Raw genomic sequence first — 115,343 nt, 5'->3', positions numbered from 1 at the left:
GGGTGTATTTATTTTGTTTTGGTTTTCCGTTTCTCATGTAATATGCTCTGCCTGAAGGGCGAGCTTAACTTGTTAAACACAGAGCGAACACATTGGTTTTAAGCCGATACAGAAACGGCCGGTCGCCCTGCGTTCATCTCTTCTGGTGGCTGATTTCAGTCACTATTTACAATATGCTCGTCGGCCACGAGCGGGGCACCCACCATGCGCAGATACACCTGTACGAGCATGACCACCGAATCCCGGGCATACTGTTCGATCCGGGGCCAGTCGTGTTCGCGGTAATAGACTTCGCTGGTGCGGTCACCCATCCATTCGAGCGGTCGACCGGGTACGTCCAGCACAGCCGCCAGCAGGTCGAGCGGTACGAAATGTCGTTTATCGCCAAACTGCCACTGCTCCAGGGTATCGCGGTGCGGTATTTCCCAGGGCTTCTTGCCGGCAATCTGCAAAGCCGGTGGCAGCGGCAACCCGTTTACCATCAGTCGCCGACATAGGTAAGGGAAGTCAAACTCCTTGCCATTGTGCGCGCAGAGTACCAGTTCGCCGGGTGGGTATCGGTTTACAATGGTCAGAAACTCGCTCAGAATGGTTCGCTCATCGTCGTTGCTGAGCAGTTTGACTTTTAGGTTGGGCTGATCGGCATCGTTGAAAAAAAGACCGCCGACACCAATGCAGATAATCTTGCCAAACTCGGCGTAAAAAGCCGCCCGCCGGTCGTACCAGCCTGCCGCCGACAGTTCATCTTCGGCTCGGAAATGGCGGCTTTTTTCTTCCCACTGCCGTTGCAGACGCGGATCGACCGACAGCAGCGACGGCTCGCCCGCCACAGTTTTCAGATCGATGAATAAAACGTTTTTAAGTCGGCGTTTCCAGGAGACGGCTTGCGGCATCGGGGTTCAGGGTTGTTTGGTCAGTATGCCCACCGCAGCAGGCTGGCCATCATTCGTGCAGGATTCCCTCCAGCCCCAGGGCCGGCACCGTAACGAGGTTATCCTCAACGATGCTATCGGGAACAAAGATGAATTTCTTGTCGAATATTTGATTATCAATATAGTAACTCACCCAATATTCATTGTTCAGATGAAACACATCGGGCATGATGGTTTCAACGACTTCGTGCGCGCCGGGCTGTACTTCCACAAAGAAGTGCCGCAGCGTAGAGGTTTTCTGCTCTTCATCATCTTTGAGCCCGTATCCTTTCGAGGTTACGAAAACCGTCCGGATCGGTACGTCGTTCTGGTTGATTAAAAAAACCTGCCAGTCATACCCGCCAACCGTATTCTCTTTGCGGGCAATCACAATCTGTACGCCCTCAACGGGCAAAAAATTAATATCTTTTTTCATTACCTGATTTCCTGAGCCCAGCCAGCCGGTGCGGGTATGTGCCTCACAACGTGCCAGAAACAGCGGTTGCCGTTTCGTTCGGCTGCGTTTTTTCCTGTTGAATCAACTCCATCTCAAATAAATCGGCCAGGTGCTGTTTCACCCGACCGGCCACTTCGCTGAGCGGTACGGTATGCCCCAGTTCGGCGGCCAGCGAGGTTACAGCCTTATCGCTGATACCACAGGGGACAATATGGCCAAAATACGACAAATCTGTATTGACGTTCAACGCAAATCCGTGCATCGTTACCCAGCGGCTGGCTTTTACGCCCATAGCGCAGATTTTTCGCGGCCTGGGGCCCCCGTCATAATCGAGCCAAACGCCGGTCAGCCGGTCAGCGCCCACCCCTTCTACCCGGCCCGCCCGCAGTCCGTAATCGGCCAGCGTTCGGATAATGCCTTCTTCCAGCAACCGCATATAGCGGTGAATGTCCGTAAAAAAGTTGGCTAAATCCAGAATAGGGTAACCAACCAGTTGGCCGGGGCCGTGGTAGGTGATATCGCCACCGCGCCGGATTTTAAAAAATGTAGCACCGTAGTCAGCCGCCAGCCGCTCTTCATCGACCAGCAGATTATCAATACTTCCGCTCGTTCCCAACGTATAGACATGGGGATGTTCGCAAAACAAGAGGTAGTTGGGCGTGGGCACCTGCTCCGTATCCGGGCATTCGCGGTTCTGCACTTTCTGCGCCACAATCTGCGCAAACAGGCGCTCCTGTTCGTCCCAGGCAGCCTGATAATCAATCAGTCCCAGATTTTCTACGACAACTTGCTTATTGATGCGTGTATTCATTCCTTTACGCGGAAGTCTGCTTCCACCTCCTCAAATAACACCAGAATCGGCCTCTTTCGTTCGATTTCCTGTCCGTAACTAACCCCTACCCCATGGCACAGCACAATGAAACCGGTAAACAGGGCGAAGCCGAAGCCGCCCGCTATCTCCTGGACAACGGCTATCAGATTGTAGCCACCAACTACCGGCACCAGCATGCCGAGATCGATCTGATTGCCCGCAAAGACAAGCTGATGGTATTCGTGGAGGTCAAGACCCGTACCAATGTCAGCTACGGCAACCCGGAGGAGTTTGTCAACTACACCAAAGCCCGGCTCGTTATGAAAACGGCCGAGCACTACATCTTCGCCCAAAACTGGCCCTACGACGTCCGTTTCGACATTATAGCCGTCACCATCGCCATGAATGAGGTCCGAATCAAACACCTAGAAGATGCGTTCTGCTGATGGGGAAACAGGCCGTACGGGTTACCAGTAACCCGTACGGCCTGAGTGGTACGCGGCAAAACAACAATTCCATAACAAGCGTTGAGACCTCAGGGGCCACATCGGTTTTGTAGTTTTGCATCGTATCTTTATCAACATAAGCACCACCATCATGTACGAGAAGAATATAGGCACGAAGCAGAAAGCATTACGCGTCAACCTCGATCGGAAGATATACGGCTCGTTTGCCGAAATCGGTGCCGGCCAGGAAACAGCGGCCATGTTTTTCAAAGCGGGCGGCTCGTCGGGTACCATTGCCAAGACAATGTCGGCCTATGATATGACCTTCAGCGACTCGATCTACGGCGTTGAAGAAAGCGGCCGCTACGTGGTTGAATCGCGGCTGGTGAAAATGCTCAATAAAGAATACAGCCTGCTGGAAAAACGCCTGGCCGAAAAACGCGGCCCCGATACGACCTTCTTTGCCTTTGCCAATACCGTAGCGGCTCTCAACTTCCAGAAAACCAACGACGCCCACGGCTGGATTGGCTGCCGGTTTCAGCTAACGCCCCAGTCGGGCTACAATGATGTGATCATTCACGTCCGGATGCTCGACAACGAGAACGTACTGCAGCAGCAGGCGCTGGGCGTCATTGGGGTGAACCTGATTTACGGCTGCTATTACTACGCCAAATCGCCCGAAACGCTGGTGCTCTCGCTCATGGACGATCTCGCGCCGGAGCGCATCCAGATCGACATGATCCGGTTTAGCGGCCCCGATTTTGCCGAGGTCGACAACCGGCTGATGAGCCTGCACCTGGTCAAAAACGGCTTTACCGACGCGGCCCTCTTCGGACCCGACGGGCAGGTACTGCAGCCTTCCGAGGCTCTCTACAAGAAACACATCCTGGTCATGCGCGGACGGCTGCGGCCCCTGACCAACGTTCAGCTCGACATGATCGAGAATGGGCTGAAGCAGTTCAAGGCCGAACCCGATGTCGACGAAAGCAAGGTCGTATCGATGGCCGAGCTAACCCTGCATAACCTGAAAGCCAGCGACCAGGGTATCGACGAGAAAGACTTCCTCGACCGGGTCGATATTCTGTGCTCGATGGGGCAGGCCGTGATGATCTCCAATTACCTGGAGTATTACCGACTGGTGGCGTATCTGGCGCGGCTTACGCGGCTCAAGATCGGGCTTACGGTCGGTATCCCGAACCTCGAATACATCTTTGAAGAAGGCCATTATGAGTTTTTGCCGGGCGGTATTCTGGAAGGGTTCGCCACCCTGTTCAGCCGGAAGGTGAAGCTGTTCGTTTACCCGACCCTGCGAAACGACGCGGTTTATACCTGCAACGATTTTCAGCTGCCCCCGACGCTGGAGCCGCTGTACCAGTACCTGGTTCGGAACGACAAGATCGAAGACATCCGTGACTACAACGAAGCGAATCTGCACATCTCGACCGACAGCGTACTCGAAATGATTCAGCGGGGTGAAGACGGCTGGGAGTCCATGGTACCCGACCGGGTAGCCCAGCGCATCAAAGACAACTGCCTGTTTGGGTACCCCTGCGAGGTCGAATACGTACCCATTGGCCAGCAGGTACGCCAGCAGCAGAGCCTGGTTGACTAAACGAAACAAGCGAGGGGGGCAGAAATTATTTTCTGCCCCCCTCGCTTGTTTCAGCGCGTTCGGTTAGTGATAGCGTTGCGCTACCTGCGCCCGCATCTGCTGCGTCAGCACGATAATGAGCGCGCCCAGCACAATGGGAAAAACGCCGATAAACCCGAGCGAATTATCGAAGCCGGCGGGCCGCAGCAGTAAGGTAAAGGCCAGGGCCCCGGCGGTCAATACGTTGAGGAAGTGGACAAGGCTGGTTCCGCTGACGGTACCGGCTCCGCGCGCGGCCAGGAACGAGTACATAGCCTGAACCGCCTGCAGAAACGCATACATCATAGCCCAGAAACCCAGCACATCAACAAATCCTTTGATGGTACCCTCTGAAAAAACGAAGATGGCTACCCCGAAGGCAACGTCGGTAACGCCGTGCAGAATGCCCCAGAGGTTGTTTTTCTCATCGCGCTGGTTCGAAAACGAGAAAATCAGCTGGCAAACACCAGCCAGTACGGCCAGCACGCCCAGTATATGACCCGACTGGGCCGAGTACGAACTGGCGAAGAAAAACATGGTTGCCCCGATGAGGACATATAAAACGCCCCGGCCAATCATCAGCCACCAGCGTTGTGTGTGATTCGTGTTCCGTTCCATAGCGTTGAGCGAACAGGGGTTGATAACCTGTTTCTTCCGACTTAACCTATTGAAAAAGGGGATTGTTCACGAAACCAACGAAAACAAAAAGCCCCGTTCGGTTACGAACAGGTCCTTTCAAAACCAGAGCAGAAAATGGGTCTCGAACCCACCTTAGCCCTGTAGAGGTACAAATGAAAAGGAGATCTGTTGTTACGGATCAGGGATAGTTCACTGGGTGTCTTTAGGAGAAAATAGGGGAATTATACTGTGGATCAATACGGGCAATACCCCGGCGGTTTCGGCTTATGAAAGAGCGTTGTTTGTCAGTACGAACCATTCTTTTGTAATCCCATGAAAACGATCTATTGTCTTTTCCTACTATGCCTGATTAGTACGTCCTGCCTGGCACAGGGCACCCCAGAGGCCGCCGGCTTTGCGGCTGTTAATAGCGCAACGCAGAGCGATGATGCCGTTCTGGATTATGACCTTTGTGCGTCAGAGAACGAATCCTCATTGCGGTTAAGATATACAACAGGCAAACTGAAAGCAGAAAGGAGGTGGCAGTTTTTCAGGGCCACCGACAATGTGCGCATGCGCATATTGAACACAAATCCAGCCAATTACTCCGTTACCCTGACTACCATCGGCTTACAAAACGACTACGTAGTCAACGCATCGCCTTTATCAGAACTGGCCACAACACCAGTCGGCGAGACGCCAGACGCTGGCATCAAGGAAGCAGCTGGCCTAAACCTAGACAGTTTTTCCCAAATGATGGGAGCGGGCGGTCAGGCTGATAGCACCGTCACTGTAAACAGAGCCAACATTGAAGAAGCTGTGCGAAAATCGCAATCCTTGCTTACTACCTACCTGGTCTTTCTGCGAGAGACTCGCCGGAAGCTTCTGGCAGAACCATGTCTGTCGTCAGCCGGGATTGATGAGATCTTAGACCAGAATGTTCCTAATTCAACCCTGAGCCGAACTGAATTAATCTCATTACAGCAACAGCTACTGGCTAAACTGGATGCTGAAGATCAGCTTCGAGTTGATAGTGAAACTCAGCTAACAGAAATTCAGGCCGAATTGGATCAATGGTTTTCATTACGGGCAGGTTCGATAGTGCGTGGCCCCACCATGCCCGCCCGCGACAAAGATTACATCCGATTTGAGGTCAAAAAACAGTTTATAGGCGGGTCTGAAGTTAGCTTACCGGTTATTGACATTCCGGTATACGGCAACTTTCGGATGAATGTATCAACGGGGCTGATCGTTAGCCGTTTAGTCGATCATACTTATCTGGCGATCGATAGTAATGTACTAAATCCTGCGGTTGCGGATGAGCCCACGTCTTCAACCACGGCAGCAACGGCTCGTAAAGTGCCGGTGCTTGAGAAACCGGCTCTTGCCACCATTGGCGTTGGGGCGTTGTTGCATTGTTATCATACCCGACCCTGGTTTAGAGGAGCGCTGGCCCCGGCACTCTCAGTCGGTGCTTCGCTCAACGCTACTGGTCGTTATACGCTTATGCTTGGTGGTAGCCTGATTGTAGGCAATAGTCAGCGCATGGTGCTCACCACAGGCTACGCCGTTGGACCGGTGACCCGACTTCAGAAACCTTACGAAGCAGCACAAGAGCCGTACAGCGACAAAACCAACGCATACGACTTTTCGGGGGCGCAGTTCCCCACTACCACGCAGACGTTGGGAGGGTGGTTTTTCGGCCTGACCTGGAACATGTCGTCCAGGCGAAATCCCATTGCGAATTAGCCAGAATACAGTTAGCTACGTTTCGATGGACCTAAGTCGGCGAAAAAAATCAGGCACTTACGATTCCTTCGCAAGTGCCTGACGATAAACAATACTGGAGCGGGAAATGGGTCTCGAACCCACGGCCTGCAGCTTGGGAAGCTGCCGCTCTACCAACTGAGCTACTCCCGCGTGGAGCTTGTGTGAACAAAGTTGGTCATTTCGTTAGAAAATGTCAAGGGGTTTGCTTTACATTGCTCAACGGTCAGAAACCGGCACGGGTCGGCTGCGCGTCAATTACGCGTGGCTAATCAGCGCTGAAGGCCGGATAAATCCTTCATCTATGCTTACTGAACCTACGCATAAACCCTTCATTCCTGCTTCCGAATCGCCCGCCGAGTTTACCCTGAAAGCCATCATTACCGGCTCCGTATTTGGGGTGCTGTTCGGAGCCGCTACCGTTTACCTGTCGCTGAAAGCTGGGTTATCGGTCTCGGCCTCTATTCCGATTGCGGTGCTGGCTATCTCGCTGGGCCGGCGGTTTCTGAACACGACCATTCTCGAAAACAACATCATTCAAACGACGGGGTCGGCCGGCGAAAGTATTGCCTCCGGCGTAGTTTTCACGATGCCGGGCTTTCTGTTCCTGACCGATGGCATCGGCACCGGCTTCTTTAACTACTGGACTATCCTGACCCTGTCGATTCTGGGCGGGCTGGTGGGGGTCTTGATGATGATACCCCTGCGCCGGTCGCTCATCGTACAGGAACACGGCACCCTCCCCTACCCCGAAGGAACAGCCTGCGCGTCGGTCCTGATGGCGGGCGAACGCGGGGGCGACTTTGCCAAAACCGCTTACCAGGGGCTGGGCGTGGCGCTGCTCTACGCGTTTCTGCAAAAAGTGCTGCACGTTATTGCCGAAGTACCGGTCTGGGCCACCCGACAAACGAACCGCTATTTTCCGTCGGCGCAGGTAGCCGGTGAGATTACGCCGGAGTACCTGGGGGTTGGGTATATCATTGGCTTCCGAATCTCGGCGGTGCTGGTCGGGGGTGGTATTCTGGCCTGGCTTGGTCTGATTCCGCTGCTGGCGTCGGTTGTGCCGGGCGATACCATTGCGTTGCAGCTCCAGAAACTGGGTTACCTCGCCGACCTGCAAACGGCGGGTGGGCCGGGCGGGTGGAATCCGCAGACCCATGCGTTCTCTGACACAGCAGCCGCCATATACCGGGCTTACATCCGCCAGATCGGTGCCGGTGCTGTTACGGCCGGTGGGTTTATGACCCTGCTGAAAACCATACCGACCATCGTATCGTCGTTCCGCCAGAGCTTTAGCGGGGTGGGTAGCGGCAGCACGACGTCGAATCCAACCACTACCCTGGCCCGTACGGAGCAGGACCTGAGCGTTCGGGTGGTGATTATTGGCAGCGCAGTACTGATCGCGCTGATGGTCATTCTGCCACAGATTCCGGGCGACTCGGTGCTGACGAAGTTGCTCATTGCCGTCCTGGTTATTGTCTTTGGCTTTTTCTTCGTTACCGTAGCCAGTCGGATTGTGGGTCTGATCGGGTCGTCGTCGTCGCCGGTGTCGGGCATGACCATTGCCACCATCATGGGCACCGCCCTGGTCTTTATCGGCTTCGGCCTGACGGGAAATCTGTACGAACCGGCGGTGCTGGTTGTGGGTAGTATGATCTGCGTGGCGGCCGCCAATGCCGGTGCTACTTCGCAGGATCTGAAGACCGGCTACCTCGTCGGCGCGACTCCCCGCTACCAGCAGCTGGCCCTGTTTATTGGTGTCATTGTTTCGTCGCTGGTGGTTGGCGCTACCGTGAAGATTCTCGACACACCCACGCCCGACCTGGTTGCGCAGGGCATCACCCACGCCATTGGCTCCGACAAGTTTCCGGCTCCGCAGGGTACCCTCATGGCCACACTCATTAAAGGATTGTTGTCGTTCAACCTCGACTGGCAGTTTGTGCTGGTGGGCGCCTTTACCGCTTTTGTGTTCGAGCTGGTGGGCGTAAGCGCCCTGGCGTTTGCCGTGGGTTTGTACCTGCCCCTATCGACAACCCTGCCCATTTTTGCGGGTGGTCTGGTCAAGGCCATTGTCGACTGGAACGCCAGACGCAGCGGCACCGTTGATGAAGACCCCGATCTGGGCAAGGGGAATCTGTTTGCTACGGGTCTGGTAGCGGGGGGCGCGCTGGCGGGGGTGGCGGTGGCACTGCTGTCGGTCAACGATACCATTTTCAACAGCCTGGCGGGCCTGACGCTTGAACCGGCGCTGGCAGGTGTGCTGGGTGAGGGAGGATACCTGCTGCTGGGGGCGCTGGCGTTTGCCGGGCTGGCCGCGCTGTTAGGACGTGTTGCCACAAAGCGTTAGCTTTCCGGCAACATACCCTACCTTACTCATGGCCAATAACTTATCTCATTTTTTCTACCGCATCGCGTCCTGGAAAACGCTCTTGCTGGCGGTTGTTCTGTACGTACCTTTTCCGGTCTATGTGTTCAAAAGCCTGGAAGAACGCATGAACACACTGGCCGGTCGGCCCATTGGCCCGATTGATCTGCTTACCGGCTACGATCCCGACCGCATTCGGCAGATGGTAGCGGCATACGGCCCCGAAGGCCGGGCTGTCTACGCCCAGGGCGAGCTTACCGCCGACCTGGCGTATCCGTTTATCTACACGTTTCTGTTTTGCATCATTCTGTCGATGTTGTTCCGGCGCCGGCCCTACGCGTCGTTCCGGCTTGTAAACGTGCTGCCGCTGGGTATTATGGGGTTCGACCTGCTCGAAAACGCCTGCATCGTGTACCTGCTCCAGACTTACCCGCCCTCGTCGGCCACGGTTGCCTCGCTCTGTTCGGTCTTCACTAACCTGAAATGGGGCGTATCGGTGGTGGTGCTCGGACTGATCCTGTACGGACTGGTACGTCAACTGACTGGTAGACAGGCCCGCCTGGCCGATCGGGCGTAGATGTGATACGACAGACGAGTGCCCAGAGCGTTCCTATCGACGCTGACTAAATAGTATAGCTGTTTATGGATCGCATGTTGTACATTGGCAGTGTATTCGATTAATGAACCCCATGAAACACATCCTCCAGCCCTTACTACTTGTACTGGTGCTGACTGTTCTCAGCAGCCACCGACCGGCTACCAGCGTCAGCCAGCTGGTTACCGAATGGCAACGCGCCCGGGAGTATACCAAAGAATATCTCGACGCGATGCCCGAAGATGGGATTGCCTACAAGCCAACCCCCGAGATCCGCAGCTTCGGGGAGCAGATGCTTCATCTGGCCAGTGGCAACTACCTCTTCGGCTCTACCGCTACCGGCAAGCCCAATCCGATGGCGGGCAAATCCATGGAAAAAATGGAGGAGCTGAAAACCAAAGCGGCTCTGACCAAAGCCGTGCTGGATAGCTATGATTTCGTCATTGACGGCTTAAAGGGCATGAGCGACGCCCAACTGGCCGAATCCATCAAATTTGGGAAGAACGAACTGTCGCGGGAGCTGGCTTTTGCCAAAGGTTTCGAGCACCAGACCCATCACCGGGGGCAGGCTACGATCTATATCAGGATGAAAGGCATCAAGCCGCCCAATGAGAAACTGTTTTAGCCACGATCAATAGCGGGAGTCGGTAGCAAACCGGCTCCCGCTGTCTTTATGAAGTCAACCACTATAAACCCTGGTTGTCCATTCCCCATGAACGACTTTCACCCCCGTATGCTCCTCGTCTTTTTTATCAGCTTCCTAATCAGCGGACCGAGTACCCAGGCGCAGACAGCGCCGACCAAACCGGGCACGCTGGCCGACATGGCATTGCTGGCAGGGCACTGGCAGGGTCGTTTCAATGATGGTCCGATCGAAGCCTCCTGGACAGCCCCGGCCGGGGATAATATTGTTGGCTACATCCGGATGATGAAAGATAACAAGGTAACGCTGTACGAACTCTTTGCTTTCGAGCAGACCGAGCGCGGCCCCGTTGCGCTGGTAAAACACTTCAAGCCGGGCCTGATCGGCGTTGAAGAAAAAGACAAGTCGGACCGCTACGGGTTCATCAGCGCCGAGAAAGACCGCGCCCTCTTCGAGAAAGAAGACGGCTCCATCCGAATTATCTACGAAAAGCGCGGGCCCGACCAACTCGTTATCCGGCGGGGCGAGTCGAAGAACGGCGCCTGGGCGTTTAGTGATCTGTTCGTGTTCAACCGCGTCCGATAAGCTAGGATCAGAGACGGCTCGCTACTTGATCTGACCGGCTTTTCGGAGAAGTTCAACCACCTTATCGACGGGCAGTGCCTCTACCCGGTGCCCCTGATGACCGCTAAGCGTCCGGGCCATAAACAGCGAGTTGATGATAGCCTCCTCAGTTGCTTCGATAGCTGCCATGAACAGGGGCGACGTAGCGTCGTTCCGCAGGAGTTTCACCTCATCGAAGTTGCTGGCCGTTTCGTGCGGAATCCGGTAGGCCGTTGACGCGGCAATGACGTAGTCGCCACTGCCGTTGGAAGCGATGCCACCCGTTTGGGCCAGCCCCATAAACGCCCGCTTGGCCAGTCGTTTCAGATTGCGGGCGTCGAGGGGCGCGTCGGTGAGCACCACCATCATACACGACCCGTCCAGCTTTTCCCGGTACGAATACTTACCCAGCTCAACGCCCACCGGTACGCCCCCGATCTGCAGCACACCGCCAAAATTGGTCTGGACCAGTACGCCCACGGTATAGCCCCCGAGCGAAGCTGGCAGCTTGCGCGATGCGGTACCGATACCGCCTTTGAAGCCGAAGCAAACCGTTCCGGTGCCCGCACCAACGTTGCCTTCTTCGATCGGTCCCGTTCTGGCGGTGCGCACGGCGTCGAGCACGTGCTGTTTACTGACATGCCGCCCCCGGATGTCGTTCAGAAAGCCATCGTTGGTTTCGCCCACCACCGGGTTGAGCGACTGGACCTGGGCGTTTCCGGGTTGTGCCAGCGTGTGGTCAATAACGGCATCGGCCGCGGTAGGTACATTCAGCGTATTGGTCAGGACGATGGGCGTTTCGAGCGTACCGAGCTCCTCGACCTGGCTATACCCGGTCAGCTTGCCGAACCCGTTGCCGATGTAGATAGCCGCCGGTACTTTCTGCTGGAACAGGTTCCCGTCATGGGGCAGGATAGCCGTAACCCCCGTTCTTACATGCTGGCCCTGCTGCAGGGTAACCTGACCCACCCGAACGCCGGGCACATCGGTAATTGCATTGAGGGGTCCCGTTGGCATAACCCCAAAGCGGATGCCGTACTCACGGGGTCGTTTGGCTGGCTGAGCCAGTGAGGTGCTTACCGATACAACAACAGTAACGAGGAACAGACAGGCGGTTTTCATGCTTAAAAATAAGCCTGAAGCGCACACAACCGACCAGCCATGCCGTTTATAAGCCGCGATTTTCGGCATAAACGGCCTGCTCTATTTTCGTGGGAACCACTTTATTGCCAACTTGGCATCTGATCTTTCCTGACTGATTATGACACCGTATACCATTCCTGCCCAGACCCGGATTGGGCATGTTCATCTTAAAGTGGCTGATCTGGAACGGTCGCTGGCTTTTTATCGGGACCTGCTGGGATTCTCGGTCACCCTGCTCTACGGCGATCAGGCTGCGTTCATCTCGGCCGGCGGTTATCATCACCACATCGGCCTCAATACCTGGTACAGCAAAGACGCTCCACCCGCGCCGACCCGTAGCGTCGGCCTGTTTCATACCGCTATTCTGTATCCAACCCGCCGGGATCTGGCCGTTGCGCTTAAACGACTCGTGGATGCGCGCTACCCGCTGACCGGTGCGTCGGACCATGGGGTATCGGAAGCGCTTTACCTGAACGACCCCGATCAGAATGGCGTAGAACTGTACTGGGATCGCCCCGTGGAGCAGTGGCCCCAGCGCCCCGATGGCTCGCTGGACATGTATACGCGCTCGCTCGACCTGAACAACCTGCTGGCCGAACTACGGTAGGCATTGCGCAGCCCGATTTCCCGGCTCAAGCCATAAATTCCAGCCCGAACCTACGCGCCGGTTGGCAGCAGCCCGGCCTTCAAAAACGCGTTGGAGACAGGAAGTAAGGGTTCGTAACATTTCAGGAATCAGCCGGTTGTACGAAGACAATTTGTATACTCAACGTGATTCTATGAAATACTATGTTATGCCCGCGCTACTGGGCCTCTGTCTGGCAGCGGGCTGTCAGCAAAAAGAAAACGCCAAAGGCGTGGATACGGGCAATCTGGACGGAGCTCAGGCTAAGGAGTCGATCTCGACCATCGGGAATCCGGTACTACTCTACACCCTGCCCGATAAATACAACACCCCCGATGGTATGGCGCTGGGCCCCGACGGTACTATCTATCTGTCGGTACCTAACCTGGCCGACAACAGCTCTCCCGGTGTGCTTGTTAAATTCGCGCCCGACTCAGTACAATTCGTCACCAATCTGCCCCCGCACCCCGATACGAAGCACGCAGCGCCGATGGACCTGGCCTTCGGTCCCGACGGGAATCTGTATTATGCCGAAAATCAGTACGAAAACGACAAGAACTTCAAATCGCGGCTGATGCGCATTCGGATGAAGGGCGGTACAGTACTGGGCGTCGATCCGGTCGTGACCGGGTTCGGGCTGGCCAATGCCGTTGTCTGGAAAGGCAATACCATTTACGTCACCGACAGCCAGTGGGACATGCCTGCCGACGATAAGGGCAGTGCCGTACTGAGCTTCACGCTCAACGAACTCAACCGGGGTGTGGTGGCTCTTAAGCCCAAAACAGCCGACTCGCATGTGCTGGCTACGTTTACGACCAGGGTGAACGAAACGGGAGTCGATAACGGCGCCGACGGACTTGATTACGACAGCCAGGGAAATCTGTATACGGGTAGTTTTGGCGACGGCACGCTGTACAAGATGACGCTCCGGCCCGATGGTAAACTGGCCTCGAAAGAAGTGGTGAACGTAAGCCAGCCTATTTCCTGCGTCGACGGTCTGATCGTAGACCGGAACACGAACATACTGTACCTGTGTAACTCCCGCGAAAATGCCATCCAGTCGGTCGATCTGGCAACGGGTCAGGTAACTACCCTTGTTCAGAATGGCGATACAGACGGGAAAGACGGGCGCATTGACCAGCCCGCCGAGGTTTTGCTAAAAGGAAACCGGCTGTACATCACCAACTTCGACAAGCCCGAAAAGAAATTCGTGAATACCAAAGCCGATGATGTACACACTATGTCCTATATCGATCTGCCGAAATAGGACAGGACCTACAGTTCTTTCAGCACCAGTTTGCGCCAGCGCACCTTGATGCCACCGCCGTCGTGGATTTGCAGGGCAATGGAGCCATTGGCCGCGCCGATTTTTTCGTCGTGCCGATCAACCATGGCCTTACCGTTGAGGAAGGTCTGTACGTGATCGCCCTCGACCCGGATGCGGAGCGTGTTCCACTCGCCGGGCTTGAGAATGTTTTCTTTTTCGGCGGGAATCTGCTCCAGCCAGCCCCGTCCGTAGGATTCGTATATGCCGCCGGTATCGTGATCTTTGGGCGCTACCTCCACCTGCCAGCCGCTGATCTTGGTGCCCTCGACGGTTGACCGAAAAAATACGCCACTGTTGCCATTGGCTTCCTGCTTGAACTGAACCGACAGGTCGAAGTTTTTGTAGAACTGCTCTGTAGCGAGGTAGCCATACTGTTTGTCAGGTCCGCTTTCGCAGACGAGTTCTCCGTTCTCGACATACCATTTTTCAGTGCCGTAAATTTTCCAGCCCGTCAGGTCTTTGCCGTTGAAGAGAACAACTTTTTTGGTTGGCATCGTGAACGCCAATACGGCCAATACGGCCCCCACTAACAGAAAACGTGTCATACAAATAGAATTGGTTAATAAAAAACGGTGTTGACCGAATCCGGATCGCAGCGCATCCGCTCATGCATCCGAATCTGGTCAACACAAAACTAAGCCATTATCGACAGTCTGTTTTTGTCAATACGTACCGATAGCCCTGATCCGGTGTTTTTAATACCCACTTGCCGCCTTCCTCGACCCGCTCACCTTCGCGCCACATGACGGAGTCGCCCTGCATCTCGAAGTCGATGAGATAAGGCTGGGTAACGCCTTCGCCCGAGCGTTGCCAGTCTGCTTTAATGATTTTGTTTACCATCGTGCCCTTGATCGAACCCCGTGCCTGGTCTTTTTCGTAAGGCATCACCACCAGTTCGCCCGTTACGTCTGAGCCGTTGATGGTCAGTTGCAGGGTAGTTGTATCCCGGCCTGTCACCTGCTGATAGCACTGGCTGGCGCCCAGGCCCGCGTCGTTAACCTGGGCAACGGTCGAGTCGGCAGCTGCCGATTCGGTTTTGCGGCCCGTACAGGCGTTTAGATTGACGATGGTAACGAGGAGTATGCCGAAGGTTCGCATAAAACGAGAGTTGAGCTGGGTTTACTGGCGAGCCATAATGACGCATACCGGCGCCGGAACCGACACCGATTGCCCTGTATAAGTCAGCTTGCCCGTCTGACGATCGCGCCGAAAAATGGTAATGTTATCCGTATCCTGGTTGGCTACGAACACAAAGTCGCCCTTCGGATCGATCAGGAAGTTACGCGGTGTTTTCCCTTCAACGGGCTGATCAGCCACTTTTGTCAGTTTCCCGTCGGTCCCGATTGAAAAAATAGCCAGGGTGTTGGCGCCCCGGTTCGACTGATACAGAAACTTTCCTGAGGGGTCGATATGAATATCGGCGCTGGTATTGTTACCGCTGAAGCCCTGGGGCAGCGTTGGTATGCCATCCTGGATCAGTGTAAGGGCCCCGGTTTTAGCATCGCGGCTGAATACCGCTACCGACGATATCATTTCCTCGACCAGATACGCATACCGGCCGTTGGGGTGAAACGTGAAATGGCGCGGGCCGGAGCCGGGTTTAACCGTTACGAAGGGCGTTTGCGCGGGCTTCACCGTGCCGGCTTTCAGGTCAGGGGCAAAGATGTGAAGCTTGTCAGTACCCAGATCCGCTACATAGACGAACCGATTGTCGGGCGCTATGGTAGCTGAGTGAACGTGCGCTTTCTCCTGCCGTTTGGGGTCGGGCCCGGTACCGGTGTTCTGCACACTATCGGTCGGGGCGCTCAGGGTTCCATCGGCCTTGATAGGTAATACGGCCAGGCTTCCTCCGCCGTAGTTTGAGACAAAAGCAGTTTTTCCGGTCTGGTCGATGCTGATGTGGCAGGGTCCCTTACCCAGCGACGACTGGCTATTAACGTACGTAAGCTTCCCCGTTGCGCGGTCGACCTGGTAGCTACTCACGGCCCCGGTCGGCCCCGCATCGGCGGCTTCGTTGACCGAGTAGAGAAACTGACCCGACGGGTGCAGCGCCAGAAAAGAAGGGCTCTTTGTATTCGATACCGACTGCACGGGCTGCATAGTGCCGGTCTGCCGATCAAAGCTGAACACATAAATTCCTTCACTACCACGAACGGAGTAAGTACCGACGTACATAATCTCCCGGCTGCCTGACTGTGCCATAAGAACGGAGCCTGTACTGGCCAGTAAACCAGCCAGGCAAAGTAAGTGTCTAATCATGATTCTGAGAAAAAGGTATCTGCAAAAGTCAGCATTGCCGGCAAACTACCAACATCTTTTAGTAAATGGCCTGCTGGCTGACTGGCAGACGCTTCGGCTGAGCGGCCATGTCTACGGCTTTAGCTTACCCAGTGCGTTCTGCAAAAAAGTTGTAGACACATGAGGAAAATTTTGAGCTGATTTCTTTTAGATAAAAATGATGTGTTAACATGGTTAATCAGAATCACTTACTTTTGTAGGATGATTTGCGTGTTAACCCGATTGATACCAGTCAAACCTAACTTTTCGTTCTTCGATAAAACTCCACTTACTAGCATGAAACGAGTACTGATTCTTTTTGCGGCCGTAGCTATGCTGTCGTCCTGCAACAGTAAGAAGCGGCTGGCCGAAATCAAATCTCTTCAGGAAGCCCGTGACAAAGCTGTTGCTTCGCTCAACGACTGCGACCAGCGTACAGCCGACCTGCGCAACCAGCTGTCGGCCAAAGACAACGACTTGCAGGGGAAAGATAAACAACTGGGCGATCTGCAGGCTCAGGTCGATTACCTGAAACGGACCAACACCAACCTGCTCGACCGGATGTCAGATCTGTCAATCGTGAGCAAGTCGGGCGCTGAGAGTATCCGTAAATCGCTCGAGACCCTGAACGAACAGACCAAGTACGTTAATAACCTGAACACCAGCATGCAGCGGAAAGATTCGCTGAACCTGGCCCTGGTTATGAGCCTCAAACGCTCACTCGACGACATCAACGACCAGGATGTACAGGTTGAAGTGAAGAAAGGTGTTGTTTACGTGTCGATCTCAGACAAGCTCCTGTTCAAGTCGGGTAGCTACGACATCACTCCCAAAGCCGAAACGGTACTGGGTAAAGTGGCCAAAGTAGTGAACGACCACAAAGAACTCGATATCCTGGTAGAAGGTCATACGGATATCGTACCCATCTCGACGGCGTCGATCAAAGACAACTGGGACTTGAGCGCGCTGCGGGCTACTTCGGTTGTTCGTACGCTGCAAAGCAAGTTTGGTGTTCAGCCCGAGCGGATGACCGCCGGTGGTCGTTCGGAATACTCGCCCAAGGATGACAACACAACATCGGTTGGTCGCCAGCAAAACCGCCGGACCGAAATCATCATCACCCCCAAACTCGATCAGTTCTTCAATCTGCTGTCGAGCGGCCAGGCTGGTGGTAAGTAAGTAGTTGCCGATGCATACAAAAAGGGCCAGACACGAGTCTGGCCCTTTTTGTATGCACGTATTTTACTGAATACGAATCGTAAAGCTGGCGTCGAATACGCGCCCCGGCTCAACCTGCTGAATAGCCTCTTTCTGCTCGATAGGCACTGGCGAACCTTCGCTGTCGGCACACCCTAGCCAAGGCTCGATGCACACGAAGGGCGCGCCCGGTTTGGCCCACAGCCCCAGATACAGGAATTCGGGGAAGGTTACTATTACGGCCTGCTCGTGCTTATCCGTCCGGATAGCAACCTGCCGGGAACGTATGTTCTTAAATACCAGCGCATCCTGATCAAACAAATGCGCAGTCAGCGGGAGCCGGTTACCGTTCGTGGCCACTGGTTCCGTCTCGCCTGTAAAAAAGCCACCTGCCGATAGCCGGTGCGTTTCCAAGGCTTCAGCCTGATCAAACTCGATGAAATAATCTTCATAGGCCTCGTTGGCCCGGAACGGAACGGCAAAAGCCGGGTGTGCTCCGACAGAGAAGAAAACCGTTTTCTGGTCCTCGTTCACTACCCGGTAGGTAATGGTCAACTGCGGCCCCTCCAGTTCGTAGATGATCTGGAACAGAAATTCGTACGGGTACACGGCCCGGGTTTTATCGTCGGCCCGCAGCGAAAAAATAGCGTGTGCGTCAGACGATTCGGTCGTTTCAAAGACCGTATGCCGCGCAAACCCGTGCCGCTCTGTCGGATAAGCCTGCCCATCGATCAGAAGTTGGTTATTCAGGCAGCCTCCGACTACCGGAAACAGGTTGGGGCCGTGCCATGGCCAGACGGTCGGATCAGCCTGCCAGAGGTGCTCAGTGGCCGTTGGTTTATGAAGGATAGACGTCAGTTCAGCCCCTTTAGGGCGAATAGATATCCGTATGTGGTCGTTTTCGAGGGTTGTCATACGGCCAAAAATAAGCAAAGCCGTCTAAGCATATCTCGCTGCTCTGATCTTTATCTACCGAATTGAGGATATGGTCTGCATAGAGTTGCTGCGATCCAGAGCAACAGACCCGTTGTATTTGCGGAAACAAGCCGAATCGTTCCAGCTGATGCACTTGTAACTGGTGGCAGGTACTATCTTTAAAACAGGACAGGCTCCCCAACTGGAGAGCCTGTCTGCGGAAAGAACTGTATGTATTGACTTATTAGAACCGGAAGTGCGAGAACGCCTTGTTGGCCTCAGCCATGCGGTGCGTATCGTCTTTCTTTTTCACAGCAGCACCTTCACCTTTCGAAGCGGCTACGATTTCGGCTGCGAGCCGGTCAACCATTGTCTTCTCACCCCGTGAACGAGCATACCGGATCAGCCATTTCATGCCTACCGCGACCTTCCGGTCTGCCCGTACTTCGGTCGGCACCTGGAAGGTAGCCCCACCCACACGACGACTTTTCACCTCTACCGATGGCATGACGTTGTTCAACGCCTTTTTCCAGGTATCCAGTCCGCTTTCGCTGGTGCGCTTGGCAACCACATCGAGAGCATCGTAGAAGATTGAGTACGCCAGGCTTTTCTTGCCTTCGTACATCAGATTATTAACAAATTTGGTTACCAGTACTTCCTTATACTTAGGATCGGGCAGTACGTAACGCTTGGGCGGTTTCGCCTTTCTCATGATTGCTTCAGATTTTTGATCTTACTCTGCCGTAGTCTTTCAACGGGCAGTCGGATTAATTACTTTTTCTTTCCTTTTGCCGGAGCACCTTTACCAGCAGGAGCCTGACCTGGTTTCGGACGCTTGGCACCGTATTTCGACCGGCTCTGCAGACGGCCGCTCACGCCGGCCGTATCAAGGGCACCGCGTACAATGTGGTAACGAACACCCGGTAAATCTTTTACCCGGCCACCGCGGATCAGCACGATCGAGTGCTCCTGCAGGTTGTGACCTTCGCCCGGAATGTAGGCGTTGACTTCTTTCTGGTTCGTCAGACGAACCCGGGCAACTTTCCGAAGAGCCGAGTTTGGCTTTTTCGGCGTCGTTGTGTACACACGCGTACACACGCCCCGACGTTGTGGGCAGGCGTCCAAAGCTGGTGATTTCGACTTATCTACCAGTTTCTCACGCCCTTTACGCACCAATTGTTGTATGGTAGGCATTCTTTGATTTGTTTACGAAAAACAGTCTTCCCGAAATTTGAGGTGCAAAGATACGGATAAGCAGTTGAACGCCAAAGCAGAAGACGAAAAGATTTCAGCAATCCGGACCGGATTCACGCTGCCGAAACTCGACGAACGGCTCGCTGCAACTATCGGACAGCCAGTCTTATAGACCCGCTGATCAGGCCTGACCAACCGGTCCGCTAAAACCGCCACCCGGGAACCGGAATGTATCAGTCGGCTCGTTGATACCGCCGTAGGCTTCCTCGAACCGATTGATGTTTTCCCGGAGTGCGTCAAGGAGCCGCTTGGCGTGTTCGGGCGTCAAAATGATGCGTGCTTTAACCTTAGCCTTGGGTACGCCGGGCATGAGCCGGATAAAATCAAGGATAAATTCGCTATTGGAGTGAGCAATCATGGCCAGATTGGCGTATACGCCTTCGGCAATTTCCTCACTGAGTTCAACATCTATGGTACCTTCGGAATTTTGCTGCTGTGTATTCATACGGATAAATCGTTTTCCAAAAATACAGCTTTCAATAAAGAAAGCCGCCCTAAACGGGTTCGTTTAGGGCGGCTTTCTTTTCGTCTCTTTCAAAGCTAACCACCCCCAGGGTCTTCGACCACTGACGGTGGTTGCAGCACTTATAATGGCTACAGTCAATATTCAGCCACCTAAAAAAAGCCCCCCAACCATGTCGACTGGGACGGCTCTTCGATTCAGGCGCATTTAACCCCCTACTGGCCTGAAATTAATTTCAGCGCCTTACCATAGTAGTGTCTACTGATAAGCTGACAGAGGCAAAACGCTGTCAGGCAGGCAATAGCCCAGTATAGCCACCGTTGGCTTTGAAAAAACCAGCCACCTTCTTTTCGGAGCTGAATGGCTAAACTGGCTGCTACCAAAATCAGCGAAGCTAAATACAAATAGACAGACCTGTTTGTGCGGAACAGTACTTCCTTAAAAAAAGAAGACATGCAGGAATAAGTTGAGCCAGAACAAGGACAGTCCGGCCATTCTCAAGCTTCTAGGCAGTTTTGGTAGGGTCACGGTACAGAAAAGTTAGCTTAAAAACGCACGTATCTGACGGCAAAAAAAATCCCCGGTCAGCCATGACCGGGGATTTTAACTTTATAAGCTTATGCCTATACCGTTGCTTTCTTCTTCGTACGGGCAAACTGCTCGCGCGATTCGGTCAGCGTTTCGAGTTCTTCTTTAGAGCCAACAATCGCGTTCTGGTACCGGCGGATACCCGTACCAGCCGGGATCAGGTGACCTACGATTACGTTCTCTTTCAGTCCTTCGAGCGTATCCATTTTACCGCGGATCGACGCTTCGCTCAACACCTTGGTCGTTTCCTGGAAGGAAGCGGCCGAGATGAAGCTATCTGTACCCAGCGACGATTGCGTGATACCCATCAGCGTGGGCTGCGACACGGCGGCCATAGCGTCACGAACGGTCACCAGCGCGAGGTCGCGACGCTTCAGACTCGAGTTCTCATCGCGAAGCTGACGGCTCGTTACAATCATACCCGGTTTAAAGTTGACCGAGTCACCAGCGTCCATCACGACTTTTGCATCAAGCATCTTGTCGTTCTCTTCGCGGAAGGCCCACTTGTCAACAACCTGTCCTTCGAGGAAGTTGGTATCGCCCGAGTCGATGATCTCCACTTTCTGCATCATCTGCCGAACAATGGCTTCGATGTGCTTATCGTTGATCTTCACCCCTTGCAGGCGGTATACTTCCTGAATTTCGTTCACCAGATACTCCTGAACGGCGGTTGGCCCTTTGATGGCCAGAATATCGCTCGGCGTAATAGCGCCGTCCGACAGCGGTGCCCCGGCCCGTACGAAGTCATTGTCCTGTACCAGGATAAACTTCGACAGCGGTACGAGATACTTCTTCTTCGTGCCGTCTTTCGACTCGATGAAGATTTCGCGGTTACCGCGCTTGATGGTTCCGTAGGTTACTACGCCATCGATTTCGCTCACCACGGCTGGGTTAGACGGGTTACGGGCTTCGAACAATTCCGTTACCCGTGGCAGACCACCGGTAATATCGCGGGTTTTACCTACGTTACGCGGGATCTTGGCCAGTGGCTGACCGGCTTTAATTTTCTGCCCTGGTTTTACGACCAGACGCGACCCTACCGGCAGGTTGTAACTCTTCTGGAAGAGTCCGCCTTCGATATCGGCCAGGTGTAGCGACAGGGTGGTTGTTCCCTGAACCACGATAGCCGGGTTCTTCGCCTTGTCGCGGCTTTCGATGATAACCATCTCCTGGAAGCCAGTCTGTTCGTCAAACTCTTCCCGATAGGTAATACCATCTTCGATTGCATCGAACGTCAGCGTACCAGTCAGCTCCGACAGGATAACGGCGTTGTAGGGATCCCAGGCGCAGATATCGTCGCCTTTCTTCACTATATCGCCATCTTTCACCCGCAGGAACGCCCCGTACGGTACGTTGTTGCTGATCAGAACTACGTTGCGGTCGTTCGGATTAACGATCCGGATCTCGCCCGAGCGGCCCATAACGACCGTTTGCGGGTTGCCTTCCGAATCTTCCGACTCTACCGTACGCATCTCTTCAAACTCGATCAGACCGTCGAATTTCGCTTTGATCGACGCATCGACCGCGATGTTCGACGCCGTACCACCCACGTGGAAAGTACGGAGGGTCAGCTGTGTACCCGGCTCACCAATCGACTGCGAGGCAATAACACCAACCGCTTCGCCGATGTCAACCATACGGCCCGAGGCCAGGTTGCGACCGTAGCACTTGGCGCAAACACCCTGCCGCGATTCGCAGGTCAGTACTGAGCGGATTTCAACCGTTTCGATGCTCGTTTCGTCAATCTGAGCCGCTACTTCTTCCGTAATCAGCTCACCCGATCCAACGATCAGCAGCGGTTTACCATCTTCGCCTTTCAGCAGCGGATCGTAGATGTCGTGTACGGTTGTACGACCCAGAATCCGTTCTGACAGCGGCTCAACGATATCTTCGTTATCTTTCAGCGCCGACACTTGCAGACCACGGAGGGTACCACAGTCGTCTTCGCTGATAATTACGTCCTGAGCTACGTCGTGCAGACGACGGGTCAGGTAACCGGCATCAGCCGTTTTCAGGGCTGTATCGGCCAGACCTTTCCGGGCACCGTGGGTCGAGATAAAGTACTCGAGTACGTCGAGACCTTCTTTGAAGTTCGACAGAATCGGGTTTTCAATGATCTCACCAACCGAACCCTGCAGGTTTTTCTGCGGCTTGGCCATCAGACCCCGCATACCGCCCAGCTGACGAATCTGCTCCCGCGAACCACGTGCGCCCGAGTGCATCATCATGTAGATCGAGTTGAACCCGCCCTGATCAGCTTCGAGCTGTTTCATCAGCGTTTCGGTCAGGCGCGAGTTAACCCGCGTCCAGATATCGATAACCTGGTTGTAACGCTCGTTTTCCGTAATCAGACCCATCAGGTAGTTATCCCAGACGCTCTGTACTTCGGCTTTGGCTTCTTCAACGAGTCCCTGCTTAGCTTCGGGAATCATGACGTCGCTCAAACCAATCGACAGACCACCCCGGAACGCCATCTGGAAACCGAGTTCTTTAATCTCATCCAGGAACTGCGCCGTCCGCGCACCACCCGAAATCTTGAAGATAAGCGCAATAATCTGTTGCAGCTTTTTCTTCGTCAGCAGTTCGTTGATGTAGCCAACTTCTTCCGGTACGGCCTGGTTGAACAACAACCGGCCCGCCACGGTGTCAATGACTTTATAAACCAGCTCGCCGTTCTCGTCCCGAACTTTCACCCGGCATTTGATATTGGCGTGCTTGGAAACTTTTCCTTCGTTAATGCCGATGATTACCTCTTCGGCACCGTAGAACGTCATGCCTTCGCCCGCAATGGGGTACTCAGGAATGCTCTTGCGACCTTTCGTTACATAATACAGACCGAGTACCATGTCCTGCGACGGTACCGTAATCGGAGCGCCGTTGGCTGGGTTCAGAATGTTATGCGAGGCCAGCATCAGCAGCGACGCTTCCAGAACGGCTTCCTGCCCCAGCGGCACGTGAACGGCCATCTGGTCACCGTCAAAGTCAGCGTTGAAAGCCGTACAGACGAGTGGGTGCAGCTGGATAGCTTTACCTTCGATCAGTTTGGGCTGGAATGCCTGGATACCCAATCGGTGCAGCGTTGGAGCCCGGTTCAGCAGTACGGGATGCCCTTTCAGCACGTTTTCCAGAATATCCCAGATAACAGGGTCTTTCCGGTCAACGATTTTCTTGGCCGACTTCACTGTTTTGACGATACCCCGCTCAATCAGCTTCCGGATTACAAACGGCTTGAATAACTCAGCCGCCATGTCTTTCGGCAGACCGCACTCATGCAGTTTCAGCTCGGGACCAACCACGATAACCGAACGACCCGAATAGTCGACACGCTTACCGAGCAGGTTTTGACGGAAACGGCCCTGTTTACCTTTCAGCATGTCAGACAGCGACTTCAGAGCCCGGTTACCTTCCGAACGAACGGCGTTTACTTTCCGCGAGTTGTCGAACAGCGAATCGACCGCTTCCTGCAGCATCCGCTTTTCGTTACGCAGAATTACCTCCGGCGCTTTGATTTCGATCAGGCGCTTCAGACGGTTGTTCCGGATAATTACCCGGCGATACAGGTCATTCAGGTCAGAGGTAGCAAACCGACCACCATCCAGTGGGACGAGTGGGCGCAGTTCGGGCGGGATAACCGGTACCATCTTGATCACCATCCACTCGGGGCGGTTCTCAATACGGCCGTTGGCTTCCCGGAATGCCTCTACTACTTTAAGACGCTTCAGGGCTTCGGCCTTCCGCTGCTGCGACGTGTCGGTAGCCGCTGCGTGGCGCAGCTGATACGACAGTTCGTCCAGTTGCAGACGCGACAGCAACATCTCCAGCGCTTCGGCCCCCATCTTGGCGATGAATTTGTTCGGGTCCTTGTCGTCCAGGTGCTGGTTGCTGCTCGGCAGCTTGTCCATGATGTCGAGGTATTCATCCTCGGTCAGAAAGTCAAGCTGATTGATACCGTCTTCGGCTTTTACGCCGGGTTGAACAACTACATAGCGCTCGTAATAGATAACCTGGTCGAGCTTCTTGGTCGAGAGCCCCAGCAGATATCCGATTTTGTTGGGCAGCGAGCGGAAATACCAGATGTGCGCAACCGGCACAACCAGTTCGATGTGACCCATACGCTCCCGGCGAACCTTTTTCTCGGTTACCTCAACACCACAACGGTCACAGATAATGCCTTTGTAACGAATCCGCTTGTATTTACCGCAGTGACATTCCCAGTCTTTTACCGGTCCGAAGATGCGCTCGCAGAACAAGCCACCCATCTCGGGTTTGTACGTCCGGTAGTTGATGGTTTCCGGCTGTGTCACTTCGCCGTAGGAACTCTCCAAAATAGACTCCGGCGACGCCAGACTGATTGTCACGCTGGCAAAGTCGCTGTTGAGTTTCTTGTTCTTTTTGAACGACATTGGTTGGAGATTTAATTAGTGGAGTTTACAGTTTTCTGTTTACTGCCTTCAGTTGGCCAATACAGGACACGTCTTGTATCGACCAACTGAAAACTGTTCCGGCGACCCGGCGAATACCGCAAACTGAAAACGTTTTTTACTCAAGTGTAATTTCAAGAGCCAGACCGCGTAACTCGTGAACAAGTACGTTGAACGACTCAGGAATGTTTGGCTTCGGCAAGTTCTCCCCTTTCACGATGGCTTCGTATGCCTTGGCCCGGCCTACAACGTCATCCGATTTAACGGTTAGAATCTCCTGCAGGATGTTTGAAGCGCCGAATGCTTCCAGCGCCCATACTTCCATCTCTCCGAAACGCTGACCACCAAACTGCGCCTTACCACCCAGCGGCTGCTGCGTAATGAGCGAGTAGGGGCCGATCGAACGGGCGTGCATCTTATCGTCAACCAGGTGACCGAGTTTGAGCATGTAGATGATTCCCACGGTTACCGGCTGATCGAAACGCTCGCCGGTCAGACCGTTGTACAGATACGTACGGCCGAATGAGGGCAGGCCTGCTTCGTTAAGCTCGTCGGCCACCTGCTGCTCCGTAGCTCCGTCGAAAATCGGCGTAGCGTACTTACGATCCAGCTTCTGACCAGCCCAGGCCAATACCGTTTCATAAATCTGGCCCAGGTTCATCCGGCTAGGTACCCCAAGCGGGTTCAGCACGATATCTACTTTGGTACCATCTTCCAGGAACGGCATGTCTTCGTCGCGGACAATCCGGGCAACAACCCCTTTGTTTCCGTGACGACCGGCCATCTTATCCCCTACTTTCAGCTTCCGCTTCTTGGCGATATAGACCTTAGCCAGTTTCACGATACCTGCCGGCAGCTCGTCGCCTACTTCAAGCGTAAAGCGTTCGCGTTTGAACCGGCCCGTAATTTCGCTCCGACGGTTGTTATAGTTCTTCACCAGCGATACGATCATCTGGTTCAGTTTGTCATCTTCTGTCCAGCCGTCGAGGTTGATATCCGAAAGCAGGTTCGCTTCTTCAGGAACGGCATAGCCACTCTCGTCGCGATACGGGTTTTTGTCGGGGAAGAGGTTATCCGTAATGTTCTTGCGGCTGAACTTCACACCCTTGCTCACGACCTCATCGCCGAACTTATGCTTCACACCCTGGCTGGTTTTACCATCCAGCAGTGTCACGATCTTATCAATCATGCGGGCGCGGAAATCGGTCAGTTCACGACCGTATTTCTTCATCAGCGCTTTCACCTCGTCTTTGTGCTTACCCCGGTCTTCTTTGGCCGGACGAGCGAACAGCTTGGTGTCGATCACGACGCCTTTCAGCGACGGCGGTGCTTTCTTCGAGGCATCCTTAACATCGCCGGCTTTATCACCGAAGATGGCCCGTAGTAGTTTTTCTTCCGGTGTCGGATCGCTTTCTCCTTTCGGGGTAATTTTACCGATCAGAATGTCACCTTCTTTCACCTCCGTACCGACGCGTACAATACCGTTCTCGTCGAGATTACGAACCGTTTCTTCGCTCACGTTCGGGATCTCAGAAGTCAGTTCTTCTTCGCCCCGCTTGGTGTCGCGAACTTCCAGTTCAAACTCTTCGATGTGGATCGACGTGAAAATATCTTCGCGCACAACCCGCTCCGAGATCACGATAGCATCCTCAAAGTTGTATCCCTGCCAGGGCATGAACGCAACTTTCATATTCCGGCCAAGCGCCAGTTCACCCGCCTGCGTAGCGTAGCCTTCGCAGAGAACATCCCCTTTCTTCACCTTCTGGCCTTTCAAAACCGTCGGCTTAATATTGATGCAGGTGTCCTGGTTGGTTCGGCGGAACTTGATGAGATTGTAGGTCTTCCGATCTTCGTCGAACGTAACAGCCATCTGATCTTCATCCAGGCTGTAGCGAACCACAATTTTCGTCGAATCAACAAACTCGATAACGCCATCGGCTTCGGCAATCACCAGTGTCCGGGAGTCAACAGCCACCCGGCCTTCCAGACCCGTACCGACGATAGGTGCTTCGGGACGGAGAAGCGGAACGGCCTGACGCTGCATGTTCGATCCCATCAGGGCGCGGTTAGCATCGTCGTGCTCAAGGAACGGAATCATCGAAGCAGCTACCGAAACAATCTGGTTCGGCGCAATATCCATGAACGTCACGTTGGCAGGCTCTGCCATCGGGAAGTCACCCTCGAAACGGGCCTTGAGCCGGTCGACCATGAAATTACCTTTCTTGTCGATGCCTGCGTTGGCCTGAGCTATATAGTGTGTATCTTCTTCTTCGGCAGTCAGGTACATGACGGGTTTATCCATCGATACCTTACCGTTCTCAATAATCCGGTACGGCGTCTCAATAAAGCCCATGCTGTTGATTTTAGCATAGACACAGAGCGACGAGATCAGACCGATGTTCGGACCTTCCGGAGTTTCGATAGTACACAGACGCCCGTAGTGGGTATAGTGTACGTCACGAACCTCGAAACCGGCCCGCTCGCGGCTCAGACCACCCGGCCCCAGTGCCGACATCCGACGCTTGTGCGTCACTTCGGCCAGCGGGTTGGTTTGGTCCATGAACTGCGACAGCTGGTTCGTACCGAAGAACGAGTTAATGACCGAAGACAACGTACGGGCGTTGATGAGGTCAACGGGTTTGAAGTCCTCGTTGTCACGCACGTTCATCCGCTCCTTGATGGTACGGGCCATCCGTGCCAGACCAACGCCAAACTGCGCATACAACTGCTCCCCTACCGTCCGTACACGCCGGTTGCTGAGGTGGTCAATATCATCGACAACGGCTTTCGAGTTGATCAGACCAATTAGGTACTTCACAATCGAGACAATGTCTTCGGTGGTCAGTACCTTCATGTCCGACGAAATATCGAGACCAAGCTTCTTGTTGATCCGGTAACGGCCAACATCGCCAAGATCGTAACGCTTGTCTGAGAAGAACAGGCTCTGGATGATCTCACGAGCCGTTTGCTCATCAGGCGCATCGGCATTCCGCAACTGCCGGTAGATTTGCTCCACAGCCTCTTTCTCGGAGTTGGAGCTATCTTTTTGCAGGGTGTTATAAATGATATTGTAATCGGCCATGTTCATGTCCTCCTTGTGCAGGATGACCGACTTCTGGCCCGAGTCCGTTATCGTATCAATGTCATCGACCGAGATGGCTGAATCGCGCTCGAGAAGCACCTCGTTCCGGCTGATCGATACTACCTCCCCGGTGTCTTCGTCAACGAAGTCTTCCGTCCAGGTCCGCAGAACCCGGGCAGCTAACCGGCGACCGATCGCTTTCTTCAGGTTGGCGGGCGTAGCCGGCACTTCTTCCGACAGACCAAACAGGTCGAGAATGTCTTTGTCCGAACCAAACCCAATAGCACGCAGCAACGTTGTAACCGGAAATTTCTTTTTCCGGTCAATGTAGGCATACATGACATTATTTACATCGGTCGAGAATTCAATCCAGGACCCTTTAAAAGGAATAATCCGGGCTGAATACAATTTGGTACCATTTGTGTGTTTACTCATAGAGAAGAACACACCTGGCGACCGGTGCAGCTGCGAAACAATCACTCGCTCCGCTCCGTTAATGACGAACGAGCCTTTCTCGGTCATGTACGGAATGTTACCCAGGAACACTTCCTGCTCGATTGTCTCAAAATCCTCGTTGTCAGGATCGTTGTTCGACAGGCGGAGTTTGGCCTTGAGTGGCACCGAATAGGTTAATCCCCGGTCAATCGACTCATCGACCGAATACTTGGGCGGGTCGACGGAGTAATCGATAAACTCCAGCTTGAAGTTTTCGCGGGAGTCGGAGATGGGGAAATTTTCCTGAAAAACTTTGAACAGCCCTTCTTCCGACCGTTGGTTGGAGGGGGTGTCAAGTTGGAAAAAATCTTTGAAAGACTTAACTTGGATATCTAAGAAATCAGGATACCCAATCACTGGCTGAATCGTCGCAAAATTTTTGCGCGTACTGATTTTCGCGTTTGTAGCCAAGATTGTACTCTGTTTAGTTGCGTAACCGATTCTCAATGAGCTCGTTGTGTGGTTTTACAACGGCATGTATAGTAGACGGCTATTCAGACCCCGGGTGTCACCCGACCTAAGGGGCGTAAATAGACAACGTAAGGCAATAAGAATAAGTTTGTCTTTTGCAAGGGCACAGACAAAAATTCTCCAAACAGGAAAAGACCAGATGTTAAACCTGGCCTCCCCTGCTTGGAGTACTATGCAAACAAGCAGTTGCTTATTTTACTTCAACTTCGGCACCAGCCTCTTCGAGTTGCTTACGCAGGGCTTCGGCTTCGTCTTTGGCAACGCCTTCTTTTACTGGTTTCGGAGCGGTATCAACCAGTTCTTTCGCTTCTTTCAGACCCAGGCCCGTCAGATCTTTAACCAGCTTAACAACTGCCAGTTTAGCAGCACCAGCTGATTTCAGGATCACGTCGAACGAGGTTTTTTCAGCAGCGGCTGGAGCGGCATCGCCACCACCAGCAGCACCACCAGCTACCATTACGGGAGCGGCAGCAGCCGGCTCGATACCATACTCATCCTTCAGGATAGCAGCCAGTTCGTTAACTTCTTTAACCGTCAGGCTTACAAGCTGCTCAGCGAACGCTTTCAAATCTGCCATTGTAGTATTCTTAGTTGATTGTGATACAATTGTTTGTGAACTGCGAACGTCGTGTTCGCTTTTTTGTCGAAAGGCGGGTGTTGGCCCGCGTTACAGCTAGGCTGCCTCCTCGCGCTCCGACAGCGTTTTGAGGATACCGGCCAGTTTGTTGCCACCACCCTGAAGCGCCGAAATGACGTTCTTGGCAGGCGATTGCAGCAGACCAATAACTTCGCCAATAAGTTCTTCGCGGCTTTTCAGCGCGATCAGTGCGTCGAGTTGATCGGCACCGATGAACAAACTGCTCGAAATTGAAGCGGCTTTCAGTTGTAGCTTATCGCTCGTCTTGCGAAACTCTTTGATAAGCTTTGCCGGCGCTTTCTGGTCTTCGGGGTGAAACATCACCGCCGACTGGCCATGTAGTACCGTCTCGTTGAACGGAGCATAGTCCGTTTCCAGCGTTTCGAGTGCTTTTTTGATGAAGCTGTTCTTCACCACCTTGTACTCGATGCCGCGTTCAAAACACATCCGGCGAAGGTCATTGGTTTCAGCAACCGTCATGCCATTTGCTTCCGTGATGTAGAAGAAGGGAATGCTCTGGAACTTGCCAGTTAATTCCTCAATAATTGCTCCTTTTTCCTCGCGTTTCATGGCTTATACTCCGGCTACTGTGCCTTTATCTATCGTTACTCCCGGACTCATCGTGCTGGACATGTTGATCGTCTTCACGTAAGTACCTTTAGCCGATGACGGCTTCAGGCGCAGCAACGTGGCGATGATCTCCTGTGCGTTTTCAGCCAGTTTTTCGGGCGGAAACGACACTTTGCCAATGCTGGTGTGAATGGCACCCTGTTTGTCGACCTTGAAATCGATTTTACCGGCCTTCACTTCGCGAACGGCTTTACCCACTTCGGGGGTTACCGTACCCGACTTAGGATTCGGCATCAGACCCCGCGGACCCAGTACTTTACCCAGACGACCAACTTTAGCCATTACGTTCGGCATCGTGATGATCACGTCAACGTCCGTCCAGCCTTGTTCAATCTTCTGAATGTAGTCATCCAGACCTACGAAATCAGCACCAGCCTCTTTCGCTTCGTTCTCCTTGTCCGGCGTGCAGAGCACCAGAACGCGAACCGTCTTACCCGTACCATGGGGCAGCGTAGCAACGCCACGTACCATCTGGTCGGCTTTACGCGGATCAACGCCTAACCGAACGTCAATATCCACGGAAGCGTCGAATTTCGTGTACGAAATCTCCTTCAGGATCTCAGCCGCCTGTTGCAGCGAGTATTCCTTGGCAGCATCGTACTTCGACAGGGCTTCCTTTTGCTTTTTCGTTAACTTAGCCATTTCTGTATTTGCCTCGGCAAGTCTATTGGTTCTTAAAACGGAGCAGTACCCGTCACCGTGATACCCATGCTGCGAGCCGTTCCGGCTACCTGCCGCATCGCGGCTTCAACCGTAAAGGCGTTCAGGTCGGGCATCTTCGTTTCGGCGATGGTCCGTACCTGATCCCAGGAAACCGAGCCGACTTTATTACGGTTCGGTTGAGCAGAGCCGCCTTTCAGCTTAGCTGCTTCCATGAGCAGAATCGGGGCCGGTGGGGTTTTGATGACGAAATCAAAGGACTTGTCCTTATAATACGTAATCAAAACCGGCAGTACCATACCCATCTTGTCCTGCGTACGGCCGTTGAACTGCTTGCAGAATTCCATGATATTCAAACCCTTGGAACCCAGCGCCGGACCGATCGGAGGTGAGGGGTTAGCCTGCCCGCCTTTGACTTGCAGCTTTACGTAGCCACCTACTTCTTTTGCCATTGTGAAACTGATTTTACGATCGATGATGAACGAGGGGCGGCTGGCCGTCACATACCAGACTGTTCTCTACACACCACAGACCAACTTTTTTAGCCACTTGTCCACTGAGGGAAGCATTGGACGCCTGACCGATTCGAAAAGCCAAGTGGAAGCTTAACTTTCCTTTTCTACTTGTGCGTAACTGAGTTCTACCGGAGTATTCCGGCCAAATATCTTTACGACGACGTTCAGCTTCTTCCGGTCGTCAAAAACTTCTTCTACTGTACCAATGAAGCCACCGAATGGACCATCGACGACTTTCACATTCTCTCCTTTCAGGAAGGCAACTGTCTGAATAGAGACTTCCTGCGTTTCTTCTTCAACTTTACCGAGAATGCGGTTCACTTCAGACTGGCGGAGCGGAACGGGTACTTTGGTTGTTGTACCGACCTGTGAGTTCCCCAAAAACCCTAGTACGCCGGGCATGTTAAGGATCAGGTCAAGGGCCCGGTTATTACCGAGGTCTGCCGAAATCAGGATATAGCCAGGGAAAAACGACTTCTCCCGAACGCGCTTCTTACCGTTGCGCATCTCGTAAACCTTTTCGGCCGGAATCAGAATCTGGGGAATGACCTCATCCAGCTTTTGCCGAATAACTTCATTTTCGAGATAAGATTTAACCTTCTTCTCCTGCCCCGAAACCGCCCGAATGACGTACCATTGTATGCCGCTCATAATTGTTGTCCTTAAGTGGTCATTAGCCGGTCATTTGTTGTCAGGAGTGCTGTCAGACCCGTTGCGGTAAATGACAACCAATGACAATGAACGACACCAAATGACTAATTTTAAAACGACTGATAGAAGACGTTGAGAGCATTCTCAAACACCAGATCAATCAGTCCGACCATTAGCGCAAAAATCAGCGAAGCTACCAGTACGAGGGTCGAGCTGGATTGCAGGTCGCTGAATTTCGGCCAAGTCACGTTGTGCTGAACTTCCTCCCAGGAGGCTTTCAGAAACGAGAGAAACTTGTCCATTGTATGTAAGGGATTGGCACGGGTGGAGAGATTCGAACTCCCATCAACGGTTTTGGAGACCGCTATTCTACCCTTGAACTACACCCGTTTATCGTAACGTTACGTAAACCCGGAACAGCGTGCCTCTGAAACGGACTGCAAAAGTACGGAATAATTGCAAAAAACAAGTGCACCCCTGTGAAGAAATGCACTTGTTTTACGCGTATTACTTAGTCGAGGATTTCCGTTACCTGACCAGCACCCACGGTACGGCCACCTTCGCGGATAGCGAAACGGAGACCTTTTTCCATGGCGATCTTGTTGATCAGCGTTACATCAATCGTGATGTTATCGCCTGGCATTACCATCTCAACGTTGGCAGGCAGCATGATCTCGCCCGTAACGTCGGTGGTGCGGAAATAGAACTGCGGCCGGTACTTGTTAAAGAACGGCGTATGACGGCCACCTTCTTCTTTCGACAGTACATAAACCTCAGCCTTGAACTTCATATGCGGGGTTACAGAACCTGGCTTGCAGATTACCATACCACGACGGATATCGGTTTTTTCGATACCACGGAGGAGCAGACCTACGTTGTCACCGGCTTCGCCACGATCCAGAATTTTCCGGAACATTTCAACACCCGTTACAACTGACTTCAGGTTTTCTGCACCCATACCGAGGATTTCAACTGGCTCGCCCGAGTTGATAACACCACGCTCGATACGACCCGTAGCCACCGTACCACGACCCGTGATCGAGAATACGTCCTCTACCGGCATCAGGAACGGCAGGTCCGTCTGACGAGGAGGCAGCGGGATGAATGTATCAACGGCATCCATCAGCTCTTCGATCGTTTTCACCCACTTGGCATCGCCGTTCAGGCCACCAAGAGCCGAACCCTGGATAACCGGGATGTTATCGCCATCGAACTGATAGAAGCTCAGCAGCTCACGGATTTCCATTTCAACCAGTTCGAGCAGCTCTGGGTCATCAACCATGTCCACTTTGTTCATGAACACAACGAGCTGAGGAACACCTACCTGACGAGCAAGCAGGATGTGCTCACGAGTCTGGGGCATCGGTCCGTCAGTAGCAGCTACAACGAGGATAGCTCCGTCCATTTGAGCAGCACCCGTTACCATGTTTTTCACATAGTCAGCGTGGCCCGGGCAGTCAACGTGCGCATAGTGGCGGGTAGCCGTAGCGTACTCAACGTGCGATGTATTGATGGTAATACCGCGCTCTTTTTCTTCAGGCGCGTTGTCGATCGAGGAGAAGTCCCGAATTGCGGCCAGACCCTTTTCGGCCAGCACTTTCGTAATGGCAGCCGTCAGCGTCGTTTTACCGTGGTCAACGTGACCAATCGTACCGATGTTTACGTGCGGTTTCGAGCGGTCAAAATTCTCTTTTGCCATGTGTTTAAAACGCTATTGTGAACTGTTGTTTGTTTTGAAATAAACTCGCTGAACGTCAATCAAGCCGCCCGGAACCACGCTTAATGAACGTAATTACGACACGGCTTAACTCAAAGCAGACCTCTCCGCGAAGTCCTGAGCCGTTACGGGGACTTGAACCCCGGACCTCTTCCTTACCAAGGAAGTGCTCTACCGCTGAGCTATAACGGCTTATACTAATTTACCACAGCCAGCAGACACCACTAAAACAGCCGACAGCCAGGGGCCGATCGCTGTTAAATACTAACTGCTTTCTGTTGAGCGGAAGACGGGTCTCGAACCCGCAACCTATAGCTTGGAAGGCTATCGCTCTACCAATTGAGCTACTTCCGCAAACTCAGCAACCCAAGATTACTTTCGTCGTCTTCAGTTACCAAATGGTGGGGAGTGGAGGATTCGAACCTCCGAAGGCGTACGCCAGCAGATTTACAGTCTGATCCATTTGGCCACTCTGGAAACTCCCCAAAAACACCCTGTTAAAGAACAATTTCCGCCCCGTTTCCGGTTTGGAGTTGCAAAATTACAAGCTTTTACGGTGTTGTCAACATGTGAACTAAAAATAATTTGAATCTGACTGAAACAATTCTGTCATGACACAGGCTAACAGCTACTTAATCAACTCGGTTAGGCGTTTTCCGTCAGCGTAAATAATATCGCTGATCCGCCAGCGACCATTGGCCTGCTGCTCCAGTTCGCACCGCATTTCCTGCTCTTTTCCGCTGGTGTTATACGTGACAAATACGACTGCCTTAGCGCCAGATACAGCCGCTGGCAGTACCCACCGCTTCTGAATCTGCGCGTCAGGCACGTTGAAAAGCGGGTTTATCTGTTTGCGACTGGCGCTGGCTACTGCTGCTTTTCTGTACAATTTTTCAGCAACAGGTTTGGTAAAAAACTGCTCGGCCAGCGCCGGGTCCTTAGCCTCCAGAAAGGGGTTTTCGTTGGTATCGTGCTCAAAGTAAAGCGCACGCACCAGACGGTCGGCCGCCGATCGGGGGGCGTCGGCAGCGGGACGTTTGGCCAGGTCGACAGCGGCTGCGGTTGGTTCAGCAGCGGGCTTGCCGGTCGTTTCCTGCGCTGGTTTTTGCTGACACCCCCCGATGAGCAGGATAGCGCTGGTCAGCAGTATGGCTAATTTCTTCATGTGGGAACGGATTACACTACAACTAAAGCAGCCAGGAACGAGAATCTACACGAAGACGCGGCAAAAAACACAGCAGCCGCGTCCACTCAGGCGAACGCGGCTGCTGTTTCTGGTTGTAGGTTACTTACCAGACCTTGATCCGGTCTTCAGGCTTTTTGTACATTTTGTCGCCGGGCTTCACGTCGAATGCCTGATACCAGGCCGTAATGTTGGACAGCGGGCCGTTGCAGCGGTAAAGGCCGGGCGCGTGGGGATCGGTCATGATCAACTGAGCCTGGGTTTCGGGCAGAACGTTGATGCGCCATACCTGTGCCCAGGACAGGAAGAACCGCTGATCGGGGGTAAAGCCGTCGATCATGGCTTTTTTGCCGTTGGCTTTTCCCTGCGCAGTTTTCTTGAAGGCATCGTAGGCGATGGCAAGACCACCCAGGTCGGCCAGGTTTTCGCCGAGGGTGAGTTGTCCGTTTACCTTGATCGAGTCGAGTACTTTGAACCCGAAAAACTGCTCTTTCACCTGATCGGCGCGTTTCTTGAAGTTGTCGGCATCCGCTTTGGTCCACCAGTCACGCAGGGTGCCGTCGGCATCGTACTGCCGGCCCTGATCGTCGAAGCCGTGGGTCATTTCGTGTCCGATTACGGCACCAATACCGCCATAGTTAATGGCATCATCGGCATCGAAGTCGAAGAAGGGGAATTGCAGAATAGCGGCCGGGAACGCGATTTCGTTATTGACGGGGTTGTAATATGCGTTCACCGTTGGCGGAGTCATGCCCCACTCGGTTCGGTCGACGGGTTTGCCGAGCCGGTTAATCATGTAGTTGTACGACCATTTACCGGCCGATTTTACGTTTCCGTAGAAGTCGTTCCGCGCAATGGTTACGCCATCGTAATTTTTCCATTTGTCGGGATAGCCGATTTTCCGTTTAAACGACGTCAGCTTGGTCAGGGCCCGTTTTTTGGTGTCTTCGCTCATCCAGTCAAGCCCTTTGATGTGCTCTTTGTACGACGCTTCGAGGTTGTCGACCAGGGTCAGCATACGCTGTTTGGCTTCTGGCTTGAAGTATTGCTGTACGTAGAGTTGACCCAGCAGGTCGCCCAGGGTACCATCGATGAGACCACTCACCCGCTGCCAGCGGGGAGTTTGCTCTTTCTGTCCGGTCAGCACCCGCGAGAATGCAAAGCTTTGTTTCACGAATGCGTCGCTCAGATACGGTGCAGCGCCTTTCAGGATGTTCCAGCGCATATAGGTGCGCAGGTCTTCGATTGGCGTAGCGGCCACCAGACTATCGAGCGACCGGAAGAAGGTTGGGCTCTGCACCAGCACCGTATCCTGCCCTTTAACACCATACTTGCTTAGTTGATCGGCCCAGTTGATACCGGGTGTCTGCTGGCTGAAGTTCGCTACCGTAAACTTGTTGTAGGTCTTGTAAGGATCGCGCATCTCAACGCGGGCCATCTGAGCTTTAGCCAGCGCGGTTTCGACCCGCAGGATAACGTCGGCATCCTGCGAGGCCTGCGTTGGCTCTTCGCCGATGAGCGCAAACATCTTGGTCAGGTTGTCGCGGTATGCATCCCGGATTTTCAGGCTACGGGCATCAGTCTTCAGGTAGTAATCACGATCGGGCAGGGTTGTACCTCCCTGGCTGAACTGCGGCAGGTATTTCGACACGTTTTTACGGTCCTGCGCTACGAAAAAGCCGAAGAGCATGCCATTACCCTGGCTACGCTGGTAGGCCAGTTCGTCGAGGAAGGCGGTTTTGTTGTTGACTTTCTCGATCCGGGCCAGGTCAGGCTTGATGGGATCGAAGCCCCGCTTTTCGATGGTCAGGCTATCAATACCGCTGGCATAATAATCACCGACCATCTGATACAGGCGGCCTTTAGTCGTTGTTTTCGATGCGTCTTCGAGCAGCGACTTCATGGCGTCGAGGCTTTTCTCCCGCAGCTCGTTGAAGCTGCCCCAGGATGTTTTGGAGGCCGGGATAGCGTTTTGTTTCAGCCAGTTACCGTTGGCATACTGGTAGAAATTGTCGCCCGGTTTCACGGACGTATCCATGTTCTGAGGGTCGATGAATTTGCGGGGAGCAGCGGTCGGCCGACCAGGAACCGGCTTCCCGATTTTCTTCGGAGGGGTAGCTGCCGTCAGCGCCACGGAGACGGCAATCGCCGAAAGAAAAGTCAGTTGTTGATTCATGTACTCTATCGATTGGGTTGATGATAAGCAACAAAAATACGCAACAAAATAACGCGGGTGCCAGTCGGCACCTCACAGAAATTCTGCAAAGGTCCAACTGGCACCCGCGTTATGTGCTGGTTTACTTCCCGGCCGTCAGCGAACCCTGAAAGGTTTTGGCGTAGGTACCGGCTTTATACTGATCAAACGGCTCTTTCTGGTGATAGTCGCGGCCAAAGTAGGTAATGATCTGGTGAAACGTACGGGGTTCCAGGTAGCCGGCAATGGGCTGAATCAGGTTAAACTTTTCGTCCAGAAAGACGGTGGTCGGGTAGCTCATCTGGTTCCGCATCAGGGCTGCGGCCAGTTCGTGGGCACCGCGTCCGCTGGCGGTACCAACGTACTTGAACGTCTGTTTCCCGAGGGTGATGTCGGCGGTTTGCTCGGCATTGAATTTAACGGCGTAGAAGTTTTCGTTGACGTAATCAACGATAGCCGGCTTGGTGAACGTTTCGCGGTCCATCACTTTGCACCAGCCACACCAGTCGGTGTAGACATCGATGACAAATTTTTTGGGTTTCTTCTGCGTGGCCAGGTACGCTTCTTCGACCGTTAGCCATTTGATACGCTTCGGCGCAGGGGTTGGATCGGTGGCCGACAGCACGGGCGTCGGCAGGCGAAAGGCACTGATCGTAAGCCCGATCAGCACGAATGCAGTAAGCAGGAGACGGTTCATAGTGAGGTTGTTTAAAAAGTAACGCCCGATCACGAATAAAATTAGGAGAACAGCCATTTTATGGCTTTACAGCCCGTAACACCTCTCGTTTCCGGGCCGGACCAGGCTGTTTGTCAACGACCAGGCCGGCTGCCCGCAGGTTACGCTGTACGTAGCTTTTGGAACAATAGGTGGTTAATATCCCAGATGGCAGCAACAAATGCGCCAATTTTTCAAAAATAGGAAGTTCCCACAACTCTGGCTGCGTGCTGGGCGCAAATGCGTCATAATAAATCAGGTGAAATTGCTCGCTGGTGCTGAAATCCTGCAGCCGCTGATCAACTTTAGTCAGGGTCATGAACGGGCTAACCGGACAGGCTTCGTTCCAGGCAGACTGGTGGAGCTTAGTCAGATAGTCGGTACCCAGCAGGGCATCGTAATTAAGCGGAGCCGCATCGGCGGGTTGCATCGGGTAAGCCTCTAGGGCTGTATATCGGACCCGGCGCCGGGCCTTTTCGGCCTCACGTGCGGTCAGCAGGGCGTTCAGCCCCGTCCCGAAACCCATTTCGAAAATAGTTAGCTCATCCTGCGGGAACCGGTCGAACGCAGCCTGTAAACCCAGCTCGATGAATACCCGCTCCGATTCCTGAAACGCTCCGAACCGGGAGTGATAGGTAGTATCGAACGGCTTGCTCAGAGCCGTATGTGACCCGTCGGCCGTTACCATCAAACGCACGTCTGCTTTCATACTCTATTAGTTTTTCGGCTACTTTTGCCCTACATAAATGGAGTCACAGGCCAGTACCAGAGCCGCTCACGGCCGGAACTGCCCTGTAAACTTTGTTGCTTGTTGTATTTTTTCATTACCCCCAATGATTCAACGCGTTCAGACCATCTTTTTGTTTCTTATCGTCATAGCCATGGGCATTGCCCTAGCCAACCCGCTCTGGGAGAAGGCTGGCCGGCAACTACCCGAAATGGCGTATCTGACAGCCCTGCAATACAGCGAACAACAGGCCATTCCGCAACAGCCGGGAGTACCCGCTACTACGGCACCGACTACACTGATTACTTCAGTCTGGTACCTGGGTCTGCTGATGGGCCTGGTAGCGCTGTCATCACTGTATGCTATTTTCCAATACCGTAACCGGCTCACCCAGACCGCCCTTTGCGCGGTAAACGCCCTGATGCTGACGGCAATTATGGGGATTATCCTGTACCGGACGCTCTACGCAGGCAAGGCTTACGGTAATCCGGCAGACCAGGGCACATTCCTGCTGGGCTTTTACGCCATCGTGGCGGCACTGGTGTTCAACGCCCTCGCCAACCGCTTTATTCGACGCGATGAGAAGCTGGTGCGCGGCTCTGACCGACTCCGCTAGTGAGTTAACTGACCTGTCTGTTGTTACGCTCTTATTACAACGCCGACGCCGTTGAAGCGGGTTTAGATGAGGTAGGCCGGGGCTGTCTGGCCGGACCGGTGGTAGCCGCTGCGGTTATTTTGCCCCGAAACTACACCCATCCGGTGCTGAACGACTCCAAGCAGCTCAGCCGTGCCCAGCGCGAAACGCTGCGACTGGATATTGAGCGGGACGCGCTGGCATGGGCGGTTGCAGAAGTGTCGCCGGCCGATATCGACCAGATCAACATTCTGAAAGCCAGCTTTCTGGCCATGCACCGGGCGGTCGATGCCCTAACCGTCCGGCCCGATCACCTGATCGTTGACGGGAATCGGTTCGTGCCGTATCCCATGATTCCGCACACCTGTATCATTAAAGGCGATGCGCACTATCTGTCCATTGCAGCCGCGTCAGTACTGGCCAAGGTATACCGCGACACGCTCATGGAGAAGCTGGGAGCCGCTTTCCCCGCCTATGGCTGGGCACAGAACGTGGGCTATCCAACGCCGGTTCATCGGGCCGCTTTACGGGAGTTTGGCCCCACTCCTCACCATCGGCTGTCGTTCCGGTTGCTATAATTCAGGACAGCCTCGTCTTCTGCCCCGACACCGACCGGTGCGAATTAACTAGCTATAGATGTATACGCAGGCTGCACATTTGAACATGTAAAGCACCGTTTACTAAACACTAGCTTTTGTTAGCTATCCTTGATAGGCTCATGATGGATTTGCACATAAACTTGCGATAAAATATCCACCGCGTCCTGTTAATGAATCTGCGTTCGTGCTTCCTCCTTGTGCTTGCTTTGTTGTTGCGCTTCCCGGCGGTGGTAGCGCAACAACAAACACCTGTTCCCCTACAGCAACAGGTTAACCAGGCCCGGCAGACATCGAAAACGCAGGCTTACCCGCTCTTCAGCCCGGCTGGTACCGTGTCTTACAATGCGGGGGTATTTCAGCCCGACCAAAAACCCGTAACCCTTCGTATAGACCCGAACGTACTCGGCCAGATTACAGCCGAACGCCCGACCCTGCTGGAATTTGCCATTCCTAACGGGTCCACCTCCATTGAGCTCGAACTGGTACCCATCGACCTCTTGTCGCCGACCAGCAAGCTACTGGTTGGCAACGGCAGCCGTACCCTCGAAAACCCAATAAATCCGGGGCTCTTTTACCAAGGGTTCATCAAGAACAAGCCAGCCTCGCTGGTATCCATCAGCATCGTGGATGGCGAACTCAACGGTTTCGTGGCCGACGAAACCGGTACCCGATCCATCAGCCGACTGGCCCGGAGCCCCGGCAATTACCTGTTCTACGCCGACAACACAATCAGCAAAAAGCAGCCCTTCACCTGCCTGACAGACAACACCAGCCCTACGGGTCCAGTACTGAATCAGTCGCCGATCGCGCCGGAAGCGATCAGTTGTAAAGTAGTTGGCGTTTATCTGGAAGCCGACTACCAGACTTATCTCAGCAGCGGATCGAGTATAACCGCCACGACCAGCTTCATCATGAACCTGTTTAATCAGGTAGCTACCCTCTATAATCGGGAAAATATTGCCATTCGGATTTCGGGCATCAAAGTCTGGACCTCACCCGATCCGTACGCGTCGGCCACCTCCACCGGCGATGCGCTGGATGCGTTCAGAAACTACCAGAACAGTAACCCGCCACCCGGAATGACCCCTCAGCTGTCGCATCTGCTGTCGACCCGCGGCCTGGGGGGCGGACAGGCCTATCTGGATGTATTATGCAACCCCTTTTTCAAATACGGCGTCAGCGCCAACCTGTCAACGACCTATCCGGAGTTTCCCAATTATTCGTGGGAAGTCATGGTTGTGGCGCACGAGCTGGGGCATAATTTCGGCTCCCCCCATACCCAAAGCTGCACCTGGCCCGGTGGCGCCATTGACAACTGTTACACTACTGAAGGTGGATGCCCACCAGGACCGGCTCCGACCAACGGGGGCACAATCATGAGCTACTGTCATAATACCGGCTATGGCATAAACCTGGCCAACGGCTTCGGCCCGCTACCAGGAAACCTGATGCGCAGCCGGGTTACAACCAGCAGCTGTGTGCCGTCGGCGGCCGATCCGCCGATTAGTCTGGCAGCCAGAAATATTAGCGCTACAGGCGCTACCGTTTACTGGGTGTCCAATTCGGGCAGCACCAGCTTCCTGGTGCAATATCGGCCCGCATCCAGCAGCACCTGGACAACCGTGGGGCCATTTACGGGTCCTCGCCGAACCCTGACCGATCTGCAACCGAACACAACCTACGTATGGCGGGTAACCGGCGAGTGCTCCGGCACTTATTCTGCCGAGGCTACCTTCACCTCCGGACAGGCCGTTTACTGCGCACCGCTGTACAGTAACGATGGCTGCCCATACAGCATCGGTATTAAGCAGGTAGTGGTCAACAACACGGCACTTTCTGTCAACACGGGCTGTTCACCCAGCTATTTTACGTTCTACCCAAGTCCGGCCGGCAGGATATCCAAAACAACCGCCAACACCTTCATCGTCGACTTCATCAACTACTTCAATCCGCAACACCTTACGATCTGGATCGACTTCAATGAGAACTACGACTTCGAGGCCAGTGAGCTAGTATACGCTACCAGCCAGCAATTTATAGCTCCGGTTTCGGCATCTTTCGTCATTCCCAGCACAGCTACGGGTGGCGTTACCCGACGCATGCGCATCCGAAACCAATACTTCTCACCCATTACCGATCCCTGCAACACTCTCTCCTACGGCGAAACCGAAGATTATCTGGTTTATATCGAGCCCGACTGTGCCCCGCCCCCGACCATCAACCTGTCGGCTTCGACAGCCAGCTGTCTCCAGAGCACCACCCTGAGCGTGACAAACTGCACAGGTACGGTAAGCTGGCTTCCGAGCGGATCGGGCAATACGCTGGTCGTGAACCCAACCCAGACAACGAGCTATACGGCCACCTGCATTACGGGGGGATGCCGCGTGAGCCGTACAACCACCCTGGTTGTGTTGCCCGACATGGTTACGGTCCGGAGCGGCAACTGGTCTGACCCATCGGTCTGGTCGTGCAACCAGGTTCCGTCGGCCGTTACGCCGGTGACAATTCAGACCGGCCATCGGGTCACGATACCGGTCGATTATACTGGGTCAGCCCGCTCGCTGCTGTTGCAGGGAAATCTCAATTTTCAGACCGGCGCCCGGCTTAATGTGATTCCGACAACGATCAACCTCTCCCGAACCAACTAGCCGGTTACAAGTCACATAAACCACAACCGCCCGGTATGAGTCATTTCATACCGGGCGGTTACAGCTACGGGGCAGGCTTACTCAGGCCAGCTGTGGCTGGGTCGCCCGCTCCCGCAGTTTCTCGGTCGGCCTAAACCGGTCGCCGTACTGATCGGCAAGCCGGTCGAGGGTTTTGACGAAGGTATCGGCCCCGACAAAGTCGACGAAGGAAAGGGCTCCGCCCGTATAGGCCGGGAATCCCCAAGCCAGAATAGACCCCAGGTCGCCGTCGAGTTTGGTACGCACAACGCCTTCTTCGTAGCAGCGTACGGCTTCGATGGCCTGCCGGTACAGCAGCCTTGTTTTCACCTCGTCGAGGCTGGGCTGCTGATCAGCTACCGGATACAGATCGGCCAGGCCCGACCAGAGCTGTTTGGTGCCACCCTCCGGATAGTCGTAGAATCCGGCTTTGGCTTTCTTACCGATACGGCCCAGTTCGTTGAATGTTTTGACCATCTGGTACGTCGGCTCGTCGGCACGCATGGCCCCGGCCCTGATCGACTCGGTCATTACTTTCAAGCTCAGGTCGAGCGCTACTTCATCGTGAACCGCCAGCGGACCAACCGGCATACCGGCCATCTTTCCGGCATTTTCGATCAGCACCGGGCTAACTCCATCTTTCAGCAGCTCCATGCCTTCCGAGGTATAGGTACCGAAGCAACGGGAAGTGTAAAACCCGCGCGAGTCGTTGACCACGATGGGGGTTTTACGGATCTTCCGGGTGTAGTCCATCGCCACCGCCAGCGCGTAATCGGACGTTTGCTTGCCCATGATAATCTCTACGAGCATCATTTTATCGACGGGCGAGAAGAAGTGAATACCGATGAAGTTTTCGGGTCGGGCCGAAGCCTCCGCTAGCCCGCTGATGGGCAATGTCGATGTATTCGAACCAAAAACTCCGTTTGTGGCCAGCATCGGTTCGGCTTCGCGGGTTACCTGCGCTTTCAGATCGCGATTCTCGAAAACCGCTTCGACGATGAGGTCGCAGCCCTGCATATCGGCATAGTCGGCAGTGGGTCTGATCAGGTTCAGGATGGCGTCTACCTTCAGCGGGTCAACCTTGCCGCGCTCTACCCCTTTCCGGAGCAGCCCACGTGAGTAGTCTTTGCCGCGCTCGGCGGCTTCGACCGATACGTCTTTCAGTACGACCTCGATACCCGCCTGGGCCGATACGTAAGCGATACCGGCACCCATCATCCCTGCGCCCAGAATGCCTACTTTTTTCACCTCGGTTTTTGGCTGGTCTTTGGGTCGGCTGGCTCCTTTGTTGGCTTCGTTCATGCCCAGGAACATGGTCTGGATCAGACTTTTGGCTACCCTGGATGTTGCCACTTTCACGAAATGACGGGCTTCGATGACCAGCGCCCGGTCAATATTTACCTGCAGGCCCTCGTATACGCACGACATGATTTCGAGCGGAGCGGGATAATTGCCTTTGGTTTTATCCATCAGCATGGCCGTGCCGGCGGCAAATGTCTGCGCTCCTACCGGACTCTGCACGTTACCACCGGGTACCTTGAAATTGTCTTTGCCAACGATCTTTCCGGTTTTTCGGTCTATCTCGTCCCACGGTTTCAGCGGTTTCTCATTGGCCAGAATCCAGGTGCGGGCTTTATCCAGCAGCTGCTCCGGCGTATCGGCTATGTCGTCGATCATGCCCAGCTTTTTGGCTTCCTCGACACCTACTTTCCTGCCTTCCAGAATCAGCGGCAGGGCGGCCTGAATACCGATCATCCGCGGCAGCCGCTGGGTTCCGCCCGCGCCCGGCAGCAAGCCGATGGTCACTTCGACCAGGCCGATGAGCGTTTTCGGATTTTTCAGGGCTATCCGATAATGGCAGGCCAGACAGATCTCGTAACCGCCCCCCAGCGCAGTGCCGTTTATAGCCGCTACGGTGGGTTTTCCGCTTGTTTCGATAGACCGAAATACCCGGTTCAGCTCCGACGATACCTTCAGCATCTCGGCCGGGTCTTTATCGTTGTTACGCAGGATCATTTTCAGGTCGGCACCGGCAACAAACTCGGGTTTGGCCGAGGTAATGATTACGCCTTTTACGGCCTCGTCGGTATACGCCTGCCGAAGAGCCGCTTCAAAGGCAGGAATTGACTCATCGTTAAGAACATTCATCGGGGCCGAGGTCATGGCCCATGAGATGATGGCTATATTATTGTCAACGGTGTACTGAATCATACAAACGTTCTTTTTGTAATTTTATAAGAAAATACGCGAACTATGGGAGCCATTCGACTCATTCAGAAGCCGCAGAACGGCCAGATTACCTTTACCGTGCCCGACGAAATGCGCGATGAAGCGATCATCATTGAGTTTCGGCCTATACATGACGATGATCGCGTATCGCTGGTAGAAACCGCGCAGCAACTATTTGACTGTTTACCTGATCCGAATCCGGATTTTGACTGGAACGCACTAAATGTCTATGAGCAATAAAATCGTTCTAGACAGCTCTGTTTTAGTCGAATGGGCTAAAAAAACGCAACCTGAACTCTTTATTGGTTTACAGAATAGCTCGTATGAGTTATGCATTAGTCAGATTACGTTAAGTGAATTCAGCTACTATTGGCTAGCGGTTGGTGGCCAAAAAGCGCCGGTTACCCTAAAGCGAGATGGCAAAATTCCGACCGTACTACAACAATATAATCCGGTCAACCTGCTGACCAAACTAACCTGGCTTGAGACGGATGAGCGAATTGTGGCCATCCATCTTCGTTTAATGATGCAATACAATCTGCTGCCCAACGACGCGCTGATTCTGGCTACCTGCCAACTCAATAACATCAAGCAGATTGCGAGCTACGACGCCGACTTTGAAACCGCATGCCAGGCCGAAGGTATCCGGCTTATCCGCTCTGTGGCTGAACTGGCTTAGTTGACGCGTTCAAAAATGGTGGCGATGCCCATGCCGCCCCCGATACAGAGCGTCGACAGACCGAACTGCTTGTCCGAACGCTCCAGCTCATCGATGAGCGTAGCCGAAATAATGGCCCCCGTAGCGCCCAGCGGATGCCCTAGTGCAATGGACCCACCGTTTACGTTCAGCTGGCTATGATCAACGCCAAACTCATCCATAAACAGCATCGGCACAGCCGCGAAGGCTTCGTTTACCTCAAACAGATCGATGTCTTTGATGCTCATGCCCGCCCGCTTCAGCACCTTGTGCGTAGCCGGAATCGGCCCCGTCAGCATGATGGTCGGCTCGGAACCGACAATGGCGAACGCTTTGATCCGGGCGCGGGGTTTCAGACCCGACTGTTCGCCAAAGGCCTGACTCCCAATCAGGACCGCAGCCGCTCCATCAACAATCTGCGATGAATTACCTGCGTGGTGAACGTGGTTGATCTTGTCGAACTGGGCGTATTTCAGCAGCGCGAGGGCATCCAGCCCCATCTGCCCCATCATCTCGAAGGCGGGTTTCAGCTTGCCGAGGCTCTCGACGGTCGTACCGGGCCGAACGCCTTCGTCGCGATCGAGCACGGTAAGGCCTATTTCGTCTTTCAGCGGTACCAGCGATTTATGGAATCGATTGGCCGCCTGCGCATCGACTGCCCGCCGGTATGATTCGGCCGCAAAAGCGTCAACATCGCTGCGGCTGTAGCCGTGCTTAGTCGCGATCAGATCGGCCGAGATGCCCTGCGGTACGATTCTATGGCGGGCCACAATCTGCGGATTCATGAAGATAGCGCCCCCGTCGGACCCCATCGGCACCCGCGACATCGACTCGACACCACCCGCTACGATGGCATCGACCTGTCCCGACATCACGTAGGCACCAGCCATGTTGATGGCTTCGAGCCCCGACGAACAGAATCGGTTGAGCTGAACACCCGCCACGGTTTCGGCATAACCAGCTTCGAGAGCCGCCGTACGGGCAATGTCGGCGCCCTGCTCACCGATAGGGGTTACGCAGCCCATGATGACGTCGTCTATCAGAGCCGTATCGAGTTGGTTTCGGTCGCGGAGTGCGCGGAGTACGCTGGTCAGGAGTTGTATAGGTTGCACATCGTGCAGCGACCCGTCGCTTTTACCCCGGCCCCGGGGCGTTCTGACGGCGTCGTAAATGAATGCATCTGCCATAGGTAGGTCAACAAATTAGTATGCATGCATACGGTTTTTGATCGAACAAAAGTACGGCAAAGTTTAGAACGGGCAACGCCTTTGTACTGAAGTCTTATTTAATTTAACGATCCGGGTATTCGGGGAGGGGTCTGTTGATGACGCGTAGAAGACGCAAAGGCGACGGCAGAAGCATTGACCAAACACAACTTTACTACAAGGTTTTGTTGCTGACGCGCATGAGACGCAAAGGGTTGCGTCTCTACATAACCACAAACCATACGGATTGGCGTTGGCGGGCGGTTACGCCTGTAGGGTGGGCCTGGGGTGGCGGGTAGAAAGTCGAAAAAATACGTCCGTCGTATTGGTTCCGATTGTACCTTTCGGGCGATAGTTTTTGCGCCGAATGCGCACCTCTCCTCCCCCGTGCGCAGCCCCGGCTTTCGTCTTCCCGGCTATCACTAAGGGTATGGATAATGTGGAACTTCTCTCCCGGATTCAGTTTGCCTTCACCATTGCGTTTCATTACATCTACCCGCCCCTGAGTATCGGGCTGGGCGTCTGCCTGGTCATCATGGAAGGCCAGTATTTGCGCACCAAAAACAAGGTTTACGAAGAACTGACCCGCTTCTGGATCAGAATTTTCGCGCTCATCTTCGGCATCGGGGTGGCCACCGGTATCGTGATGGAGTTTGAATTCGGTACCAACTGGGCTACGTACTCCCGCTACGTGGGCGACATTTTCGGGTCGGCCCTGGCGGCTGAAGGCATCTTTGCCTTTGCCATGGAATCAGCCTTTCTGGGTATACTGGTATTTGGCTGGAACCGGGTCAGTCCGCCGGTTCATTTTCTGGCTACGGTGCTGGTGGCGCTGGGGTCTATCTTCTCAGCCCTCTGGATCGTTATCGCCAACTCATGGCAGCAAACGCCCGCCGGCTACCGCATAGAAGGCACCGGGATGCAGGCCCGCGCTATTGTGACTGATTTCTGGGCGATGGTCTTTAATCCCTCGTCGGTTGAGCGGTACTCGCACGTGCTGATTGGCGCCCTGCTGGCGGGGTCGTTTCTGGTACTGAGCGTCAGCGCCTGGTACATCCTGAAGCAGAAACACGTGGTTCACGCCCAGGCGGCCTTTCGGATTGGCCTGTGGGTTGCCGCCGTTTCGGCCCTGGGTCAGCTGTTTACGGGCCATAAGTCGGCCGAAGTCGTTACGAAATACCAGCCTGCCAAGCTGGCTGCTATGGAAGGGCACTTTGAGGCCTCCGCCCCCGCCGACATGTATCTGGTAGGCTGGGTCAACGCGCGCGAACAAACAACCACGGGGATCAGGATACCGGGTGGGTTATCGCTTCTGGTTCATCAGGATGTTAACAAACCCATTCCCGGTCTGAACAGCATCAAACCCGAAAACCGCCCCACGGCCGTCAACTTTGTTTTTCAGACCTACCACCTCATGGTCGGCATCGGCATGACGCTCATCGGGCTAACCCTGTTTTCGCTGTTCATGCTGTACAGAAAGCGGTTGTTTCAAACACGCTGGTTAATGGGAGTATTTGTAGGCGCCGTACTTCTGCCGCAGATTGCCAATCAGGTTGGCTGGTATACGGCCGAGGTAGGTCGGCAGCCCTGGGTGGTCTATGGCCTGCTGCGCACGTCGGATGCGCTCTCACAGGCGGTGCGGGCCGAGCACGTTCTGACTTCGCTGATCCTGTTCACGCTGGTATACATGATGCTGTTTGCCCTGTTCCTGTACCTGCTGAACAAAAAAATTCAGCATGGTCCCGATGTCCAGACCACATCGCCAGAACCCGGCCTCGACTCCTCTTCCCGCATGAATCCCATTTTACATTGAGTGGTTTTCTATTGAGCGATTGAGTGAATGGGTGGTTGAGTGAAAAACTAAAATGACTAATGCACTCAATCACTCAGCCACTCAGCCACTCAATCACAAATCACTCAATTACTTATTATGGACACTGTACTCGGGCTTGACTTACCTACCTGGTGGTTTTTGCTGATTGGGGCGCTCATCAGCGGTTACGGTATTCTGGACGGCTTCGATCTGGGAGCCGGGGCTTTGCATTTGTTTTTCCGGAAAGAACAGAGCCGACGCATTGCGCTGAATGCCATTGGGCCGGTCTGGGATGGCAACGAAGTCTGGCTCGTTATCGGAGCCGGGGCGCTGTTTGCGGCTTTTCCGCTGGTATACGGCACTATTTTGTCGGTGTTTTACCTGCCGTTTATGCTGTTCCTGTTCGCCATTATTTTCCGGGCTATTTCGATCGAGTTTCGGAGCAAGGAAGAGATGCGCTGGTGGCGAACGATGTGGGATATCAGCTATTCGGTGTCGAGCATTACCATTTCGCTGCTGCTGGGCCTGATCCTGGGCAACCTGATTCAGGGACTACCGCTGAACGCCAGGCACGAGTTTGTGGGGCGGCTCAGCGATTTTTTCAACCCATATGCCGGGCTGATTTCGATAACGGTCCTGTCGCTGTTTATGATGCACGGCGCCATGTACCTTATCATGAAAACCGAAGACCGGCTGTATGCAAAGCTGACCATCATTGCCAATAACACCAGCAAGTTCTTCATCCTCTGCTTCATGGCTACCTCGCTGGCTACGCTTATCTACGTACCCCACATGACGGCTATTTTCAAGGCTTATCCGCAGCTGTTCATCCTGCCCATTGCGGCTGTACTGATCGTGCTGAACATTCGGCGGAGTATCGAAAAGCGGCAGTACCGGCGGGGGTTCATCTCGTCGGCGGTTACGACGGCATTGCTGCTGATTTTGTTTGCGATGGGGCTGTACCCGAACCTGGTCCTATCGAACGTGGACCCGAACGGCCACATCAGCATCTACGAAGCGGCTTCGTCCGACGGATCGCTGCGGACCATGCTGCTCTTTGCGGCCATCGGTATGCCACTCGTCGCCACGTACACGGTATTCATGTTCTGGACGTTTCGGGGCAAGGTGAAGCTGGACGAACACACCAGCTATTAACCAGTCGGTCGTTCACCGCGCCGGAGGGCGTTGACCAGGTTATGCGCCCGGCGCGTCGGTTCGGGAATGCGGTAGCCACCATTGCATTGTAGCGTTAAGTTGATGGCCGTTTCCAGATCGATCAGGTGACCGGGTGAGACGTAGACGGGGTTGACTTTGTTTTTGGTGCGCAGGGCCGCGCCGACCACGTCGCGGTAGTGCGTCATGGGTGACCAGCTCCCTCGTTCGGGCGCGGGCTCCTGGTACTTACCGACCAGTACCGACTTGGCGCAGCCGAACGTAGGTCGGTTGAGAAACAGGCCCCCGTGCGACGCAATCCCGATCCGGCGGGGGTGCGCAATACCCTGCCCGTCGAACATGACCACGTCGGGTTCGATGGTTAGTTTCTGCCAGGCTTCCAGCAAGGACGGTATCTCCCGGAACGACAGCAAACCCGGCACATACGGAAACGTAGCCGTGCTGACCACGCCCGCTTCTTCAATGGTGTCGAGCGTTGCCAGGTCCAGCACGACGATGCCCGCGTAAACGGTTTCTTCAAATTTATTGAACGAAATATCGCAACCCGCAATGGTTTTGGGCGTGGTGGTCAGCGGCTCGATACGAATCTGCGAGCGGAGCTGCTGCTGCAACGCAACGGCTTCGGCGGGCGTAACAGCCGTCCAGTCATGAATGGGTTGGTAGTGGGCCATGTCTCCCTAACCGCCCAGGCAGAACAGTGTTTCGGGCGGGGCCAGTGGCTTATTTGCTGGTGTCGCCGGCCTTGCCTTGACCCTGCTCCCGAATCAGCTTTTTCGCCAGCTCCAGCTGACTATCGGTATGGTTGAGCACGTTATCGATTTGTAACGGCACGCTATAATCGGGCAGGGTACCGCGTCCGGGCTGATCGGGTTTCCCCACCCCATTGGTATAATAGACCAGCGGTGTCGTTACCTGGATGCGGGATTGGGGCAGGGCCAGATTGATAAAACTACCGCCGTTCCCGCCTTCATAAGCACCACCCGACTCCGTGCCGATGAACGTTCCGACCCGGTGTGCATGCGCCACCGCCAGAAACTCGGCCGTAGTCGACCCGCTCCGGCCATCCATCAGGATATAAACCTGCCCTCTGAACCGGTTCGGTTTAGGAAACTGCGGCCGTAGCTCCCAGCTGTCGTCATCGGCAACCTCGGTAAACGTACCGTCTTTTTCCGGGATCAGCTGCTGTTTAATGGATTTCAGCGCATCGGCCGGTATATCCGAAAAGCGCAGAAACGATGAACTGTCGGTAACGGTATGATGACGGCTGTAGTAGCGAACCGCCGTATCGGCTTTGGCCAGATAGGTAAACAACTCAACGCCCTGTACGTCCCAGCCCCCCGGATTGCTACGCAGGTCGATAATAAGATGCCGAACGTTTTTCGTCTTCATCGTCGCCAGGCTTTTGTCCATGAACGCGCGAAACCGGGCCGCAGCCTCGTCACTACCTTTCCCGCCACCGAAGCTATCGATGCGCAGGTAAGCGGTTTGCGGCACATCGTCCGGAAACGAAATGCGCCAGGGTGTTTTGGGTTTCCGGCGGTTATACCACGTCATCATCTGCCTGTTGACGGGGTTTTTCTTCATCATTTTCAGCGATGTTGCAAATGGTTCGGCGGGTACCTCGACCCGTATTGTATCGCCGGTCAGGCTTCTGAACGTAAGCGCATACGCGTCGGGCTGGCCAATGAACCAGTAGTAAAACAAGGCAAACAGCTGCCCCTGCAACGAAGCCTCTCTAGACGTCTGGATGTAGCCATCACTCCAGTGGTAGCGGTACATGATCTGCTGGATCTCCCGGATGGGTTGTCCGTTGATGCTGAGCAGTTCGAAACCGGGCCGAATGCGCTGATCGGCCGTGCCGTTGAACAGAACATACGATTTACCGTCGATCGGAAACATGAAAAACGGCAGGGTCTTCCAGCGCCGGGCAAAGAGCGTTTGCCATTCCTGGGTGGGCAGCGCATGGGTATGCGCGCACCGAATGTCGGCTATGAGTCCCGAAATGATCCGGTAAAAACCGAACAGCGACAGGGGTTGGTTCAACGACTCGGCTATGCTGTCCAGTCGGGCCTGCATGACCGGCTTGGGCGTATACCGGTACAGGCCGGGGTGCGTTTCTTCGAGCAGCTGACGGAAATACCGAAAATCGGCCTGCATATCCGCAGGCGACAGCATCCGGTTCTGTAACGTATCAGTCTGGGTGTATCCGTCGACAGACAGCAGCAGCAATAACAGACAGACGAGGGCTTTCATAGCTTGTTTTTAGGCCAAAACACGCTACAGCCGCCATTTCTGTCTACTCAAATCCGGATTTGAGTGCTGTTTTGCCCAGCTGGCTGAGGTATTCCTTTGGCGACAGGCCTGTCAGTTGCCGAAACGTCCGCTGAAAGGTGGCCTGGGAGTTGAAGCCACATTCGAAAGCAATACCGGTCAGGGTCAGGTAATCATTGCCCGGATCGCTCAATCGTTGTTTTACGGCTTCGATCCGATACCGGTTCACATAACTGTTGAAGTTAGTCAGCAGATGCTGATTCAGCACGGCAGAGATGAGTTTGGGCGACAGCTGCAGATGCTTACCCAGCTTGTCGACCGACAGCAGCGAGTCCAGAAAAAGCCGGTCGGTCTCCATAGCCCGCGTCAGGCCGGTCACCACCGACGCCACCGCTTCGGCGGACAGGCTTGTACCGACGATCTTTCGACCGACAGGATCGGCCACCTCTACCCGACTTTGCAGATAACCCCGCAGCCCGAGCCAGTAAATCAGCACCGCGATAGGAATATAAATCGGGTACCACCCAAAGCGGTCCAGCAGGGGCGCCCGTAAGCCAGGAACGATATAGGGTACCATGAACGCGAGCCAGATGGCCTGAAAAATCAGAAACGCGTGGACAAACTGCCGAAGCCACCGCCGGCGTTGCTGGCCGGCTTCTGACAGCTCAGCGGCCGATGGCTGCCGGGCCAGCAACCGGCGGGTCAGGACCAGATAAACCGTCAGCGACATCCAGCGTGGAATGTCGGCATAAGCCTCATACTCATCCATCACATCGCCCCAGGCCGGGCCATCCTGCGGGCTAATCAAGCCGACGACGACTCCCAACACAAACGTCCAGCCCATGAGCTGAGAGCCCAGATCGATGATAACCGGATAAAAATGCGGTCGTTCAGCCGGTCCGAGCCGAAAGTCCGGGTCGAGAACGGAGCGGGTATAAAAAAAGATGAGCGGTCCCAGCGGCATGGCTATAATCAGGGGCAGCAGGTCGAGGGCCAGGCTCATCCATCGGTTAACGACCGGTATGCCAACTGCCAGGCTCATCAGCGCCAGCAAACCGATCAGTACCGCCAGCAACCGGTTCGACAGTCGGTTTCCTTTCCGGTTTGTCCAGAGCACAATGGACAGGATAAACCCCTGTCCGGAGCCGAGCAGTAAAATCAGGTCAAGCGGGGCGATGGTCATGGCAAAAAGCGAAACAAACAGGCCGGGATACCGGCGCAAACGTAGCCGGGAAACGAAGCCTGCTGCGTATGAAAATTACGAACTGGTCTTTATGCATCTAAGAGTTCGCTAAACGCTGTCTGTATGCCCCCAGCCCCACCAGTCACCCGGCTCCCGGCCGATTTGTACGTACTGACTGCCGATCGTATAAAACCAGCGCCAACGGCCCTGCGCGACCAGTTACGGCACCTCGGTCCCGGCTTTATTCTGTCGGCCGCCATTGTGGGGTCGGGGGAGTTAATCGCGACCACGGCGCTGGGTGCCAAAGCGGGTTTCATCACCTTCTGGGTTATTCTGGTGAGCTGTTTTGTAAAGGTGGCACTTCAGCTTGAGTTTGGCAAAAATGCTATCTACAGCGGCCTGCCCAGCATGCAATCGCTCAACCGGCTGCCGGGTCTCCGGCTGGGCCGGGGCCACTGGACAATCTGGCTCTGGCTCAGTTTACAAACGCTGAAGGTGCTGCAGGTGGGCGGTATTGTGGGGGGCGTGGCACTGGTATTGAACATGGCCTTTCCGGCGGTTCCGGTCAGTATATGGGCCGTACTGTCGGCGGCATCGGCCGGGTTGTTGATTTACGGCGGTCGGTACGGCTGGGTCGAGCGCGGTTCATTGCTGATGATCATTCTCTTTACGGCGCTGATTCTGCTCTCGCTGCTGTTGCTGCAACGTACCGATTATGCCATCAGCAGAGCCGAACTGGCCGGCGGACTGACGTTCTCGCTGCCGCCCGCTACGGTGGGGGTAGCCATAGCAGCCTTCGGCATTACCGGTGTCGGTGGCGACGAGATCATGTATTATACGTACTGGTGTATCGAGAAAGGCTACGCGGCCTACGTGGGTCCGTACGAAGAATCGCCCGCCTGGACCGAGCGCGCCCGGGGCTGGATTCGGGTCATGACGCTGGACGCGCTCTGTTCAATGGTCGTATACACCACCGTAACGGCTGCGTTCTACCTGCTCGGGGCTTCGCTGCTGCACCAGGGAGGCTCCATACCGGAGGGGTACGCCATGGTCGAAACGCTTTCGCGCCTGTTTACCGTTTCGCTGGGGCCGGGGGCCAGGGTGGCGTTTATGATTGGCGCGTTTTTCGTGCTCTATTCTACCTTGTTTACCGCCACGGCGAGCTGGTCGCGGATTTTTGCGGACGCCTTCGGGCAGTTGGGCTGGGTGAACTTTCACGATGTGACGGCCCGGCAGAAAGCACTGGCGACGTTGTCATGGGCGTTTCCGGCCATCTGGTGTCTGCTGTTTCTGTTCATTAAGCTACCCGTGCTGATGATATTGCTGGGCGGAGCGGCTACATCAGTGCTGCTGCTGGTAGTGGTCTGGGCCGCGCTTCAGTTCCGGTATCGGCAGTTACCCACCGGACTGAAACCTTCATTAGCTTATGATCTGTGGCTATGGCTTAGCATTCTGACCATATTAGCGGTGAGTGTTTACGGCGTCTGGCAACTTCAGTAAACGGGCTTCGGCTATACTATTAAATTGGCAGGTAATGTCTCCGCTTGACTTTCAATCGCTATCCCATCTCCTGCCTGATCTGTTGCCGGGCGCGATTAATCTATTCTGCATCTAACTGAGCAGGCAGTTTGTAACTTGTCTTTTGTCCAGACAAGCGCTATAACTAAGATTATGTAAAAGGAATTAATTTATTTTTCAAGTTTTTCTAAAACAGTCAATTGCCCACTAGTACAATTAATATAAGTCAGTCGGATAGCCTTTGTAACAGTATGGCTTCATCTCTTGCTAAATCGCCGTAGTAAGCTAACGACGATAAACGTTGATTGACTAGAAATTTGTAGAACATATACGCATTCAGATAAGCGCCTAGCTTAGTGGGGTGACTGTCCTGATCAATTAACTTGAGAGAAGGCTGTTCTTTTGAAGCCTTGTAATAGACACGACCAATATCGACTAAGCCTACCTGTGTATTAATGCGAACAGAATCATAATTTATTTTCAACAGCTTATACTCTTCATCTAGATTATTTATTTGAACTGAACAGTAACTTTCTTTGTCAGCCGCTCGATTAAGCAAGAAAGCCGGGTAACAGAATTGGGTCGGAAAAGTCCCGGATGGAGCCCAAGTCTGAAAGAGAATGAATTGACAACGGGGGTTAACAATGCGTTGCTTGATCTTTCGAATACTCTCTTGGGTGGAATACTTCCTTGCTTCAGGAATAAGAATACGAACTGGTGCTTCCTGAAGAATAACGATATCCCACTGTTTGCTGAGGAGCAACGTTTCGGTTAGCGTCTGTTCACCGGTCCTTTTGGGGCGGGTATTGATACCATCTTGGGTTCTCGATTCAATTATATGTCGAAGATGGTCCTCCAAAGCCATACCCGGGTAAGCGCTTACAACAACATCGATTGGTTGATTACTTGCTACCAACATTGCCTTCAGATAATCAGGCATACCTGCGTAGTAAGTTAAACTATTGCCAATGAAGAGCACGTTTTTCTTCACTGCTTTCTGGCCGTAGGTACCAGCAGCCTGAGAAAGTAAAAAGAGCATCCACCAGAATTTCATTTACAGGCGCAAAAAGGTTACTGTATAAGTGTACTTATGTTTGTAAGCTCTGAATGGGAGACTGTAACAGTAATTAACGATTTTTTTAGCTGGCAGAGCAAACCATAAGTCCTAACCAGGCCATGGTTGACAGACACGACGCCAAAATTGGCGCGGCTAACGGCTCCATGGCCCGAAAACCCGTTAATCTTCGATCTTGACCCGGATCTTGTGGGGCGCGGGGAAACTGCCGCCGAAATACAGGCCAGTTTTGTAGCCGAAGGTTTTGTTGTGCGTAAACGGAATGGTTTGTCCGCCCAGCACCTGGTACACCTTCCGGTCGTAGTCGATTTTGATTGTCATCCGGGTGGGCACGTTGATCCCCGTTTCGGCCACTTTGAAGTCGGTGCGCTTCCCGTCGACATAGGCATAGGCACCCAGGTCGATACGGCCTCGCTGCGGATTCCAGCGCCAGCCAACCCGTATGCCATCAACCTGGTGGGGCGGCACACCCGTCGTTACATCCTGATTTTTGGAGCCAACGAATCCCATGCCGATGACCTTGTTCCAGTCCTGGGCGTCGACCGCGCCGATGTCGTAGATGCAGGAGCTATCGAAAGTAACCGTAGCCGTCAGTTCGCCGGGGGCGATAACGATGCCAACTTTACGCTTGGGCATCGGTTCATGATCACCCCGCTCAATGGTGACCCAGTCCGGCTCCGATGACAGAAAATCGGGAACACAGGCACTCAGCAGCCCGCTGGTCAGCAGTAAAGCGATAAACAAACGACTGGATGTTAACAGTAAACGCATGGTGGCGGGTATTGACTGATTTCTCTACGAATAACGTAGTAAATCCGCACATCTATTGTCCCATTCCCTCGAAAGCCTGCGGTTTACCCGCACAAGTCTACCGTTCAGCTACTTATCCTGTCATTTCATCCGCGAAGTGCGTTGCTTCAGGCAACGTTTTCGTATTTTTCAGCATCTACTGGTCAAACCATCGAAAGCTAATGCAATCGGCTATTCCTTCTTCCAATCAACCGCTGCTGGGTAACCGGTCGGCCGTCTGGCCCGTGAGCCGTACGGGCAATTCCATTCCGGTGTATGTGTACGCGGTTGTCTTTTCGTCACTCTGCGTTGTAGTAGGGCTCCTCTGGGACATCATGTGGCACATCAGCATTGGCCGCGACGGACTGTTTGCGCCACCCCATGTAGTTATCTACGTCGGTGCCGTGGTGTCCGGTTTGTTTTCGGCCTATCAGATTCTGAACCTGACGCTGACCCGCAACCATCCGGATCGGGTTAAGTCGGTGCGGTTCTGGGGTGTTTTCTACGCGCCACTCGGAGCTATGTTCTGCGTATGGGGCGCGCTGGCGATGCTGACCTCGGCTCCTTTCGACGACTGGTGGCACAATACCTACGGCCTCGACGTCCAGATTCTGACCCCTCCGCATACGATTCTGGCCATTGGCATCATGACCGTACAGTTCGGCGCTATGGTTGGGGTACTGACCTTGCAGAACCAGTATCGGACAACCAGTTCGGCTCCATCGGCTAGTCTACCGACCGACAGCCGGGCTACGCGGCTGAAGTGGCTGTTCGCGATTAGTGCCGGGCTGTTGCTGGCCATGCTGTTCACGCTGGCGTCCGAATCGATGGGCATGCAGGAGTCGCACAACTCGGTTTATTACGCCACAGCGGCTATTGTGCTGCCGTTTTACCTGCTGGCCGTGGGGCGGGCGTCGATGCTGCGCTGGCCGCTTGCCACCATTGCTGGTATCTATATGCTGGCGCTGGTGGTGCCGAGTTGGGTGATTCAGAACTTCCCGGCTACGCCCCGGCTGGGCCCGGTCCTCAACCCCATTACCCATTATCAGCCGTTTCATTTTCCGATGCTACTGATCATACCAGCCCTGGCCGTCGACTGGCTCATGCGTCGGTTTGAGCGGACCGACGGTGTTCGGAAGCCCAACGACTGGCTGTTAGCTGTCATCTACGGCGTTACGTTGCTGGTTGTTGTCCTGCTCGTGCAATGGCCCTTCGGCGAGTTCCTGCTGACATCGCCCCTGGCCCGGAATGGCTTCTTCCTGTCCTACTCCTGGTCGTACGACAACCCGGCTGACTGGCAATACCGGTTTGCGTTCGGCCCCTGGTATAAGCAGTCAGCGGCCGAGTTTGCGCTGGGGTTTGGTAAAGCGCTGCTCTACGCCATTCTCTCGGCCCGGATTGGTCTGCTCTGGGGCAATTGGATGAAAAAAGTGGTTCGGTAAGCCAGCTAAAGTGTATTCCATACGGATGAAACAAGGAATGAAGAAACTAAAAAACAGGGCGTTGCCGGGCCTGCTAACCGGATTGCTGGTGCTGTTGCACGCCTTTATACTGGCCCCGGCGGCATCGGCCCACGTGGGCAGCTCGGGGGTTATTGTTCAGAAACAGGTCGGTGCGTACCGGCTTCTGGTCAGCGTTCAGCCGCCCGATGTCGTGCCCGGAACGGCTAAGGTTACCGTTTATGTAGAACAGGGGCGCGTAGCGCAGATCGGCGCCCGACCCGTTTATTTCCGCTCGGGCGATGAAGGCGCACCCACGCACGACATCCTGACCCGGGTCGAAAACGGCCGGTATGAAGGGGATCTGTGGCTGATGGATTCGGGCTCGTCGAGCGTTGAACTGGAACTGAACGGTCCCGACGGCAAACAAACCGTTGTTGTACCCGTGATGTCGGTAGCCACCGCCGTGCGCGACATGCCCGAAGGCACCGGCATCGGTCTGGCGCTGATGGGGCTGCTGCTGGTCGTGATGATGATTACCATCATTGGCGCCAGCAATGCCGACGGAATCACAAAACCAGATCAGGCACCCGCGGCCGGGCTGGGCCGCCGTAGACTGGTAGGTATGGGCGCTGGCACGTTGGTGTTGGCCCTGCTGCTGACCGGCTGGCGAAGCTGGTGGACCAGCGAAGCCGAGATCTATAAGGACCAGCAGCTTTACCGGCCAACGTCCATTCTGACCAGCGTCACCCCCGCCAACGGGACACAACGGCTATCGATCCGGATCGACACGACCGGCTTCGGCCAGAACTGGCAGAAAAAACGGCTGCTGAGTTACGTACTGCCCGACCATGGCAAGCTGATGCACACCTTTCTGGTCCGGATGCCGGGGCTCGAGGCCTTTGCCCACCTCCATCCCAGTCGGCGCGACTCACTGACCTACGAAGCCAGCTTACCTGCGCTCCCGGCCGGACGGTATCTGCTCTACTCCGACATCGTGTTCCGGTCGGGCTTCACCGAAACCCTGACCGATACCATCACTATTGCCGGATCAGCACCGACCGCTGCCGCCACGGCGCCGTCAGATCCAGACGATAGCTGGCTCGTGGCAAACCCGATGGGCATCAAGGCCGGGGCCGAAGGGGTGCCGCACCTCGACAACACTATGGTGGTTTGTGGCAAGCCCGGTGCCCGTATGAAACTGACCGATGGTTCGTCGATGATCTGGATGGATAAGCCGCAGTCGGTGCTGGACGCCGGTAAGCTCTATACCCTGAAGTTTGCCGTAGCCAATGCGCAGGGTAAAGCTGTGGCGCTGGAGCCGTATCTGGGCATGAGTGGGCACGCAGCCATTCTGCGCTCCGACGGTACGGTATACATCCACCTGCACCCGGTCGGCACCTACTCGATGGCCGCCGAAGGCTCGTTTGTAGGTCGCCTGGCCGATACCGCCCGCACGTTCCGCTACCCCGACGCCAACCAGTTCCGCGACAGTATCGACCGCTACGTAGCCCGGCTCAATACACTTCCCGATGCGGAGAAAAACAAGCTGCTGATGGCCGGTATGCCGGCTATGGACCACAAAATGGCCGTCAACAATATGGTCGAGTTTCCGTACGCCTTTCCGCGGGCCGGGCATTACCGCATCTGGGTGCAGGTCAAACGCAACGGGCAGGTCCTGACGGGGGTGTTCGACACAGAAGTAAAAGAACCGCTTCTGTAGCTTTGTTTCAGGGGTTGGCGCGGGGTTTCCCGGTCAACCCCTGAAACAACCGACTCACTCATCATGTCTCTGACCCGTCGTCAAACGATTACTGCCCTGGCCGCTTCGGCAGGAGCCTCGCTTCTTCCCAAACCGGTCCGGTCGGCACCTGAACTGGCAGATAAGGCAGATTCTTCACCGACCAACACTGCACCGGCGGCTCCGTTTACGCTTTGTCTGAACATGAGCACCATCCGGGGCCATAAGCTGGGGTTCGTGAAAGAACTGGAAACGGCCTCAAAAGCCGGTTTCCGATCGGTAGAGATCTGGATGGACACCTACCAGGACTACCTCAAAAGCCACTCCCCCGCCGACGCCCGGAAGCTCTTGAGCGACCTCGGCATAACCGTCGAAAATACGATTGGCTTCGCGCCCTGGCTCGTTGACGACGCCAGCGCCCGCGCCAAAGGCCTCGACCAGCTGAAACGCGAAATGGAGCTGCTGGCTCAGATCGGATGTAAACGCACCGCTGCGCCCTCCATTGGCGTACAGGGTCCTGACGCTCCGCTGGTCGATCTGCGCCGGGCTGCCGAACGCTACCGGGCCATTCTCGACCTGGGCGACCAGACCGGCGTAGTGCCGCAACTGGAGCTTTGGGGCTTTTCCCGAAACCTGAATAAACTCAGCGAAGTCATGTACGTGGCCCTGGAAAGCGGCCATCCGTCGGCGCGGGTGCTGCTCGACATTTACCACCTCTACAAAGGCGGATCGGCACCGGCTGGCCTGCCATTCGTCGGGAAACCAGCTATCGAGGTCTTTCACGTTAACGATTACCCGGCCAACCTCAGCCGCGAAGCCATCACCGACGCCGACCGCGTTTTTCCCGGCGATGGCGTAGCGCCCATTCGCGACACCCTGCGCGTGATCAAGGACCCGACCCGGCCTATCGTGCTGTCGCTGGAAGTGTTCAACAAAACCTACTACGCCCAGCCCGCCGATACCGTCGCCAAAACCGCGTTTCAGAAGATGAAAGCTATGGTAGCAGGCGTATGACCAGCACGCAGCAGCCCTACCATGCCGAAAGCCCCGACACCATACCATCGTGTCGGGGCTTTCGTGTATATAGCGTGCTCACAGGCTCTGCCGCTTCATTTCTTTCACGGCATAGTCTACCGAGCGGGCCGACATGGCCATGTAGGTCAACGACGGGTTTTGCGTAGAGGTAGAGGTCATGCTGGCGCCGTCGGTCACGAATACGTTTTTGACCGCGTGCATCTGATTCCACTTGTTCAGGATCGATGTTTTCGGGTCTTTTCCCATCCGGGCACCGCCCATCTCGTGGATGTCGAGGCCGGGGTTTCGTTTGTCGTCGCGGGTGCGGATGTTGGTGAAGCCGGCAGCTGTGAACATTTCAGTCATCTGCTCCAGGTAATCCTTCACCATTTTATCGTCGTTATCGTCGTAAGCCACCGAAATCTTCAGTTGCGGAATACCGAACGGATCTTTCTGCGCGGAATCGAGGGCTACGTAGTTGCTTTCTTTCGGAATGGTTTCGCCCATCATGTGAGAACCTACGTGCCAGCCGCCCAGCGTTGGGTTCAGCAGGCCCGTTTTCAGATCGGCCCCCAACCCGTCCTGATTGGTACGCGAGATTCGACCAGCCGAGAAGCCAGCCGCGTAGCCACGCAGGAAGTCGGTTTCCTGCTTCATAACGTTGCGGAAGCGTGGAATGTAGGGGCTGTTCGGACGGCGTCCATCGGTGGTCGAATCCAGGAAGCCATCGTATTCGCCCGATACACCGGCCCGGTAGTTATGAAACGCTACGTACTTACCCAGCACGCCACTGTCGTTACCCAGCCCGTTCGGAAAGCGGCCCGAGGTCGAGTTCAGCAGGATGAGGTTGGTATTCAGCGCGGCAGCGTTTATGAAGATAACACGGGCATAAAACTCGGTCATCTGCTTCGTGTTGGCGTCGATGACCCGCACCCCGGTTGCCTTGCCTTTTTTCTCGTCGTAGATGATCGAATGAACGACCGAGTGGGGCCGGAGGGTCATTTTGCCGGTTTTAGCCGCCCAGGGCAGGGTGCTGGAGTTGCTGCTGAAGTAGCCGCCGAACGGACAGCCCCGCTCGCAGATGGTCCGATGCTGACACTGTGCCCGGCCCTGTTGCAGGTGAATCGGCTTGGGCTGGGTGATATGAGCCGCCCGACCCATGATCACGGGCCGGCTGTTCTGGTAGCGCTTCGCCATCTGCTCGCTGAAGTGCTTTTCTACGCAGTTCCACTCATGCGGAGGCAGAAACTCGCCATCGGGCAGTTGCGGCAGTCCGTCTTTGTTGCCCGTAATGCCGGCAAACTTTTCTACGTAGGTGTACCACGGGGCCAGATCGGCGTAGCGAATCGGCCAGTCAACGGCGAACCCGTCGCGGACTGGTCCCTGAAAGTCGAAATCGCTCCAGCGCTGGGTTTGCCGCGCCCACATCAGCGACTTGCCACCCACCTGATAGCCCCGAATCCAGTCGAAGGGTTTCTCCTGCACATACGGGTGTTCGGCATCTTTAACGAAGAAGTGAGTCGACCCTTCGTAAAAGGCGTAGCACTTGCTGATAATCGGGTTCTGTTCTTTGATCTCGCGCGGCAGCTGGCCCCGGTGCTCAAACTCCCAGGGGTTCATCATCGTAGTTGGATAATCCGTCACGTGCTGCACATCACGGCCGCGCTCCAGTACCAGCGTCCGAAGTCCTTTACCCGTCAATTCTTTAGCCGCCCAGCCACCACTGATTCCCGAACCAACCACAATGGCATCGTAGGTATTGGCTGCCTGCGCATCAATATTCAAATAAGACATACGTCGACAATACTTTTATTTGGTTTGGGAAATTGCTTGGGCAGGCACCGGCACACAACCGTGGTAACGGCCCGGTACCATTTCGTACTTGGTCAGGTTGGTCATGACGTACTCCGAGCTGGTATAGCCCCGGATGGTCAGCCCCTTGACCAGTTTGTAGAAATCTTTCTGGGCTTGCTCTGCCGATTGATCCAGGCGTTTGAGCACGTCGATCCGCTGGGGCGTGTCACACTCGCCGAACGAACGGCTGTAGGTCTGCCGGGCCACAGCCTCCGTAGCGGCCAGACCCTGTTTCAGCGTCTCGGCGGCTTTGGGCTCGTAGCAGTCAGCTACTACTTTCTGCAGGAACGAATGAACGCCCAGAGCTTTGGCCCCCGGCGTATCGGTTTCGGGAATGATGGTGTCCACAACGATGGCCAGCAGCTCATCCTGCGGAGCCGATAATAGGCCGGAAGAAGACCGAACCGTAGTGGCATTCCAGCCGTTTGCCCAGGCTGGCAGGCTGATGAATCCGCCGACCGTTACGGCCAGTTGTTGAAGAGCAGCGCGTCTTTGCACGAGAAATAAGTAGCGTTAAGCGTAAACAAAGCAATAAAGGTAATCAACCCGTCTTCTATACTTAACGCTACTAACTTACTATTCTTATCCCTCCGCATCAGCCCGGCGGTCGGCCCTGATTTCGGGGATGGTGTCGGGGTCGATCAGCCCCAGGGAGGCCGCATGTTCGGCAGCCGCCACGGTATCTGACACGAGCAGCATCGGCACCTGATGCGACTCGGCAGTGCGGATCAGCTCGCGCACGGAAGCGTCGCGGGTTTCGGGCGTAACATCGCGGATGTAGATGGCCCGGATGCGGCCCGGATTGTCACGAACGACCTGGGTGTAAATTTCGGGGTCTTGCTGTCCACTGTCGCCGATGAGCACAAATGTCAGCTGGGGGTTCACATCCAGTACTTTCCGGATCATGGCCAGCTTATGGGTATGGTGACTCGACGAGGCCAGCAGCGCAGGATCAAGGCCCAGGTCGCGCAGCAGAATCGGCCCTTTCGGAATGCCTTGTATCCGAAAAAAATCGATCAGCAGATCATACAGGTTCCAGGGACTACTCGACACATAGTAGATCGGGTTGAAGAGGGTCGTGACAGGGCCGCTCTGCAGAGCCCGGTAAAATGCGGCTACCCCCGCAAACGGAAGCCGGGTATAGGCATTACCCAGAAACGTAAGCCGGGCCGTTTGCAGAATGCTCGTGGCGCCCGTAACCAGCACCGTATCGTCAATGTCGGAGATGACCCCAAACTGACTGAACGGGGGCGACACCATCAAATGCCCCTCTTTCACGACCGGCTCCCGGGTGTCGGGCTGCACAATGTCATCGAGTGCGTACCGCACCGGAAACCAGACCCGGCCGGGGTAGGCCATCAGCAGATCGTTGGGCGGGTTGACCGTCACCTCAAAATAACCTTCTTCGTCAGTCTGGGTGGTGTAGGCCTGCCCGAATGCTTCTACGCGGACGGTTACGCCCGGCACCTCGTCGCTCTCGAACCGCTGATAGGTAGCGACCAGATTCTGCCAGAACGTGTCATTATCCGACGGGGTAGACAGGTCGCGTTCGCGCAGCACACGGCCTTTCAGGTACACGGCCGACGGGCTTCCGAAGCCCCGGTAATACACGATTTTGTAGGGTTTTTTGGCATCGAGCCGTCCGAACAGGCGGTTCTTCAACCGATCAAAATGCAGCTCGGCATCGGCGGATGCATTCACTAAAAAGTCTTTCCACGTTGTCATGCTATGTACTGGATACCCGTTCATAATCCGACCACTCATCAATGTCGGTTAGTTCTTCTAACCGCTCGAACGTCAGGTTGTTTTGCTGCAGGGTCAGTTCGGTGCGCTGCCGAAGTTCAGGCTGGCTCCAGGGCATATCCTCGAACAGAAACGGATGCAATGTATTCATACCCAGCAGATAATACCCCCCGTCGGTAGCGGGACCGATCACCACATCGGCCTCGTCGAGAACCGAGAAAGCCTGCCGCAGGTGATCGGTGGTGATGGCCAGGCAGTCGCTGCCGATGATGACTACCTGCCTGGCGCCTTCGGCAAACTGCTCCCGAAAAGCGGCCAGCATGCGTTCGCCAAGGTCGCGGCCATGCTGTAGTCGTTTCTGATAGCCGTTCCAGCCGTCGTTGCTGTTGATAAAATCGCCGTAGTATACCACCCGCTGCCAGGGGAGCAGCCGTGTAATCTGCTGAGTATGCTGTAGTAGATGCCGGTATACCTGCACCGCCCGTTCGTTGCCAACGGTGCGGGCAATTCGCGTTTTAACCGTACCCGGAACCGGGTTTTTTACGAAGATGATAAGATGTCGGTCAGCCATACGGTGGTTTGTCGGACCGCCCAAGCGGTCGTAACTTTGCAAAAATAGTCGATGCTGGCGCGCCCGCACGATCGTCGGTAGCCTGTACTGACAGTACCGCCCTACCTGACGAGCCACAATCGACTGTTAACCATCTACTAACAAGTATGACCAAGCAAATTGTTTATACCGATAAGGCCCCTGCACCCATCGGGCCGTATAGCCAGGCGATTCTCGTGAAGCCGGCAGCCGGGGGCGGAACCCTGTACGTATCAGGCCAGGTAGCCATTGAGCTGGCTCCGCTGGGCGACATCCGGGCCGAAACCCGGCAGGTAATGGAGAACATCGGGGCTATTCTGCAGGCGGCCGGGCTCTCGTACGGTAACATCGTCAAAACGAGCATCTTCGTCAAAGACATGAATAACTTCGCAGCGATCAACGAGGTATACGGCGAGTTTTTTGCCGGTGATACCGATTCGCCCTACCACCCCGCCCGCGAAACCGTTGAAGTAGCCCGCCTGCCTAAAGATGTAAACGTCGAAATCTCTGTCATTGCTGTTGACTAACTAGAGGATATATTCAACGAGCCGAATCGGGCTGGCCTTGCGGCTGATTCCGGTTTTCTGGCTGTTATGTCTTCCTCCCCCAATATATCATGTCAAAATCTGTTCGCGTACGGTTTGCACCCAGCCCTACTGGCCCGCTGCACATTGGTGGGGTGCGTACCGCACTCTATAATTATTTATTTGCCCGCAAAATGGGGGGCCAGATGCTGCTCCGCATTGAAGATACCGATCAGAACCGGTTCGTGCCGGGAGCGGAACAATACATTCTCGATGCCCTGGCCTGGGCAGGTATCCAGATCGACGAAGGCCAGGGCGTTGGTGGTCCACACGCGCCTTACCGCCAGTCAGAACGGCGCGACATATACCAGCAGGAAGCCCAACGGCTGGTCGACGAAGGCAAAGCCTACTACGCCTTCGACACGGCCGACGAGCTGGATGCCATGCGCCAGCGGCTCGAAGCGGCCAATGCACCCGCGGCCCAGTACAACGCCATTACGCGGATGCAGATGCGCAACTCGCTTACGCTGAAGGCCGACGAGGTTCGCGCCCGCATTGATGCTGGTGAGCCGTACGTAATCCGGCTCAAGACCCCCCGCAAAGAAGAAGTGCGGCTCAACGACCTGATCCGGGGCTGGGTCAATGTTCACTCGTCGGCTATCGATGACAAAGTGCTGCTGAAGTCAGATGGCCTGCCTACCTACCACCTGGCCAACATCGTCGACGATCACCTGATGGGCATCACCCACGTGATCCGGGGCGAAGAGTGGCTGCCGTCGGCCCCGCTGCACGTGCTGCTGTATCGGTACCTGGGCTGGGAGGATACCATGCCGCAGTTTGCTCACCTGCCGCTGCTGCTCAAGCCCGAAGGCAACGGAAAACTCAGCAAGCGCGACGCTGACCTGGGTGGCTTCCCGATTTTCCCGCTACAGTGGACCGACCCCGCTACGGGACAGGTGGCGCGGGGGTTCCGGGAAGATGGCTACCTGCCCGAAGCGACTATCAACTTTCTGGCCCTGCTGGGCTGGAACCCCGGTACCGAGCAGGAGCTGTTCACGATGGATGAGCTGATTGCCAGCTTCGATCTGGCCCAGGTCCACAAAGCCGGTGCGCGCTTCGATATCCAGAAAGCGCAATGGTTCAACCACCAGTATATCCGGCTCCGGCCCGACGCTGAGCTGGCCCCCGCCGTTCAGCAACAGGCCGAAGCCGCCGGCTACGACTGTCCGCCCGAAAAAGCCGAAAAGATTGTGGCCCTGCTGAAAGGCCGTGTCAACTTTGCCCACGAAATCTACGGTGAAGCCGCCACGATCTTCAACGCGCCTGCTACCTACGACGAAGCCATCGTGGCCGCCAAATGGAACGACGATGCCATCCGGGCCGCAACGGCCTTTTACGACGCGCTGCTGGCGTATGAAGGTCCGTTTGTGGCCGATGACATCAAACATCTGCTAGCCGACACCATGACTCAGGCGGGTATCAAGCAGGGGAAAATCATGCAGGCCATGCGCGTAGCCCTGACCGGTTCAGGCGCCGGACCAGACCTGATGCTGACGATGGAAATCATCGGAAAAGACGAAACCGTTAGTCGGCTGAAGCAGGCCTTGCAAACGCTTGCGCGGTAGATTGCCTCACGGGGGCGAAGGTAACCTAACCCTCCCCCCCTTTTTTCAGTTGTATACAAATTGGCAACGCATCACCCGGCTATGGCTAAGAAAAAACCCAACCCCGACGAAAACGAAAAACCCCGCGTTCATAAAGAACTGGAAGGGTTCGACATTCAGATCAACTCGTTCGGTGAGATCACGACGAGTTTCGATATTGATCGTATCAACCAGTTTCTGAACCGGACCGTGGATGATAAGAAGCTGCGGCACCGCACCGACCTCAACCTGAAGGGCGATCCGCAGGCCGACGATGCCGATGAGAAAGCCAAAGACGACGATACTCTCTTCGACGAGTCGGATAACGACCTGCCCGACGACATCAATACCCGCTAGGCTACCTGACCAGGTGGTCGTATAGACGCTCACTCAAAAAAGTCCGACTGGCAAAAATGCCCGGTCGGACTTTTTTTTGGCCGTTAGTCAGAAATATCACCGGCCAAATGCGCAGCTTTCTGTAGTTTTCGTCCATAGATCACCGAGACCTGAAACTATCAACGCAGTATGTACTCTCACGAAATTGACTACAAAATCATCGGCGAAGACATCCAGATCGTCGAAATCGAACTTGACCCGAACGAAACCGTCATTGCCGAAGCAGGCTCCATGCTATACATGGAAGACGGCATCCAGTTCGAAACCAAAATGGGCGACGGCTCGCAGCCCGACCAGGGGTTTATGGGTAAGCTCTTTCAGGCCGGCTCGCGGCTAATTACGGGGGAGTCGCTGTTCATGACACACTTTACAAACCGGGGCAGCGGCAAGCGGAAGGTTACCTTCGCGGCTCCCTATCCCGGCACGGTTATGCCGCTGAACCTGGCCAACGTCTTTGGCAATACCGTTATCGTACAGAAAGACGCGTTTTTATGTGCGGCCCTCGGCACCCGGCTCAGTATTCACCTCAACCAGAAACTGGGCGCAGGCTTCTTCGGTGGTGAGGGGTTCATTCTTCAGAAAGTACAGGGCGACGGAATGGCGTTCATCCACGCCGGTGGCGTCGTTATTGAGCGGACGCTGAATAACGAGCAGCTCCGCGTCGATACGGGCTGCGTAGTGGGTTTCGAGCCAAGCGTGAGCTTCGACATTCAGCGGTCGGGCGGGCTTAAGAGTATGATCTTTGGCGGGGAGGGCTTATTTTTGGCTACCCTGCGCGGCTCAGGCAAGGTCTGGATTCAGAGCATGCCGATCTCGAAACTGGTTCAGCGTTTATCGCCGGGCGGTGGGCAGGCCAATAAGGAAAGCGGCTCGGTGCTGGGTCAGCTGGGCGGACTGCTGGATTGAACAAACTTTACGCAGATAATGTATACTGATCAACAGACGATGAGTCATTGTCACTTGATCAGTATACCTCAATAAAGCTATGGAAGTCATTTGCACGAACGATAAGTTTCCGGCACCGGTGCTGGCCTTTTATGCCGAGTTTGGCATACAGACCCCCAAGCAGGATCAACTCTACACGATCCGGCAGGTGAAGCGTCACACAACCGGCGACACGGGCGTCCTGCTGAACGAGATTCAGAACCCCGATGTACCGGTGAAACATCCCGTTATGGGTGAGGTCTGGTTCGAGCCGACCTTCAACATCAACCGTTTCGCTACGCTGCTTGGCCAGCCCGTACGGCAGGAAGAGCTCGAAGACGTGAACGTTTAATAACCGTTCTGACGGGTGTTGGGCGGACAGGCTGTAGAACACAGCCTGTCCGCCCAACTGCGTTTAGGCTAAACCATAAGGAACAGGTCGTCGGATGTAGAGACGCGGCCCTTCGCGTCTCATACGCGACAGCAACAAAACCATCCGGACAGGAGACGCAAAGGCCGGGCCGATTTCTATGGTTTAAACAAATGATAGGGGATAAAAAATGTCATATTTCTGCTTTCGCTTTACGACGGCACAGATGCGGTGGATAAGCTTATTACGAACCGCGTTTAGTATTGACATCTTGTTCTTGCCTTCGGCCACTTTCCGTTGATAGTAAGTTTGTAACTCCCCCTTGACCCGTATAGCAGACATAGCTGCTAAATGAAACAAAAACTTCAGGCGTTTACGAGCATGTTGATTGACTCGACTGCGCCCGCGAATGCTACTACCCGAGCTGTGCTCAAAGGGAGCCACACCGGCATGACAAGCCAGCTTTTTAGGCTCCGCGAAGTTCTTAAATTCGTCGGTAGCCAGAATGACTTCGGTTGCAACAGCTGGGCCAACTCCAGGATAGACGTCATCAACTTGAAGAGCTCATGAAGCTGTTGGTCTTGGTGGATCAGTTCATCCATCTGCCGATTGACCTGCTCTAAATCTGCATTGATTGACTTCAAAGATGCTTGGCAATGGCGAGTCAGCTGCTTCTGAAGTTTGGCTGATGCAAAGGCGGCTTGCTCATTAACAGGCACTTGTAACTGTTGCCGAACCAACAAGAGTCGCTGTCGTAAAGCGCTGAGTATGACTAGTTCCTGGAGTAATTGGCGGGGTGGTTGCCACAACCGCATACGATCCCGGAAACGATAGGCATACTCGGCAATCCGTTGGGCGTCGAGACTATCACTCTTGCCCCGTTGTAAGCCACCGGCCTGCTTGATGTGTAGACTGCTTTCTAACCAAGTCGGTAATTGATGAGCCACCAACTGATCAAGAATATGGGCATTGTACACGCCTGTATGTTCGAGGCAAAATACCGATTGGATAGTGATAAAGCCAGGCAAGGCTTTAAGTGCTTTGATGGTAGCCTTGATAGCAGCAACCGAGTTCAGGGACTGAGTCTGTAAGACAATTGTTTTACCATTGAAAACTGCCCAATCAAGCGTAGCCTTCGATACATCGATGCCAATGTAATACTGTACGTCCATGAAATAGCTTATTTTTGGGTTGAACAATGAGCTTGCTGTTTTCTCGATACCTTTCTAATGGGTCTGCCAACCCGCATTTCTATTCGAGTCTAAGCAAGCAATCCGGACTGGCCTCTGAATCGGCCCATGGGTCTAACTCCCAGCCGGGCGGTAGGACGTGCCAGTCCGTTTTACTTGCCAGCAAGCTACTCCATTCTTGGAATAGTATCGTCTGACAAACCTAAAGGCCGGGCGGTTGCGTCTCTACATGGCAGCGCTACGCTTTGGGCTTCAGCTCTTCGCTGAGCATCAGGCGGGTCTGGGGCAAACTCTGCGGGTATTCATCCCGGACAAACGCAATGAGCTGCTCGCGCAGGTAGCAACGCAGGTCGAAAGCCGATGGCGCATCGCGGGCCGATACGAGCACCCGTACCACGATGCAGGTTGGCTGGGTATCCGTCACCTGAACGGCAAACGAATCGCCACTCCAGAGCGGATTAGCCTCGGTCAGCTCGCGGGCTTTCTCCCGGATCTTGTCGACCGGTACGTTATAATCCAGGTAGAGAAATACGGCCCCGGTAATGGAGGCATCGGAGCGGGTCCAGTTCTCGAACGGTGTTTCAACGAAATAGGTGATGGGCAGAATAAGCCGACGACGGTCCCAGAGCCGCACAATAACGCTGGTCAGGTTAATCTCTTCAATGCGCCCCCACTCCTTCTCGACCACCACGGCATCGTCGAGCCGGATTTGCTGGTTGAAAGCGATCTGAACCCCGGCCAGCAGATTGGCCAGCGTTTTCTGGGCCGCAAAACCAATCAGTACCGACACCACCCCGGCCGACGTCAGTACGCTCAGGCCCACTTTCCGGCTGCCCTGGAAGGAGATCAGCAGCAGCGAGGTACCAATGATCACAACCCCAATGGCCAGTATTCGGCGGGCAAAGCGAACCTGCGTCACAAACTTGCGCTGCGACAGGTTCACATCCTGGGTGGTATCATACTGCCGAATCAGGAACAACTCCCCAAACTTGAGCAACTGCACCGCCAGCCACGTACTCGCCACCAGAAACAGCACTTCGGCCGACTTATCGGCAACGGGATGCCGACGCAGAAAACGCGCCGACTGAATGTTGGTGGCCAGTAAGAAAAACAAAGAAGGCACAAATACCCAGAACGCCCAGCGCACGTGCGTACGCAGCAGAAGCAGCGTCTTGAACGATCGGCGCCGGTTCACGAACCGAATAACCTGCGTCACAACCAGATCTACGGCCAGCCCCAGCAGCACAGCTGAAACTAGCAGCACCCATCCCGACAAATCACGATTGGGCTGGTAACCTGCCCACCGAATCAGGGCGCGTATCCACGTTTCAAGTTGTTGTAGCATGGCGCAAAAATAGCAAGACCTAAAAGGTTTCTCAGAACCTTTTAGGTCTATTGGCTCGGTTTACGGATTTCTGCCCGCGTTTAAAAGCACCAAAAACTGAACATTATCACCTGTCGGTCAAGCAAGTATAGGTTTCACTACCTTGCCGTGCACATCGGTCAGGCGATACCGGCGTCCCTGGCTCTTGAACGTCAGTTTTTCATGATCGACACCCAGCAGGTGCAATACGGTGGCCTGAAAATCGTGCACATGAACGGGCTGGTTAACCACGTTATAGCCGAAATCGTCGGTCTGGCCGTAGACCATTCCTTTTTTCACACCGGCCCCGGCCATCCAGATCGAGAAAGCGCGCGGGTGGTGGTCGCGGCCGTAGTTGTCGCGGGTGAGTTTACCTTGCGAGTAGGCACCCCGTCCGAACTCACCACCCCAGATAACCAGCGTATCGTCGAGCAGGCCGCGTTGTTTGAGGTCCATAATGAGCGCGGCCGATGGCTGATCAACGCTTTTCGTCTGGATCTTGATATCGTTGGGCAGGTTACCGTGCTGATCCCAGCCCTGGTGATACAGCTGAACGAACTTAACGTCTTTCTCGACTAGCTTGCGGGCCAGCAGGCAGTTGGCAGCAAACGTACCCGGCTTCCGGCTGTCGGGCCCGTACATGTCGAAGATATAGTCGGGTTCTTTCGAGATGTCGAGCGTTTCGGGCACGGAGGTTTGCATCCGGTAAGCCATCTCGTACTGAGCCATCCGGTTGTTGATTTCAGGATCGAGTACGTGTTTGAACTGCTCCTGATGCATCTTACCGAGGTAATCGAGCATACGGCGCCGACTGGTTTTATCAATGCCGGGCGGGTTGTTGAGGTAATAGACCGGATCGGGACCCGACCGAAACACAACCCCCTGATGTACGGAGGGCAAGAAGCCGTTGCTCCAGAGTTTAGCATAGAGCGGCTGATCACCGTCACGACCCTTGCTGAGCAGTACCACAAACGCTGGCAGGTTCTGGTTGTCGGACCCCAGCCCGTAACTGATCCAGGACCCAAAGCTGGGTCGGCCGGCCTGCTGACTCCCGGTCTGAAAAAACGTAACGGCCGGGTCGTGGTTGATGGCCTCGGTATGCATCGACTTGATAAACGTCAGGTCTGACGCGATACGGGCCGTATGGGGCAGGAGTTCGCTGATGGTCATCTGACCGGGACCATACTGCGCAAATTTGTATTTCGAGGCCGCCAGCGGAAACCGGCTCTGGCCAGCCGTCATCCCCGTCAGGCGCTGTCCTTTCCGAACCGACTCGGGCAGGTCCTGCCCCCACATGGTTTCGAGCCGCGGCTTGTAATCGAACAGTTCGAGCTGCGACGGCGCCCCACTCTGAAACAGGTAGATCACCCGCTTCACTTTGGGCGCGAAATGCGGCTTACCCACGGCCGGATTGTCACCCATCGACGTACCCCCAAACAGATTGGCCGGGTTCAGCAACGACGCCAGCGCAATGGTTCCTAACCCCGCGCTGCTCTGCCCCAGAAAGTTTCGGCGGCTCAGCTGATCATGCAATTGGTCCTGAATATCCATAGTATGAGATGGCGCCGGATCAGCCTGTTTCGTGCCCCCGGGCCACTGGCTTTTACCGTTTTATAATCGCTTCGTCGAAATTCATGATCGTACTGGCTACCATCGTCAGAGCGGCCAGTTCGGCCGGGTTCTGCGCTTTGTTGAGCGGGTATTCGCCAACCGACAGCAGCTCCCTGGCGCGGCCGGGGTTCTTCCGAAAATCAGTCAGTTCTTCGTCGTACAGCTGTTGCATCAGCGTAAGCTCTCCGGGTCGGGGCTGCCGGCTGACTACAGCTTTGAAGCACTCGCTGATGGCCTGTCCGGTTGTTTGTCCGTTCGCTGCCTTCTTCTGCGCCAGCACCCGGGCCGCTTCCACAAACTGCGGATCGTTCAGGGTGACCAACGCCTGCAGGGGCGTGCTGGTCTTTTGCCGTTTTACGATGCAGGTATGTCGTTCAGCCGCATCGAAGTTGAGCATCATAGGCGGGGGCGAACTTCGTTTCCAGATCGTATACATCGAGCGACGATACAGACTGTCGCCGTGGTTTTGCACGTAGCTAACCGTATTTCGGGTGGCCAGAGCCTCCCAAATGCCCGACGGCTGGTAGGGCCGGACGCTCGGTCCGCCAACCCGACAGTTTAGCAGACCACTCGCAGCCAGGGCATTATCGCGCACCTGCTCGGCGCTCATCCGGTAGCTCGGGCCGCGCGTCAGAAAGGTGTTGTCCTGATCAATCTCGCGCACCTTCTCCGACGTTACCGACGACTGCCGGTACGTAGCCGACATAACGATCAGCTTGTGCAGGGCTTTCATGTTCCAGCGGTCTGACGCAGGCCCGCTTCCTTCGCGGAATCGTATGGCCAGCCAGTCGAGTAATTCCGGATGGCTTGGGAGGGCGCCCTGGTTGCCAAAGTCATCGCTGTTTCTGGCCAGCCCCTGCCCGAAATACTGCTGCCAGACCCGGTTCACCACAACGCGGCTAAAGAGCGGATTCTCGGGCATCAACAGCCACTGAGCCAGACCCAGCCGGTTTTTGGGCATATCGTTCGGCATCGGCTCCAGACTGTGCAGCACGTTGGGCGTTACTACCTCGCCAGGAGCGTCGTAGGCACCCCGCTTCAGCAGGTGAGTTACCCGCGGTACCGACCGCTCCTGCATAATCATAACCTGATCCTGATTGGTATACAGCATCAGTTCTTCGCCCCGTAGCTGCATGGCTTTGGCATATTCGGACCGGTACACCGGGTCCTGCGCCGTTACGTAATACGTATACAGCCCCGCCCGCTGAGCGGCTGTCCGTTGCGAGTCGGGCGTACGGAGCGCAGCCGCCAACGCGTCGGGCTGACCTGCCAGTTTGGGCATTTCGATCGGCGTGAGACAGCGGTCGTAAATCCGCAGTTCGTCGACCGCAAAATCCTTATAGAAATAGTCGTGCATCCGCCCCACATAGAACGCATGCTGAGCCCAGTGGGTACGGTCTTTCCCGTATACCATACTGTGGATCAGGTTATCGGCGATGACCCGGGTGCGCATCGGTTGGCCGTTCAGGTACACCGTAATTCCATCAGCGCGGCCCAGGCCATTGTAGGCGAAGGCGACCTGAAACCACTGACGAACCGGCACCTTGTCGACCGACTCCAGATCGATAGCATTAGCGGGCCATACGTGGCTGAAGGTCAGCTTGAGCCGTCCGTCGGCGAGCAGGTCGAGTTGGTAGCCACGCTGGCCATCCATCGGACCGGTCGTGCGCCCCAGAAGGGTGAGCGCCATATTGGGCTTGGCCAGGTTGAACCAGCTGCTCACCGTAAACGGCTGATTCTGTTCAAAAGCACCGAAATCCCACGGTAATTCAATGAAACTGTCGCCTGGCAGAAAGCGGGCCTTACCGAAGCGCCCCGCCACCGCATAGGGCACTTTGTCGGGGTCGCCCCCGAGCCGGGCTGGCAAAGTATCATTGACCGTGTTGGCAAATGCGTTTCTGGGGTCTTTCCAGAGTTCTTCTTTTGTTTTTCGTTTGGCTACCGGTTTTGCTTCCGCCTTTTTCGGTTTACCCCGGGCCTCGTCGGCTTTCCGTTTCGCTTCCTCCAGCTTTTTCTTTTCGGCCTGGGCTTTTACAAACGCGCTGATATCGGTCCGGTCCGCTTCATCGAAGGTATAATGCGCAATCAGGCCCGAATCGGCCGACGACAGCGGTTGCTGCCGGGCTTTGCTGAGCCATTGCCCAAAACGCTGCTGATAATCGGAGCGGTTGGGGTTAATTTTTTGCCGGATCGGCGTTAGCTTTTCGCGGATGAATTTCAGTTTGGCTTCCGTTTCGGGTTTGGTTAGGGTAATGGTCGGCGCGGCTTCGCCATTGTACGGAATCTGCCCCCGGTCATTGTTGCTGTTAAAGAACGCAAACAGCGAATAATAGTCCTTCTGACTGATAGGGTCATACTTGTGATCATGGCAACGGGCGCACTCGACGGTTAGCCCCAGCATGGCTTTGCCGAAGGTATTGGTCCGGTCGGCGACATACTCGACCCGGTACTCTTCGTCTACGATACCCCCTTCCTGGCTCTGCTGGTGATTTCGGTTGAAAGCCGTAGCAATAAGCCGTTCGCGCCGTTCGGCCTCGCTTTTCGGCGCGGGCAACAGGTCGCCGGCCAGCTGCCAGGTAATAAATCGGTCGAAACTCAGATTTCGGTTATAGGCCCGGATAACCCAGTCGCGATACGGCCACATGGTACGTAGCCCGTCGTCCTGGTAGCCATGAGTGTCGGCATATCGAGCCACATCGAGCCATTCAACGGCCTGCCGTTCGCCGTAGTGAGGGCTTTTAAGCAGCCGGTTCACCACTTTTTCGTAGGCATTGGGGCTTCTGTCGGCCAGAAACGCATCGACCTCCGCCGGTGTGGGCGGCAGGCCGGTCAGGTCCAGCGTTACCCGCCGAATGAGCGTGGTTTTGTCGGCTTCGGGCGCCGGACTTAGCTTCCTGTCGCGTTGTTTGGCCAGCACGAACCGGTCAATCTCATTGCGGCTCCAGCTGTCGTTCTCCAGTTTAGGTACCGCTACCTGAGCCGGGGGAATCAACGACCAGTGTTCTTTGTATTCGGCGCCCTGCTCGATCCACCGGGCCAGCAGGGCTTTCTCTTCCACACTGAGCGTCAGGTTCGACTCGGGCGTGGGCATCACGTAATCGGGATCGGTACTTATGATTCGGTGGAACAGTTCGCTACTACCCAGGCTACCCGGCACAATGGCTTTCTTACCACTTTCGGCCAGGGCCTCGTAGGCGCCTTCGGGCGTATCGAGCCGAAGCCCGGCCTGCTGCTTGGCTTTATCCGGCCCGTGACAGGCAAAGCACCGGTCTGAGAGAATCGGTTTAACGTGCAGGTTATAATCTACCTTTTCGGGCAGGTTGGCTTCGGCGGCTACCAGCTCAGCCGGTTTGTCGACCGATGAGTTACAGGCGGTGAGCCAGACCGAAGCGCCAAACAAACCAACGGTGGCCGTAAGAAGTGTATAGCGCAATCGCATGTCAGACCAGGCAATCATTATACAAACAGGTTAGGTATAGTTGGTCACACAAAAGAACGACGGAGCAGCGGCTAACCACGACACTATTTTGCCCCTTATTTGATCAATCTTTGCCTTTTCCCAACTTGCAGCGGCCAATGCGGTTCGACCGCGTATACCACTCCACAACCAGCTGGCCACTACATCTTTACGCAGTCAGGCTTACAACTACCAAACAGGATCAGCGGTCGGCGACCTTCAATCCTAAAGGACTTAAGTTTGTTGCAATATAACTTTTTTCAGCCAGGAAAAGTGCATGAAGCCGCGTGACCGCTCCGTATTGGACTGTTGCGGTAAGTCATTTTCAGGTTGCCGTCCGGTCGTTTAGTTCTTTGCCGGTTCGCTGGATTTATCATCGGCCTGACCCGCTTTGGCAAACTCGGCAACGGCCTGTTCGTTGATACCGCCAATAATTTCCAGCCCGGGGCGGGCTTTTTTGAGAGTTGCCAGGCCGGTTTCAGTCACTTTGGTCTGCCAGATATAGACCGTTCGTAGTTTGCTCAGGGTAGCCAGTTCGGCCAGTCCCATATCTGTGATCCCTGTTCCGTAGAGATTTAGGTACTCCAGATTGGCCAGCCCTTTGAGGTGTTTCAGTCCGGCATCGGTCACCTTCGTCTGCGCCAGATGTAGTTTCTGCAGATTCTTCAGTTTAGCCACCTGTACCAGCGCGGCATCGGTGATACCGGTATCGCTCAGCTTAAGCCAGACCAGCTGATCGCTGATTTTTGGCAGTAACGCAGCCTGGGTGTCATTGAACGACCGGGCGTTGACGGCGCTAACCTCTAACTGATTCTGCTCTTTCGAGAGCGGCAGCACCAGCAGACCGGCTTTTTTCAGTTCATCGATCACGCTGGGCTGCGCAGCGGGCACCTTCATGGTCAGCACCGGCGATTCGGGAGCCGGACCGCTGCTTGCTGCGACCGCCGTACCACCGCCCGCCGGAGCGCCACCGCCCAGCGCAGCCAGCACGGGCCGGATGGCATCGTTGACTTTCAGGTCTGATACTTTCTTGTCGAACGGCGCGCCCTGGTCGATCCACCACGTCAGCAGCGCCACCTGTCCTTCGGTTAGCTGGGTTTTGCCTTTGGGGGGCATGTGGTGATCATCGTCTTCGGGCAGTAAACACCGCTTGATCATCTCGCTGTCGGTGCCCTTGCCCGCCACGAATACCGGCCCGTTTTCGCCCCCTTTCCGGATCATGTCGGGGCTATCGTAGCGCAGATCACCTTTCGACTTTTCGGCGTTATGGCACTGAACGCAGCGGCTCTGCAGGATGGGGTTCACAATCTGTTCGTACACCAGCGCCTGGTTCACATCCGTAATCGGTTTCACGGCGACGGCTTCAGCCCGGGGCGGCAGGCCGGCCAGGGTCCGAAACGGCTCGGGCGTATACTGCGTCAGGTAGTCGGACCCGTGTGTCAGTGAGCCACCATGGTGACCGGCTACGGCCAGCAGCACCAGCGAAACAACCAGCGCTGGCACGTACAATACCGATCCCAGCGGAATCCGATCGCCCAGCCAGTCAGATTTTACGGCCCAGGCTACCCAGGCGAAGCCAGCTACGCCGATGCCCTGCCACATGTGCTCATCCAGAATTTCTTCGTCATAGCCTCCGCCCAGCGATAACAGATAGCCGAACACACAGGCCATCGTAGCGCTCACCGCCGACCAAAACAGTACGGCCGTAATCGTTGAATCGTCGACGCCAATCTTACCCAGGCGCCGACCTGCTTCCAGAATACCGGCTACTACCAGAAACCCGATGGGCAGATGAACAATAAGCGGATGGAACCGGCCAAAAAACAAGGCCCAGTCAGAAGGCTGTGCCGCAACGGCTTGTACTAAAATCAATGCGTTCATAAACGACATTCCGGCCTGAAAACCGGCAAAAAATAACGTGTAGAGTAATTAGATCCGCTCCAGCTTGACGGGATATGTTTTTTGGGAACTCCATTGCGCCACGTACAGGCTCTCGTCTTCGTCGACCAGCACGTCGTGCGGATGCATGAACACGGTCAGGCTGCGGTCTTTGCGCTGCTCGGTCAGTTTACCGTTCTGATAGACGGGTTCCGAACCACCGGGCGTAGACACCACGTTGTCGTTCCGGTCAAGAATCTGCACATAGCCCGAATTGGGGTACGCATCGGACGTACTTCGGAATACAGCACCGTATAGATAATCGCCGTGGATAACGGGGCGGCAGATGTACGATCCCGGCAGGGCAATAGTAGAAAGGTAGGTACCATCCAGCGAGAAACGCTTCAGCGCGTTTCGCCGACGGTCGGTGATCAGCAGCGTAGGGCTCTGGGCATTGCGCCGGTCGACTACGATACCATGGCAGCAATCGAAGGTAGCGTCGCCTTCGCCCCGGCCGCCGAACGAGCGAATAATCTTACCCGATTTGTCGTACTGCGTAATGTAGTTCAGCCCGTAACCATCGGCTACGTAAATATCGCCGTTGGCGGGGTTAACGGCCGTTTCGGTCGGTTTGAACTGCGATGGATAGGCGTATTTGCCCGTCTCGCGGGGGTAGTCCAGTTTCATCAGCTCGCGGCCTTTCAGGTCGGTTTTTATAACCTGATGCCGATCGGTATCGCAGATGAGCAGGTATTGATCAGCGCCCTCGCCCCCAATCGTCAGACCGTGTCCACCCGGAAATTCGTGTCCCCAGGTCTCAAGCAGCCTACCCGATTTGTCGTAAATGAGAATGTTGTTTTTAGTCTCGTTGGTGAGCAGGATGATCCGGCCTTTCGCATCCTGCACCAGTTCGTGGCAGTCGTTGACGGGGTTCCGGCCGGCATCGAGCATACCCCAGCCCGGCACTACCCGGTACCGGAACCCATTGTGCCCGAGAACAGCCGCGTCGCCCGGCTGCGGCATTGCTGACAAAAAGGATGGGGTTGTCATACCAGCCGCCGTGGCCAGCGAAGCCTGCCGAACAAACGACCGGCGCGACAATGAGTACGCCATAAGATTGCTGTGTTTACGAAAAAAGAGCGTTGTCCGTAAACTTTACTGCAATCAGATAACCTTTTGGTTAGTGAATGAGCGTTACCAACCGTTCGAGCCATTCGGCGTCTATGTCGCTAAAGTCGTTGAGCTGATCACTGTCTACGTCGAGGACCATGATTACGTTACCCTGCGAATCGAATACGGGCACAACGATCTCGGAACGAGAGGCCGAGCTACAGGCAATATGCCCCGGAAACTGCTCCACATCCGGCACCACAATCGTTTCACGGCGTGAGTAAGCCGCTCCGCAAACGCCCTTGCTGAACGCAATCCGGGTGCAGGCAATCGGCCCCTGAAACGGGCCCAGCACCAATTGCCCGTCTTTAACGAGGTAAAAGCCTACCCAGAAGAAATCAAACGCTTCTTTAAGGGCAGCCGCCATATTGGCCAGGTTCGCAATCTGGTCCGACTCGCCGACCAGCAGGGCTTCTACCTGCGGCAGCAGGCTTTCGTAGAGCGCCCGCCGGTCTGTTGTCGACGGCAGTATGAGTGTCTCAGCCATATTAGTTTCGCGTAAAGAATTGGATCAGCACAATGCTGACGGTTGTAAACAGGGTGCTGGCGCCTACCCGGATCAGCGTTGGGATCAGCAGGGCCAGGCTGTTGGCTTCGATGAAAAACAACGCGGCATGATGAATCAGGGCCAGCAGAAACACATACCGAAAAAAAGCACCCGTACCCAGCTCCTTTAGGGAAAACTCGATACGCGATTCCAGCCCCGGCACATCGATCTGCGACCGCACGACCAGCGGCCGACAGTAGGCCATCAGCACCGTAGCCGCGGCATGCATGCCGAGCGTGTTGTAAAACGTATCGACGATAATTCCCGTCGCAAAGGCGATCAGCAGCAGCCAGGTCAGGCTGGTTTCGTTGGGCAGCAGCAGTACGCAGGCAATGTAAATGAAACAGAACGCATAATCGAACAGCACCAGATTCCGCACCAGCAGGATTTGCAGCGTCAGATAAAGCAAAAACAGCAGTGAGGCCGATACGATTTCGCGAAAAGTCACAGTAGGATGGTTTTCTGGTTGCAGTATACCGGGGTCGGCTCAGGCTACGCTGGCCAGCGTCAACAACGGCGTACTACAGGGTTATTTTTCTGTCTCGATCTGTTTTTCCAGCTGCTCCTGCTCGCTCTCCAGCCGGTTTCTGACTACGTAGACGAAAGACAGGTTGCTGAAGTTAGTGGCCAGTTCAAGCGTAATATCGTGGAACGTCATATTGGGCTGAACCCCCACCGTTCTGACCCGCCCCACCAGAATACCCGGCGGAAACTTCTTGTTGAACTCCGACGTAACCACCGAATCGCCTTTGGCAACGGGCTTGTAGCGCGAGATGGCGTCCAGCTTCATCAGGTGCGGGTCTACGCCGTCCCACTTGGCAGAGCCAATCTCCTGGGCTTTGGTCAGTTCCGACGACACCATGAATTCTGAATGGAGAATCGACGTAATGACCGAGAAATGGCGATTGCAGGTCTTTACCGTACCCACTACGCCCGTCGGCGATATAACGCCCATACCCGGCATAACACCGTCTTCGGTCCCTTTGTCGATCGTGATGTAGTTGTTGGCAAACTGAGTCGTATTATTCACCACCTTGGCCACGGTGAAGTTAAACCGGTCAGCAAAAGCCGAATCGGCCCGGTATTCGGCCGGGGCCAGGGGTTTGCTCTGAAGCAGTTTGGTCAGCTGGGTATTCAGCCGCTGGTTTTCCAGGGCCAGATCGGCATTGACCTGGCGGAGGCTGGCGTATTCGTTAGCCGCATTTGTCCACGCCAGCACCTCGGCCGCGTACCGGTTCGAGGTGTTGAAATAGGTTACACTCCAGTAGTTGCTCGTGTTGATGATGAAGTAGAAACACAACACCTCGAGCAACACGAACAGGATGAAGTTTCGGCTCCGAACGAAAAAATCGACTAACTCTCCCATACCTGAACAGCCGGATCGCACGGGAACCCCGCTCCGATCCGGCTGTGTAATTAATGTTCCATAGCCAGACCGGTGATCACCGTGCGGCCCGGCCTTGTGTTAACTGATCAATACGGATCTGTACATGTCCAGATTCTTGATGACCTCGCCCGTACCTTTCACAACCGCTTTGAGCGGATCGTCGGCTACGTGAATCGGAAGTTTGGTTTTTGCACCCAGGCGTTTGTCGAGGCCGTGCAGCAGCGCTCCGCCCCCCGTCAGGTGAATACCGTTTGTGTAAATATCCGCAGACAGCTCCGGGGGCGAAATTTCAAGGGCTTTCATGGTAGCCTCTTCAATTTTCGAGATCGACTTATCGAGGGCGTAGGCAATTTCGCTGTAGGTCACCTTGATTTCTTTCGGGATACCCGTCATCAGGTCACGCCCCCGGATTTCGTAATCGGCCGGTGGGTTGTCGAGTTCGGGCAGGGCCGATCCGACTTCCATTTTGATCTGCTCAGCCGAACGCTCACCGATCAGCAGGTTGTGTTCCCGGCGCATATAGTCAACAATATCGCGGGTAAACACGTCGCCGGCAATACGGATCGACTGTTCGCAAACGATGCCCGACAGCGCGATAACCGCAATCTCGGTAGTGCCACCACCGATGTCGACAATCATGGTGCCGTTAGGCTGGGTAATGTCGATGCCGATACCAATCGCAGCGGCAATCGGCTCGTGGACCATGTATACCTCTTTGGCACCCGCGTGTTCGGCGGAGTCTTTGACCGCTCGTTTTTCTACTTCTGTAATGCCCGAGGGGATACAGATGACCATCCGGTGCGAAGGCGAAAACAGCTTGCTTCCCGTGTCGATCATCTTGATCATGCCCCGAATCATGAGTTCGGCGGCTGTAAAGTCGGCAATAACACCATCTTTAAGCGGCCGAATCGTCTTGATATTCTCGTTGGTCTTTTCATGCATCTGCATGGCCTTATGGCCGATAGCCAGCACTTTGCCGCTGGCTTTGTCCATTGCAATAATCGAAGGCTCATCCACCACAATCCTATCCTTGTGAATAATCAAGGTATTCGCCGTGCCCAGGTCGATTGCAATGTCGCTGGTTAAAAAGTTGAAAAGTCCCATTTCAGGTTGGCGCCGTGCGCCGTGTTACGAATGCAGTTTTTTGAAAGGTGAGCAAAATTAATGGATATTTTTCGAGATTGATTACATATAAATCCTGAATAATAGATGTTGACCCTGCGACCCCCTCTCCCTGATATCGGGCGGCTGCCGACAGGGGTCATTAAATTTCGCCTTACTTTTGCGCTATTATGGGAATACGTTCGGTTTTAAGTAAGCCTTTGGCAAAGTGGGTTGTAGAACGGCAGCGCGACTGGATGTATCGGCCGGCCGAAGCGCAGCAACGCTGGCTCCAGCGGCTCCTGACAGGGGGGCGCTCTACCGCCTTCGGACGGGACCACCGACTGGCCGAGGTGCAGACCGTGGCCGAATTCAGACAGGCGGTACCTGTACGCGATTACGAAGACCTGAAACCCTACGTTGAGCAGATTCTGAACGGCGGCAGCGATGTTCTCTGGCCCGGAAAACCGCTCTACTTCGCCAAAACATCGGGTACGACCTCAGGCACGAAATACATTCCGATCACCCGCGAGTCGATTCCCAACCACATCAACTCGGCCCGCGACGCGCTGCTCAACTACGTCAACGAAACGGGCAACAGCGCCTTTCTGGACAAGAAACTGATTTTCCTCTCGGGCAGTCCGGAGCTGGATCAGAAAGCCGGCATCAACATTGGTCGACTGTCGGGTATTGCCAATCACCACGTGCCGGCCTACCTGCGCACCAACCAGCTGCCCAGCTACGAAACCAACATTATCGACGATTGGGAAACCAAGCTCGAACGCATTATCGACGAGACAATCAGCCAGCCAATGTCGCTGATTTCGGGCATTCCGCCCTGGGTGCAGATGTATTTCGACCGGATTCAGGAGCGCACCGGCAAACCCATAAAAGACGTTTTTCCCGATTTTTCGGTATTTGTTTATGGAGGGGTCAACTTCGAGCCGTACCGCGCCAAACTGTTCGACAGCATCGGCAAACGCGTCGACAGCATTGAAACCTACCCCGCGTCGGAAGGCTTCATCGCCTTTCAGGATACGCAAACTGAAGAAGGTCTGCTGCTGCTGGCCGACAGCGGTATCTTTTTCGAATTCATTGCCGCCGACGACTATTTCAGCGAAAACCCACGCCGACTCACGCTGGATGAAGTAGAACTGGGTAAAAACTACGCCGTCGTGATCAACAACAACGCAGGTTTGTGGGGCTACTCCATCGGCGACACGGTCAAATTCGTTAGCCGCGACCCGTATCGGTTGCTGGTGACGGGGCGGATCAAGCATTTTATATCGGCGTTTGGCGAGCACGTCATCGGCGAGGAGGTGGAACGGGCGCTGAAAGATGTCATGAGCAAACATCCCGAAACCGAAGTGGTGGAGTTTACTGTGGCGCCGATGGTCAGCCCCAAAGAAGGCCTGCCGTACCACGAATGGCTGGTCGAGTTTTCCACGCCCCCTCACGACCCGGCCGCATTTGCCCACGATGTCGATACGCGTCTGACCGAGCTTAATGTGTATTACGATGACCTGATCACCGGCGCCATTCTGCAGCCACTCCGGCTAACGAGCCTGCCGCGCGGGGCGTTTCAACGGTACATGAAGAGTCAGGGCAAACTCGGCGGGCAGAACAAAGTGCCCCGTTTGAGCAACGACCGCACCATTGCCGACGGGTTACTGAGAACAATGAGTACTGTATAATGGCTAATGTACAATGAACATAATCGGCATTAATCGCGAATTCATTCTGGAGACCCTGAAAGCCAATCGTGACCACCTGCGGGTCGAGTTTGGTATTGAGCGTATTGGGCTATATGGTAGTTTTGCCCGAAATGAGCAGACAGAAAAAAGCGATGTCGATTTGGTTTATGATTTGGCGGAAGGGCATCGTTTATCGTTGGTCGACCGGGATCGTCTGCAACGCGTTCTGCAGAAAAAAATATACCGGAAACCCGATTTGATTAATCAACGGTTTATGAATCCTTTTACGCGGCATACCATGCTTAAAGATGTACTTTATATTTAATAGCTATTTCTCGAATAATAGTTTTATTCTCAGTTAGAAAAGAGGAAAAATGAAGATAACCGGCATCGAAATTGGTGACTACCGCCAATTTAAAAATATAAAGTTTGATTTTACATATCCCGAAGGCCACCCGAAAGAAGGGCAGCCCTTAGAGAAAGTGTGCTTCATTGGGCAAAGTGGGACGGGTAAGACAACGTTACTTAACATTATTTGGGATTTTTTCCAAGTTGTAAATGATGGATATCAATTTTCAACGAATAGATTTTCAATTTCTTCAGTAAGCCATTACGAAACATTTAAAGCCAGCATATCTGTACATGCAAAAATTTCTAACCAAGAAGTTAGCTTCAGCTCCAAGTATCTTCGTAATATTTCAGATTGGCAGGTAAATAACGATAAAGATATTGCAGGTAGTAGTTTAGATTGGATTACATCTCAACCTACCAATGTTCGTAACGCTATCAAATCTTACAACAAGCTATGTTTGTATATTAACGATTCTGCTCTTAGCAACGCACATAATCTCACCGCAAATAGAAACGATGACAATAGATCATATATCGCTAGTACTGATGAAATTTATCTTAGTAATGAGAAAAAACAAGAAGTAATTGAAAGACTAACAGCGTCAAAAATAATGGCTTTTCATTCTTGGGATGGTCGTTATTTATGGTCTTATTTACTTAATGACATTGAAAGATATGACGAAAGTTTAAAGAAAGTAGCTATCGATCTTATTCAAAAAAACAATAGCTTTTCTCCAAATCGCTTATCTGAAAACTTAAGCAAATGGCAAACAGAAAATCCTAATCCTAAGCTTGACATAGCTTCAAATTGTTTAAATCCAATTTTAAAAGACTTTTTTCTTGAAGTTGATACAGAAGGAACTGAAGCCTTAATTGTAATAAAGACAAAAAGAGGGAAACAGCTATCTTTCAATGGTATTAGCACTGGTACCAAGCAATTAATGGTAACCGCCATTCCTATATACAAAAGCCAAATCAATGACGGAGTTATATTATTTGACGAACCCGAACGCTCGTTATTTCCTGATATTCAACGAGGTTTAATCGATTATTATACCTCTCTTGCTCCCGAAGCTCAGTTCTTTTTTGCTACTCATTCGCCTATTATCGCATCAGCGTTTGAGCCATGTGAACGATTTATTTTACATTTTGATGAGAACGGTGAGGTGAAATGTCGCAACGGCGTGGCTCCAATTGGTGACGACCCAAACGATATTTTAAGAAAGGATTTTGGTATGAGTCCCCTAGTACCAGACGAAGGTGTAAAGGCCTATCGAAAGTATCTGGATCTGGCTTCTCGAATAAAGAATGAGTCAGACACTCAACGCAAAATGGAGTTGATTGCTGAACGAGCAAAACTTGGAAACGATTACAATTTCCCTGTAGCTACTCTCGATGAGAAGAATTGAAAAAAAATCTGATTCGCTTATTGTTCAGGAAAGTTTGTCTTACCGGGAAGGAAACGGAAAACAAATAGCGAATTTATTACGAGCTGAACAAAATTCTATTTGTGCTTATACTGAAGAATATTTGGGGAGGGCTGACAAAGCTGATGTTGAGCATTTTAATCCAACACTCAAAAATACTGATCAGGATGGCTACCAAAACTGGTTCCTTGTGAAAGCACAATGGAATACAGAGAAAGGCCATACAGCACGTTGGCTCAAACATCAGCCAATCTTACATCCAACCTCTGAGGATCTTCAGGAGCGTATTGTATACAGTAACGGGCAGTATATTTTAAGCAATGAGGACGATATTGAAGCTAAAAATTTGAGAAGCTATTTGAAGCTGGACGATGAACAGCTAGACAAAGCCCGTATTTATTACATTCAACGGCTTAAAGATGACCTTGCCTTGTCTGGGTTGACCGGCCAAGAGTTCATTGACTGGCGGCTAGCTTCGCCTGTCTATAAAAGCACTATATACTACATCCGCGCCGTCGAAGAAGAACTGAACGTCAAAGTTAACTTTGACTTATTAGAGCATACATGACTAAATCTCCCAAACGGCATATTGCCATCCTTGGCTCAACGGGTTCGATCGGTACGCAGGCCGTAGACGTCGTTAAAGCGCATGCCGACCAGTTTCAGGTCGAAGTGCTGACGACCAATAACAACGCTGAACTACTGATTCAACAGGCTATCGACCTGCAGCCAAACGTAGTCGTTATCTGCAACGAAGACCGGTACAACCAGGTTTTTTCGGCCCTCGATCCGCTCGGGATCAAGGTATACGCCGGTGCCAGCGCCATTGCGTCGGTAGTGCAGATGGATAGCATCGACATGGTCCTGACGGCTATGGTTGGCTACGCGGGTCTGCTGCCTACCATCAAAGCCATCGAAGCCGGCAAATCCATCGCGCTGGCCAATAAGGAAACGCTCGTTGTGGCGGGCGAGCTGATTACCCAGCTGGCCGCCAGCAAAGGCGTCAATATCTACCCCGTCGATTCTGAACATTCGGCTATTTTTCAGTGCCTGGTGGGCGAGTTTCACAACCCCATCGAAAAAATTATCCTGACCGCGTCGGGTGGGCCATTCCGGGGTAAAGACCGGGCTTTTCTGGCAGGGGTTACCAAAGCGCAGGCGCTGAAGCATCCGAACTGGACAATGGGCGCTAAAATCACCATCGACTCGGCCACACTGATGAACAAAGGCCTGGAAGTCATCGAAGCAAAATGGCTGTTCGGCCTCTCGCCCGATCAGGTAGAGGTGATCGTCCATCCGCAAAGTATCATTCACTCGCTGGTACAGTTTGAAGACGGGAGCCTGAAAGCGCAGATGGGCCTGCCCGATATGCGCCTGCCTATTCAGTTTGCGCTGGGGTATCCGAATCGGCTCAGATCCGACTTTCCACGGTTCAACTTCCTGGACTACCCGGCGCTGACGTTCGAGCAGCCCGACCTGAAAACGTTCCGCAACCTTCAGCTCGCTTTCGATGCGCTGGACCGGGCCGGCAACGCCCCCTGCATCATCAACGCGGCCAACGAAGTAGCCGTCGATGCGTTCCTGCACGACCGCCTTGGATTCCTCGACATATCGGACGTTATCGAGTCCTGTCTGGTTACGGTACCGTTTGTGCAGAACCCAACCTACGACGATTACGTAACGACAGACAAAGAAACACGCCGGATTGCCGACGAGCGAATCAAAACCCTGGTTTAAGCGTTACTATGCTGTACTTCATATCGGGATTGCAGCGTTTTATGTTGGTATATTCGCCAGATAATCGGGTCAGATATAACAACTCGGGTAATTAGGTATAAAAACGGGACTATTCCGGTACAACTCCCACTCACTGTAGCATTTTCCGTACAGCGTTTACCAGCCAGCCGGTAGTATAAAAAGCATAATTTGTAACGAATGGAAGTTTTAATCATGGCCGGACAGCTCATTCTGGGCTTGTCCATCTTAGTGGGCCTTCATGAATTAGGGCATTTGGTTGCGGCCAAAGCATTTGGCATGCGGGTAGAACAGTATTTCATTGGTTTTCCGCCTAAAATCTGGAGTATCAAGCGGGGCGAGACCGAATATGGGGTCGGCGCTATTCCGCTCGGCGGATTCGTCAAAATTTCGGGAATGATTGACGAGTCGCTCGATACCAAGCATACCGATACCGAACCGCAGCCGTACGAGTTTCGCGCCAAACCAGCCTGGCAGCGCCTGATCGTTATGCTCGGCGGCATTATCGTCAACGTCATTGTCGGTATTCTGATTTTCGTCGTACTGGCCTATAAAAACGGAAATACGTACCTGGCGGTGCAGGATGCGAAATATGGCATTGTAGCCTATGACCTGGCTCAGCAGATCGGCCTTCGCACCGGCGATAAGATCGTAAAGGTCAACGGCAAACCCATTACCGACTTCAGCGACGTGCGCAGCTCCGAAGTGCTGCTGGGCAACAACAGCTCCTACACGGTTGACCGCAACGGTCAGCTGATCGACATCGATATTCCGAATAACTTCATCGACAAACTGGCCGACAAGAAAAACGCATCGGGGCAGTTTCTCGAAGCCCGCGAGCCGTTTAAAGTAGGCGAAGTGGTACCGGGGCAGCCCGCCCAGAAAGCCGGCCTGCGCGAAGGAGACCTCATCACCAGCATCAACGGCAAACCTATTCAGTTCTATCACGAATTTATCGATCAGGTTAAGCCCCTCAAAGGCAAAGCGCTCGCTCTTGGCATCAGCCGGAACGGCCAGCCCCTGACCATCAGGATGACCACCAATCCAGACGGTACTATCGGTTTTTACAAAAAGTCGCTGCTTAAGCTGACCACCCAGGAATATACGTTCGGGCAGGCGCTGGGGGTTGGTACCGAAAAAGCGTTTGGCGTGGTTTATGACAACATCAAAGGCTTCGGCAAGATCTTCCGGGGTGAGGTGTCGGCGTCGAAAGCGCTGAGCGGTCCGATCGGTATTGCGCAGAATCTGTTTGGCGGCATCTGGGTATGGGATCGGTTCTGGACCGTAACGGGTCTGCTTTCTATGGCGCTGGCGTTCATGAATGCCCTGCCAATTCCGGCCCTTGACGGTGGCCACGCTACCATTCTGGGGTACGAAATCATCTCGGGCCGCAAGCCATCCGACCGTTTCCTGGAAGGAGCCCAGCGCGTAGGCATGGTCATTCTCCTCGGTCTGATGGCTTTTGCTATCTTCAACGACGTATTCAAAGCTGTTTTCTAAGCCCATCGGCGCGACCTGACCATTAGTCTTCACCGAAGTCAGGTCGCGCTGGTACAATCACCCGTTTCCTGTGTTCAGATTGGCGTGTTTCTGCTTTCTTATCATTGGACTGTCGGCTGGCCGACCGGCGCACGACTTCCATGCCAGTGTGACGCAAATGCAGTACAACCCGAAAGACCGCGTTTTTGAGATCAGCATCCGGGTTTTCACCGACGACCTGGAAAAGGCGCTGGGTACGCTGACGAGCGAGAAAATCAACCTGGACTCAAAAGCCAAGACCGATCCGCTGATCGAAAAATACATCCGTACCCATTTTGCCTACGTAAATCCTCAGAAGCAACCGAAGCCATTTCAATACATCGGTTACGAAACGGAAGCCGACGCCCACTGGCTGTATCTGGAAATGCCTTATGCAGAACCATTCAGAGGAGGGCTGTTAAGGCAAAATGTCTTTATGGAATTATTTGATGATCAGGTCAATATGGTCAACGTTCAGTACCAGGGACAGAAAAAGACCTTCGTTTTTCGTAAAAATCAGTCCGTTCAGGAGATTTCTATCCAATAGCTTAATCCCGTTAGCTAAGCCGGGGATTGGATACTTATTTTGCGGCTGTAACAACCCACGTGCCGATTCGTCTTAGTGTCATTATTGGCACACCTCTTGCCCCAATTAGGTTTCCTTACCTTTTATTGATACAGACACCCAATACTAGTTTGAATGCTGCCAAACTGGCAGTGTGCGTATGATTTCAGAAAAAGAATTAGCTACTCGTTTGTTGCTGGCCGATTTCGATTCGGACAATTTGGAGATTGTGCCGTTCGGACCCCCAGAAGGCCTGGATGAAGAGTATGATATACCCGATAATCTGCCCATTCTGCCCGTACGTAATACCGTGCTGTTTCCCGGCATGGTTATTCCCGTAACGGTTGGGCGCTCTAAGTCAATTCGTCTTGTCAAGAAAGCCTACAAGGGTAATCGCATCATTGGCGTAACGGCTCAGCTTAACCAGCAGAAAGATGAACCGACTGCCGATGACCTCTACCGGCTCGGTACGGTGGCGTACATTATTAAGATGATTACGCTGCCCGACGGCAACATCACGATTATCATTCAAGGCAAGAAGCGGTTCGAGATTCAGCAATTCACCCAGGAAGATCCGTACATGACGGCTCAGGTTCGTCAGGTTGATGATAACTTCCCGAATGTACACCGCAAAGAAGGCAAGGCACTGCTGCAGTCGCTGAAGGATGCGGCTTATAAGATGCTTCGGCTCAACCCCGAAATTCCGCAGGAAGCCCGAATTGCCCTCGACAACATCGAAAGCCCCACCTTTCTGGTTCACTTCCTGTCATCGAACCTCAATACCGAGGTAGCCGACAAACAGCGGCTGCTCGAAACGCTGGACGGTGGTCAGCAGGCCAATCTGCTGCTTGAGTACATGCTGCGCGAGGTGCAACTGCTCGAACTCAAGCGCGAAATCCAGTCCAAAGCGTCGTCGGACCTCGATCAGCAACAGCGCGATTATTACCTGAGGCAGCAGATGAAAGTGCTGCAGGACGAGCTGGGCATGGACAACCCCGACCGGGAAATCGACGAACTACGGATGCGGGCCGATCGAAAAAAATGGTCGACCGAAGTCCGGGCTCATTTCGATAAGGAACTCAATAAACTACAGCGCATCAACCCCATGGCTCCGGAATATCCGGTCACGATGAATTACGTGGAGCTGATGGTCGACCTGCCCTGGAATGAGTATACGAAAGACAATTTTGACCTGAAGCGGGCGCAGAAAATCCTGGATACCGACCATTTCGGGCTCGAAAAGGTAAAGGAACGGATTATCGAATACCTGGCCGTTCTGAAGCTGAAGAACGACATGAAGGCGCCCATTCTGTGTCTGTATGGCCCGCCGGGTGTCGGCAAAACCTCGCTGGGCAAATCGGTAGCCAAAGCCCTTGGGCGTAAGTACAGCCGCATGGCGCTCGGTGGCGTACACGACGAAGCCGAAATTCGCGGCCACCGCAAAACATACATCGGTGCCATGCCAGGCAAGATTATCCAGAACATCCGCAAGTGCGCCACCGCCAACCCGGTTTTCATCCTGGATGAGATCGACAAGGTCAGTAGCGACTTCCGCGGTGATCCATCGTCGGCCCTGCTCGAAGTGCTTGACCCGGAGCAGAACAGTACGTTTATGGACAACTACCTCGAAACGGAGTTTGATCTGTCGCGGGTACTGTTCATTGCCACGGCCAATTCGCTCGATACGATCCACCCCGCTCTTCGCGACCGGATGGAGATCATCGATATTGCGGGCTATACGGTCGAAGAAAAAGTACAGATCGCCAAGAAGTACCTGATTCCGAAACAACGCAAAGATCACGGGCTGAAGCCCAAAGATCTGGTCATTGAAGATAAAGCCATTCTGCGCATCATTGAAGGCTACACCCGCGAATCGGGCGTCCGGAATCTGGAGCAGAAAATCGGCGCCCTGGTTCGGAAAGTGGCCAAGTCGATCGCGATGGAAGAAGAATACAACCATGTCGTGAAAGCAGCGGACATCCCAAAAATGATCGGAGCCGAGATTTTCGACAAGGAACTCTACGCCGACGACGACATTGCGGGCATCGTTACCGGCCTGGCCTGGACCCAGGTAGGTGGCGAAATTCTGCTGATCGAAAGCAGCCTGAGCCGCGGCAAAGGAACCCTGACGCTATCGGGTCAGCTGGGCGATGTGATGAAAGAGTCGGCGATAACGGCGCTGTCGTACCTGAAGGCCCACGCCGACGATCTGGGCATCGACTACCGGACGTTCAACCATTATGATCTGCACGTTCACATACCAGCGGGTGCCGTTCCTAAAGATGGCCCGTCGGCGGGTATCACCATGCTAACATCGATGGCGTCGATCTATACCCAGCGTAAGGTTCGGCCGTACCTGGCTATGACCGGCGAGGTAACCCTGCGCGGCAAAGTGCTGCCCGTTGGTGGTATCAAAGAGAAAATCCTGGCAGCCAACCGGGCGGGTATCAAAGAGATCATCCTGTGCTCGAAAAACCGGAAAGATATCGACGAGATTAACCTGGCCTATATCAAAGACCTGACATTCCATTATGCCGACACCGTCGATCAGGTGCTCGACATTGCGCTGCTGCCCGGTCAGGTTGGTAAACCCATGAAGTTTATTCTGCCCGAAGACAAAGAACAGCGCGAGCTGGAGCGGTCTTACTAACAGCAACATAGACACAACAGGCGGGCTGGAGCGGATAAATTCTGTTTCAGCCCGCCTGCTTCGTTTGTGCGGGCGCTTATCTTTACCCTTGTGCTTGACTTCCAGAAATCCGCTGCCGATTATGTACAGGCCCTGACCCGGCAGATCCTTCCTTTCTACCTTAAAAACGCCCCCGACCCCCAGTACGGAGGTTACTTCGACCTGCTATCGACAACGGGCGAGGTCATTGAAGGCGATAAGTTTGTTACGGCGCAGGCCCGGCAAGCCTGGGTTTTCGCCTGGCTGTATAACCAGCTCGACGCCCAGCCCGCTTATCTTCAGCATGCGCAGCGGGGTGGCGATTTTTTGAGTCAGTTTGCCCACGATCCGACGCTCAACTGTTACAGCATCCTGGATCGGCTGGGGCGACCGATTGCCCCCGCGGTCGATTTGGTGCCGGACTGCTCAGTGATACTGGCCTACGTTCAGCTATACCGGGCCACCGGCAGCGATGAATGGGCTATGCTGGCAAAACAAACCTTTGCCAACCTGATGGCCCGGCGAATCTCCGTCCGTACCGAGCAGGCCGGCACCGTTGGCGGCTTTCGGTCGGTACGTCATCTGAGCGAGCCGGCAGCCTTGCTGGAAGCGGTGCTGGCCATCTGGCCATTGCTGGACGAAGAAGGGGTTAAAGACGCAGTAGAAACGGTACAGGCCGACCTGATGACCGAATTCCTCGACCGGCGTTCTGACAGTCTGCGCGAGTTTATCCTGCCCGAAGGTGCTTTTCTGAACACGCCCGAAGGCCGTCGGCAACACGTTGGGCTCACCTTCCGGGTGGTTAGTGCCCAGCTGAGTTTATGCGCCGAGCCGGATCTGATGGCGGCCATCCAGGATCGGAATGGGGCCCGTAAGCTGGCGAGTCAGGTCGTGAGCTGGGGGCTGCGCGTCTGCGAACAAGCCTGGGACGAAACCGCGGGTGGCCTGGTGGCCTTCACCGATTTGAAAAGCCAGCCGACCATTTTTCCTGATTCGCGACACAAATGGGCCTGGGTTCATACCGCAGCCCTCGCGGCCCTGATCAAAAGCTATTACCACACCCGACAGCCCGACTGCCTGAAATGGTTCAGGCGTATTCAGGAATACATGTTCCGCTATTTTCCGGACCCAGCCCAGCCCGGCTGGCATATGCTCCTCGACCAAACCAATCAGCCGCTGGCATCGGCGAAAGCGACCCCAGCGGCTGAGCATGGTATTCTTATTCATAGTCTGGCCGAAACAGCGCAGACCTTATCGCAGTGTGCTAAACTACCCCAGAAGGGGCAGCGTAAACGGCCGGCCTAGCCCATCGCCAGGCACCGGCGGGAAAAGCCGTTAGGGGTTCAGATAGTGATCGACGGCGTTGCGGACGCTGCCGTACTGGGCCAGCAGCTGCTCGGCGGTCTCGTAGTCGACCCCGGTTTCGCTGATGACCATCTTGGCTGCCCGGTCGCGTAGTTTCAGGTTCGATAACTGCATATCGACCATCTTATTTCCTTTTACCCGGCCCAGCTGAATCATCGCCGATGTCGAGATCATGTTGAGCACCAGCTTCTGGGCCGTACCGGACTTCATGCGGGTGCTGCCCGTAACAAACTCGGGCCCTACCACAACCTCTACCGGGAATTCGGCCGCTGCCGCCACCGCCGAACCTTCGTTACAAACCACACAACCGGTCAGCAATCCGGCCGCCCGGGCTTTCTCCAAGCCACCAATCACGTAGGGTGTACGCCCCGAAGCGGCAATACCAATGACCGTATCGAGCGGTTCAGGATGGTAAGGTGCTATATCCAGCCAGGCCTGGTCCGGATCATCTTCGGCATATTCAACGGCCCGCCGAATGGCTTTATCACCACCGGCGATCAGGCCAATGACCAGGTCGGGCGATACACCGTAGGTGGGCGGACACTCTGACGCATCCACAACCCCCAGCCGACCGCTGGTACCTGCGCCGATGTAGATCAGCCGTCCGCCTTCTTTCATGCGTTTGACGATCTCGGTGACCAGAGCCTCGATTTGAGGAATGGCTTTTTCAACCGCCAGCGGTACTGTTTTGTCTTCGCGGTTAATATTGGTAAGCAGGTCGTGGACCGACATCTGCTCAAGATGATCGTAGTGAGAAGCGGTTTCGGTTGTCATGCCGCAAAAATAAGGGAAAGCGGTCTGACTCCCGTTTACTTAACCGGCTTTTGAACGGCACCGGCCGACTTCAGCTCGTTCACCTGCCGTTGCAGTTCAATTACGTACAGGGTCAGCTCTTCTACTTTTTCCAGCAGTTTGGCGTTCATCTGCACCAGATCGACCCCCTCACGGGTGACCTCTTCGGCCGATGGAATGCCTGGCAAATGCTGGTTGGCTCTGATGAACTGGGCTACTTCACTCAAGGGCCGGAGCCGGTAGGTCGGCGCAAAAACCCGATCCGCCCAGTCGGTAGGTTCATTGACGCGCAGCCGGTAGGTAGCCATCACCACCTCGCCCCGCTCGTTGACGCTCAGGAATCGATCGGTACGAGCCGAAACAGGGCTTCGGTCGTTCAGCTGGCCAAAGCGCAGGCCGCTCTGGTCAGGCTGGTCAGCCACCACGTCGAGTTTGGCCACGGGCGACGAGGTGCCGATGCCGACGTTTGCGCCATTACCCAGCACGAGGGCATTGCTGCTCAGTACGCGGGCATTGGCTCCGATCGCCGTAGCATTCGACAGGCCGACCCCGATGGCCATAGCGTTAGCGCCCAGCAGGGTATTGTCGTTACCGTCCAGATCATTAAAGCCAGCGCCCGTACCCATGATCACGTTCCGGTGACCGCCCTGATTACGCTGGCCAGCGTTATAACCGATAAATACGTTGTCGCTACCCGATATGTTCAGTTTGCCAGCTTCGTAACCAACCAGGGTGTTGTTGCTGCCGGTGGTGTTCGGAAAACCCGCTTTGTAGCCGTAGTACGTATTGTAGGAACCCGAGGTGTTGCTCTGTCCCGACTGGCTCCCCATAAACGTATTGAAGGTTCCGGTTCCGCCAATCGTAGCCGTAGTACTCTGCCCAATGAACAGGTTGTTTGTACCGTTTACAGATTGAATACTGACCACCTGATTATCAGGAGTTACGATCTGACTTTGTGCATGGGTCATGGTAAGGGTAGCACAAAAACCGGCCGTCAGCAGCAGCGTATATGCTTGTTTCATATAAACGTGGATTTTCAAAGGGATACCATTCATCAAATTAAGTACAAAGTAAAAGTAATATCATAGATCCGCAACAGATGACTCCGATCCTTCTCGCCGGTGCAAAAACAGGAGTCAGAGACTACGGCGAGCCTATGAGTTTCTTTGGTCAGGATTTGCCCAAAAAATTTTGATAAGTTAGACGGAGACTGTTTATTTACGGCAACATTACGCAATCAGCGAAATTTCGCTATAAGCATGATTACTAAAAACACCGAACTAAACGCCTTTAGCCGCACCCTCACTCAGGAAGTAAGCAATCCTGCTGCCAAAGCCATGCTTTATGGGGTAGGACTCACGGAAGATGATATGCAAAAGCCTCAGATCGGTATCGCCAGTACTGGTTACGAGGGCAATACCTGCAACATGCATCTGAACGGATTATCCGTTTACGTGAAACAGGGCATTCAGGCTAATGGGTTAGTTGGGCTTATTTTTAATACCATCGGTGTGTCGGACGGCATGACCAACGGAAATGCTGGCATGCAGTATTCGCTGCCCAGCCGCGATCTGATCGCCGACAGCATCGAATCGGTCGTGGCGGCTCAGTGGTACGACGGTGTCGTCACGGTGGTCGGCTGCGATAAGAACATGCCGGGCGCTGTTATGGCAATGGCTCGTCTCGACCGGCCCGGCATTATGGTGTACGGCGGCACGATCCGTTCGGGCCATTATAAAGGTCAGAAACTTGACATCGTATCGGCGTTCGAGGCCCTGGGCAAAAAATACGCCAACAACATCTCCGACGAAGATTACGAAGGCGTTATTCGCAATGCCATTCCCGGGGCGGGTGCCTGCGGAGGTATGTATACGGCCAATACCATGGCCAGCAGCATCGAAGCAATGGGCCTCAGCCTGCCCTTTAGCAGCAGCTACCCCGCAACGCACGAAGGCAAACAGGAAGAGTGTAAGAAGATTGGAGCTGCCATGCGTGTGCTGCTCGAACAGAATATCACCCCGGCCGACATCATTACGACCAAATCCATCGAGAACGCGCTGACCATCGTTATGGCGCTCGGCGGCTCTACCAACGCGGTGTTGCACTACCTCGCCATTGCCCGGGCCGCCAATCTGTCATTATCCCTCGACGATATCCAGGCCATCAGCGACCGTACCCCTTTGCTGGCCGACCTGAAGCCCAGCGGCAAGTATTATATGGAAGACATGCTGGCGATCGGTGGTGTACCAGCGGTGATGAAATACCTCTATCAGCAGGGTATGATCCACGGCGACTGCATGACCGTAACGGGCAAAACGGTTGCCGAAAACCTCGCCGACGCACCTGACCTGAATTTCGACACGCAGAAAATCGTATTTCCGCTGACGCAGCCGATCAAAAAAACCGGCCATATCCAGATCCTGCGCGGCAACCTCGCTCCCACCGGCTCCGTAGCTAAAATTACGGGTAAGGAAGGCGAACGCTTCGAAGGAGTCGCCAAAGTATGCGAACACGAGGGTGAAGTCATAGAAGCGCTGTCGAAAGGCGAGATTCTACCGGGTCAGGTCATCGTAATCCGGAACAGCGGCCCCAAAGGCGGTCCGGGTATGAGCGAAATGCTGAAGCCCACCTCGGCCATCATGGGCGCGGGCCTGGGCGACAAAGTAGCGCTGATCACTGACGGGCGTTTTTCGGGCGGCACCCACGGGTTTGTGGTAGGTCACGTTACCCCCGAGGCCTTCGAAGGCGGACCGATCGCGCTGGTAAAAGATGGCGACCTGATCACGCTCGATGCCGTTGGTCGTGAGCTTACCCTGCACGTATCGGACGACGAGCTGGCCGAGCGCCGAAGCCACTGGGTACAGCCCCAGCCGCGGTTCAGCAAGGGCGTGCTGGGCAAATACATCCGGAACGTAAAGTCGGCCAGCGAAGGCTGCGTAACCGACGAATTCTGAGAAAACGACTTACAGCATGTTCAGTGACGACGTTCATACACTGCCCCCTGCCTATGCCGACATTGAAGCGGCCAGTCAGACCATTCGCTTTTCGATGCCATCGGACCGGCAAACGGGGGCTATACTGAAACTGCTGGCGGCTTCGAAACCCAAATCGAAGCTGCTGGAAATTGGAACGGGTACCGGACTGGCTACCGCCTGGCTCCTGGCCGGTATGGACGCCGACTCAACGCTGACATCGATCGATAACGAACCGGCCTATCAGGCCATAGCCCGCCAGGTCCTGGGTGCCGACGCCCGCCTTCAGCTGGTGTGCGCCGACGCCGGAAACTGGCTGGAAACAACCGATCAGACATTCGACCTGATTTTTGCAGACGCCTGGCCGGGTAAATACGCCAACCTCGACGCTACCCTGAACGCCCTGGCGCCGGGTGGCCTGTACGTCCTTGACGACATGCTGCCCCAACCCAACTGGCCCGACGGTCATGGCGACAATGTCGATAAACTCGTCCGCGAACTCGAAGGCCGCCACGACCTGCACCTGGTCAAACTGGCCTGGTCGACCGGGCTTCTGATTGCCAGCCGTAACTAACCACAGCACACAACAAACGACGGAACATATTAAACGCACCCCCTTATGGAAACGGCCAGCGTGACACCCGATATAGATACTACGCCCGAGACGGTTCAGCTCCTCTCTGGCGCTCAGGCCCTGATGCACTCCCTCGTTGCCGAGCAGGTCGATACCATTTTCGGCTACCCCGGCGGAGCCATCATGCCTGTTTATGACGCCCTGTACGACTTTCAGGACCGCATCAACCACATTCTTGTGCGGCATGAACAGGGGGCAGGCCACGCAGCCCAGGGCTATGCCCGGATGCAGGGTCGGGCAGGCGTGTGTCTGGTCACCTCCGGACCGGGTGCCACCAACCTCGTTACGCCCATTGCCGATGCCCTGATCGACTCAACACCCCTGGTTTGCATCGTGGGTCAGGTCGGTAAAAAGCTGCTCGGTACCGACGCCTTTCAGGAGGCCGATGTAATGGGCGTTACCATGCCGATTACGAAATGGAACTATCAGATCACAACCGCCGACGAAGTTCCCGAAATCATAGCCCGGGCCTTCTACATTGCCCAGTCGGGTCGTCCCGGACCGGTATTGATCGATATCACCAAAAGTGCCCAGTTGGAGCTGATGACGCAACCCTACTCGTACGAGCGGTGCAGGACCATTATCAGCTATCGGCCCCGTATCGTTCCCAAACCTGAACAGGTTGAGGCAGCTGCCAAACTGATCAACGGAGCCAAACGGCCTTACATCCTGGCCGGACACGGGGTACAGCTCGCAAAAGCCGAAGACGAGCTACGACAGTTTGCGGAGAAAACCGGCATTCCGGTAGCTACCACCCTGCTGGGCCAGTCGACCATTTCGACCGACCACCCGCTATACGTGGGCTGGCTCGGAATGCACGGCAACTACGGCCCCAACGTACTGACCGACGAAGCCGACGTGATCATTGCTATCGGCATGCGTTTCGATGATCGGGTTACGGGCGACGCCAGCAAATACATCAAACAGGCCAAGGTCATTCATATTGAGATCGATCCTTCCGAAATCGATAAGATCATCAAAGCCGACGCGCCCGTGGTGGGCGACGCCAAAGAAGCCCTCAAAGCGCTGCTGAAACTCGTTCACCCCAACGACCATACTGTCTGGCGAAATGAGTTCCGGAAATATGATGCCATCGAAAACGAGACCATCACCGTACCAAGCCTCTCCGGCGAGAGCGAGAAAATCCAGATGGGTGAGGTCATTGACCTGCTGTCGAAGAAAACCAACGGCGAGGCCGTACTGGTTACCGACGTAGGGCAGCATCAGATGATGGCTTCCCGCTATTACCAGTTCCGCCGACCCAACAGCCTGGTTACGTCGGGCGGTATGGGCACGATGGGGTTTGCATTACCAGCCGCGTTCGGCACCAAAGTGGGTGCGCCCGACCGCACGGTGGTGGCGATCATCGGAGATGGCTGTTTCCAGATGACCCTGCAGGAGTTGGGCACCATTGTGCAGAACAAACAACCCGTTAAGGCCATCATCCTGAATAATAACTTTCTGGGTATGGTTCGGCAGTGGCAGCAGCTATTCCATGAACGGCGCTACTCGTTCGTAGAACTGCAAAACCCGGACTTTATCACTATTGCCAAAGGGTTCGGCATGGACGGGCACACCTGCTCCGAGCGCGAAACCCTGTCCGAATCGCTCGACCGGATGCTGGCCCACGACGGTCCGTATCTACTCGAAGTCATTGTAGAGAAAGAAGAAAACGTGTTTCCGATGGTACCCGCCGGCACCAGCGTATCGCAGATTCGACTGACCTAGTGTGCAGCGGGCGATGCTGCCTGACCGGTATGATGGCCACGCTGGCCCGGGGCTTGTTTATAAAAATCAAGTTGGCAGACCATTCGTCATTGGCTATTTATGGCTGCGGGTACCCGGCAGGTAGGCCGCTCCTGACAGACTGGTTCAGTGACAATAAATGTCTTATACCATGACAACTTACACCATTTGCGTTTTTACGTCGAATACGATCGGGCTGTTGAACCGCATCACGATCATTTTCACGCGCCGGCGCATCAATATTGAAAGCCTGACTGTATCGGAAACCGAGCGGAAAGGGGTATCCCGTTTTACGATCGTGATCAAGCACGAGTCGCGCGAAGAAGTGGAAAAGCTGGTTCGGCAGATCCGAAAAATCGTAGAGGTGATGGCTGTTTTCGGCTACCTCAACGACGAGATCGTCTACAACGAAATTGCCATGTTCAAGATTTCGACTCCGCTGGGCGCCAAACCCCTCGACGTCGAAACGATCAACAGCAAATACAAAGCCTGGGTCGTATACTGGGGGCTGGATTATGTAGTGGTCGAGAAGACGGGCACCGAAACGGACATCTTCGATTTTTTTGCCTACATCCGCCAGCAGCACGACATTCTGGAGTTCGTCCGGTCGGGCCGGGTCGCCGTCGGCAAAACGGAGCAGGGCCTGGTCGAGTACCTGCCCGAAGCCGAATGGGCCTATTACCTCTAGACCATTGGCCCGCTCGGGTCCTGGCCAGAAAAGGCACTGGAACAGCAGCAACACGATTGCAACCACTATTTTTTTACAACTAAAAAGAGTACCACAAATGGCACAAATTAACTTCGGCGGAACCGTAGAAAACGTCGTAACCCGCGAAGAATTCCCGCTCGAGAAAGCGCTGGAAACCCTCAAAAACGAAACAATCGCCGTTATTGGTTACGGTGTACAAGGTCCTGGCCAGTCGCTCAACATGCGCGATAACGGCTTCAACGTCATTGTGGGCCAGCGCAAAGGAAAAACCTACGACAAGGCGGTAGCCGATGGCTGGGTACCGGGCGAAACGCTGTTTGATATTGACGAAGCGCTGGAACGCGGCACCATCATCTGCTTCCTGCTGTCCGATGCCGCCCAGATCGAACTGTGGCCAACGGTAAAAGCTGCGCTGAAGCCCGGCAAATCGCTCTACTTCTCCCACGGCTTCGGCGTAACCTACAAAGAGAAAACCGGTATCGTTCCCCCGGCCGACGTTGATGTATTCCTTGTAGCGCCGAAAGGCTCGGGTACGTCGCTGCGCCGGTTGTTCGTAGAAGGAAAAGGCCTGAACTCGTCGTTTGCCATCTATCAGGATGCCAGCGGCCAGGCTCGCGAGAAATGCATCGCCATGGGAATCGGCGTTGGCTCGGGCTACCTGTTCGAAACCGATTTCTATAAAGAAGTAACCTCCGACCTGACGGGTGAGCGCGGCACGCTGATGGGCGCTATCCAGGGTATTTTTGCCGCCCAGTACGAAGTGCTGCGCGCTAACGGCCACAGCCCCTCTGAGGCTTTCAACGAAACGGTCGAAGAGCTAACCCAGTCGCTGATGCCACTGGTAGCCGAGAACGGCATGGACTGGATGTACGCCAACTGCTCGACCACGGCCCAGCGCGGTGCTCTCGACTGGTGGAAACCCTTCCGCGACGCGACCAAACCGGTTTTCGAGCAGCTCTACAACTCGGTAAAATCGCAGGAGCAAGCCGAAATCAGCATCACCCGCAACTCGCAGCCCGACTACCGCGAGAAGCTGGAAGTCGAGCTGGCCGAACTCCGCGACTCCGAAATGTGGCAGGCCGGTGCCGCCGTGCGCAACCTGCGGCCCGAGCGTAACTAAACTAAACACTTATTGACGAGTCATCGGGTAGAGAGCAGCCATCAGGCCAGCTACTACCCGATGGCTTTTAAAGCAATTCATGATCAGGCATCACGAAGGACGGAGCTGTGTTGTAGAAGACGAAAGGTTTTGTAAAACCTTCTATACACAGTTTGTGCTACTGATGGGCCACCCACCTGCTTGAAAACTGCACTTTATCGAATTTTAGAGGCAACAACTATATTTATAATAAGGTGACTCCTTTTTTTAATAGAGTGTTGGGGATTTTTGGCTTTGATCATAAGCGATTTACAGTTGCATAGTCTGACGATAAGCTTGATTAGCTAAATCTACTGCTTACCAAAACAGTAGATTCTTTGATTGATCCTCATTCTAGAGACGCCATCGAATGATTCAATCGAGTAGGCTTCATCAGACCAAATAAAATTTTCCAGTACGTTTTTATTGCTTCGAATCTCATGAAAACAGAAAAACTTAGTAAGTTGCTTACAAAAAACAGTTTTGATACTTTTATTTTATTAGCAATAATTATAAACAACTAACAGAATTAGAAAACCTACAACTCAAAGCGCCATGAATAAGACAGCGAATATTGAAAGTAATTTAACGAACAACAATACATAATTGATTGCTTATCGATTATACATATCAAAATATAACTTTTACCGAACTGATTGCAAATAATGACTTGACCACTAAAATGAACTGTAGAAACTGTAGTGCCGAAGTACATTCAAACTATTGTCCAGATTGTGGACATCCAACAAACCTGAAACGGATTGATGGCCATTACATTGTTCACGAAATCGAACACGTGCTGCATTTTGAGCGTGGCATCTTGTATACAATCAGAGAACTCATAACAAACCCGGGGCAAAATGTCAGAAATTATCTGTCTGAGAACAGAAACCGACTCGTTAAGCCAATAATCTTCATCATTATCACGTCATTGGTCTATTCAATCGCGATCAGCTTTTTCCACATAGAAGACGATTATGTAAAATTTGAAGGCGCTGAATTAACAACAACAATAAAAATTTTCTCTTGGATACAAGGGCACTATGGGTACGCGAACATCATAATGGGTCTATTCATTACCTTGTGGATCAAACTATTCTTCAGAAAATCTAACTATAATATATTTGAACTATTAATCCTACTCTGCTTTGTCATGGGAATAGGCATGTTGATTTTTGCCCTGTTTGCTTTGGTACAGGGATTAACAAATACTGATTTAATGGCTATCGGTGGTCTGGTGGGCATTTGCTATTGTTCCTGGGCGATAGGCAGTTTTTTCGGAAGAGATAAAATTCTGAATTATGTAAAAGCATTTTTTGCGTATATGCTTGGTATAATAACGTTTACGACTGCAGCTATTCTCCTGGGCGTTTCGATTGATTTCATCAAAAATTTATAAATATATGGAAAGTAAGAAAAGAGTAAATTTTATCTTCATTATTGTTGCATTTATGTTAGGAACAACGGTTTTGAGGCATTTTGACGTCAAAACCCTTAGCTTCAAAATGCCTGCGCTAGATATACTTTTCCTGATTGCATTCATCGTGACCATTTATTTGATCATAAAAGATTACAGAAAGACAACAAAAGAATAAAAATAGCCACCACTATCGATTTGGTGGTCTAGCGACCAATATATTCCCTAAACCACGTCTACACAATTCAACTGCATGGCTCTAACAAACCAATTGGCTTTGACTTCAAACCAACGCGACGAGTTGATCAACGTGTTGAAAGCGCGGTTTGAGAAGCACAAGAACCGACATCAGAACATTGCCTGGGCCGATGTGGCGGCAAAGCTGGACGCGAACCCGGCCAAAGTATGGTCGCTCAACGAAATGGAACTGACCGGTGGCGAACCTGATGTGGTCGAGTATGACAGCGCGACGGACGAGTACGTTTTTTACGACTGTTCGGTCGAAAGTCCCAAAGGCCGCCGGAGCGTTTGTTACGACCGCGAGGGTCAGGATTCGAGGAAAGAGTACAAACCAGAAAACAACGCAGTCGATCTGGCGGCCGAACTGGGTATTGACCTACTGACCGAAGAGCAATATCGGGCGCTACAGCAACTCGGCCCCTTCGATACCAAAACGTCGAGCTGGATAATGACACCGGCCGCCATCCGAAAACTGGGTGGTGCGCTCTTTGCCGAGTACCGCTATGGCCACGTCTTTGTTTTCCACAACAGCGCCCCCTCCTATTATGCCGCCCGTGGCTTTCGTGGCTCGCTACGGGTTTAAACCTTGTTCAGCTAGCAACCCGCTGACGAATCGGCGGCTTCAGCGCCGGGCCCGTTACCCTCACTTTGTTTGTTAACGGGTAGTTGGTTCGTTACCTATCCCCGATAGAGATTTTGTATTTTTGTACAAAAAGCACTCATCAACAGCCGTGGTAGACACCGATCAGCATACCCTCGCTCCCGATCTCGATAATATATACCTCGCGGCCGACCGGCTCCGCGGCATTGCGACCCATACGCCCCTACAGGAAAATCTGAACCTGTCGGATCGCTACGAAGCCAACATCTTTCTGAAGCGCGAAGACCTACAGGTGGTCCGGTCGTACAAGATTCGGGGTGCCTATAACAAAATGGCGTCGCTGCCCCAGGAAGCACTCGCCAAAGGCGTTGTTTGCGCCAGTGCTGGTAATCACGCGCAGGGCCTGGCCTATGCCTGCCGTAAAATGGGCGTTAAAGGCACCATTTTTATGCCTACTACCACCCCGAACCAGAAAGTGAAGCAGGTAAAGCTGTTCGGCAAGGAGTTCGTTGACGTGGTTCTGATCGGCGATACATACGACGATGCCTACGTGGCTGCCAACGAATACGTACAGACTCATGATAGCACTTTTGTTCACCCCTTCGACGACATACTGGTGATGGAAGGCCAGGGAACCGTTGGGCTGGAAATTTTCAAAGACGCCAGTTTCAAGATCGATTACGTGCTGATGGCTATTGGCGGGGGCGGACTAGCTTCGGGGGTATCGACGGTTTTTAAGCAGCTTAGCCCCAAAACCAAACTGATCGGTGTGGAACCACTCGGGTCGCCTTCTATGAAAGTATCGATGGACGAAGGCCACGTTGTGCCGCTCGACCACATCGACAAGTTCGTAGATGGAGCGGCTGTCAAGCGCGTGGGCGACATCACCTTCGACATCTGCCGCCAGAACCTCGACCGGGTGGTGCTGGTACCCGAGGGTAAGGTTTGTACGACCATCCTGCAACTTTATAACGAAGAAGCCATCGTTGCCGAGCCCGCCGGTGCCCTCAGCATTGCCGCGCTCGATCTGCTGAAAGACGAAATCAAAGGCAAAAACGTAGTTTGTCTGGTAGGGGGCGGCAACAACGATATTACCCGTACGGAAGAAATCAAGGAGCGGTCGCTGTTGTACGAAGGGCTCAAGCATTACTTCATTATCCGGTTTCCGCAACGCTCGGGTGCTTTTCGCGACTTCCTAAACGTGCTCGGCCCCACCGACGATATCACCCGCTTCGAGTACGCCAAAAAAACCAACCGCGAAACCGGCCCCGCGCTGGTCGGCATCGAACTGAAAAACCGCGACGATTTTGAGCCGCTCATCCAGCGTATGCAGGCCCAGAACATCGTATTCGAGCACGTCAATGACAAACCCGATTTGTTCCAGTTTTTGATCTAAAGCTTTTGACAGGATTTACGGGATGGACAGGATTTGCTCTTACATAGGATGTATAGCGTAAAGCAGACGGGCTCGACAAAAATATAGTGAAGTATGGCTTTTCGGCTTACTTAGCGGATGCACGGACACGATACTTGCGCTTAACGCTCACACTTGCGCCAAAATTAATCAGTAGTCCAATGTCAATACCTGTTGCCGTGAGGTAATTGACCAACTGAGCTTCATGTTTTGGATGCACCTGCTTAACTGCTTTCAGCTCGATCAGAAGGCAATTTTCAATAAACAAGTCAGCCACAAAATCGCCAACAGTAATGCCTTTGTATAAAACAGGAATGGGTATCTGCGCTTCAACAAACAATCCGTGGTGCTGCAATTCGACGACCAAAGCGTTTTCATATACTTTTTCTAAAAATCCCGGTCCCAAAGCGTTGTGAACCGTGAAAGCGGCCCCAATGATTAACTCAGTAAGCTCTTCACGAAGCATATAAAGCGAGATTTTATACTCTTAAAGCTAATTTATTGATATATAAAAGAAAAATCCTGTTCATCCTGTAAATCTTGTCGAAAATAAATGCTCCGCGTTCCATCGTCCATACAGCCCAGTCAGTTTGCGTCGCTGAGCATCCGCCGACCCGGCACCGACCCGGCCGACGGGTCGCGGTCCGACGGGTCGGAGATGACTTTTGTGGCGTATCGCAGCGATGTGTATCCCGAGCGGAACGAGGTATTTTTTGAGGAGCATGCCGTAATTGTTGTGCTGGAAGGGGAGAAAAAATTTAACTCATCTACCCAGGAGCTCCACGTCCGGAAAGGGCAGATTCTGTTTTTTCAGCGGGGGTGCTACTCCATGAACGAGTCCATCGACGCGAACTACAAAAGTCTGGTCTTCTTCGTCAATGAGAAGATGCTCAAGGAGTTTGTTAACCAGCACCTCTCGCTTTTTCAGGACCGGCACCGTCCGCTGCCCGACGAGCCTATTCTGTCGCTGACCTCTTCGCCTGCCTTTACGACATTCATTCAGTCGCTGCTGCCGTATTTCGGGTCGGGCACACCGTTTCTGAACGAGCTGCTTCGGCTCAAATTCCAGGAGTTACTGCTCCACCTGCTCGAACTCGATACAAGCGGTCAGCTACGGGCTATTCTGCTCCACATTTACCAGGGCCAGAAAACGGACCTTACCTACCTGATGAACACCTACCTGCTCAAGCCCTTGTCTATGAACGAACTGGCGCGGCTATCGGGGCGGAGCCTGTCGGCCTTCAAACGCGACTTCGAAGCGCAGTTTCATACCTCACCCGGCCACTGGATTCGCCAGCGACGGCTTGAGCACGCCCACTTTCTGCTCCGCAACACTACTAAAAACGTCTCCGAAGTCAGCATGGAAATCGGCTATGAGAGCGTCTCCCATTTTATCAAGGCTTACAAACAGCAATACGGCACTACGCCCAAGCGGGGCAACTGATCCTATACGAATCATATATCATTCATCCGCTCGAAACCAACAAACTAGTTTGTCGGGAGGACGCTGGTTTCGTCGACTCAGCTTTGGCCGGAGACCACGTTTCTGGTTGACGGACTGCGGCCTTGCTTACCGTCTTTTATCAACAGATAGCTCAGTGATTTATAGCCTGCCACGCGCAACGCTATGGGCGCATTCTACCTGGGTGGTGCTTACTTCTTACCAGAAATCGCTGTAGTTTGCGGCTTAGTTTATGCAGCGCTGCCCCCCCTGCAATATCCTCTATAATCCACCATGACGGAGAGCCAGAAGAGACAACAGCAAGCCAAAGTATTGCGAATTTCCAGAAAACTACATCGGACAACGGGGGCGCTGTTATTTGTGTTCTTTTTGTTTATCTCCGTGACCGGTTTGCTGCTGGGCTGGAAGAAAAATAGCGGTGGGCTCCTGCTTCCCAAATCTTACAAAGGCACATCGACCAACCTGGCCGACTGGCTGCCGCTCGATAGCCTGCATAAAAACGCCTGTCGGATAGTACGGGACTCGATATCGCCCGAATTATCGCTGGAGCTGGAGCGGATCGACGTTCGGAAAGATAAAGGCATGGTTAAATTCGTGTTTGCCGATCATTTCTGGGGTGTACAGCTGGATGGCGCCACCGGTAAACTGCTCCACATCGAACAACGACGGTCTGACTTCATCGAAAAAATTCACGACGGCTCCCTCCTCGACTTCTACGCCGGAACCAGCGACGGCCAGATCAAACTCGTTTACACGACCATTACCGGCCTGGCCCTGCTGCTGTTCACGGTAACCGGATTCTGGCTTTGGTACGGCCCCAGGCGAATGCGGCAAAGAGCGGCAAGCCGTTCATAAAGATACTTTCTTCGTGACCGTCATTACCAGTCAATATAGTTTTCCGTCCATTTGATAGTCGTGAGCTAAAAACACTATTTATTGGACGCCTAACGAGATGTCGGCCCGGTAACAACTCATCACCTTTGTAGCTACGAACAAAGTTTCCGCTACAACCATGAGTACCCCAAAAACCTTATTTGATAAAGTCTGGGATGCGCACGTCATCCGGCATGTCGAAGATGGCCCCGATGTGTTGTTCATCGATCGTCATTTCATCCACGAAGTAACCAGCCCCGTAGCGTTTCTGGGTCTCGAGGGCCGGGGCGCGCCGGTATTGTTTCCCGGACGTACCTTCGCTACCGCCGATCACAACACCCCAACCCTTAACCAGCATCTGCCCGTTGCCGATCCACTATCGGCCAATCAGCTCAGGGCGCTGGAAGTCAACACGGCTAAGTACGGCATTTCTCACTGGGGTTTGGGCCACCAGAAAAACGGCATCGTGCACGTAATCGGTCCCGAAAACGGCATTACCCTACCCGGCATGACCATCGTCTGTGGCGACTCGCATACGTCGACCCACGGTGCGTTCGGGGCTATTGCATTCGGGATCGGCACCTCGGAAGTAGAAATGGTGCTGGCTTCGCAGTGTATTATGCAGCCGAAGCCGAAGAAAATGCGGATAACCGTAAACGGTACGCTTAGTAAGGCGGTCATGCCCAAAGACGTAATCCTTTACATCATTGCGCAGATTTCGGCCAGTGGCGCAACGGGCTATTTTGTCGAATACGCCGGCGAGGTGTTCCGCAACATGAGCATGGAAGGCCGTATGACGGTCTGTAACATGAGCATCGAGATGGGCGCGCGCGGTGGTATCATTGCACCCGACCAGACCACCCTCAACTACCTCAACGGCCGCGAAATGACCCCCAAAGGCGAAGCCTGGGATAGGCTGGTTCCGTACTGGGAGTCGCTCAGCACCGACGAGGGGGCCGAGTTTGACGTAGACCTGACCTTCGATGCCGCCAACATCGAACCGCAGATTACGTACGGTACCAACCCCGGTTTAGGAACGGGCATATCGCGGCAGATTCCAGTAGCCGAAGCGGTGAAAGATGGCGCGGCCAGTTACAAAAAATCGTTGCAGTACATGGGCTTCGCTGAGAACGAATCGATGGTCGGCAAACCCATTGACTTCGTTTTTCTGGGCAGCTGCACCAACGGTCGGATTGAGGATTTCCGCGCCTTTGCGTCGATCGTAAAAGGCCACCGGAAAGCCGATAACGTTACGGCCTGGCTCGTACCGGGCTCGCATGTGGTGGAGCGGCAGATCAAAGAAGAAGGTATTCTGGACATCCTGACCGAAGCCGGTTTTGAACTCCGTCAGCCGGGTTGCTCAGCCTGCCTGGCCATGAACGAAGACAAGATTCCGGCCGGCAAGTACGCCGTATCTACCTCGAACCGCAACTTCGAAGGTCGTCAGGGGCCAGGCGCCCGCACCCTGCTGGCGAGCCCGCTCGTTGCCGCTGCAGCCGCCGTAACAGGCAAAGTCACAGATCCCAGAGAATTCATATAGCGATGAGCTATGAGTGCTGAGTTATGAGCGGCCGATATGAACCGACCGACCTTAACACTTATCACTCATCGTTCATCACTCATCACTTATTACGGTTAACATGGCTTACGATAATTTCACCATTCTTCGCAGTGCGGCCGTTCCGATGCCCATCGAGAACGTCGATACGGATCAGATTATTCCTGCCCGCTTCCTGAAAGCGACGGAGCGCAAGGGCTTTGGCGACAACCTGTTCCGCGACTGGCGCTATAACCCCGACAACACCCCCAAGGCCGATTTCGTACTCAACAACCCAACCTACTCGGCCAACGGCCCAGCCCGTAAAATTCTGGTGGGTGGTAAAAATTTCGGCAGCGGATCGAGCCGCGAACATGCAGCCTGGGCTATTTATGACTATGGATTTCGCTGCGTCGTATCGAGCTTCTTCGCCGATATTTTTAAGAATAACTGCCTCAACGTCGGCATACTGCCCGTTACGGTTAGCCACGAGTTTGCGGATAGAATCTTCGCAGCCATTGAAGCTGACCCCAGCACCGAGCTGGAAGTGAACCTGCCCGAGCAGACCATCACCCTCCTGGCCACGGGCGACAGCGAGCGCTTCGCCATTAACGAATACAAGAAGCACAACCTGCTCAACGGCTACGACGACATTGACTACCTCCTGTCGATGAAGTCCGAAATCGAAGCCTTTGCCGATACCAGACCGTTCTAACCTCACTGAGTGATTGAGTGAATGGTGATGGAGTGAATTGAGCGCGTCATCAGGCGCATTGGCCACTCCATCACTCGTTTGCCCAACCACTCATTTTACTTCATGAAAACCCGCCGTTATATTGAAATTATGGATACGACCCTCCGCGATGGTGAACAGACCAGCGGGGTGTCGTTTTCGGCGTCCGAGAAGTTAGCGTTAGCCCAGGTACTGCTTACCGAAGTAAAGGTTGATCGGGTAGAAGTGGCGTCGGCACGGGTGTCGGCGGGCGAGCTGGAGGCCGTTCGGCAGATTACACGCTGGGCAGCCGGTATGGGTTTACTCGACCGGGTCGAAGTGCTTACCTTTGTCGATGGACAAGCCTCCCTCGACTGGATGCGGGAATCGGGCGCTAAAGTCATGAACCTGCTGACGAAAGGGTCCATGAACCACCTGACTCATCAGCTCAAGAAAACGCCCGACCAGCATTTCGGCGATATTCAACAGATGGTTAGTCAGGCCCAGCTGGCCGGGTTTCAGATTAATGTGTACCTGGAAGACTGGAGTAATGGCATGCGTAACTCACCCGGGTACGTATTTCAGTTCCTGGATTTTCTGCAAACCCAACCCATCCGTCGGGTTCTTTTGCCCGATACACTGGGGGTGCTGACCCCAGCCGAATCGTATCAGTTCGTTCATCAGCTGGTAAATCGCTATCCCGCCCTCCACTTCGATTTTCACGCCCATAACGACTACGATCTCGGGGTGGCCAACGTGATGGAAGCCATACGCGCTGGTGCCCACGGCATTCACCTGACCGTAAACGGGCTGGGTGAGCGGGCTGGCAATGCACCACTGGCCAGCACCCTGGCCGTATTGCACGACTTCATGCCGGAGGTAAAGCTGGGTGTGGTCGAAAAATCGCTGTATCAGGTCAGCAAAATTGTCGAAACGTTTTCCGGCCTTCGGATTCCGGATAATAAACCCGTAGTGGGTGACAACGTGTTCACCCAGACGGCCGGCATCCATGCCGATGGCGACAAGAAAAACAATCTCTACTTCAACGCGCTGCTGCCCGAACGCTTCGGTCGCAAACGTAGCTACGCCCTCGGTAAAACTTCCGGCAAAGCCAATATCGAGAACAACCTACGCGAGCTGGGTATTCAGCTATCGGACGATGACCTTCGGAAAGTGACCCAGCGCGTTATCGAACTGGGCGATCAAAAAGAGGTTGTCACCCGCGAGGACCTACCCTATGTTATTGCCGACGTGCTCAACACCAACGCGGTAGCATCGCGGGTAGAAGTGCTCAATTACGTGCTGACTCATTCTAAAGACCTGAAGCCGTCAGCTACGTTACGCGTCCGCATCGATAGCGAACAGTTTGAAGAAAATGCCCAGGGCGACGGGCAGTACGATGCCTTTATGAATGCGCTGAAGAAAATTTACAGCCGCAAAAAGCTCGTTCTGCCCGAACTGACCGACTATGCCGTACGGATTCCGACCGGTGGTCGTACAGATGCGCTCTGCGAGACCATCATCACCTGGAAAGTCAAAAACCACGAATTCAAAACCCGGGGCCTCGACTCTGATCAGACCGTATCGGCGATCAAGGCTACCCAAAAAATGTTGAATACTTTAGACTAAAGGAAACGCCTAAAGAAAGCCTCTCGTAGAGCTGCCTCTTTTACTCCGCGTTTCTCCATTCTCTTTTTCATGAAAAAACACATCCTTGTAGTTCCCGGCGACGGCATTGGTGCCGAAGTAACAACCATTGGCAAGCAGGTTCTTGAAGCCATTGCCCAAAAGTTTGGTCACGAATTCACTTATGACGAGGCTCTCATTGGTCACGTGGCAATCGAAGCAACCGGCTCGCCCCTACCCGACGAAACCCTGACCAAAATGCGGGCGGCCGATGCAATCCTGTTCGGAGCCGTTGGCCATCCCAAGTACGATAACGACCCTACCGCCAAAGTTCGTCCCGAGCAGGGTTTGCTGCAGATGCGCAAAGAGCTGGGACTTTACGCCAACCTGCGGCCCATCAAACTCTTCGACGAACTGCTCGACGCATCGAGTATCAAGCCCGAAATTTTGCGGGGTGCCGACATCCTGTTCTTCCGTGAACTGACCGGCGATGTTTATTTCGGCAAACGCGAACGACTCGACGAAGGCAATACCGCCTACGATACAATGATCTACAGCAAATATGAAGTAGAACGTATTGTTCGGAAAGCGTTCGAAGCCGCCCGCACCCGTAACAAGCGGCTCTGTTCGGTCGATAAAGCAAATGTGCTGGAAAGCAGCCGGCTGTGGCGGGAGGTAGTGCAGGCCATTGCCCCCGAGTACGCCGACGTACAGGTCGAACACCAGTTCATCGATGCTGCCGCCATGCTGCTTATCAAAGATCCAAAACGGTTTGATGTTGTCGTTACGGGCAACCTCTTCGGCGATATCCTGACCGACGAAGCCAGCCAGATTGCCGGATCAATGGGTATGCTGGCCTCGGCTTCTGTTGGCGACAATACCGGCGTATATGAGCCCATCCACGGCTCTGCGCATGATATTACCGGCAAAGGAGTGGCTAACCCGTTGGCTTCAGTATTATCGGTAGCGCTGATGCTCGACATATCGTTTGGCCTGAAAGCCGAAGCCGAAGCCGTTGTTAGCGCCGTAGACGCTGTGCTGAAAGCTGGCTACCGCACCCGCGACATTGCCAGTCCAACCACTCAGCCCGAGTACGTATTGGGGACTGATGCCATGGGGCAACAAATTCTGCAACTCCTTCAGGCATAGCCGTCGAATAGGCTTGTACTAAAAATAAAATTTCATTTGCAGATCTTTTTTAAAATTCTATTTTTGTAGCGTGTTTACGCAACCAGCGAAATTTCGCCGATGATCCTGACGCCTTCACTTAACCGACTGCAGAAACCTTACGTTTGTTGACGGAGAAAGATAGGCTTTTCTATAAATGCTCTTTCTCGCAACAGAAAGAGCATTTTTTGTATAATCAGATAAATTGCCAATCAGTCATTACTAATAAGTATGAGCCAGCGAGTTTATATTTTCGATACCACCCTGCGCGATGGAGAGCAAGTCCCCGGCTGTCAGTTAACCACTGAAGAAAAAATCATTGTCGCCAGAGAACTGGAGCGACTAGGCGTTGACATCATCGAAGCTGGCTTCCCGGTTTCCAGCCCCGGCGATTTCCGTTCAGTGGTTGAAATTGCTAAAGCCGTCACAGAGCCAACCGTCTGTGCGTTAAGCCGGGCAGTCAAGGGTGATATCGACGCGGCTGGCGAAGCGCTGAAACTGGCTAAACGGGGCCGTATCCATACCGGTATAGGCTCTTCAGATATTCACATCCGGAACAAGTTTGGCAGTACTCGGGAGAAGATCCTGGAACAGGCTGTAGCGGCCGTCAAACATGCCAAAACCTACGTTGAAGATGTCGAGTTTTACGCCGAAGATGCCGGACGGGCTGACCTGGTTTTTCTGGCGCAGCTGACCGAAGCTGTGATCCGGGCCGGGGCGACGGTAGTGAATATCCCGGATACGACTGGCTATTGCCTGCCCGATGAGTACGGGCGTAAAATCGCTTACATCTACGAAAACGTATCCAACGTCCATCAGGCTACTATTTCAATCCACTGCCACAATGATCTGGGCCTGGCCACCGCCAATACGCTGGCGGGTGTGATGAACGGTGCGCGTCAGGTTGAGGTTACAATGAATGGCATTGGCGAACGGGCGGGTAATACGTCCCTCGAAGAGGTGGTGATGGCGCTCAAAGTACATAAAGAACTGGGCTACTACACTAATGTTGACTCAACCCGTCTTTTCCCCGTCAGCAACCTTGTCTCGCAGATGATGCGGATGCCGGTGCAGGCCAACAAAGCCATTGTTGGTCGTAACGCTTTTGCTCATTCGTCGGGTATCCACCAGGACGGCTTTCTGAAACATTCGGAGAACTACGAGATCATGAATCCGCATGATGTAGGTGTACCGGAGTCATCTATCGTTTTAACGGCTCGCAGCGGCCGCCACGCCCTTAAACATCGGCTCGAACTGCTGGGCTTCCGCTATGATAAACCAACCCTGGATGGCATTTACACGCGCTTCCTGGACATGGCTGATATACGTAAAGAAGTGAATGATAAAGACCTGATGGAGCTGGTACGATAATCTCTCAGCAGCCAGCGCCAACGGCGAACAAAACGGATTAACAGGCTGTTAGCCAGTCAATCAATAAACCTTGTTTTATCATGGCACGACCAACCCCCGAACTTATTGATGCGTTGCGCCGTACGGCTCGTAATCTGGCTAATGGATCTCCTTACCAGTGGGGTCATATGGGTGGCTGCAACTGTGGCAATCTGGCGCAGGTTTTAACCAAGCTAAACAAAGATCAAATTCACCGGTACGCTATGCAACGTTACGGTGACTGGAATGAACAGGTCGATGATTATTGCCCCACCAGTCAGATGCCGCTGGATATTGTGATCAATGAAATGCTGAACGCTGGTTTGATGCTGGAAGATCTAAAGCACCTCGAACGGTTGGATGATCGGGCTGTATTGGCCCGTTTTCCGCTCGAAAAACGATACCTCAAACATAATGTTCGGGACGATGTAGTAGCTTATATGAACGCCTGGGCCGATCTGCTCGAAGAACAGCTGCTTGCTAAAATCACCCTCCCCACGTTTAGCGAACTCGAACTCGCTTAATACCATTTAAAGCATAAGGGCGGCTATGGTTAATCCCTTCTGGGGTCTCCGTAGCCGCCCTTATTTATAGTCAATAGTCTGTCTCTGCAATCCTACTAGAATGATTGGTTCTATAAGCAAAAAGCCGTTACCCGGATCGGATAACGGCTCTCGCAGTCAATAACAGCAGGTGGCACCTTCCTACTCTCCCACTTGTGACAGCAGTACCATCGGCAGTACGGGGCTTAACGGCTCTGTTCGGAATGGAAGAGGTGTTCACCCGCCTTACCAGCACCAACCTGCTTGTTGCTCATCGATCGATCCTGAACTCTTTACAAGATCAGCTCGATCTAATATCCAATGTCTTTTTCCCCACAGGAAAACCAGAAAACACTAGCGCACTACTTTTCAGACGAAGCGAAGCACACGCGTCCGGGGCCATTAGTACGGCTCAGCTCAACACATCTCTGTGCCTACACCTGCCGCCTATCAACGTCGTCGTCTCCAACGCCCCTTTATACCGGATGACTCATCTCGGGGCC

General features: G+C 54.0%; 101 protein-coding genes, 5 tRNA genes, 2 rRNA genes and 1 pseudogene (1 of these 109 running past the window's edge). 51 read left to right on the top strand and 58 right to left on the bottom strand.

Annotated features, from left to right (window positions below):
* The 4 genes from rnr to lipB form a co-directional block, all read right to left on the bottom strand.
* On the bottom strand, positions 1-37 hold the beginning of the coding sequence (gene rnr, locus FBR45_RS00540) for a ribonuclease R (RefSeq protein ID WP_138498343.1). 2,411 nt of this gene lie to the left of the window's left edge; the window shows 37 of its 2,448 coding nt (coding positions 1-37); the start codon lies at positions 35-37; its stop codon lies beyond the left edge, outside the window.
* Between the two features lie 118 nt (positions 38-155).
* Positions 156-893: a 3'-5' exonuclease gene (locus FBR45_RS00535; RefSeq protein WP_138498341.1), complete on the bottom strand. Its 738-nt coding sequence runs from the start codon at positions 891-893 to the stop codon at positions 156-158.
* A 49-nt stretch (positions 894-942) separates the two neighbouring features.
* Entirely contained in the window at positions 943-1,347 is a 405-nt protein-coding gene (locus FBR45_RS00530; RefSeq protein WP_138498339.1) for a hypothetical protein, read from the bottom strand.
* Positions 1,348-1,390: 43 nt separating this feature from the next.
* Positions 1,391-2,179 carry a lipoyl(octanoyl) transferase LipB gene (lipB, locus tag FBR45_RS00525; RefSeq protein WP_138498337.1) on the bottom strand — a complete coding sequence of 263 codons (789 nt, stop codon included), beginning with the start codon at positions 2,177-2,179 and terminating at the stop codon, positions 1,391-1,393.
* 92 nt (positions 2,180-2,271) lie between these two features.
* On the opposite strand from lipB, the gene FBR45_RS00520 reads away from it, so the two are divergent.
* Together FBR45_RS00520 and FBR45_RS00515 are read left to right on the top strand one after the other, a co-directional pair.
* Complete coding sequence (locus FBR45_RS00520) at positions 2,272-2,625, top strand: YraN family protein (RefSeq protein ID WP_138498334.1); 354 nt, start codon at positions 2,272-2,274, stop codon at positions 2,623-2,625.
* 151 nt (positions 2,626-2,776) lie between these two features.
* Complete coding sequence (locus FBR45_RS00515; RefSeq protein ID WP_138501820.1) at positions 2,777-4,237, top strand: TonB-dependent receptor; 1,461 nt, start codon at positions 2,777-2,779, stop codon at positions 4,235-4,237.
* A 63-nt stretch (positions 4,238-4,300) separates the two neighbouring features.
* On the opposite strand, the gene FBR45_RS00510 is transcribed toward FBR45_RS00515, so the two are convergent.
* Positions 4,301-4,873, bottom strand: coding sequence for a DUF308 domain-containing protein (locus tag FBR45_RS00510; protein ID WP_246082061.1), 573 nt, complete (start codon positions 4,871-4,873; stop codon positions 4,301-4,303).
* A gap of 333 nt (positions 4,874-5,206) precedes the next feature.
* On the opposite strand from FBR45_RS00510, the gene FBR45_RS00505 reads away from it, so the two are divergent.
* Positions 5,207-6,622, top strand: a complete 1,416-nt coding sequence (locus FBR45_RS00505; protein WP_138498332.1) for a hypothetical protein — start codon at positions 5,207-5,209, stop codon at positions 6,620-6,622.
* A gap of 95 nt (positions 6,623-6,717) precedes the next feature.
* On the opposite strand, the gene FBR45_RS00500 is transcribed toward FBR45_RS00505, so the two are convergent.
* Positions 6,718-6,793, bottom strand: a tRNA-Gly gene (locus FBR45_RS00500).
* A 151-nt stretch (positions 6,794-6,944) separates the two neighbouring features.
* Here FBR45_RS00500 and FBR45_RS00495 point away from each other — a divergent pair.
* The 4 genes from FBR45_RS00495 (at position 6,945) to FBR45_RS00480 (ending at position 10,828) form a co-directional block, all read left to right on the top strand.
* On the top strand, positions 6,945-8,987 hold the full coding sequence (locus FBR45_RS00495) for an OPT family oligopeptide transporter (protein ID WP_138498330.1): 2,043 nt from the start codon (positions 6,945-6,947) through the stop codon (positions 8,985-8,987).
* 28 nt (positions 8,988-9,015) lie between these two features.
* Entirely contained in the window at positions 9,016-9,582 is a 567-nt protein-coding gene (locus FBR45_RS00490; protein ID WP_138498328.1) for a hypothetical protein, read from the top strand.
* Positions 9,583-9,694: 112 nt separating this feature from the next.
* Positions 9,695-10,225, top strand: coding sequence for a DinB family protein (locus FBR45_RS00485; protein ID WP_077923696.1), 531 nt, complete (start codon positions 9,695-9,697; stop codon positions 10,223-10,225).
* A gap of 87 nt (positions 10,226-10,312) precedes the next feature.
* The gene (locus tag FBR45_RS00480) at positions 10,313-10,828 is read left to right on the top strand and encodes a DUF6265 family protein (RefSeq protein WP_394344350.1); all 516 of its coding nucleotides are present in this window, start codon (positions 10,313-10,315) and stop codon (positions 10,826-10,828) included.
* Between the two features lie 21 nt (positions 10,829-10,849).
* Here FBR45_RS00480 and FBR45_RS00475 read toward each other — a convergent pair whose 3' ends face one another.
* Positions 10,850-11,968: a DmpA family aminopeptidase gene (locus FBR45_RS00475; protein WP_138498326.1), complete on the bottom strand. Its 1,119-nt coding sequence runs from the start codon at positions 11,966-11,968 to the stop codon at positions 10,850-10,852.
* A gap of 139 nt (positions 11,969-12,107) precedes the next feature.
* Between FBR45_RS00475 and FBR45_RS00470 the strand changes: the two genes are divergently transcribed.
* Together FBR45_RS00470 and FBR45_RS00465 are read left to right on the top strand one after the other, a co-directional pair.
* Positions 12,108-12,596 carry a VOC family protein gene (locus tag FBR45_RS00470; RefSeq protein ID WP_138498324.1) on the top strand — a complete coding sequence of 163 codons (489 nt, stop codon included), beginning with the start codon at positions 12,108-12,110 and terminating at the stop codon, positions 12,594-12,596.
* A 172-nt stretch (positions 12,597-12,768) separates the two neighbouring features.
* Positions 12,769-13,881 carry an NHL repeat-containing protein gene (locus tag FBR45_RS00465; protein WP_138498322.1) on the top strand — a complete coding sequence of 371 codons (1,113 nt, stop codon included), beginning with the start codon at positions 12,769-12,771 and terminating at the stop codon, positions 13,879-13,881.
* Positions 13,882-13,889: 8 nt separating this feature from the next.
* On the opposite strand, the gene FBR45_RS00460 is transcribed toward FBR45_RS00465, so the two are convergent.
* The 3 genes from FBR45_RS00460 to FBR45_RS00450 all read right to left on the bottom strand — a co-directional run bounded on the left by FBR45_RS00460 (position 13,890) and on the right by FBR45_RS00450 (position 16,200).
* Entirely contained in the window at positions 13,890-14,486 is a 597-nt protein-coding gene (locus FBR45_RS00460; RefSeq protein WP_138498320.1) for a 3-keto-disaccharide hydrolase, read from the bottom strand.
* Between the two features lie 97 nt (positions 14,487-14,583).
* The gene (locus tag FBR45_RS00455; protein ID WP_138498318.1) at positions 14,584-15,039 is read right to left on the bottom strand and encodes a hypothetical protein; all 456 of its coding nucleotides are present in this window, start codon (positions 15,037-15,039) and stop codon (positions 14,584-14,586) included.
* A 21-nt stretch (positions 15,040-15,060) separates the two neighbouring features.
* Positions 15,061-16,200, bottom strand: a complete 1,140-nt coding sequence (locus FBR45_RS00450) for a lactonase family protein (protein ID WP_246082060.1) — start codon at positions 16,198-16,200, stop codon at positions 15,061-15,063.
* Between the two features lie 315 nt (positions 16,201-16,515).
* Between FBR45_RS00450 and FBR45_RS00445 the strand changes: the two genes are divergently transcribed.
* The gene (locus tag FBR45_RS00445) at positions 16,516-17,397 is read left to right on the top strand and encodes an OmpA family protein (RefSeq protein ID WP_077923689.1); all 882 of its coding nucleotides are present in this window, start codon (positions 16,516-16,518) and stop codon (positions 17,395-17,397) included.
* 63 nt (positions 17,398-17,460) lie between these two features.
* Here FBR45_RS00445 and FBR45_RS00440 read toward each other — a convergent pair whose 3' ends face one another.
* The 21 genes from FBR45_RS00440 to mnmD all read right to left on the bottom strand — a co-directional run bounded on the left by FBR45_RS00440 (position 17,461) and on the right by mnmD (position 38,715).
* Complete coding sequence (locus FBR45_RS00440) at positions 17,461-18,330, bottom strand: aldose 1-epimerase family protein (RefSeq protein WP_138498316.1); 870 nt, start codon at positions 18,328-18,330, stop codon at positions 17,461-17,463.
* A 244-nt stretch (positions 18,331-18,574) separates the two neighbouring features.
* Entirely contained in the window at positions 18,575-19,042 is a 468-nt protein-coding gene (gene rpsG / locus FBR45_RS00435; RefSeq protein ID WP_077923687.1) for a 30S ribosomal protein S7, read from the bottom strand.
* Between the two features lie 59 nt (positions 19,043-19,101).
* Complete coding sequence (gene rpsL, locus FBR45_RS00430; RefSeq protein WP_077923686.1) at positions 19,102-19,524, bottom strand: 30S ribosomal protein S12; 423 nt, start codon at positions 19,522-19,524, stop codon at positions 19,102-19,104.
* Positions 19,525-19,705: 181 nt separating this feature from the next.
* Positions 19,706-20,029, bottom strand: a complete 324-nt coding sequence (locus FBR45_RS00425) for a DUF3467 domain-containing protein (protein ID WP_138498314.1) — start codon at positions 20,027-20,029, stop codon at positions 19,706-19,708.
* Between the two features lie 641 nt (positions 20,030-20,670).
* Complete coding sequence (gene rpoC, locus FBR45_RS00420; protein ID WP_077923683.1) at positions 20,671-25,038, bottom strand: DNA-directed RNA polymerase subunit beta'; 4,368 nt, start codon at positions 25,036-25,038, stop codon at positions 20,671-20,673.
* Positions 25,039-25,174: 136 nt separating this feature from the next.
* Entirely contained in the window at positions 25,175-29,044 is a 3,870-nt protein-coding gene (rpoB, locus tag FBR45_RS00415; RefSeq protein ID WP_138498312.1) for a DNA-directed RNA polymerase subunit beta, read from the bottom strand.
* A 250-nt stretch (positions 29,045-29,294) separates the two neighbouring features.
* Positions 29,295-29,681, bottom strand: a complete 387-nt coding sequence (gene rplL / locus FBR45_RS00410) for a 50S ribosomal protein L7/L12 (RefSeq protein WP_077923681.1) — start codon at positions 29,679-29,681, stop codon at positions 29,295-29,297.
* Between the two features lie 96 nt (positions 29,682-29,777).
* The gene (gene rplJ / locus FBR45_RS00405; protein WP_077923680.1) at positions 29,778-30,311 is read right to left on the bottom strand and encodes a 50S ribosomal protein L10; all 534 of its coding nucleotides are present in this window, start codon (positions 30,309-30,311) and stop codon (positions 29,778-29,780) included.
* Between the two features lie 3 nt (positions 30,312-30,314).
* Positions 30,315-31,013 (bottom strand): 50S ribosomal protein L1, encoded by a 699-nt coding sequence (gene rplA, locus FBR45_RS00400; RefSeq protein ID WP_077923679.1) that lies wholly within the window; start codon positions 31,011-31,013, stop codon positions 30,315-30,317.
* Between the two features lie 32 nt (positions 31,014-31,045).
* Complete coding sequence (gene rplK, locus FBR45_RS00395) at positions 31,046-31,483, bottom strand: 50S ribosomal protein L11 (protein WP_077923765.1); 438 nt, start codon at positions 31,481-31,483, stop codon at positions 31,046-31,048.
* A gap of 153 nt (positions 31,484-31,636) precedes the next feature.
* Positions 31,637-32,197: a transcription termination/antitermination protein NusG gene (gene nusG / locus FBR45_RS00390; RefSeq protein ID WP_077923678.1), complete on the bottom strand. Its 561-nt coding sequence runs from the start codon at positions 32,195-32,197 to the stop codon at positions 31,637-31,639.
* Positions 32,198-32,307: 110 nt separating this feature from the next.
* Entirely contained in the window at positions 32,308-32,499 is a 192-nt protein-coding gene (secE, locus tag FBR45_RS00385; RefSeq protein WP_138498309.1) for a preprotein translocase subunit SecE, read from the bottom strand.
* A gap of 14 nt (positions 32,500-32,513) precedes the next feature.
* A tRNA-Trp gene (locus tag FBR45_RS00380) sits at positions 32,514-32,587 on the bottom strand.
* 121 nt (positions 32,588-32,708) lie between these two features.
* Entirely contained in the window at positions 32,709-33,896 is a 1,188-nt protein-coding gene (gene tuf, locus FBR45_RS00375) for an elongation factor Tu (RefSeq protein WP_138498307.1), read from the bottom strand.
* A 138-nt stretch (positions 33,897-34,034) separates the two neighbouring features.
* A tRNA-Thr gene (locus tag FBR45_RS00370) sits at positions 34,035-34,106 on the bottom strand.
* A gap of 89 nt (positions 34,107-34,195) precedes the next feature.
* Positions 34,196-34,268: transfer RNA gene (locus tag FBR45_RS00365), tRNA-Gly, on the bottom strand.
* Positions 34,269-34,313: 45 nt separating this feature from the next.
* Positions 34,314-34,399: transfer RNA gene (locus tag FBR45_RS00360), tRNA-Tyr, on the bottom strand.
* 143 nt (positions 34,400-34,542) lie between these two features.
* Complete coding sequence (locus FBR45_RS00355) at positions 34,543-35,079, bottom strand: hypothetical protein (RefSeq protein ID WP_138498305.1); 537 nt, start codon at positions 35,077-35,079, stop codon at positions 34,543-34,545.
* Positions 35,080-35,203: 124 nt separating this feature from the next.
* Positions 35,204-37,273, bottom strand: coding sequence for a M13 family metallopeptidase (locus tag FBR45_RS00350; protein WP_138498303.1), 2,070 nt, complete (start codon positions 37,271-37,273; stop codon positions 35,204-35,206).
* Positions 37,274-37,394: 121 nt separating this feature from the next.
* Positions 37,395-37,988, bottom strand: a complete 594-nt coding sequence (locus FBR45_RS00345; protein ID WP_138498301.1) for a thioredoxin family protein — start codon at positions 37,986-37,988, stop codon at positions 37,395-37,397.
* 58 nt (positions 37,989-38,046) lie between these two features.
* Positions 38,047-38,715, bottom strand: a complete 669-nt coding sequence (mnmD, locus tag FBR45_RS00340; RefSeq protein ID WP_138498299.1) for a tRNA (5-methylaminomethyl-2-thiouridine)(34)-methyltransferase MnmD — start codon at positions 38,713-38,715, stop codon at positions 38,047-38,049.
* Positions 38,716-38,839: 124 nt separating this feature from the next.
* Here mnmD and FBR45_RS00335 point away from each other — a divergent pair, with 124 nt between their 5' ends.
* The 3 genes from FBR45_RS00335 (at position 38,840) to FBR45_RS00325 (ending at position 42,614) form a co-directional block, all read left to right on the top strand.
* Complete coding sequence (locus FBR45_RS00335) at positions 38,840-39,349, top strand: DUF4293 domain-containing protein (RefSeq protein ID WP_129605342.1); 510 nt, start codon at positions 38,840-38,842, stop codon at positions 39,347-39,349.
* Positions 39,350-39,369: 20 nt separating this feature from the next.
* Complete coding sequence (locus FBR45_RS00330) at positions 39,370-39,945, top strand: ribonuclease HII (RefSeq protein ID WP_138498297.1); 576 nt, start codon at positions 39,370-39,372, stop codon at positions 39,943-39,945.
* 191 nt (positions 39,946-40,136) lie between these two features.
* Entirely contained in the window at positions 40,137-42,614 is a 2,478-nt protein-coding gene (locus FBR45_RS00325; protein ID WP_138498295.1) for a M12 family metallo-peptidase, read from the top strand.
* An 81-nt stretch (positions 42,615-42,695) separates the two neighbouring features.
* Here the strand turns inward: FBR45_RS00325 and FBR45_RS00320 are convergent, their stop codons facing one another.
* Positions 42,696-44,843, bottom strand: a complete 2,148-nt coding sequence (locus FBR45_RS00320) for a 3-hydroxyacyl-CoA dehydrogenase NAD-binding domain-containing protein (RefSeq protein ID WP_138498293.1) — start codon at positions 44,841-44,843, stop codon at positions 42,696-42,698.
* Between the two features lie 42 nt (positions 44,844-44,885).
* Here FBR45_RS00320 and FBR45_RS00315 point away from each other — a divergent pair, with 42 nt between their 5' ends.
* Together FBR45_RS00315 and FBR45_RS00310 are read left to right on the top strand one after the other, a co-directional pair.
* Positions 44,886-45,101: a hypothetical protein gene (locus tag FBR45_RS00315; RefSeq protein ID WP_138498290.1), complete on the top strand. Its 216-nt coding sequence runs from the start codon at positions 44,886-44,888 to the stop codon at positions 45,099-45,101.
* Positions 45,091-45,540, top strand: coding sequence for a type II toxin-antitoxin system VapC family toxin (locus FBR45_RS00310; protein ID WP_138498288.1), 450 nt, complete (start codon positions 45,091-45,093; stop codon positions 45,538-45,540). Before FBR45_RS00315 ends, FBR45_RS00310 begins: the two co-directional genes overlap by 11 nt.
* On the opposite strand, the gene FBR45_RS00305 is transcribed toward FBR45_RS00310, so the two are convergent.
* Positions 45,537-46,745, bottom strand: a complete 1,209-nt coding sequence (locus tag FBR45_RS00305) for an acetyl-CoA C-acetyltransferase (protein WP_138498286.1) — start codon at positions 46,743-46,745, stop codon at positions 45,537-45,539. The genes FBR45_RS00310 and FBR45_RS00305 overlap by 4 nt on opposite strands.
* A gap of 448 nt (positions 46,746-47,193) precedes the next feature.
* Between FBR45_RS00305 and FBR45_RS00300 the strand changes: the two genes are divergently transcribed.
* Together FBR45_RS00300 and cydB are read left to right on the top strand one after the other, a co-directional pair.
* Complete coding sequence (locus tag FBR45_RS00300) at positions 47,194-48,576, top strand: cytochrome ubiquinol oxidase subunit I (RefSeq protein ID WP_138498284.1); 1,383 nt, start codon at positions 47,194-47,196, stop codon at positions 48,574-48,576.
* 117 nt (positions 48,577-48,693) lie between these two features.
* Positions 48,694-49,731 carry a cytochrome d ubiquinol oxidase subunit II gene (cydB, locus tag FBR45_RS00295; RefSeq protein ID WP_077923666.1) on the top strand — a complete coding sequence of 346 codons (1,038 nt, stop codon included), beginning with the start codon at positions 48,694-48,696 and terminating at the stop codon, positions 49,729-49,731.
* Here cydB and nfi read toward each other — a convergent pair.
* From nfi to FBR45_RS00280, 3 genes are read right to left on the bottom strand one after another with little or no spacing between them, the layout of a single operon-like run.
* Positions 49,728-50,420: a deoxyribonuclease V gene (nfi, locus tag FBR45_RS00290; protein ID WP_138498282.1), complete on the bottom strand. Its 693-nt coding sequence runs from the start codon at positions 50,418-50,420 to the stop codon at positions 49,728-49,730. The two genes, cydB and nfi, sit on opposite strands and share 4 nt — an antisense overlap.
* Positions 50,421-50,469: 49 nt before the next feature.
* The gene (locus FBR45_RS00285) at positions 50,470-52,002 is read right to left on the bottom strand and encodes a S41 family peptidase (protein ID WP_138498280.1); all 1,533 of its coding nucleotides are present in this window, start codon (positions 52,000-52,002) and stop codon (positions 50,470-50,472) included.
* Between the two features lie 43 nt (positions 52,003-52,045).
* A complete protein-coding gene (locus FBR45_RS00280; protein ID WP_246082059.1) occupies positions 52,046-53,242 on the bottom strand; it encodes a helix-turn-helix transcriptional regulator in 1,197 nt (398 codons plus the stop codon).
* A gap of 84 nt (positions 53,243-53,326) precedes the next feature.
* Between FBR45_RS00280 and FBR45_RS00275 the strand changes: the two genes are divergently transcribed.
* The gene (locus tag FBR45_RS00275) at positions 53,327-54,703 is read left to right on the top strand and encodes an Nramp family divalent metal transporter (protein WP_171044803.1); all 1,377 of its coding nucleotides are present in this window, start codon (positions 53,327-53,329) and stop codon (positions 54,701-54,703) included.
* Positions 54,704-54,947: 244 nt separating this feature from the next.
* Here FBR45_RS00275 and FBR45_RS00270 read toward each other — a convergent pair whose 3' ends face one another.
* Positions 54,948-55,775: a DUF4886 domain-containing protein gene (locus tag FBR45_RS00270; protein ID WP_138498278.1), complete on the bottom strand. Its 828-nt coding sequence runs from the start codon at positions 55,773-55,775 to the stop codon at positions 54,948-54,950.
* A gap of 183 nt (positions 55,776-55,958) precedes the next feature.
* Positions 55,959-56,567, bottom strand: a complete 609-nt coding sequence (locus FBR45_RS00265; protein WP_138498276.1) for a hypothetical protein — start codon at positions 56,565-56,567, stop codon at positions 55,959-55,961.
* 200 nt (positions 56,568-56,767) lie between these two features.
* Here FBR45_RS00265 and FBR45_RS00260 point away from each other — a divergent pair, with 200 nt between their 5' ends.
* The 3 genes from FBR45_RS00260 to FBR45_RS00250 all read left to right on the top strand — a co-directional run bounded on the left by FBR45_RS00260 (position 56,768) and on the right by FBR45_RS00250 (position 60,779).
* Positions 56,768-58,027: a hypothetical protein gene (locus tag FBR45_RS00260; RefSeq protein ID WP_246082058.1), complete on the top strand. Its 1,260-nt coding sequence runs from the start codon at positions 56,768-56,770 to the stop codon at positions 58,025-58,027.
* Between the two features lie 37 nt (positions 58,028-58,064).
* Entirely contained in the window at positions 58,065-59,747 is a 1,683-nt protein-coding gene (locus FBR45_RS00255; protein WP_138498274.1) for a hypothetical protein, read from the top strand.
* A 63-nt stretch (positions 59,748-59,810) separates the two neighbouring features.
* Positions 59,811-60,779 (top strand): sugar phosphate isomerase/epimerase family protein, encoded by a 969-nt coding sequence (locus FBR45_RS00250; protein WP_138498272.1) that lies wholly within the window; start codon positions 59,811-59,813, stop codon positions 60,777-60,779.
* Between the two features lie 78 nt (positions 60,780-60,857).
* On the opposite strand, the gene FBR45_RS00245 is transcribed toward FBR45_RS00250, so the two are convergent.
* From FBR45_RS00245 to FBR45_RS00230, 4 genes are all read right to left on the bottom strand, one after another.
* Complete coding sequence (locus FBR45_RS00245; protein ID WP_138498270.1) at positions 60,858-62,573, bottom strand: GMC oxidoreductase; 1,716 nt, start codon at positions 62,571-62,573, stop codon at positions 60,858-60,860.
* Positions 62,574-62,588: 15 nt separating this feature from the next.
* Positions 62,589-63,131 carry a gluconate 2-dehydrogenase subunit 3 family protein gene (locus FBR45_RS00240; RefSeq protein WP_246082057.1) on the bottom strand — a complete coding sequence of 181 codons (543 nt, stop codon included), beginning with the start codon at positions 63,129-63,131 and terminating at the stop codon, positions 62,589-62,591.
* 84 nt (positions 63,132-63,215) lie between these two features.
* Positions 63,216-64,358, bottom strand: a complete 1,143-nt coding sequence (locus FBR45_RS00235; RefSeq protein WP_138498268.1) for an App1 family protein — start codon at positions 64,356-64,358, stop codon at positions 63,216-63,218.
* Position 64,359: 1 nt separating this feature from the next.
* Positions 64,360-64,947: a TIGR04282 family arsenosugar biosynthesis glycosyltransferase gene (locus FBR45_RS00230; protein WP_138498266.1), complete on the bottom strand. Its 588-nt coding sequence runs from the start codon at positions 64,945-64,947 to the stop codon at positions 64,360-64,362.
* Positions 64,948-65,093: 146 nt separating this feature from the next.
* Between FBR45_RS00230 and FBR45_RS00225 the strand changes: the two genes are divergently transcribed.
* From FBR45_RS00225 to FBR45_RS00205, 5 genes are all read left to right on the top strand, one after another.
* The gene (locus FBR45_RS00225; RefSeq protein WP_138498264.1) at positions 65,094-65,492 is read left to right on the top strand and encodes a Rid family detoxifying hydrolase; all 399 of its coding nucleotides are present in this window, start codon (positions 65,094-65,096) and stop codon (positions 65,490-65,492) included.
* Positions 65,493-65,581: 89 nt separating this feature from the next.
* Positions 65,582-67,114 carry a glutamate--tRNA ligase gene (gene gltX, locus FBR45_RS00220; protein ID WP_171044802.1) on the top strand — a complete coding sequence of 511 codons (1,533 nt, stop codon included), beginning with the start codon at positions 65,582-65,584 and terminating at the stop codon, positions 67,112-67,114.
* 81 nt (positions 67,115-67,195) lie between these two features.
* A complete protein-coding gene (locus tag FBR45_RS00215; protein WP_138498260.1) occupies positions 67,196-67,489 on the top strand; it encodes a hypothetical protein in 294 nt (97 codons plus the stop codon).
* Between the two features lie 168 nt (positions 67,490-67,657).
* Positions 67,658-68,434, top strand: a complete 777-nt coding sequence (locus FBR45_RS00210; RefSeq protein WP_138498258.1) for a TIGR00266 family protein — start codon at positions 67,658-67,660, stop codon at positions 68,432-68,434.
* 79 nt (positions 68,435-68,513) lie between these two features.
* Positions 68,514-68,804 carry a hypothetical protein gene (locus FBR45_RS00205; RefSeq protein WP_138498256.1) on the top strand — a complete coding sequence of 97 codons (291 nt, stop codon included), beginning with the start codon at positions 68,514-68,516 and terminating at the stop codon, positions 68,802-68,804.
* A gap of 183 nt (positions 68,805-68,987) precedes the next feature.
* Here the strand turns inward: FBR45_RS00205 and FBR45_RS26545 are convergent, their stop codons facing one another.
* The 11 genes and pseudogenes from FBR45_RS26545 to FBR45_RS00155 all read right to left on the bottom strand — a co-directional run bounded on the left by FBR45_RS26545 (position 68,988) and on the right by FBR45_RS00155 (position 82,529).
* Positions 68,988-69,326, bottom strand: a complete 339-nt coding sequence (locus FBR45_RS26545; protein ID WP_246082180.1) for an IS110 family transposase — start codon at positions 69,324-69,326, stop codon at positions 68,988-68,990.
* Between the two features lie 284 nt (positions 69,327-69,610).
* Positions 69,611-69,994 (bottom strand): annotated as a pseudogene (locus FBR45_RS26540) (IS110 family transposase); the annotation flags it as partial.
* A gap of 256 nt (positions 69,995-70,250) precedes the next feature.
* Positions 70,251-71,357: a mechanosensitive ion channel family protein gene (locus FBR45_RS00195; protein WP_138498254.1), complete on the bottom strand. Its 1,107-nt coding sequence runs from the start codon at positions 71,355-71,357 to the stop codon at positions 70,251-70,253.
* A 117-nt stretch (positions 71,358-71,474) separates the two neighbouring features.
* A complete protein-coding gene (locus FBR45_RS00190; protein ID WP_138498252.1) occupies positions 71,475-72,926 on the bottom strand; it encodes a DUF1501 domain-containing protein in 1,452 nt (483 codons plus the stop codon).
* Between the two features lie 52 nt (positions 72,927-72,978).
* Positions 72,979-76,443 (bottom strand): DUF1553 domain-containing protein, encoded by a 3,465-nt coding sequence (locus FBR45_RS00185; protein WP_138498250.1) that lies wholly within the window; start codon positions 76,441-76,443, stop codon positions 72,979-72,981.
* Between the two features lie 345 nt (positions 76,444-76,788).
* Positions 76,789-78,324: a c-type cytochrome domain-containing protein gene (locus tag FBR45_RS00180; protein ID WP_138498248.1), complete on the bottom strand. Its 1,536-nt coding sequence runs from the start codon at positions 78,322-78,324 to the stop codon at positions 76,789-76,791.
* Positions 78,325-78,372: 48 nt separating this feature from the next.
* Positions 78,373-79,434, bottom strand: coding sequence for a 6-bladed beta-propeller (locus FBR45_RS00175; RefSeq protein ID WP_138498245.1), 1,062 nt, complete (start codon positions 79,432-79,434; stop codon positions 78,373-78,375).
* A 67-nt stretch (positions 79,435-79,501) separates the two neighbouring features.
* Positions 79,502-79,978, bottom strand: a complete 477-nt coding sequence (locus tag FBR45_RS00170) for a GAF domain-containing protein (RefSeq protein WP_138498243.1) — start codon at positions 79,976-79,978, stop codon at positions 79,502-79,504.
* A gap of 1 nt (position 79,979) precedes the next feature.
* Positions 79,980-80,486, bottom strand: coding sequence for a hypothetical protein (locus FBR45_RS00165; protein WP_138498241.1), 507 nt, complete (start codon positions 80,484-80,486; stop codon positions 79,980-79,982).
* Positions 80,487-80,567: 81 nt separating this feature from the next.
* Positions 80,568-81,404 (bottom strand): rod shape-determining protein MreC, encoded by an 837-nt coding sequence (mreC, locus tag FBR45_RS00160; protein WP_077923647.1) that lies wholly within the window; start codon positions 81,402-81,404, stop codon positions 80,568-80,570.
* Positions 81,405-81,503: 99 nt separating this feature from the next.
* Entirely contained in the window at positions 81,504-82,529 is a 1,026-nt protein-coding gene (locus tag FBR45_RS00155) for a rod shape-determining protein (RefSeq protein ID WP_077923646.1), read from the bottom strand.
* Positions 82,530-82,717: 188 nt separating this feature from the next.
* Here FBR45_RS00155 and FBR45_RS00150 point away from each other — a divergent pair, with 188 nt between their 5' ends.
* The 9 genes from FBR45_RS00150 (at position 82,718) to FBR45_RS00110 (ending at position 93,809) form a co-directional block, all read left to right on the top strand.
* Positions 82,718-84,220 (top strand): GH3 auxin-responsive promoter family protein, encoded by a 1,503-nt coding sequence (locus tag FBR45_RS00150; protein WP_138498239.1) that lies wholly within the window; start codon positions 82,718-82,720, stop codon positions 84,218-84,220.
* Between the two features lie 13 nt (positions 84,221-84,233).
* A complete protein-coding gene (locus FBR45_RS00145; RefSeq protein WP_138498237.1) occupies positions 84,234-84,545 on the top strand; it encodes a nucleotidyltransferase family protein in 312 nt (103 codons plus the stop codon).
* 49 nt (positions 84,546-84,594) lie between these two features.
* Positions 84,595-85,980 (top strand): AAA family ATPase, encoded by a 1,386-nt coding sequence (locus tag FBR45_RS00140; protein WP_138498235.1) that lies wholly within the window; start codon positions 84,595-84,597, stop codon positions 85,978-85,980.
* A complete protein-coding gene (locus tag FBR45_RS00135) occupies positions 85,967-86,566 on the top strand; it encodes a hypothetical protein (protein WP_138498233.1) in 600 nt (199 codons plus the stop codon). Before FBR45_RS00140 ends, FBR45_RS00135 begins: the two co-directional genes overlap by 14 nt.
* Entirely contained in the window at positions 86,563-87,735 is a 1,173-nt protein-coding gene (locus tag FBR45_RS00130; RefSeq protein ID WP_138498231.1) for a 1-deoxy-D-xylulose-5-phosphate reductoisomerase, read from the top strand. The genes FBR45_RS00135 and FBR45_RS00130 overlap by 4 nt, the downstream gene beginning before the upstream one ends.
* 198 nt (positions 87,736-87,933) lie before the next feature.
* Positions 87,934-89,253: an RIP metalloprotease RseP gene (rseP, locus tag FBR45_RS00125; protein ID WP_138498229.1), complete on the top strand. Its 1,320-nt coding sequence runs from the start codon at positions 87,934-87,936 to the stop codon at positions 89,251-89,253.
* 70 nt (positions 89,254-89,323) lie between these two features.
* Positions 89,324-89,818 carry a DUF6702 family protein gene (locus FBR45_RS00120; RefSeq protein ID WP_246082056.1) on the top strand — a complete coding sequence of 165 codons (495 nt, stop codon included), beginning with the start codon at positions 89,324-89,326 and terminating at the stop codon, positions 89,816-89,818.
* Between the two features lie 178 nt (positions 89,819-89,996).
* On the top strand, positions 89,997-92,486 hold the full coding sequence (gene lon, locus FBR45_RS00115; protein ID WP_138498227.1) for an endopeptidase La: 2,490 nt from the start codon (positions 89,997-89,999) through the stop codon (positions 92,484-92,486).
* Between the two features lie 66 nt (positions 92,487-92,552).
* Positions 92,553-93,809 (top strand): AGE family epimerase/isomerase, encoded by a 1,257-nt coding sequence (locus FBR45_RS00110; protein ID WP_246082055.1) that lies wholly within the window; start codon positions 92,553-92,555, stop codon positions 93,807-93,809.
* 30 nt (positions 93,810-93,839) lie between these two features.
* Here FBR45_RS00110 and murQ read toward each other — a convergent pair whose 3' ends face one another.
* Both murQ and FBR45_RS00100 read right to left on the bottom strand, forming a co-directional pair.
* A complete protein-coding gene (gene murQ / locus FBR45_RS00105) occupies positions 93,840-94,643 on the bottom strand; it encodes an N-acetylmuramic acid 6-phosphate etherase (RefSeq protein WP_138498222.1) in 804 nt (267 codons plus the stop codon).
* 35 nt (positions 94,644-94,678) lie between these two features.
* Entirely contained in the window at positions 94,679-95,683 is a 1,005-nt protein-coding gene (locus FBR45_RS00100) for a hypothetical protein (protein ID WP_246082054.1), read from the bottom strand.
* Between the two features lie 237 nt (positions 95,684-95,920).
* Here FBR45_RS00100 and ilvD point away from each other — a divergent pair, with 237 nt between their 5' ends.
* From ilvD to ilvA, 8 genes are all read left to right on the top strand, one after another.
* Complete coding sequence (ilvD, locus tag FBR45_RS00095; RefSeq protein ID WP_138498220.1) at positions 95,921-97,615, top strand: dihydroxy-acid dehydratase; 1,695 nt, start codon at positions 95,921-95,923, stop codon at positions 97,613-97,615.
* A gap of 16 nt (positions 97,616-97,631) precedes the next feature.
* Entirely contained in the window at positions 97,632-98,207 is a 576-nt protein-coding gene (locus FBR45_RS00090; RefSeq protein WP_138498219.1) for an O-methyltransferase, read from the top strand.
* Between the two features lie 45 nt (positions 98,208-98,252).
* Complete coding sequence (gene ilvB, locus FBR45_RS00085; protein ID WP_138498217.1) at positions 98,253-99,995, top strand: biosynthetic-type acetolactate synthase large subunit; 1,743 nt, start codon at positions 98,253-98,255, stop codon at positions 99,993-99,995.
* Positions 99,996-100,164: 169 nt separating this feature from the next.
* Positions 100,165-100,701, top strand: a complete 537-nt coding sequence (gene ilvN, locus FBR45_RS00080) for an acetolactate synthase small subunit (RefSeq protein ID WP_077923757.1) — start codon at positions 100,165-100,167, stop codon at positions 100,699-100,701.
* A gap of 97 nt (positions 100,702-100,798) precedes the next feature.
* Positions 100,799-101,842 (top strand): ketol-acid reductoisomerase, encoded by a 1,044-nt coding sequence (ilvC, locus tag FBR45_RS00075; protein WP_138498215.1) that lies wholly within the window; start codon positions 100,799-100,801, stop codon positions 101,840-101,842.
* A 628-nt stretch (positions 101,843-102,470) separates the two neighbouring features.
* Complete coding sequence (locus FBR45_RS00070) at positions 102,471-103,259, top strand: DUF3667 domain-containing protein (RefSeq protein WP_246082053.1); 789 nt, start codon at positions 102,471-102,473, stop codon at positions 103,257-103,259.
* Between the two features lie 295 nt (positions 103,260-103,554).
* Positions 103,555-104,100: a DUF4256 domain-containing protein gene (locus tag FBR45_RS00065; RefSeq protein ID WP_394344349.1), complete on the top strand. Its 546-nt coding sequence runs from the start codon at positions 103,555-103,557 to the stop codon at positions 104,098-104,100.
* 148 nt (positions 104,101-104,248) lie between these two features.
* Positions 104,249-105,514: a threonine ammonia-lyase gene (ilvA, locus tag FBR45_RS00060; RefSeq protein ID WP_171044801.1), complete on the top strand. Its 1,266-nt coding sequence runs from the start codon at positions 104,249-104,251 to the stop codon at positions 105,512-105,514.
* A gap of 106 nt (positions 105,515-105,620) precedes the next feature.
* On the opposite strand, the gene FBR45_RS00055 is transcribed toward ilvA, so the two are convergent.
* Entirely contained in the window at positions 105,621-105,998 is a 378-nt protein-coding gene (locus tag FBR45_RS00055; RefSeq protein WP_138498209.1) for a GxxExxY protein, read from the bottom strand.
* 87 nt (positions 105,999-106,085) lie between these two features.
* On the opposite strand from FBR45_RS00055, the gene FBR45_RS00050 reads away from it, so the two are divergent.
* From FBR45_RS00050 to FBR45_RS00015, 8 genes are all read left to right on the top strand, one after another.
* Complete coding sequence (locus tag FBR45_RS00050) at positions 106,086-106,976, top strand: helix-turn-helix transcriptional regulator (protein WP_138498207.1); 891 nt, start codon at positions 106,086-106,088, stop codon at positions 106,974-106,976.
* Positions 106,977-107,267: 291 nt separating this feature from the next.
* Complete coding sequence (locus FBR45_RS00045; RefSeq protein ID WP_138498205.1) at positions 107,268-107,849, top strand: PepSY-associated TM helix domain-containing protein; 582 nt, start codon at positions 107,268-107,270, stop codon at positions 107,847-107,849.
* A 157-nt stretch (positions 107,850-108,006) separates the two neighbouring features.
* Positions 108,007-109,407, top strand: a complete 1,401-nt coding sequence (leuC, locus tag FBR45_RS00040) for a 3-isopropylmalate dehydratase large subunit (RefSeq protein ID WP_138498203.1) — start codon at positions 108,007-108,009, stop codon at positions 109,405-109,407.
* Between the two features lie 100 nt (positions 109,408-109,507).
* A complete protein-coding gene (leuD, locus tag FBR45_RS00035; RefSeq protein WP_138498201.1) occupies positions 109,508-110,119 on the top strand; it encodes a 3-isopropylmalate dehydratase small subunit in 612 nt (203 codons plus the stop codon).
* Between the two features lie 102 nt (positions 110,120-110,221).
* A complete protein-coding gene (locus FBR45_RS00030; RefSeq protein ID WP_138498199.1) occupies positions 110,222-111,745 on the top strand; it encodes an alpha-isopropylmalate synthase regulatory domain-containing protein in 1,524 nt (507 codons plus the stop codon).
* Positions 111,746-111,814: 69 nt separating this feature from the next.
* Positions 111,815-112,891, top strand: coding sequence for a 3-isopropylmalate dehydrogenase (gene leuB / locus FBR45_RS00025; RefSeq protein ID WP_138498197.1), 1,077 nt, complete (start codon positions 111,815-111,817; stop codon positions 112,889-112,891).
* Positions 112,892-113,140: 249 nt separating this feature from the next.
* Complete coding sequence (locus FBR45_RS00020; RefSeq protein ID WP_138498195.1) at positions 113,141-114,280, top strand: 2-isopropylmalate synthase; 1,140 nt, start codon at positions 113,141-113,143, stop codon at positions 114,278-114,280.
* Positions 114,281-114,360: 80 nt separating this feature from the next.
* On the top strand, positions 114,361-114,822 hold the full coding sequence (locus FBR45_RS00015) for a hypothetical protein (RefSeq protein ID WP_138498193.1): 462 nt from the start codon (positions 114,361-114,363) through the stop codon (positions 114,820-114,822).
* Positions 114,823-114,989: 167 nt separating this feature from the next.
* Here the strand turns inward: FBR45_RS00015 and rrf are convergent.
* Together rrf and FBR45_RS00005 are read right to left on the bottom strand one after the other, a co-directional pair.
* Positions 114,990-115,100: ribosomal RNA gene (gene rrf / locus FBR45_RS00010) — 5S ribosomal RNA — on the bottom strand.
* Between the two features lie 121 nt (positions 115,101-115,221).
* Positions 115,222-115,343 (bottom strand): 23S ribosomal RNA (locus tag FBR45_RS00005); the annotation flags it as partial.

Origin of the sequence: Spirosoma lacussanchae, from assembly GCF_005870035.1 — a bacterium.
In the GTDB taxonomy this organism is placed as follows: Bacteria; Bacteroidota; Bacteroidia; order Cytophagales; family Spirosomataceae; genus Spirosoma; species Spirosoma lacussanchae.
This window is presented reverse-complemented; position numbering and strand designations above follow the sequence as displayed.

Excerpts from the sequence above, each read along its gene's own strand:
- FBR45_RS00140 (WP_138498235.1), top strand. The coding sequence starts at position 84,595 with ATGAAGATAACCGGCATCGAAATTGGTGACTACCGCCAATTTAAAAAT.
- FBR45_RS00235 (WP_138498268.1), bottom strand. The coding sequence starts at position 64,358 with ATGACAACGTGGAAAGACTTTTTAGTGAATGCATCCGCCGATGCCGAG.
- nfi (WP_138498282.1), bottom strand. The coding sequence starts at position 50,420 with ATGGCCCACTACCAACCCATTCATGACTGGACGGCTGTTACGCCCGCC.
- FBR45_RS00535 (WP_138498341.1), bottom strand. The coding sequence starts at position 893 with ATGCCGCAAGCCGTCTCCTGGAAACGCCGACTTAAAAACGTTTTATTC.
- FBR45_RS00485 (WP_077923696.1), top strand. The coding sequence starts at position 9,695 with ATGAAACACATCCTCCAGCCCTTACTACTTGTACTGGTGCTGACTGTT.
- FBR45_RS00265 (WP_138498276.1), bottom strand. The coding sequence starts at position 56,567 with ATGCGTTTACTGTTAACATCCAGTCGTTTGTTTATCGCTTTACTGCTG.
- mnmD (WP_138498299.1), bottom strand. The coding sequence starts at position 38,715 with ATGAAAGCAGACGTGCGTTTGATGGTAACGGCCGACGGGTCACATACG.
- FBR45_RS00055 (WP_138498209.1), bottom strand. The coding sequence starts at position 105,998 with ATGCTTCGTGAAGAGCTTACTGAGTTAATCATTGGGGCCGCTTTCACG.
- FBR45_RS00145 (WP_138498237.1), top strand. The coding sequence starts at position 84,234 with ATGAACATAATCGGCATTAATCGCGAATTCATTCTGGAGACCCTGAAA.
- murQ (WP_138498222.1), bottom strand. The coding sequence starts at position 94,643 with ATGACAACCGAAACCGCTTCTCACTACGATCATCTTGAGCAGATGTCG.
- FBR45_RS00460 (WP_138498320.1), bottom strand. The coding sequence starts at position 14,486 with ATGACACGTTTTCTGTTAGTGGGGGCCGTATTGGCCGTATTGGCGTTC.
- rseP (WP_138498229.1), top strand. The coding sequence starts at position 87,934 with ATGGAAGTTTTAATCATGGCCGGACAGCTCATTCTGGGCTTGTCCATC.
- FBR45_RS00355 (WP_138498305.1), bottom strand. The coding sequence starts at position 35,079 with ATGAAGAAATTAGCCATACTGCTGACCAGCGCTATCCTGCTCATCGGG.
- FBR45_RS00205 (WP_138498256.1), top strand. The coding sequence starts at position 68,514 with ATGGAAGTCATTTGCACGAACGATAAGTTTCCGGCACCGGTGCTGGCC.
- FBR45_RS00100 (WP_246082054.1), bottom strand. The coding sequence starts at position 95,683 with ATGAAACAAGCATATACGCTGCTGCTGACGGCCGGTTTTTGTGCTACC.
- FBR45_RS00170 (WP_138498243.1), bottom strand. The coding sequence starts at position 79,978 with ATGGCTGAGACACTCATACTGCCGTCGACAACAGACCGGCGGGCGCTC.
- FBR45_RS00155 (WP_077923646.1), bottom strand. The coding sequence starts at position 82,529 with ATGGGACTTTTCAACTTTTTAACCAGCGACATTGCAATCGACCTGGGC.
- FBR45_RS00260 (WP_246082058.1), top strand. The coding sequence starts at position 56,768 with ATGCAATCGGCTATTCCTTCTTCCAATCAACCGCTGCTGGGTAACCGG.
- FBR45_RS00015 (WP_138498193.1), top strand. The coding sequence starts at position 114,361 with ATGGCACGACCAACCCCCGAACTTATTGATGCGTTGCGCCGTACGGCT.
- FBR45_RS00175 (WP_138498245.1), bottom strand. The coding sequence starts at position 79,434 with ATGGCGTACTCATTGTCGCGCCGGTCGTTTGTTCGGCAGGCTTCGCTG.
- FBR45_RS00215 (WP_138498260.1), top strand. The coding sequence starts at position 67,196 with ATGGCTAAGAAAAAACCCAACCCCGACGAAAACGAAAAACCCCGCGTT.
- FBR45_RS00300 (WP_138498284.1), top strand. The coding sequence starts at position 47,194 with ATGGATAATGTGGAACTTCTCTCCCGGATTCAGTTTGCCTTCACCATT.
- FBR45_RS00495 (WP_138498330.1), top strand. The coding sequence starts at position 6,945 with ATGCTTACTGAACCTACGCATAAACCCTTCATTCCTGCTTCCGAATCG.
- FBR45_RS00045 (WP_138498205.1), top strand. The coding sequence starts at position 107,268 with ATGACGGAGAGCCAGAAGAGACAACAGCAAGCCAAAGTATTGCGAATT.
- ilvD (WP_138498220.1), top strand. The coding sequence starts at position 95,921 with ATGATTACTAAAAACACCGAACTAAACGCCTTTAGCCGCACCCTCACT.
- FBR45_RS00445 (WP_077923689.1), top strand. The coding sequence starts at position 16,516 with ATGAAACGAGTACTGATTCTTTTTGCGGCCGTAGCTATGCTGTCGTCC.
- FBR45_RS00210 (WP_138498258.1), top strand. The coding sequence starts at position 67,658 with ATGTACTCTCACGAAATTGACTACAAAATCATCGGCGAAGACATCCAG.
- gltX (WP_171044802.1), top strand. The coding sequence starts at position 65,582 with ATGTCAAAATCTGTTCGCGTACGGTTTGCACCCAGCCCTACTGGCCCG.
- FBR45_RS00180 (WP_138498248.1), bottom strand. The coding sequence starts at position 78,324 with ATGAACGCATTGATTTTAGTACAAGCCGTTGCGGCACAGCCTTCTGAC.
- FBR45_RS00135 (WP_138498233.1), top strand. The coding sequence starts at position 85,967 with ATGAGAAGAATTGAAAAAAAATCTGATTCGCTTATTGTTCAGGAAAGT.
- FBR45_RS00350 (WP_138498303.1), bottom strand. The coding sequence starts at position 37,273 with ATGAATCAACAACTGACTTTTCTTTCGGCGATTGCCGTCTCCGTGGCG.
- FBR45_RS00185 (WP_138498250.1), bottom strand. The coding sequence starts at position 76,443 with ATGATTGCCTGGTCTGACATGCGATTGCGCTATACACTTCTTACGGCC.
- FBR45_RS00270 (WP_138498278.1), bottom strand. The coding sequence starts at position 55,775 with ATGAAATTCTGGTGGATGCTCTTTTTACTTTCTCAGGCTGCTGGTACC.
- FBR45_RS00230 (WP_138498266.1), bottom strand. The coding sequence starts at position 64,947 with ATGGCTGACCGACATCTTATCATCTTCGTAAAAAACCCGGTTCCGGGT.
- FBR45_RS00130 (WP_138498231.1), top strand. The coding sequence starts at position 86,563 with ATGACTAAATCTCCCAAACGGCATATTGCCATCCTTGGCTCAACGGGT.
- FBR45_RS00470 (WP_138498324.1), top strand. The coding sequence starts at position 12,108 with ATGACACCGTATACCATTCCTGCCCAGACCCGGATTGGGCATGTTCAT.
- leuB (WP_138498197.1), top strand. The coding sequence starts at position 111,815 with ATGAAAAAACACATCCTTGTAGTTCCCGGCGACGGCATTGGTGCCGAA.
- FBR45_RS00530 (WP_138498339.1), bottom strand. The coding sequence starts at position 1,347 with ATGAAAAAAGATATTAATTTTTTGCCCGTTGAGGGCGTACAGATTGTG.
- FBR45_RS00150 (WP_138498239.1), top strand. The coding sequence starts at position 82,718 with ATGGGAATACGTTCGGTTTTAAGTAAGCCTTTGGCAAAGTGGGTTGTA.
- FBR45_RS00345 (WP_138498301.1), bottom strand. The coding sequence starts at position 37,988 with ATGAACCGTCTCCTGCTTACTGCATTCGTGCTGATCGGGCTTACGATC.
- tuf (WP_138498307.1), bottom strand. The coding sequence starts at position 33,896 with ATGGCAAAAGAGAATTTTGACCGCTCGAAACCGCACGTAAACATCGGT.
- FBR45_RS00310 (WP_138498288.1), top strand. The coding sequence starts at position 45,091 with ATGAGCAATAAAATCGTTCTAGACAGCTCTGTTTTAGTCGAATGGGCT.
- FBR45_RS00505 (WP_138498332.1), top strand. The coding sequence starts at position 5,207 with ATGAAAACGATCTATTGTCTTTTCCTACTATGCCTGATTAGTACGTCC.
- FBR45_RS00455 (WP_138498318.1), bottom strand. The coding sequence starts at position 15,039 with ATGCGAACCTTCGGCATACTCCTCGTTACCATCGTCAATCTAAACGCC.
- rplK (WP_077923765.1), bottom strand. The coding sequence starts at position 31,483 with ATGGCAAAAGAAGTAGGTGGCTACGTAAAGCTGCAAGTCAAAGGCGGG.
- rplA (WP_077923679.1), bottom strand. The coding sequence starts at position 31,013 with ATGGCTAAGTTAACGAAAAAGCAAAAGGAAGCCCTGTCGAAGTACGAT.
- lipB (WP_138498337.1), bottom strand. The coding sequence starts at position 2,179 with ATGAATACACGCATCAATAAGCAAGTTGTCGTAGAAAATCTGGGACTG.
- ilvB (WP_138498217.1), top strand. The coding sequence starts at position 98,253 with ATGGAAACGGCCAGCGTGACACCCGATATAGATACTACGCCCGAGACG.
- cydB (WP_077923666.1), top strand. The coding sequence starts at position 48,694 with ATGGACACTGTACTCGGGCTTGACTTACCTACCTGGTGGTTTTTGCTG.
- FBR45_RS00195 (WP_138498254.1), bottom strand. The coding sequence starts at position 71,357 with ATGCTACAACAACTTGAAACGTGGATACGCGCCCTGATTCGGTGGGCA.
- secE (WP_138498309.1), bottom strand. The coding sequence starts at position 32,499 with ATGGACAAGTTTCTCTCGTTTCTGAAAGCCTCCTGGGAGGAAGTTCAG.
- leuD (WP_138498201.1), top strand. The coding sequence starts at position 109,508 with ATGGCTTACGATAATTTCACCATTCTTCGCAGTGCGGCCGTTCCGATG.
- leuC (WP_138498203.1), top strand. The coding sequence starts at position 108,007 with ATGAGTACCCCAAAAACCTTATTTGATAAAGTCTGGGATGCGCACGTC.
- FBR45_RS00030 (WP_138498199.1), top strand. The coding sequence starts at position 110,222 with ATGAAAACCCGCCGTTATATTGAAATTATGGATACGACCCTCCGCGAT.
- FBR45_RS00510 (WP_246082061.1), bottom strand. The coding sequence starts at position 4,873 with ATGGAACGGAACACGAATCACACACAACGCTGGTGGCTGATGATTGGC.
- rplJ (WP_077923680.1), bottom strand. The coding sequence starts at position 30,311 with ATGAAACGCGAGGAAAAAGGAGCAATTATTGAGGAATTAACTGGCAAG.
- FBR45_RS00050 (WP_138498207.1), top strand. The coding sequence starts at position 106,086 with ATGCTCCGCGTTCCATCGTCCATACAGCCCAGTCAGTTTGCGTCGCTG.
- FBR45_RS00285 (WP_138498280.1), bottom strand. The coding sequence starts at position 52,002 with ATGAAAGCCCTCGTCTGTCTGTTATTGCTGCTGCTGTCTGTCGACGGA.
- rpsG (WP_077923687.1), bottom strand. The coding sequence starts at position 19,042 with ATGAGAAAGGCGAAACCGCCCAAGCGTTACGTACTGCCCGATCCTAAG.
- FBR45_RS00190 (WP_138498252.1), bottom strand. The coding sequence starts at position 72,926 with ATGGATATTCAGGACCAATTGCATGATCAGCTGAGCCGCCGAAACTTT.
- FBR45_RS00335 (WP_129605342.1), top strand. The coding sequence starts at position 38,840 with ATGATTCAACGCGTTCAGACCATCTTTTTGTTTCTTATCGTCATAGCC.
- rplL (WP_077923681.1), bottom strand. The coding sequence starts at position 29,681 with ATGGCAGATTTGAAAGCGTTCGCTGAGCAGCTTGTAAGCCTGACGGTT.
- mreC (WP_077923647.1), bottom strand. The coding sequence starts at position 81,404 with ATGGGAGAGTTAGTCGATTTTTTCGTTCGGAGCCGAAACTTCATCCTG.
- ilvN (WP_077923757.1), top strand. The coding sequence starts at position 100,165 with ATGACAACTTACACCATTTGCGTTTTTACGTCGAATACGATCGGGCTG.
- rpoC (WP_077923683.1), bottom strand. The coding sequence starts at position 25,038 with ATGTCGTTCAAAAAGAACAAGAAACTCAACAGCGACTTTGCCAGCGTG.
- nusG (WP_077923678.1), bottom strand. The coding sequence starts at position 32,197 with ATGAGCGGCATACAATGGTACGTCATTCGGGCGGTTTCGGGGCAGGAG.
- FBR45_RS00475 (WP_138498326.1), bottom strand. The coding sequence starts at position 11,968 with ATGAAAACCGCCTGTCTGTTCCTCGTTACTGTTGTTGTATCGGTAAGC.
- FBR45_RS00250 (WP_138498272.1), top strand. The coding sequence starts at position 59,811 with ATGTCTCTGACCCGTCGTCAAACGATTACTGCCCTGGCCGCTTCGGCA.
- lon (WP_138498227.1), top strand. The coding sequence starts at position 89,997 with ATGATTTCAGAAAAAGAATTAGCTACTCGTTTGTTGCTGGCCGATTTC.
- rpsL (WP_077923686.1), bottom strand. The coding sequence starts at position 19,524 with ATGCCTACCATACAACAATTGGTGCGTAAAGGGCGTGAGAAACTGGTA.
- FBR45_RS00480 (WP_394344350.1), top strand. The coding sequence starts at position 10,313 with ATGAACGACTTTCACCCCCGTATGCTCCTCGTCTTTTTTATCAGCTTC.
- FBR45_RS00490 (WP_138498328.1), top strand. The coding sequence starts at position 9,016 with ATGGCCAATAACTTATCTCATTTTTTCTACCGCATCGCGTCCTGGAAA.
- FBR45_RS00425 (WP_138498314.1), bottom strand. The coding sequence starts at position 20,029 with ATGAATACACAGCAGCAAAATTCCGAAGGTACCATAGATGTTGAACTC.
- FBR45_RS00255 (WP_138498274.1), top strand. The coding sequence starts at position 58,065 with ATGAAGAAACTAAAAAACAGGGCGTTGCCGGGCCTGCTAACCGGATTG.
- FBR45_RS00515 (WP_138501820.1), top strand. The coding sequence starts at position 2,777 with ATGTACGAGAAGAATATAGGCACGAAGCAGAAAGCATTACGCGTCAAC.
- FBR45_RS00305 (WP_138498286.1), bottom strand. The coding sequence starts at position 46,745 with ATGGCAGATGCATTCATTTACGACGCCGTCAGAACGCCCCGGGGCCGG.
- FBR45_RS00020 (WP_138498195.1), top strand. The coding sequence starts at position 113,141 with ATGAGCCAGCGAGTTTATATTTTCGATACCACCCTGCGCGATGGAGAG.
- FBR45_RS00090 (WP_138498219.1), top strand. The coding sequence starts at position 97,632 with ATGTTCAGTGACGACGTTCATACACTGCCCCCTGCCTATGCCGACATT.
- FBR45_RS00450 (WP_246082060.1), bottom strand. The coding sequence starts at position 16,200 with ATGATTAGACACTTACTTTGCCTGGCTGGTTTACTGGCCAGTACAGGC.
- FBR45_RS00520 (WP_138498334.1), top strand. The coding sequence starts at position 2,272 with ATGGCACAGCACAATGAAACCGGTAAACAGGGCGAAGCCGAAGCCGCC.
- FBR45_RS00245 (WP_138498270.1), bottom strand. The coding sequence starts at position 62,573 with ATGTCTTATTTGAATATTGATGCGCAGGCAGCCAATACCTACGATGCC.
- FBR45_RS00275 (WP_171044803.1), top strand. The coding sequence starts at position 53,327 with ATGCCCCCAGCCCCACCAGTCACCCGGCTCCCGGCCGATTTGTACGTA.
- ilvC (WP_138498215.1), top strand. The coding sequence starts at position 100,799 with ATGGCACAAATTAACTTCGGCGGAACCGTAGAAAACGTCGTAACCCGC.
- FBR45_RS00320 (WP_138498293.1), bottom strand. The coding sequence starts at position 44,843 with ATGATTCAGTACACCGTTGACAATAATATAGCCATCATCTCATGGGCC.
- FBR45_RS00465 (WP_138498322.1), top strand. The coding sequence starts at position 12,769 with ATGAAATACTATGTTATGCCCGCGCTACTGGGCCTCTGTCTGGCAGCG.
- FBR45_RS00325 (WP_138498295.1), top strand. The coding sequence starts at position 40,137 with ATGAATCTGCGTTCGTGCTTCCTCCTTGTGCTTGCTTTGTTGTTGCGC.
- FBR45_RS00315 (WP_138498290.1), top strand. The coding sequence starts at position 44,886 with ATGGGAGCCATTCGACTCATTCAGAAGCCGCAGAACGGCCAGATTACC.
- FBR45_RS00225 (WP_138498264.1), top strand. The coding sequence starts at position 65,094 with ATGACCAAGCAAATTGTTTATACCGATAAGGCCCCTGCACCCATCGGG.
- FBR45_RS00440 (WP_138498316.1), bottom strand. The coding sequence starts at position 18,330 with ATGACAACCCTCGAAAACGACCACATACGGATATCTATTCGCCCTAAA.